The organism is Pseudomonas sp. YA1 (assembly GCF_058680555.1).
Genome location: NZ_JBZWBG010000005.1, coordinates 223,308 through 338,650, shown reverse-complemented (window position 1 = coordinate 338,650; position 115,343 = coordinate 223,308). Strand labels below are relative to the sequence as shown.

The window sequence follows — 115,343 nt, the reverse complement described above, 5'->3', positions numbered from 1 at the left end:
GCGCAGGCTGCGGGTCAGGTGGTTGCTCTGGCGCTTCAGGTAGTAGGCGGAGTCGCCCAGGTCGAGGCGGTAGACGCTGCTCCAGCCACCCCGTTCGGTATTCGGTTCGTCCACGGCGTCCAGCTGCAAGGCCCACAGGGCGTCGAAGCTGTCCAGACGGTTGCGCTGGAGCAGGTCGTGGTCCTGCGCGGCGATGAAAACGCTCATTCGCGCCCCTCGAAGAAAGCCACCACCTGGCGAATACGCTTCTTGTCGGATTCGTTCAGGTGCCGGCGACGGCGATATTGCAGGTAGAAGCGCAGGCGCTGGGTGCGCGACAGGTGGTACTTGGCCACCTTGTCCAGGCAGGCCAGGTCCTTGGTGATCCGGTAGCGCAGCATGAAGCTCCACCAGAACGCGCCGTTCGGGCAGTCGATGAAATACACCAGCGGCTGGCCGTCCACCAGCAGGTTGCGCCACTTCAGGTCGTTGTGGGTGAAATGCTGGTCGTGCATCAGGCGCGTAGCCTTGGCGATCTGCCGGCTGACGCCGTCCACCCAGCGCGGGTCCTTCAGGCGCGGATCCCGGTTGCAGGCGAGCACCGACAAGTCCTCGGTGCCCGGCAGCTCGCGGGTGATCATGGCGCCGCGCTGGAAGGCGCCGGCCTTGCGCTCCAGCCCCCAGGCGACCACTTCGGCGGTGGGAATGCCCCACTTCTCGAAGCGCTTGAGGTTCTGCCACTCGGCCTTGATCCGCGGTCGCGCCAGGTAGCGGCGCAGGCCCTTGCCGGCGCTGCGGTAGCGCTTGACGTAGTAACGCACGCCGTCGCGCTCGATGCGGATGACCTCGGACAACGGGTCGCGGGTCAGGCGCTCGCCCTCCAGGGCGAACACGCTATCGAGGCTACCGAAGTCGGCGGCCAGGTGACGGTAATCGGGTTCGAGGGTCCACCCCGCCATCAGAGCAGGTCTCCGTAACGCTGCTTGCGTTCGTAGAGTTTTTCCGCCTTGCGTTCCATCCAGGCCAGCAGGCCGGCCTCGTCGCGCAGTATCTCGCGCAACGGCCGGCGGAAATAGGTGCGCAGGAAGCGTAGCTTGTCGCGACGCGTCAGTCCGATGTCCAGCGCAGAGAAATACAATGCCGCCAGATCCTTGTTACGCCAGCGTTTCGGCGTGGCGTCGCGGGTCTGGGCACGGTGCAGGTCGATCACCGAGAGGCGGAAATCGTCCGCGCTCACCGGCTTGTCGGTGTGCAACAGGAAATGACAGATGTAGCAGTCGCGATGGTTGACTCCGGCACGGTGCATGTCGCCGACCATCCGCGCCACCGCCTCGACCAGCGCGCGCTTGAGCCGCGGCGGTGGAGGACGTTCGCGCCAGTCCTGGGAGAACACCTCGAGGTCCACGGTCGGCGCCAGTTCCTCGGTGACGATGAAGGAATGCTGCCGCGCCGGATCGCTGCCGCGCTCGCCGTAGGCGACCGCGGTCATGGTCGCTACGCCGGCCTCGTGCAGGCGCCGGATGGCCTGCCACTCCTGGCGCGCGCCGAGCACCGGGAGCTTGGCGGTGAGCAGGTTCTTGGCGATCTCGCCCCAGCCGATGCCACGGTGGATCTTGACGAAGTAGCCGCGCCCGTCGACCTCGGTGCGCAGGGTGCGGCGCCCCTCCAGTTCGCGGTAGACCTTGCCTTGCAGCGCCTCCACCGCCTCGAACGGATCGCGCCCGCTCCACAGGCGCTTGAACGGCTCTTCCAGCACCAGCCTCATGAGGCCTCTCCGAGGATCAGGTCGGCGGCGCGCTGCGGCATGCTGTAGAGGTCGGCATGATCGGCGTAGGCCAGGCCATTGCGCGACCAGGCGGCGCGCGCCGGAGCGTCCTCCAGCATTTCCGCGAGCAGGCGGTTGAGACTGTCCTGCTCGAAGGGACTCGGCAGCACCCGCCCGGCGTCGGCCTCGGCGATGTAGTGGGCATAGCCGCAGACATCGGTCACCAACACCGGCAGGCCGGAGACCAGCGCCTCCAGCAGCACCGTACCGGTGTTCTCGTTGTAGGCCGGGTGGATCAGCAGGTCGGCGCCGAGCAGGAAGCGCGGGATATCGCTGCGCCCCTTGAGGATCTGTACCTGGTCGTTGAGACCGAGGGCGGCGATCTGTAGCAGGAACGGCTTGGGATCGTCCTGGCCGATGGCGATCAGCCGGGTGCGCCTGCGCAACGCCTTGGGCAGCGCGGCCAGCGCCTTCAGGCTGCGATCCAGGCCCTTGGTCTTGAAGCCGGAGCCGATCTGCACCAGCAGCAGGTCGTCCTCCTCCAGGCCGAACTCGCGGCGGAATTCCGCACGCACGTCCGCGGCGTTGGCCGGCGCCCGGCGATCCTGGCTGATCCCCGGCGGCAGCAGATGGAAACGCTCGGCCTGGGTGCCGTAGTGCTTGACGAAGAGCGGCTGCTGCACCTCGGAGATCATCAGGATCTCGGTCTTCGAGGCCGGGTCGAACACTGCCCGTTCGTAGCCGGCGAAGTGGCGGTAGCGGCCCCACTGGCGGTACAGCGGGTTGCGCAAGGTCTGGGCCTTTTCCTCGAAACAGGCGTCGGCGGCGTAGTAGACATCCAGTCCGGGCATCTTGTTGAAGCCGATCACCCGCTGCACCGGGCGCCTGGCCAGGTCGGCGCGGACCCACGCGGTGAACTTCTCGTTGCGCCGGTGGTTGAAGATCGAGCGCACCGGGGCCACCAGCACTTCGAAGCCGTCCGGCACGTCGCCCTCCCAGATCAGGGTATAGACGCGGATGTCGTGCCCGCGCCGCTGGCATTCCAGGGCGATGCGCATGAAGTCGCGCTGCAGGCCGCCGAAGGGGAAGTATTTGTAGAGGATGAACGCCAGGGTCATCGGAGGGTCTCCGGGGCCAGCAGCATGGCCTCCAGCTGGGTGGCCACGCGCTGGGGATTCAGCCGGGTGAAGCACAGCGGCTGCTCACGCTTGAGATCGAACAGTTTGCGGTCCTCTTCGGTCGGCTGGTAGGTACAGGTCTTCTTCAGGCACGGCGCACAGGGGAAGTCGCTGCCCAGGTGAACCTGGGAACGCCCGTAGGCGCCGGTGAAGCCAGGATTGGTCGGGCCGAACAGCGACAGCGTCGGCACGTCCAGCGCCGCCGCCAGGTGACCGAGGCCGGTATCCACCGCCACGCAGGCGCGCGCGCCGGCAAGCACCTTGGCCATGCCGGCCAGGGATAATCTGGGGAGTACCGCGGCATTTTCCAACCCCGCCGCCAGGCGCCCGGCCCGCTCCCGCTCGGCGGCGCTGCCCCAGGGCAGGCGCACCGACCAGCCGCGCTCGCACATGCGCTCGGCCAGTTCGCGCCAGTAGGCTTCCGGCCAATGCTTGGTGACCCAGGTAGTACCGTGCAGGAACACCAGGTACGGCGCGCCAGGGTCGGCGTCGGCCAACTGCTCGCGGTCCAGGCCATAGTCACCGACCGACTCGGGCAACGGGTAGTCCAGCGCCTGGGCGAACAACTGGCGCGTGCGCTCCACCGCATGCTGTCCCCAGGCGACCGGATAGGCACGGCGATAGAAGCGGCTGGCGAGCGGCTCGCGCGCCGAGTCGCGATCGAGACCGGCGACCGGCGTCTTGCCCACGTAGCGGGTCAGCCAGGCACTCTTCAGCAGCCCCTGGGCGTCGATCACCAGGTCATAGTCGACTTCCTTCAGGCGCTGCTTGAAGCGCCGCCATTCGCCGTTGCGCAGGGTCTGCCAGAGGTTCTTGCGCCAGCGCCGGATCGCCACCGGGATCACCCGCGCCACCGCCGGATGCCAGGCGGGAATCTCGGCGAAACCTTCCTCCACCACCCAGTCGAACTGGATGCCGGGAATCGCCCGGGCGGCGTCGGTAAGCGCCGGCAGGGTGTGGATCACGTCGCCGAGGGACGAGGTCTTGACCAGCAGTACCCTCATCCGGCGACCTCGGCAGGGTCGCCGACCAGCCGCTCCAGGGCTTGCAATACCAGACCAGGCGGCAGCTCGCGGAGGCAATTGTAGTGGCCGAAGCGACAGGTGCGCTCGAAGCACGGGCTGCACTCGAGACCGAGGCGGACGATCTCCACCCGGTCCGCCAGCGGCGGGGTGAACTGCGGCGAGGTGGAGCCATAGACGCCCACCAGCGGGCGATCCAGCGCGGCCGCCACGTGCATCAGGCCAGAATCGTTGGACACCACCGCGCCAGCGCAGGACATCAGGTCGATGGCCTCGGCCAGCGAAGTCTCCCCGGCAAGATTGAAGGACTCCTCGCGCAACCCCGGAATCAGGCGCTGGCGAATCTCCTCTCCACCGGGATGGTCGTTCTTCGAGCCGAACAGCCAGACCTGCCAGCCGGCACGGATCTTCGCCTCGGCGACCGCGGCGTAGTGTTCCGCCGGCCAGCGCTTGGCCTCGCCGAACTCGGCGCCGGGACAGAGCGCCAGCACCGGGCGGTCCAGGCTCAGGGCGAACTTGTCGAGCGCCGCCTGGCGGCTGCCGTCGTCGATCCGCAGGCGCGGCTGCGGATAGGGCTTCGGCAACTCCACGCCCGGCTCGAAGGCCAGGGCCATGAAGCGTTCGATCATCAGCGGATAGCGCTGCTTGTCGAGCTTGCGGATGTCATTGAGCAGCCCGTAGCGCATCTCGCCGCGCCAGCCGGTGCGCTTCGGTATTCCGGCGAACCAGGGCACCAGCGCCGACTTCAGCGAGTTGGGCAGCAGGATCGCCTGCTCGTACTGACCGCGCAGGCCGCGTCCGATCCGGCGCCGTGTGGCGACGTCCATCACCCCGTGGCCGAGCGGGAAGCTCAGGGCCTGACGCACCTCGGGCATGCGCTCGAGGATCGGTCGGCTCCACTCGGGCGCCAGCACGTCGATCACGCACTCGGGATGCCGCTGGCGCAGACACTGGAACAGGGTCTGCGCCATCACCATGTCCCCCACCCAGGAGGGACCTACGATCAGAATTCTCATTCAGGCTCCGGAAATGATCAGGGAGGCTTTCGCCTCCCTGTCACACCCTTCTTCGGTGCTTACTTGACCAGGGTACGCCACTCGGCGTGGGCCTCGGTCTTGCCGCTGACCAGGTCGAAATAGGCTTTCTGCAGCTTTTCGGTGACCGGGCCACGGCGGCCGGCGCCGATCTTGCGACCGTCCACTTCGCGGATCGGCGTGACTTCCGCGGCGGTGCCAGTGAAGAAGGCCTCGTCGGCGATGTACACCTCGTCGCGGGTGATGCGCTTCTCGACCAGTTTAAAACCGTGTTCGGCGGCCAGGGTCAGGATAGTGTTACGAGTGATGCCGTTCAGGCAGGCGGTGACTTCCGGGGTGTAGATCACGCCATCCTTGATGATGAAGATGTTCTCGCCGGAGCCTTCGGCCACGTAGCCTTCCGGATCGAGCATCATGGCCTCGTCGGCGCCGCCGGAGATCGCTTCCTGGAGGGCCAGCATCGAGTTGATGTAGGCGCCGTTGGACTTGGCGCGGGTCATCGAGATGTTGACGTGGTGGCGGGTGAAGGAACTGGTGCGCACCTTGATGCCTTGCTGCAGGGCTTCCTCGCCCATGTAGGCGCCCCAGCTCCAGGCGGCGATGATCACATGGACCTTCAGGCCGCTGGCGCGCAGGCCCATGCCTTCGCTTCCGTAGAACACCATCGGGCGGATATAGGCGCTTTCCAGGTTGTTCTCGCGCACGGCGGCGCGGGTCGCCTCGTTGATCTCGTCGCGGCTGTACGGGATCTGCATGTTCATGATGTGCGCGGAGTCGAACAGCCGGTCGGTGTGCGCCTGCAGGCGGAAGATCGCCGTGCCCTGCGGGGTGTCGTAGGCGCGCACGCCCTCGAACACGCCCATTCCATAGTGCAGGGTATGGGTCAGCACGTGCGTGGTCGCATCGCGCCACTGCACCAGTTCACCGTCATACCAGATCACGCCATCACGATCGGCCATCGACATAGTTGCCAGCTCCTTCAGATATTCGTTACGTACTTGCGTTACGTGCCTGAGTGGATCAGCCGAGCCGCAGCTCGCGCCAGATCCTGATCACTTCTCGCCGCTCCGTCTGGAAGTGCTCGCCGCTCACGACCCCGGCCTCCTTCTGTAGTGCCAGGCGGTGTGCGGCTGCGCGATAGGCCTTGTAGGCCTCCTGCAGGAGACGGACGTCCTCGCTGGCGATCAGGCCAGCCCGTTCCAGTCCTTCCAGAATGCGGATGTTATCGGTGAATTCGAGCAGCGCCGGGTGTTCTCCGGACCAAGCTAGAACCGCATATTGCACCATAAATTCGATATCGACGATACCACCGGCATCGTGCTTGAGATCGAAGGCTGCCGTGGCCTCGAAGGCATTCGAGGCGGTGCCGGCGGCGGTCGCGCGGGTTCCCAGGTTGTCGCGCATCTTGGCGCGCATTTCGCTGACTTCGGTGCGCAACGCGTCGAGATCGCGCGGCCTCGCCAGCACCTCGGCACGTACCGCCTCGAAGCTCGCCTGCACCCGCCGGCAACCGGCCAGCACCCGGGCGCGGACCAACGCCTGGTGCTCCCAGGTCCAGGCCTCCTGCTCCTGGTAGCGCTGGAAGGCGCCCAGCGAACTCACCAGCAGGCCGGCCGCGCCGCTCGGACGCAGGCGCATGTCGACCTCGTAGAGGGTGCCGGATGGCGTCTGCGCGGTGAGGAAATGGATGATCTTCTGCCCCAGGCGGGTAAAGAACTGCGCGCCATCGATGGATTTGCCGCCATCGGTCTCGCAGTGGGGGTCGCCGTCATGGATGAACACCAGGTCGAGGTCCGAGCCATGACCGAATTCCAGCCCGCCGACCTTGCCGTAGCCGACGATGACGAAGTCCGGATCGCACGGCGTGCCGTCGGCGCGCAACGGCCGGCCATGACGCTGCACCAACTGCCGCCAGGCCAGTTCGAGGACCTCGACGAGGATCGCCTCGGCCAGCCAGGTCAGGTAGTCGCTGACCTTCATCAACGGCAGCGTGCCGGCGATCTCCGAGGCCGCCACCCGCAGCCCGTGGGCCAGCTTGAAGTGACGAAGGGTCTCCATCTGCTGCTCGAGGTCGTCCTCGGGAATCCGCATCAGCCGTTCGCGCAGCTCGGCGGCCAGTTCGGCGGCCTGTGGAGGACGGAACAGGCGCCCCTCGTTGAGCAGTTCGTCGAGCAGGATCGGGAACCGCGCGATCTGCTCGGCAACCATCGGGCTGGCCGCGCAGAGGGTCAGCAGGCGCTCCAGCGCGCCGGGGTTCTCGGTCAGCAACACCAGGTAGGCGGAACGCCGCGCCACCGCTTCCACCAGCGGCAGGACCCGCTCCAGCACCAGGTCCGGCTGGGGGTTTTCCACGGTCATCGCCAGCAGGCGCGGAACGAAGGCATCCAGGCGCTCCCGGCCGAGACGCTGCATCGCTCGCACCTGGGGGCCGTGGCGCAGATCGCTGAGACGCTTCCAGGCCGCCTCGGCATCGACGAAGCCGGCGTCGGCCAGTTGCCGGCTGGCCGACTCCTCGTCCAGCGCCTCCTCCCACAGCGGGATCCACTCGGCGCCGACGCTGCCGCAGGCCACCTCGCCGCTTTCGTCCTCGTCCGGGTCGGCGATCACCTGGCGGAAGTGCCAGTCGATGCGCGCCCGCCAGTGGCTCAGGCGCTCGTGGAATGCGGCCCAACTGGCGAAACCCATGATGAAGGCCACGCGGATGCGGTCGTATTCGTCGCTGGGCAGCATTTGCGTCTGCCGGTCGGCCAGCGCCTGGATGGCATGCTCGGCGTAGCGCAGGAACTCGTAGCCGCCGCGCAGCTCCTCGACCACCGCCGGCGGCAGGTAGCCCTGCCCCTCCAGGGTCGCCAGCACCTTCAGCAGCGGTCGTTGCTGCAAGCTCAGGTCGCGCCCGCCATGGATCAACTGGAAGGCCTGGGCGATGAACTCCACCTCGCGGATACCGCCTTCGCCCAGCTTGATGTTTTCCGACATCCCCTTACGCCGGACCTCCTGCTGGATCAGCTGCTTCATGGTGCGCAGCGCCTCGATGGCGGAGAAGTCCAGGTAGCGCCGATAGACGAACGGCCGCAGCATGCCGAGCAGTTGCTCGCCTGCCTGCTGGTCGCCGCCGACCACCCGCGCCTTGATCATCGCGTAGCGCTCCCAGTCGCGCCCCTGGTCCTGGTAGTACTGCTCCAGCGCGGCGAAGCTGTAGACCAGCGGTCCGCTGGAGCCGTAGGGACGCAGGCGCATGTCGACGCGGAAGACGAAGCCGTCGACGGTGATCGCATCCAGCGCCTTGATCAGCTTCTGCCCCAGGCGGGTGAAGAACTCCTGGTTGTCCAGCGAACGCTTCGCCCCCTCGGTCTCGCCGCCCTCCGGGTAACCGAAGATCAGGTCGATGTCCGACGACAGGTTGAGCTCCACCGCGCCCAGCTTGCCCATGCCGAGGACCACCATCCGCTGCGGTTCGCCGGAGCGCCGGCCGATCGGCGTGCCGAACTGCTCGCACTGGCGCCGATGGAGCCACTCGCAAGCCAGGTCGATGCAGGCGTCGGCCAGGGCCGACAGGTCGCGACAGGTTTCCGCCAGCGCGGCGCGGCGGGTCAGGTCGCGCCAGATGATGCGCAGTTGCTGGCGTGTGCGGAAACGTCGCAGGCGCCGACCGAGTTCGTCCTCGTCGGCGCAATCCTCCAGCCGCGCCTGCAACTGGCTGCGCAATTCGCCGGGCGCGTGGGGGTTCTCCAGCTCGCCGCGTTCGGCCAGATCCAGCAGCATCGCCGGGTCGCGCACTGCCTGCTCGGCGACGAAATCGCTGGCCGCAGCGACCCGTCGGAAATCCTCCAGGCGCTCCTCGGGCCAGGCCTCCAGGCGGGCCAAGGCGGCGGCATCGAGGGCGGCGACAGCGGAGCGGAGGGCAGTCCCGGCGCGTTCGGCGGCGGGCAGCAGGGTGGCCGGCAGATTCGCCAGCGAAGGCAGGCTCATGGTCTATCCTGTTTGGGCTTCCGACCGAAGACCACAGGCTCGACGCACAACGTCGAAAAGGCTCTACATCGGGCCTTATAGCCTGACAGCGACAATCGAAATGTAGTTTTACTACTAAAAATTGTATCCAGAGGGCTGTTTCTCAGACTGATCTGTAGTAAAACTACAAGTCGCCGGGTACACCCCCGGAGAACATCCAAGAATTAGCTGCGGTCGCCCACGAGGCCGGCCGCTCACCTATGGCATCCGATTCTGGAAGCCTTTCCGCCCTGGAGCAAGCCATGCAAGACCTCGATCCCGTCGAAACCCAGGAATGGCTGGACGCCCTGGAGTCCGTACTCGACCGCGAAGGTGAAGACCGCGCTCATTACCTGATGACCCGCATGGGCGAGCTGGCCAGCCGTAGCGGCACCCAACTGCCCTACGCGATCACCACGCCCTACCGCAACACCATTCCGGTAACCCACGAAGCACGCATGCCCGGCGACCTGTTCATGGAACGCCGGATCCGCTCCCTGGTGCGCTGGAACGCCCTGGCGATGGTGATGCGGGCGAACAAGCACGACCCGGACCTGGGCGGCCACATCTCCACCTTCGCCTCCTCGGCGACCCTCTACGACATCGGCTTCAACTATTTCTTCCAGGCTCCCACCGACGAACATGGCGGCGACCTGGTGTTCTTCCAGGGCCACGCGTCCCCCGGCGTCTACGCCCGCGCCTTCCTCGAAGGCCGCATCAGCGAGGAACAACTGGAGAACTTCCGCCAGGAAGTGGACGGCAACGGCCTGTCCTCCTATCCGCACCCCTGGCTGATGCCGGACTTCTGGCAGTTCCCCACCGTATCCATGGGCCTTGGCCCGATCCAGGCGATCTACCAGGCACGCTTCATGAAGTACCTGGAAAGCCGCGGTTTCATCCCCGCCGGCAAGCAGAAGGTCTGGTGCTTCATGGGCGACGGCGAGTGCGACGAGCCGGAATCCCTCGGCGCGATCTCCCTGGCCGGCCGCGAGAAACTCGACAACCTGATCTTCGTCATCAACTGCAACCTGCAGCGCCTCGACGGCCCGGTCCGCGGCAACGCCAAGATCATCCAGGAGCTGGAAGGCGTGTTCCGCGGCGCCGAGTGGAACGTCAACAAGGTCATCTGGGGTCGCTTCTGGGACCCGCTGTTCGCCAAGGATACCGCCGGCCTGCTGCAGCAGCGCATGGACGAGGTCATCGACGGCGAATACCAGAACTACAAGGCGAAAGACGGCGCCTACGTGCGCGAGCACTTCTTCGGCGCGCGTCCGGAACTGCTGGAAATGGTCAAGGACCTTTCCGACGAGGAAATCTGGAAGCTCAACCGCGGCGGCCACGACCCCTACAAGGTCTATGCGGCCTACCACCAGGCGGTCAACCACAAGGGCCAGCCGACCGTCATCCTGGCCAAGACCATCAAGGGCTACGGCACCGGCAGCGGCGAAGCGAAGAACATCGCGCACAACGTGAAGAAGGTCGACGTCGACAGCCTGCGCGCGTTCCGCGACAAGTTCGACATCCCGGTCAAGGACGCCGACCTGGAGAAGCTGCCGTTCTACAAGCCTGAAGAAGGCAGCGCCGAGGCCAAGTACCTGGCCGAGCGCCGCGCCGCGCTGGGCGGCTTCATGCCGGTGCGCCGGCAGAAGAGCATGAGCGTGCCGGTTCCGCCGCTGGAAACCCTGAAGGCCATGCTCGACGGCTCCGGCGATCGCGAGATATCCACCACCATGGCCTTCGTGCGGATCATCTCGCAGCTGGTCAAGGACAAGGAACTCGGCCCGCGCATCGTCCCGATCGTCCCGGACGAGGCCCGTACCTTCGGCATGGAAGGCATGTTCCGCCAGCTCGGCATCTACTCCTCGGTCGGCCAGCTCTACGAGCCGGTGGACAAGGACCAGGTGATGTTCTACCGCGAGGACAAGAAAGGCCAGATCCTCGAGGAAGGCATCAACGAGGCCGGCGCCATGTCCAGCTGGATTGCCGCCGGTACTTCCTACAGCACCCACAACCAGCCGATGCTGCCGTTCTACATCTTCTATTCGATGTTCGGCTTCCAGCGCATCGGCGACCTGGCCTGGGCCGCCGGCGACAGCCGCGCGCACGGCTTCCTGATCGGCGGCACCGCCGGTCGCACCACGCTGAACGGCGAAGGCCTGCAGCACGAGGACGGCCACAGCCACCTGCTGGCCTCGACCATCCCGAACTGCCGCACCTACGATCCGACCTACGCCTACGAACTGGCGGTGATCATCCGCGAAGGCTCGCGGCAGATGATCGAAGAGCAGCAGGACATCTTCTACTACATCACCGTGATGAACGAGAACTACGTCCAGCCGGCCATGCCGAAGGGCGCAGAGGAGGGCATCATCAAGGGCATGTACCTCCTCGAGGAGGACAAGAAGGAAGCCGCTCACCACGTGCAACTGCTGGGCTCCGGCACCATCCTGCGCGAAGTCGAGGAAGCGGCCAAGCTGCTGCGCAACGACTTCGGCATCGGCGCCGACGTCTGGAGCGTGCCGAGCTTCAACGAACTGCGTCGCGACGGCCTTGCCGTCGAGCGCTGGAACCGCCTGCATCCGGGCCAGAAGCCGAAGCAGAGCTACGTCGAGGAGTGCCTGGGCGGCCGTCGCGGCCCGGTGATCGCCTCCACCGACTACATGAAGCTCTATGCCGAGCAGATCCGCCAGTGGGTTCCCTCCAAGGAGTACAAGGTGCTCGGCACCGACGGCTTCGGCCGTAGCGACAGCCGCAAGAAGCTGCGCAACTTCTTCGAAGTGGATCGTCACTGGGTGGTGCTGGCCGCGCTCGAAGCGCTGGCCGATCGCGGCGATATCGAGCCGAAAGTGGTGGCCGAGGCCATCGCCAAGTACGGTATCGATCCGGAGAAGCGCAACCCGCTGGATTGCTAATTCGCTCCATACTCCCCTCGGCAGCGAGGGGTTTCGAGCACGCCGGCGCCGCCAACGGGCGGCGCCGGCTCACAACGAACCAAGGACCAAAAGTCTTTGTTTTGCGCGCCGCACAGCGGTGGTGGCACGTAAAAGGAGAGGAATGTGAGCGAACTCATTCGCGTACCCGACATCGGCAACGGTGAGGGTGAAGTCATCGAGCTGCTGGTCAAGCCCGGCGACAAGGTCGAGGCCGATCAGAGCCTGCTGACCCTGGAATCCGACAAGGCCAGCATGGAAATCCCCAGTCCCAAGGCCGGGGTAGTGAAAAGCATCAAGGCGAAGGTCGGCGACACCTTGAAAGAAGGTGACGAAATCCTCGAGCTGGAAGTGGAAGGCGGCGAACAGCCTGCCGAAGCCAAGGCCGAGGCAGCGCCCGCCCAACCGGAAGCGCCGAAAGCCGAAGCGCCTGCTCCCGCCCCGAGCGAGAGCAAGCCGGCCGCCCCCGCCGCAGCCAGCGTCCAGGACATCAAGGTCCCGGACATCGGCTCGGCCGGCAAGGCCAACGTCATCGAAGTGATGGTCAAGGCCGGCGACACGGTCGAGGCCGACCAGTCGCTGATCACCCTGGAATCCGACAAGGCCAGCATGGAGATCCCCTCGCCGGCCTCCGGCGTGGTGGAAAGCGTCTCGATCAAGGTCGGTGACGAAGTCGGCACCGGCGACCTGATCCTCAAGCTGAAGGTGGAAGGCGCCGCTCCGGCAGCCGAAGAGCAACCGGCAGCCGCTCCGGCCCAGTCCGCGGCGCCCGCCGCCGAGCAGAAGCCCGCCGCGGCGGCCCCTGCGCCAGCCAAGGCCGATACCCCGGCTCCGGTCGGCGCACCCAGCCGCGATGGCGCCAAGGTCCACGCCGGCCCGGCGGTGCGCATGCTGGCGCGCGAGTTCGGCGTCGAGCTGAGCGAAGTGAAAGCCAGCGGTCCCAAGGGCCGCATCCTCAAGGAAGACGTCCAGGTCTTCGTCAAGGAGCAACTGCAGCGCGCCAAGTCCGGCGGTGCCGGCGCCACCGGCGGAGCCGGCATCCCGCCGATCCCGGAAGTCGACTTCAGCAAGTTCGGCGAAGTGGAAGAAGTGGCGATGACCCGCCTGATGCAGGTCGGCGCCGCCAACCTGCATCGCAGCTGGCTGAACGTGCCGCACGTGACCCAGTTCGACCAGTCGGACATCACCGACATGGAAGCCTTCCGCGTTGCCCAGAAGGCCGCGGCGGAGAAGGCCGGGGTCAAGCTGACCGTACTGCCGATCCTGCTCAAGGCCTGCGCCCACCTGCTCAAGGAACTGCCGGACTTCAACAGTTCGCTGGCCCCCAGCGGCAAGGCGCTGATTCGCAAGAAGTACGTACACATCGGCTTCGCCGTGGACACTCCGGACGGCCTGCTGGTCCCGGTGATCCGCGATGTCGACCGGAAGAGCCTCCTGCAGCTGGCCGCCGAGGCCGCCGAGCTGGCCGACAAGGCCCGCAACAAGAAGCTCTCGGCCGATGCCATGCAGGGCGCCTGCTTCACCATCTCCAGTCTCGGCCACATCGGCGGCACCGGCTTCACGCCGATCGTCAACGCGCCGGAAGTGGCGATCCTCGGTGTGTCCAAGGCGACCATGCAGCCGGTATGGGACGGCAAGGCCTTCCAGCCGCGCCTGATGCTGCCGCTGTCGCTGTCCTACGACCATCGCGTGATCAACGGCGCCGCCGCGGCGCGCTTCACCAAGCGCCTGGGCGAGCTGCTGGCGGACATCCGCACCCTGCTCCTGTAATACCTGCGCCGCTCCCCACGGAGCGGCCAGCCCCTCTCGCGAGCATGCCACGCTCGTCTCTCGGCCCCACCGGATGGTGGGGCTTTTTTTTGCCTGCCTGACGGCTCGGCGAAACTGCGTCCCGTCGTACCGCCAGCGAATGCCACAGGACCCGCAGGCGCGAGTTCGACGCGCACGATGACAGGCGCTCGACGCCAACCCTCCCGGCGAAGCCAACCCTACGAAAAACAGGGCTTTTCCAGCGGCGCCGCAGACCTCCGACCGTCCAGCGGTTTTTTCCCGGATACGCTTAACTTGGGCCCTGCCGGGCCGATACAGAGTTACTTGTCAGACCAATCGGCATAATGCACCCTTTGCCTGCACCCCATCGAAACGGGTCGAGGCCTCCCCCTCGCTCAGTACCTGGAATCAGCCTCGCATGAAAAGTCATCCCGATGCCGCCAGCCGTTCGGCGGCCGAGGTTGTCACGCAGCTACCCGTGCCGTCGCGGCTCGGGCTGCTGCGTTTCGAGCGGCTGAACGAGCCGAGCTGGGCACTGCTGTTCCTCGATCCTGCCTGCGAGCGCCAGCTCGGGCTGCCGGCGACTACCCTCTGCGCACTGCTCGATGCGCCTTACGCCAGCCTGATGGAACCCGAGGCCCGCCACCGCCTGCACGAGCAGATCCAGCAGCAACTGGTGAAGCGCCCGCACTACCAGGTGAGCTACAAGCTGCACACACCCAACGGCGTGCTGACCATGCTGGAGTTCGGCGAAGCCTTCCAGCAGCATGGCCGCCAGTTGCTGCACGGCTACCTGATGGTCGAGGAGCGACCGGAGAGCGCCGAGCGCAGCGAACAGTTGCTCGACCTGGAATCGCAGAACCTGCGCCTGAAGGCGTCCCTGGACCTCTACCAGCGCTCCCAGGACGACCACCTGCAACACCTGCTGCGCTCGCGCACCCAGCAGAACCTGATCGTCCGCCTGGCCCGCCATCGCTACCTGTCCAGCGACCCGCTGCTGGAGGCCGCGCAACTGATCACCCAGGCCGCCTGCGAAGCCTACGGCACCGCGCGCGCCGGCATCTGGCGCCTGCTCGACGACCAGCGCCTGGAAGCGGTGACCGTCTACCGCCGCGACCTCGACCAGTACGAGAAGCCCCAGAGCATCGACGCCAGCCGCTACCCCGCCTACCTCGAGGCGGTACACAGCGGGCGCGCCATCGACGCCCACAACGCCCAACGCGACCCACGCACCCAGGAACTCTACAAGGACTACCTGAAGCCGCTGGGCGTCAACGCCCTGCTCGACGCCACCATCCGCATCGGCGGCGAGGTGGTCGGCGTGCTGTGCCTGGAACACGCCGGCGAGAACCGCATGTGGCAGAGCGACGAGATCGCCTTCGCCGGGGAACTCGCCGACCAGTACGCGCAGGTCCTGATGAACCACGAGCGACGCAATGTCTCCAGCGCCCTGCACCTGTTCCAGCGCGCGGTGGAACAGAGCGCCAGCGCCTTCCTGCTGATCGACCGCGACGGCGTGGTGGAATACGTCAATCCGAGCTTCACCTCGATCACCCAGTACAGCGCCGACGAAGTGCGTAACCGACGCCTGTCCGAGCTTCCGGCGCTGGAGAACCTCAGCGAGCTGCTGTTCGACGCGCGTTCCGCGCTGACCCAGCAGAACAGCTGGCAGGGCGAGTTCCGCAGCCGCCGCAAGAACCACGAGCCTTACTGGGGCCAGTTGTCGCTGTCGAAGGTCTACGACGATCTCGGCGAGCTGACCCACTACATCGGCATCTACGAAGACATCACGCAGAACAAGCTGGCCCAGCAGCACATCGAGAAACTCGCCTACCGCGACAACCTCACCGGCCTGGCCAACCGGCACTATTTCATCGGCGCCCTCGAGGAACGCCTGGAAAGCAGCGGCGACCGCCCGCTCAGCCTGCTGCTGGTGGACATCGACAACTTCAAGCGGATCAATGACAGCCTCGGCCACCAGACCGGCGACAAGCTGCTGGTCAGCCTGGCCCGGCGCTTGCGCAGTTGCCTCGGCGACGGCGCCACCCTGGCGCGCTTCGCCAGCAACGAGTTCGCCGTGCTGCTCGACGACACCGCGGTGGAAAAGGGCGAAAGCATCGCCGCGCAGGTCCTGCACATGCTCGACAAGCCGCTGTTCGTCGACAACCAGTTGATCAACATCACCGGCTCCATCGGCCTGGCCAGCGCCCCGCAGCACGGCTGCGACCCGCAGACCCTGATGAAGTACGCCGGCCTGGCGCTGCACAAGGCCAAGGCCAACGGCAAGCACCAGGTCCAGGTGTTCACCGAGGCGCTGACCGCCGAGGCCAGCTACAAGCTGTTCGTCGAGAGCAACCTGCGCCGCGCCCTGGCGCAGAACGAACTGGCGGTGCACTACCAGCCCAAGCTGTGCCTGCGCAGCGGCCAGTTGCTCGGCCTGGAAGCCCTGCTGCGCTGGCAGCATCCGGAAAAAGGCATGATCCGCCCGGACCGCTTCATCAGCGTGGCCGAGGAAACCGGGCTGATCGTGCCGATCGGCAAGTGGGTGATCCGCGAAGCCTGTCGCCAGGCCCGCGAGCTGGCCGAGGCCGGGCTGGGCGAGCTGCAGATCGCCATCAACCTGTCGCCCAAGCAGTTCACCGACCCGGACCTGGTCGGCTCGATCGCGGCGATCCTCCACGAAGAGAACATCCCGGCCAGCCAGCTGGAACTGGAGCTCACCGAAAGCCTGCTGCTGGACGCCACCGACGATACCCGCCAGCAACTCGAACGCCTGAAGAGCCTCGGCCTGACCCTGGCGATGGACGACTTCGGCACCGGCTACTCGTCACTGAGCTACCTGAAGAAATTCCCCATCGACGTGATCAAGATCGACCGCAGCTTCATCAAGGACATCCCGGACAGCCAGGACGACATGGAAATCACCTCGGCGGTGATCGCCATGGCCCACAACCTCAAGCTCAAGGTAGTCGCCGAAGGCGTGGAGAGCGCCGAGCAACTGGCCTTCCTCCGGCGCAACCGCTGCGACATCGGCCAGGGCTACCTGTTCGACCGGCCGATCCCCAGCGACCTGCTCAATACCAGCCTGCTGCGCTATCCCTGCCGCACCCTGCACTGATCGCCCCAGGCCTCCCCCGCCGGCGCGGAAAGGCTGTACTCTCTGTGCTCATCCGCGAGTCATTCGCCTACCCCCTGAGCAGGAGACGAGAGCCATGGTTCTGCGTTCTGAAATCCTCACCAAGAAAAGCGAGCTGCCCACGCCGGACCAGGCCCTGCCGGGTCGCGAAAGCGCCATGCCGGTGCCCGAAGCGCACTTCGTCAACGGCCGCCCGCTGACCGCGCCGTTCCCCGCCGGCCTGCAACAGGTGCTGTTCGGCATGGGCTGCTTCTGGGGCGCCGAGCGTCGCCTCTGGCAGCAACCGGGCGTCTGGGTGACTGCGGTGGGTTATGCCGGCGGCTACACGCCGAACCCGACCTACGACGAAGTCTGCTCCGGCCTGACCGGCCACAGCGAGGTCGTGCTGGTGGTCTACAACCCGCAGGAGACCAGCTTCGAACAGCTGCTCAAGGTATTCTGGGAAGCCCACGACCCGACCCAGGGCATGCGCCAGGGCGGCGACATCGGCACCCAGTACCGCTCGGTGATCTACACCTTCGACGCGGCCCAGAAGGCCGCGGCCATGGCCAGCCGGGAGAGCTTCCAGGCCGAACTGGCGAAAGCCGGCTACGACCGCATCACCACCGAGATCGCCGACGTCCCGCCCTTCTACTACGCCGAGGCCTACCACCAGCAGTACCTGGCGAAGAACCCCAACGGCTACTGCGGCCTGGGCGGCACCGGGGTGTGCCTGCCGGCCTGACGACTATTCCGCCACCAGCCAGTCGAGACGCCAGCCGCCCTGGCTCTGGGCCATGACCTCGGCCAGCCAGGGCAGCAGGTCGCGCAGTTCGTCCTCCAGCGGCCACGGCGGATTGACGATGGCCAGCCCGGAGCCGTTGAAACGCTCGGCGTCGTCGATCGGATGCACGTGCAGCTCGGCACGCAGCAGCTTCGGCGCGACGCTACGTTCCAGGGCCTGGTAGAAACGCTTGAGCTGGCGCTCGTCCTTGATCGGATACCAGATCACTACCACCGTCTGGCGCATCCGCCCAATCGCCTCGTCGAGCGCAGCGACACAACGCTGCAATTCGTCGGCCTGCTCGAACGGCGGATCGATCAGCAGCACCGCGCGCTTTTCCGGCGCCGGCAGGAACGCCCGCGGCAGCAGCCAACCGTCGCCCTGGTGCACGGCGACCCGCCGTTCGCCAGCCATGTTGGCCTTGAGCAGGCGGCCGTCCTCGGGATGCAATTCGTTGAGCAGCACGCGGTCCTGGGCGCGGGTCAGGCGCCGCGCCAACTCCGGCGAGCCCGGGTAGTAGCGCAGGGAGCCGTCCGGGTTCAGGTGACGGATCACGTCCAGGTAATCGTCCAGTTGCTCGGGCAGGCCTTCGCGCTCCCACAGGCGGGCGATGCCCTGCTCCCACTCGCCGGTGCGGCTGGCCTCGTCACCCTGCAGGTCGTAGAGGCCGACCCCGGAATGGCTGTCCAGGTAGGCGTACGGCGTGTCCTTGCGCCCCAGCAGGGCGAAGATCCGCGCCAGCACCAGGTGCTTGAAGACATCGGCATGGTTGCCGGCGTGGTAAGCGTGACGATAGTTCATGATGACTGCTCCTTGGACAGCGCCAGGCAGCGCTGCTAGCCGGACCGCCCGGCCCCGGCGGATTCGCGCCGACCCCGCGTCGGCACAGGCCCTCGCCCATGGGCGAGGGGCGCGGATTCTACCAGCCTCCCGAGGCTTCGGCAGCGGTCTCGCCGTCGCAGGTTTGGCCCTTGTATCACGCATATCGATGTTGGTTGGCGACCTTCATTCACCAGCCTAGACTCGCTGGCACCCTGGCACCGCCTGCGACGGTCGATGCCTTCGCCGCGCCGCCCCACGATCCCCTTTCGCCGAGGTCGTCATGTCCGAAACCCTGCTCAGTTCCCGCAACCTGGCGTTCGAGCTGTACGAAGTCCTCGATGCCGAAGCCCTGACCCAGCGCCCGCGCTTCGCCGAACATAGCCGCGAAACCTTCGATGCCGCCCTCGGCACCGCGCGGAGCCTGGCGGAAAAACTGTTCGCCCCGCACAACCGCAAGGGCGACGAACACGAGCCGCTCTATGAGAATGGCTCAGCCACGCTGATTCCGGAAGTGAAGCCGGCAGTGGATGCCTTCCTCGACGCCGGCTTCCTCAACGCCACCCGCAGCTTCGAGCAAGGCGGCATGCAGTTGCCGACCCTGCTGTCGCAGGCCTGCTTCGCCCACTTCCAGGCGGCCAACGTCGGTAGCTCGGCCTATCCATTCCTGACCATGGGCGCCGCCAACCTGATCGAGAGCTTCGGCAGCGAGGAGCAGAAGCAGCGCTTCCTGCAACCGATGATCGAGGGCCGCTTCTTCGGCACCATGGCCCTCACCGAGCCGCACGCCGGCTCCTCCCTCTCCGACATCCGTACCCGTGCCGAACCGGCCGCCGACGGCAGCTATCGGATCAAGGGCAACAAGATCTTCATTTCCGGCGGCGACCACCCGCTCTCCGAGAACATCGTACACATGGTCCTGGCCAAGCTGCCGGATGCCCCGCCGGGGGTGAAAGGCATCTCGCTGTTCATCGTGCCGAAGTTCCTGGTCAACGCCGACGGCAGCCTCGGGCCGCGCAACGACGTGATCCTCGCCGGCCTGTTCCACAAGATGGGTTATCGCGGCACCACCTCCACCGCGCTGAACTTCGGCGACAACGGCGCCTGCGTCGGCTACCTGGTGGGCAAGCCGCACCACGGCCTGGCCTACATGTTCCAGATGATGAACGAGGCGCGCATCGGCGTCGGCATGGGCGCGGTGATGCTTGGCTATGCCGGTTACCTCTATTCGCTGGAGTACGCCCGCGAACGCCCGCAGGGCCGCCTGCCGGACGGCAAGGACCCGAGCGCGCCACAGGTGGCGATCATCCGCCACGCCGACGTGCGGCGCATGCTGCTGACCCAGAAGGCCTATGTCGAAGGCGCTTTCGACCTGGGCCTGTACGCCGCGCGCCTGTTCGACGACAGCCAGACCCTGGAGGACGACGAACAGCGCCGCCAGGCCCACGAACTGCTCGACCTGCTGACCCCGATCGTCAAGTCCTGGCCCTCGGAGTTCTGCCTGAAGGCCAACGAGCTGGCGATCCAGATCCTCGGCGGCCACGGCTACACCCGCGAATACCCGGTGGAACAGTACTACCGCGACAATCGCCTGAACCCGATCCACGAAGGCACCCACGGCATCCAGTCCCTCGACCTGCTGGGACGCAAGGTCGGGCAGAACAACGGCGCCGGCCTGCGCCAGCTGACCCGCCTGATCCAGGACGCCTGCCGGCGCGCCGAAGCCCATCCATCCCTGGCCGCCCTGCGCCAGCCGCTGGAACGGCTGGTGGCGCGGCTGTCCGAGGTGACCCTGGCGCTGCTCGGCGACCTGATGCAGGGCCAGGTCAACCAGGGCCTGGCCAACTCGGCGCTGTACCTGAAGGTGTTCGGCCATGCGGTGATCGGCTGGCGCTGGCTGGAGCAGGCGATCCGCGCCGAGGAAGGGCTGGCTCGCGGCGACTGCGCCGACGCCGACTTCTATCGCGGCAAGTTGCAGGCCGCTCGCTACTTCCTGACCTGGGAAGTGCCTGGCTGCCACCACGAACTGGCGCTGCTGGAGGCCCGCGACGACGTGTGTTCGAGCATGCAGGAAGAATGGTTCTGATCCTGCCTGCCCTTTCCCGCCCCGGTCACGTCCGGGGCTTTTTTATGTCCGGGCATGAACGCCGGGTTGCCGTTGCCTGGCGGCCACGCCAGCGAGTTCGCGCGCACTCGCCCGGACAACGCGAAAGCCTCGGAATTCCTTCGAAAAAAACCGCCGACGCCCCTTTACAGTCCGCCAAATCCGCAGGTTAGAATCACTTGGCATGCGGCCTGCATCCTGTCTACGTAATTCCCCTACGTAAAACCGACCCGTAGCGTCGCCTTCCCCCTGTCCCGCCGCGAGGAGGCCGACCTTGGACGCCGTCACCGTCAATAATTTCTTCCTGATCGGGGCGGTGCTGGTCGGCATGAGCATCCTCGTCAGCTCGCTGTCCTCCCGCCTGGGCATCCCGATCCTGGTGATCTTCCTCGCCGTCGGCATGATCGCCGGCAACGACGGGGTCGGCGGCATCGTCTTCGACAACTATCCGGTGGCCTACCTGGTGGGCAACCTGGCGCTCGCCGTGATCCTCCTCGACGGCGGCCTGCGCACCCGCGTCTCCAGCTTCCGCGTGGCGCTCTGGCCGGCATTGTCGCTGGCCACCCTGGGCGTGCTGGTGACCACCGGCCTGACCGGCATCGCGGCGGCCTGGCTGTTCGACCTGCACTGGATGGAAGGCCTGCTGATCGGCGCCATCGTCGGCTCCACCGACGCCGCCGCGGTGTTCTCCCTGCTCGGCGGCAAAGGTCTCAACGAGCGGGTCACCGCGACCCTGGAGATCGAATCGGGCAGCAACGACCCGATGGCGGTGTTCCTCACCGTGACCCTGATCGAGATGCTCGCCAGCGGCCAGACCGGCCTCAGCTGGGGCTTCGTCCTGCACCTGGTGCAGCAGTTCGGTCTCGGCGCCCTGCTCGGTCTCGGCGGCGGCTGGTTGCTGCTGCAACTGATCAACCGCATGCACCTGGCCGGCGGCCTCTACCCGCTGCTGGTGATCAGCGGCGGCCTGCTGGTGTTCGCCCTGGCCAACGCCGTCGGCGGCAGCGGCATCCTGGCCATCTACCTGTGCGGCCTGCTCCTCGGCAACCGGCCGATTCGCAGCCGCCACGGCATCCTGCACATGCTCGACGGCATGGCCTGGCTGGCGCAGATCGGCATGTTCCTGGTCCTCGGCCTGCTGGTCACCCCCCACGACCTGTGGCCGATCGCCCTGCCGGCGCTGGCCCTGGCGCTGTGGATGATCCTGGTGGCGCGGCCGCTGTCGGTGCTGATCGGACTGATCCCGTTCCGCGCCTTCCACGACCGCGAGAAAGCCTTCATCGCCTGGGTCGGCCTGCGCGGCGCGGTGCCGATCATCCTCGCGGTGTTCCCGCTGATGGCCGGCCTGCCGAACGCCCAGCTGTTCTTCAACGTGGCCTTCTTCATCGTCCTGGTCTCGCTGCTGGTGCAGGGCACCAGCCTGCCCTGGGCGGCCAGGCTGCTGCGAGTGGTGGTGCCGCCGGACCCGGCACCGATATCCCGCGCCGGCCTGGAGATCCACCCGACCAGCGAGTGGGAGCTGTTCGTCTACCACCTGAACAAGGAAAAGTGGTGCATCGGCGCCGCCCTGCGCGAGCTGAAGATGCCCGGCGGGACCCGGATCGCCGCGCTGTTCCGCGGCACCGAACTGCTCCACCCGTCGGGCAGCACCATCCTCGAGGCCGACGACATCCTCTGCGTGATCGGCCACGAACACGACCTGCCGGCCCTCGGCAAGCTGTTCAGCCAGGCGCCCGACCGCGGCCTCGGCGCGCGCTTCTTCGGCGACTTCGTGCTGGAAGGCGATGCCCAGCTGTCGGCGGTGGCCTCGCTCTACGGCCTGAAGCTCGACGGCATCGACGGCGAGCAAGCGCTGGGCCGCTTCATCGCCCACGAGATCGGCGGCGAAGCGGTGATCGGCGACCAGGTGGAGTGGAACGGCCTGACCTGGACCGTGGCCGCCCTGGAAGGCAACCGTATCCGCAAGGTCGGCGTGAAGTTTCCGGAAGGCCGCCCAGGGCCCGGACTTTTCCTCTGATTTCCTGTCGAATCCCCGTTCCGTGACGCCTTGCGGCGTCCCGGAGCCACCACTAACCTGCATTCACCCTTCTTCGAGTCTCTTCTCGACCATGCCTGCCCTCCGCTCCCTGATCGCTACTCTTTTCCTAGGCCTCTGCCTTGCCAGTCCGCCGCTCCTCGCCCAGTCCGAGCCGCCCTCGGCCGAAGCCGTCCAGCAAAGCCTCGACAAGCTGGCCGAACGCAAGCTCGCCGAAGCCGACCAGAAGGTCGTCAAGGCCAGACTCGAACAGACCCTCAAGTTCCTCGCCGCGCGCGACGAAGCGCTGCAGAGCCTGGAAGACCTGAAAAAGCGCCTGAGCGACGCGCCCCGGCAGATCGAGGATAACCAGCGCGAACTGGAGCGCCTGAAGAAGACCCGCGAACGCCCGGTCAGCGAGCGCTACAGCGGTGAGAGCGTGGCCCGCCTGGAGATGCTGCTCAACGACCGCACCACCCAGCAGGCCGAGTGGCAGAAGGCCCTGGGCGAGGCCAACAGCCTGTCGATCACCGCCGAGACCCGTCCGGAACGAGCCCAGGCCGGCATCAGCAGCATGCAGGCACGGATCCTGGAGATCGGCTCGCTGCTCAAGGCCGGCAAGGAAAGCGGCAAGGCGATCAACGCCGACCGTCGCGGCGAGCTGCTCGCCGAGCAGGCCGCGCTGACCGTGCAGAGCCAGCTGTTGCGCCAGGAGCTGGCCGGCAACAACCTGCTGCAGGACCTCGGCAAGAGCCAGCACGATCTGCTCACCGAGAAGATCTCGCGCCTGGAAAAGGAAACCCTCGACCTGCAGGCGCTGATCAGCGAGAAGCGCCGCGAGCAGTCGGAAAAGACCGTCGCCGAGCTGTCCAAGGAAGGCGCCCAGGGGGCCGGCACCGACAGCCTGCTGAGCCAGGAGAACGCCAAGAATCTGCGTCTCTCCGACTACCTGCTGCGCGCCACCGACCGCCTCAACGTGCTCACCCGGCGCAACCTCGAGACCAAGCAGCAACTGGACAACCTGACCCAGTCCAACCAGGCCCTCGAGGAACAGATCAACGTCCTGCGCGGCAGCCTGCTGCTGTCGCGCATCCTCTACAAGCAGAAACAGGCGCTGCCGAAGATCAAGACCGACCAGAGCCTGGCCGACGAGATCGCCGACCTGCGCCTCGGCCAGTTCGAACTGAACCAGGAACGCGACAAGCTGGCGACCCCGCAGCAATACCTGGACGACCTGCTCGCCCAGCAGCCCAGCGAGCAGGTCACGCCGGAACTGCGCAAGGATCTCGACACCCTGCTGGCAACCCGTTCCGAGCTGCTCGAACGGCTCAACCACGAACTCAACGCGCTGCTCAACGAAGCGATCACCTTGCAGTTGAACCAGAAGCAGTTGCTTTCCACCAGCGAGAGCCTGCGCACCACCCTCGACGAGCAGATGTTCTGGATTCCCAGCAACCAGCCGCTCGACCTGTCCTGGTTCAAGATGACCCCGACCCTGCTGAAGAACCAGCTCACCGAGATTCCCTGGGGCTCCGGGGTGCGTGAACTGGGCGAAGGCCTGGTCGATCGGCCGCTGCTGTTCCTGCCGCTGTTCCTGCTGATCGCCGCTCTGCTGTGGAAACGCCGCTACCTGTACGACAAGCTGGCGGAGCTGAACGACGACATCGGCCACTTCAAGCGCGACAGCCAGCTGCATACCCCGCTGGCGATCCTGATCACCATCCTCCTCGCCCTGCCCGGCACCCTGACCTTCGCCGTCGCCGGCCTGGCCCTGCTGCTGGACGCCCGCGGCCAGAACGCCACCCTCGGCAGCGCCCTGCTGGAAATGGCTCAGGTCTGGCTGCTGTTCTACACCGCCCATCGCATCCTCACCCCGGGCGGCATCGCCGAGCGGCATTTCCACTGGAGCCGCGAACAGGTCGGCTTCCTCGACAGGCACCTGGTCCGCCTCGGCGTTGTGGTCCTGGCGCTGGTCGGCGTGGTGACGGTGGCCGAGCACCAGCCGGCGAGTCTGGCCGACGACGTGATCGGCATCGCCGTGGTCCTGCTCGGCTACGCGGCCATGGCCTGGCTGCTCAGCCGCCTGCTGTTCAGCAGCCCCGGCGACGAGCGTCCGTCGCTGATCAAGATGATCGTCGGCCTCCTCTTCACCGCGCTGCCGCTGGTGCTCTTCGTCGCGGTCTGCTTCGGCTACTACTACACCTCGCTGAAGCTCACCGACCGTCTCATCGATACCCTCTACCTGCTGCTGCTCTGGTTCGTCATCGAAGCCGCCTTCGTCCGCGGCCTGGGCGTGGCGGCCCGGCGCCTGGCCTACGCCCGGGCCCTGGCGAAACGGCAGAACGCGGCGAAGGAAGGCGTCGACGGCGAGACCAACGTCGAGGAGCCGACCCTCGGCATCGAGCAGATCAACCAGCAATCGCTGCGGCTGATCCGCCTGGCCCTGCTGATCGGCTTCATCGTCTGCCTGTACTGGGTCTGGGCCGACCTGATCAGCGTGATCTCCTACCTCGACAACGTCACCCTGTACCAGTACACCGCCGGCACCGGCGAAGCGGCCACCAGCGTGCCGATCAGCCTGCGCGACTTCCTCGCGGCGCTGGCCATCGCGGTGGTCACCGTGGCCCTGGCGCGCAACCTGCCCGGCCTGTTGGAGGTATTGGTGCTACAGCGCCTGACCCTGGCCCAGGGCAGCGCCTACGCCACCACCACCCTGCTTTCCTATGCCATCAGCGGCATCGGCATCGTCAGCGCCCTGTCCACCCTCGGAGTCAGCTGGGACAAGCTGCAATGGCTGGTGGCGGCGCTCTCGGTAGGCCTCGGCTTCGGCCTGCAGGCGATCTTCTCCAACTTCGTCTCCGGCCTGATCATCCTCTTCGAGCGTCCGGTGCGAATCGGCGACGTGGTGACCATCGGCAACCTGTCCGGCACGGTCAGTCGGATCCGCATCCGCGCCACCACCATCACCGATTTCGACCGCAAGGAGATCATCGTCCCGAACCAGACCTTCATCACCGGGCAATTGGTGAACTGGTCGCTGAGCGATACCGTGACCCGGGTCACCATCAAGATCGGCCTGGCCTACGAGACCGACCTGCCGCTGGCGCGCAAGCTGATGATGCAGGCGGTCAAGGAAAACCCGCGGGTACTGCGCGACCCGGAGCCGCTGCTGTACTTCCTGACCATCAGCGCCAGCACCTTCGACTACGAGCTGCGCTTCCACGTCCGCGAACTGGGCGACCGCAACCCCTCTACCGACGAGATCCTGACGAAGATCGCTACCAGCTTCCGCGAACACAAGATCGACATGGCTTTCAACCAGGTCGATGTGTTCGTCAAGAACCTCCAGGGCCAGCAGGTCCAGCTGTTCGTCGGCGAGCCGCAGCACAGCGGCGTCGGCAATCCGCCCGCGCTCAAGGGCCAGGACGGTCCCGCCGAACCGACCCGCTGAACCTTCGGGCCTGGACGCCCTCCGGCAATTCCCAGCACAATGCTCGGGAATTGCCGGAGGCCTCTCTTGAAATCACTCGACGACCTCGACTTCGACAACCGCTTCGCCCGCCTGGGCGACGCCTTCTCCACCGAAGTCCTGCCCGACCCCATCGCCGAGCCGCGCCTGGTGGTAGCCAGCCCCGCCGCCCTGGCGCTGCTCGACCTGCCAGCGGAAACCAGTGACGAAGCGCTGTTCGCCGAGCTGTTCGGCGGGCACAAGCTGTGGTCGGAGGCCGAGCCGCGGGCGATGGTGTATTCCGGCCACCAGTTCGGCTCCTATAACCCGCGCCTGGGCGACGGCCGCGGCCTGCTGCTCGGCGAGGTGATCAACCAGGCCGGCGAGCACTGGGACCTGCACCTCAAGGGCGCCGGCCAGACCCCCTACTCGCGGATGGGCGACGGGCGCGCCGTGCTGCGCTCGTCGATCCGCGAGTTCCTCGCCTCCGAAGCCCTTCCGGCACTGGGCATTCCCAGCAGCCGGGCGCTCTGCGTGATCGGTTCGAGCACGCCGGTCTGGCGCGAGAAGAAGGAAAGCGCGGCGATGCTGCTGCGCCTGGCGCCCAGCCACGTGCGCTTCGGTCACTTCGAATACTTCTACTACACCCGCCAGCACGACCAGTTGAAACAGTTGGCGGCGTTCGTCCAGGAACACCACTTCGCCGACTGCAACGCAGCCGAGCGGCCGTACGCGGCGATGTTCCGCCAGGTCGTCGAGCGCAACGCCGAACTCATCGCCCGCTGGCAGGCCTATGGCTTCTGCCACGGGGTGATGAACACCGACAACATGTCGATCCTCGGCATTACCTTTGACTACGGGCCCTACGCCTTCCTCGACGATTTCGACGCCAATCACATCTGCAATCACTCCGACGACGCCGGCCGCTACTCCTTCAGCAACCAGGTACCGATCGCCCATTGGAACCTGGCCGCCCTGGCCCAGGCGCTGACACCACTGGTGGAAGTGGACGAACTGCGCGCCAGCCTCGACCTGTTCCTGCCCCTCTACCAGGCGCACTACCTCGATCTGATGCGCCGGCGCCTGGGCCTGGGCGTCGCCGCGGAGAACGACCAGGCCCTGGTCCAGGAACTGTTGCAGCGCATGCAGGGCAGCGCGGTGGATTACTCGCTGTTCTTCCGCCAACTCGGCGAGGAGACTCCGGAGCGGGCGCTGGCCAGCCTGCGCGACGACTTCGTCGACCGCGAGGCCTTCGACCGCTGGGCCGAGGCCTACCGCCGGCGCGTCGAGGAAGAAGGCGGAGACCAGGAGTCGCGGCGCCGGCGCATGCACGCGGTCAATCCGCTCTATGTGCTACGCAACTACCTGGCACAGCAGGCTATCGAAGCGGCCGAGCAGGGCGACTACACGGAAGTCCGCTTGCTGCACCAGGTGCTGAGTCGCCCGTTCGAGGAACAGCCGGGCATGGAGCGCTTCACTCGGCGCCCGCCGGACTGGGGGCGGCACCTGGAAATCAGTTGCTCCTCCTGACGGGATGCCCTGACAGAACGGCGGCCGATAATGCCGCAATGGAATAAATACCTTCGGAAAACTTCTTAGACGCACTAAGAAAAGCCGATTATCTTCGCCGCCACACTTATTCCAGCCTGTTCTACCACCTCCTGTCAGGCGCCTTGCCGCATGAAGATACGCGACCTCGATCTCAGCCAGAGTTCGATCAACACCGAACACCAGGCGCTAGGTCTGCCTCCTGTCGAAGATTTCGTCACCCATCCGGACGACCACCCGGTACTGCGCGCCGCCATGTGGGCGGCGGTGCTGATCCTGGTCGGCCTGCTCGCCTTCCTGGCCTGGCGCCTGTTCTTCGACAACGGCGGCAGCAACGGCTTCGAGATCATCGAGCAGGCCCTGACCAGCCGGGGTTTCTGGAGCGCGGTGGCGGTCGGCTTCTTCGCCCAGGTGATCGACGGTGCGCTGGGCATGGCCTATGGCATCACCGCGACTACCTTCCTGCTCAGCGCCGGTGCCACGCCGGCCGCTGCCAGCGCCAGCGTGCACATCGCCGAAGTGTTCACCACCGGCTTTTCCGGGATTTCCCACGTCAAGCTCGGCAACGTCAACAAGTCACTCTTCCTCCGCCTGCTGCTGCCGGGAATGATCGGCGCGGTGCTCGGCGCCGTGCTGATCACCCGCTTCGACGGCCACCAGCTCAAGCCCTTCATCTCCGCCTACCTGCTGCTGATGGGCCTGTACATCCTGAGCAAGGCCTACCGCCACGTGATCAAGCGCCGGGCACCGCGCCACGTGGCCAAGCTGGCACTCTTCGGCGGCTTCGTCGATGCTGCCGGCGGCGGCGGCTGGGGCCCGGTGGTCACCAGCAGCCTGATCGGCTCGGGTAGCGACCCGCGCACCACCATCGGCTCGGTGAACTTCGCCGAGTTCTTCCTGACCATCGCCAGCGCCACCTCCTTCATCCTCCTCGCCGGCCAGCCGGACACCTGGAAGATGGTCGCCGGGCTGGTCTTCGGCGGCCTGTTCGCCGCACCGTTCGCCGCCCTGCTGTGCAAGAAGCTTTCGCCGCGCACCCTGCTGGTCATCGTCGGCACCCTGATCACCCTGATCAGCGCCTACAACATCTACATCGGCCTACGCTGAAACCGACGCCGCCGCTCAGGCATATGCGGCGAACACAACGGTCTAACCAGGCACGCTTTTCCTTGCCCGGGCGCATTGACCCGCCCGGCGCGCTTTCCCATGCTGCGTCCTTCCAATCTGCCCGAAGGAACGCTGCATGAAACTGGAAACCCTGGCCGTCCACGCCGGCTACAGCCCTGACCCGACCACCCGCGCGGTGGCGGTGCCGATCTACCAGACCACCTCCTACGCCTTCGACGACACCCAGCATGGCGCCGACCTGTTCGACCTGAAGGTACCGGGCAACATCTACACACGGATCATGAACCCCACCAACGACGTACTGGAACAGCGCGTCGCGGCGCTGGAAGGCGGGGTCGGGGCGCTGGCGGTGGCCTCGGGGATGGCGGCCATCACCTACGCGATCCAGACCGTCGCCGAGGCCGGCGACAACATCGTCTCGGTGGCCAAGCTCTACGGCGGCACCTACAACCTGCTGGCCCACACCCTGCCACGCATCGGCATCCAGGCGCGCTTCGCCGCTCACGACGACGTCGCCGCCCTGGAAGCGCTGATCGACGAGCGGACCAAGGCCGTGTTCTGCGAAACCATCGGCAACCCGGCGGGCAACATCATCGACCTGCAGGCACTGGCCGACGCCGCTCACCGCCACGGCGTGCCGCTGATCGTCGACAACACGGTAGCCACCCCGGTGCTCTGCCGGCCGTTCGAGCACGGCGCCGACATCGTCGTGCACTCGCTGACCAAGTACATGGGCGGCCACGGCACCAGCATCGGCGGGATCGTGGTCGACTCCGGCAGATTCGACTGGGCGGCGAACAAGTCGCGCTTCCCGCTGCTGAACACGCCCGATCCGTCCTACCACGGCGTCACCTACACCGAGGCCTTCGGACCCGCCGCCTTCATCGGCCGCTGCCGGGTGGTACCGCTGCGCAACATGGGCGCGGCGCTCTCGCCGTTCAACGCCTTCCTCATCCTCCAAGGCCTGGAGACCCTGGCGCTGCGCATGGAGCGCCACTGCGACAACGCCCTCGCCGTGGCCCGCTACCTGCAGCAGCATCCGCAGGTGGCCTGGGTGAAATACGCCGGCCTCGCCGACAACCCCGAGCACGCCCTGGCCCGGCGCTACCTGGGGGGCCGCCCGGCGGCGATCCTGTCTTTCGGCATCCAGGGCGGCAGCGCCGCCGGCGCGCGCTTCATCGACGCCTTGAAGCTGGTGGTGCGGCTGGTCAACATCGGCGACGCCAAGTCCCTGGCCTGCCACCCGGCGAGCACTACCCACCGCCAGTTGAACGCGGAGGAACTGGCCCGCGCCGGAGTCTCCGACGACATGGTGCGGCTGTCGATCGGCATCGAGCACATCGACGACATCCTCGCCGACCTCGACCAGGCCCTGGCCGCCGCCGCACGCTGAGCGGATCGGTCAGTCCGGGCGAGCGTTTCGGTCCTTGCCCGGCCTGGCCGGCCGGCTAGTCTGGCTGGGATCCCCGACATGGAGAGCGCCATGCCACTGCCCACCGAACTCGCCAGGCACCTGACCGAAGAAAAGATCGCCTTCGTCCAGCGCAGCGGACTCAGGGCGGAAGTCCTCGAACCCGGCTACGTGCGCCTGCGCATGCCGGGCGCCGGCAACGAGAACCACATCGGCAGCATGTACGCCGGGGCGCTCTTCACCCTCGCCGAACTTCCCGGTGGCGCGCTGTTCCTGACCAGCTTCGACAGCGCCCGCTTCTATCCCATCGTCAAGGAGATGACCTTGCGCTTCCGCCGTCCTGCCAAGGGCGACATACGCGTCGAGGCACGCCTGGATGCCGAGCGCATCCGCCAACTGGAAACCGAGGCCGGGGAGCGCGGCAAGGCCGAATACAGCCTCGAACTGCAACTCACCGACGAGCAGGGCGAGGTAGTGGCGGAAAGCGCCGCGCTGTACCAGCTACGCAGCCACGCGCGACCCTGACTGGCAGATTTCGCAGGGCCCGGCGAAGGTTTTTTCTGCCGTGGATCAAGGTCCGTAGCGAGCTGCGGCGCGACAGTGGGGAAGCCAGCGTAGCCATCCCACGGAGTCCGCCATGATCCGCCACCTCCTGGTCGCCCACGACCTCACCCCGGAAGCCGACGTCGCCCTCGCCCGCGCCGCCCAGTTGGCCCGCCAGCACGATGCGCGGGTCAGCCTGCTGCACGTGTACGACCCGGGGCTATCGGCGTCGGCGGTGAAGACCGTCAGCGCCATGCTGCAACTCAAGCGCAAGGAGGCCGGCCTCGACGAGGACAGCGCCATCCACCTGTTCAGGGGCCAGCCGATCGACGGCATCCTGCAGCAGACCCGGGCGCTCGAACCGGACCTGCTGCTGATGGGCGCACACCACCAGAAGACCTTCGAACGCTTCGGCAACACCACCCTCGACCAGGTGGTGCGGCGCAGCCGGGTGCCGGTGCTGCTCGCCGTGCGCGAGGCGGACGAACCCTACCGCCAGGCGCTCAGCGCCCTGGACTTTTCCCAGTGCGCCTGTACCGCGCTGCGCCAGGCCTACCGCCTGCTGCCGGTGGAAGCCGACCTGCACGCCCTGCACGTGTTCGAGTCCCCCGACGACGGCGTGCTCGGCCTGCCCCGGCAGAATGCCGCGCACCTGGCGACCCAGGCCGGGCTGATCGAACAATTGCTGAGCGACGAGCAGGAGCGCCTGCCGGGCGTCGGGCCGCAGCTGAGCCACGAAGTGGTTCCCGGCGTGCTGCCGTACAGCCTGGACGCCGCGTTGAAGCAGCGCCAGCCGGAGCTGCTCGCCCTCGGCCGGCACAGCCGCAACGCGCTGATGCAGGCGCTGCTCGGCAACCTGGCGCAACGTTACCTGCGCCAGCCGAGCTGCGACGTCCTGGTTACCTCGTAGAAGCGCTGCCGCAGAGACTGCTCAGCTTTCGAGCAGCCCGTGCAACTCGACGAACTGCTGGGTCAGCTTGTGCCGCGGTTCGAGGAAGATCAGCGGGGTGCAAGCCTGGTGCGACTCGCGCATCTTCACCGAACTCATCAGGTACACCGGCAGCACCGGCAGTTCCTCCGCCACCAGCTCGTCGAGCAGTTGCTGCGGCAGGCTGGCGCGCGGCTGGAACTGGTTGACCACGATGCCCTCGACCTGCAGGTCTTCGTTGTGGTCGTCACGCAGTTCCTCGATCTCCTGGAGAAGGCCATACAGCGCCTGGCGGGAGAAGCTGTCGCAATCGAAGGGAATCAGGCAGCGATCGGCAGCGATCAGCGCAGATACCGTGTAGAAATTCAGTGCCGGCGGGGTATCCAGGTAGATCCGGTCGTAGTCTTCGTCCAGTTCGTCCAGCAATTTGCGCAGCTTGTTGATCTTGTGCTTCGACTCCAGCTTCGGCTGCAGGTCGGCCAGTTCGGGGCTGGAGGTGACGATGTGCAGGTTGTCGAACGGCGTCTCGTAGATCTCGACCCTACCCTTCTTGCTGAAGGGCCCGGAAGACAAGGTCTGCTTGAAGAAGTCGGCGATCCCCACCGGCAGGTCCTCGCCGGTCAGTCCGGTCAGGTAGTGCGTGGAGTTGGCCTGGGCGTCCAGGTCCACCAGCAGGGTGCGATAGCCCTCCGCCGCGCTGACCGCCGCCAGGTTGCAGGCGATGCTGGACTTGCCTACCCCGCCTTTCTGATTGAACACCACGCGCCGCATGGGAAATCTCCGTGAGCCGAGCCTGATCCCGGATGATAGGCAAAGCCGCGGGCAAGCGCGAGCGCCGTCTCGGTCCTGACATAGAGCGGTTCAGCGCCGGCGCAGGCTGGCCGCCTCGCGGGTCACCAGGTCGATGAAGGACAGCGCCAGCGGCGAGCCCTCGTTCTGCCGGCGGACCAGCCATACCGCAGTCGTCGCCTCGGGATCGCTCAGGGTGCGGTAGACCACGCCGTCGACCCGGGTGCGGCGGAACGACGCCGGCAGGATCGACACCCCCAGTCCGGCCGAGACCAGGCCGATGATGGTCATCGCCTCGCTGGCCTCCTGGGCGATGCGCGGGCTGAAGCCGGCCTGTCGGGTCAGGGCGATGACCTGGTCGTAGAGCCCGGTGCCGTAGCTGCGCGGGAAGAACACGAAGGGCTCCTCGGCCAGGGCGGCGATGGCCAGGCCATCCTCGCTGCCGGCCGCCAGCGGATGGTCGGCCCGCAGCACCGCCACCAGCGGTTCGCGGAACAACTCCACCCAATGCACCGCATCCGGCAGCGCCAGCGGGCGGATCACGCCCACCTGCAGGCTTTCCTCGAGCAGCGCCTTGAGTACCTGGCGGCTGCTCATTTCCTGCAGGTCGAGGTGTACGTCCGGATAGGCCTTGCGGAAGGCATGGATGCTGCTGGGTATGGTCGAGGTGAAGGGCGCCGAGGAAGTGAAACCGATCTTCAGCTCGCCCAGTTCCCCCAGGTGGGCGCGACGCGCCAGCAGCACCGCCTTGTCTACCTGGGCCAGCACCTGGCGGGACTCGTCGAGGAACAGCCGGCCGGCGTCGGTGAGTTCGACGCGGCGGTTGGTGCGCTCGAACAGTCGCGCACCGATTTCCTCCTCCAGCGCCTGGATCTGCTGGCTCAACGGCGGCTGGGAGATCCCCAGGCGCTCGGCGGCGCGGCCGAAGTGCAGCTCCTCGGCGACGGCGATGAAATAGCGCAGGTGCCTGAGTTCCAAGCGGCCCCTCCTATTAGGTCTTTTTTCATATCAATCGTGTCGATCAATATATTGGAAATCATATAAACCTATCTATATCCTTTGCCACATAACCTCCAACAACGACCCCTTGTCCCTGAAATCCAGGTGGCGCGGCCTCGTTGTGCCTGCTCGCCACCGTCCCCAGAGGTGCCCCGTGAGCAATCCGCAAGTCCGGCCACAGGCCGAAGAAGAACCCGCGTTAATCGAGGCGGCCCGCGAAGCAGCCAACGAGGTGCTGGAAGCCGCCACCGAAGTCGAACGCTATATCGAAAAAGGCACCCCGCAGTTCATGCGCACCTCGCTGGCGCTGTTCTCCGGCGGTTTCGCCACCTTTGCCCTGCTCTACTGCATCCAGCCGATGATGCCGGTGCTGTCCAAGGCGTTTTCCATCAGCGCCGCGGAAAGCAGCCTGGCATTGTCCGTCGCCACCGCCATGCTCGCCCTTGGCCTGCTGGTCACCGGCCCGATCTCCGACGCGATCGGCCGCAAGCCGGTGATGGTCGTCTCGCTGCTGGCCGCCGCGCTGTTCACCCTCGGCAGCGCGGTGATGCCCACCTGGCATGGCGTGCTGCTGATGCGCGCGCTGGTCGGGCTGTCCTTGAGCGGCCTGGCCGCGGTGGCGATGACCTATCTCAGCGAAGAGATCCATCCGCAGCACATCGGCCTGTCGATGGGCCTGTACATCGGCGGCAACGCCATCGGCGGGATGAGCGGACGCCTGATCAGCGGCGTCCTGGTCGATTTCATCTCCTGGCATGCCGCACTGGCGGTCCTCGGCGGCCTGGCCCTGGTCGCCGCGCTGGTGTTCTGGCGCGTGCTGCCCGAATCGAAACACTTCCGGCCGGCACCGCTGAAGCCGGCGACCCTGCTCAACGGCTACCGCTTGCACTTCCGCGACGCCGGACTGCCCTGGCTGTTCCTGATCGGCTTCCTGCTGATGGGCAGCTTCGTCACCCTGTTCAACTACATCGGCTACCGCCTGCTGGCCGAGCCCTACCACATGAGCCAGGCGGTGGTCGGCGTGCTCTCGGTGGTTTACCTCTCGGGCATCTACAGCTCGGCCTGGGTCGGTTCGCTGGCCGACAAGCTGGGGCGACGCAAGGTGCTCTGGGCGGTCATCCTGCTGATGCTCGGCGGCCTGCTGCTGACCCTGTTCGAGCCGATCCCGCTGATGCTCGCCGGCCTGCTGCTATTCACCTTCGGCTTCTTCGGCGCGCACTCGGTGGCGAGCAGCTGGATCGGGCGCCGCGCCCTGCGCGCCAAGGGCCAGGCCTCGTCGCTCTACCTGTTCAGCTACTACGTCGGCTCAAGCCTGGCCGGCACCCTCGGCGGGGTGTTCTGGCATTACTACGGCTGGAACGGCATCGGACTGTTCATCGGCTCGCTGCTGGTGGTCGCGGTATTGGTCTCGCTGCACCTGGCGCGCCTGCCGGCCCTGCCTGGCAACACCCTGGCGCAGGCCGCCCACTGAGTTCGAGGCGCCGGTCTCCCGGCGCCTTCACTCCGACCAGAAGCGTACTCCGGTCAGTTCTTCCGATAGCGCCCACAGCCGCGCGGCCAGCCCCAGGTCGCGCGCATTCCGCGGAATCCGCGCCGCCGCCGGATAACCGCGGGTTTCCAGCCAGCGATCTGGGCCGACATAGGCGCCGCCATACCAGCGCTGTTCGGTCAGCGCGGAAAGTGCCGGCAGCGCCCCCATCTCAGCCGATTGCGCGAACGCTCCGTTGGCCACCTTCATCGCCCAGCGTCCCAGGCGCGAACCGGACATCGCCGGCGCCGCGTACTGCAGGTTGGTCGCCGCGTAGCCCGGATGCGCCGCCAGGCTCTGCAGAAGCACGCCCCGCTGGCCGGCGCGGCGCTGCAACTCCAGGCTGAACAGCAGATTGGCCTGCTTGCTGTGGCAATAGGCGAGATAGCGGTTGTAGCCGCGCTCGGCGTTGAGGTCGTCGAGCGGCAGCCGGCCGAACTGGTTGAAACCGCTGGTCATGCCCACCACCCTGGGCCGTGGAGCGGCCAGCAACGAGTCCAGCAGCAGTCCCGTAAGGGCGAAGTGGCCGAGGTGATTGGTGCCCATCTGCATCTCGAAACCGTCGCGGGTACGCCGCAGGGGCAGGAACATCACTCCGGCGTTGTTGAACAAGAGATCGAGGCGTTCGTGGCGCTGGCGGAAACCGGCGGCGCAGGCGCGGATCGAGGCGAGGTCGGCCAGGTCGAGATCGGCCAGCGCCAGGCGTGCCTGGGGATACTCGTCGAGGATCGCCCGCCGCGCCCGCTCCGCCTGTTCGCGATTGCGGCAGGCCATCACCACGGTCGCCCCTTTGCCGGCCAGCGTGCGCGCCGCCTGCCAACCCAGGCCGCTGTTGGCGCCGGTGACCAGCGCCAGGCGCCCGGCCAGTTGCGGAATGTTGCGTCGTACCCAGGGATGCATCGCTCGTTCTCCGCTTGACTGCGTTGCCGGGCAGTATCGCGGCACCAGCCAATGCAGCGGCAGACGCGCTCGCGCCAGACTGCCGATCATTTCGGGCCAGGACACGCCAGCATGAGCCGCCGCACGGACTCCGACGCACCGACCATCACCGCCGCCTATCCGCGCCTGCTGCTCGGCCTGCTGGAGGAACGCGGCCTGGACGGACGCGCGCTGCTGCGGGAAATCGGTCTGTCGACGCTGCGACTGGAAGAGCCGGAAGCACGCGTCACATCGCAGCAGTACCAGGCGATCGCCGCCGCGGCGCTCGCGCTGAGCGGCGACCCCGGCCTCGGCGCACAGCTCGCCTTGCGCACGCCTCCCACCGCCCATGGCAGCCTGGGCTACGCGATGATGGCCTCGGCGACGCTCGGCGATGCCTTGTGCCTGGCGCTGCGCTACATGCCGCTGCTGCAGGGCAACGTCGAAATCAGCCTGCTGCGCGAGGACGAGCAGGTGATCCTGCGCCTGCTGCCAGGCCCCGCGCTCCCGCCGGCGCTGCACCGGTACTTCAGCGAAGCCCTGCTGATCGGCCTGTATCGCTCCGGCGCCTGGCTGCTCGGCGAACCGGCCCTGGTCGGCAGGCTCGACTTCGACTATCCCGAACCTGCCGTGCCTGTGCCACTGCCGCAGTGCCGCTACGACCAGGCCCACGTCCAGCTGGTGTTCCCCGCCATCCTGCTCGCCCGCTCGCTACCGATGGCCGATCCGGCTGCATTGCGCCGCGCCCGCGAACACTGCGAACGCGAACTGGCGCTGCTCGATGCCGGCCGCCGGGACATCTGCGCCCGCGTGCGGCTGGAGCTGGAACGGCAGGAACAGCGTTTCCCCAACCTGGAGGAAGTAGCCACGCGCCTGCACCTGTCCAGCCGCAGCCTCAAGCGGCATCTGCATGACGCCGGCACCAGCTTTCGCCAGTTGCTCGGCCAGGCTCGCCAGCGCCAGGCCTTGCGATTGCTGCGGCGTCCCGAGGTGTCGTTGCAGCGTATCGCCCTGTACCTGGGCTACAGCGATCCAACCAACTTCACCCGCGCCTTCAAGCGCTGGACCGGCGAGCCGCCGAGCGACACCCGCGAGCGCCTGTTGGGCGGGCAGGCAGTTTCACGAACAAATGCCAAGCGCTCGACAAATCCCTCGCGTCTCCCTTGAGCACGGCAAGCGCTGTTCTATGCTGCTGCGGCCGGCATCCGGCCGGCCTCGACAGCGATATGAAAGGGACTTTATGAAACCAGCGATCAAGCGCGCCTGCCTGCTCGGCACGGCACTGTTCTCCCTCTGCGCCAGCGCAGCCCAGGCGGCCGGCGTTCTGGTAGGAACCTGGGACCTGCGGGGCAACGGCCAGCTCGCCGCGGTCTACCGCGACGGCGCCAACCTGCAGGTGGTGGAAGGCGGCAGCACCCGCAACTACAGCTTCGGCAACGTGGTCTGGTCGGTCTTCGGCGCCACCGATACCGACGGCCAGCCCGGCGCGGAAATCCTGGTCAAGGCCGGTCCCGACCTGGTGATCGTCTCCCACGCCAGCACCACCCAGCGCAAGTACCCGGTAGGCAACGTCTCCTGGGCGATCATGCGTGCCACCGACGTCGACAACGTCGCCGGCGACGAAGTCATCCTCAGCATCGGCAACGGCGTGCGCACCGTATTCGATCGCACCCGTACGCAACGCGACGCCACCTTCAGCTACAACGGCACCTGGGGCCTGTTCGACGTCGTCGACGTGGACGGCGCGCCGGGCAAGGAACTGGTGCTGAACATGGGCAACGGCGTCAAGGTCATCGACCCGCGCACCAGTGGCGCCAAGGACTTCACCTTCAGCGGCTACCACGCGCTCGCACAGATCGCCGACCTCGACGGCCAGCCCGGCGCGGAGATCATCGGCCGCACCAGCACCGGCATCTACGTGATCAGCAACGCCACTTCCCGCAAGGAATACAGCATCGGCGCCAGCGCCTGGGCACTCTATGGCGGCACCGCGGACACCGACGGCAAGCCGGGCAACGAGCTGATCGTGGTGATGCAGGGCAAGGTGCGGGTCATCCACCACGCCAGCGGCGCCAGCAACGACTACCGCATCGGCGACGTCAACTACAGCATCGATTCGGTGGCCGACATGGATGGACAGCCGGGCGCGGAAATCCTCGTGCGCGACGCCAACGGCAAGCTGTTCGTGATCAACGACCGCACCGGCAAGGTAAGCAGTTGAGCCGGGCGGGTTGCGTAGGGCGGGTACGCCACCGGCGCGGCCCCGCCAAGCAACGCGCCGGAGGGCCGTCGGCCCGCGCATGAAAAAGGGGAGCCTCGGCTCCCCTTCTTTCGTTCCGGCTCAGCCGTGGTACTGCGCCGACAGCTCGTGCACCGCCTCGAAGAAGGCGCCGGCATGGGCCGGGTCGACTTCCGGGGTGATGCCGTGGCCGAGATTGAACACATGCCCCGTACCCTTGCCGTAGGCCGCCAGGATCCGCGCGACTTCGGCGCGGATCGCCGCCGGATTGGCGTAGAGCACCGAGGGATCCATGTTGCCTTGCAGGGCTACGCGCTCACCGACACGGGCCCGGGCGCGGCCGATGTCGCAGGTCCAGTCCAGGCCCAGCGCCTCGGCGCCGACCTCGGCCATCGACTCCAGCCACAGGCCGCCTCCCTTGGTGAAGAGGATCACCGGCACCCGGCGTCCGTCGTGCTCGCGGATCAATCCATCGACGATCTTGCGCATGTAGGCCAGGGAGAACTCCTGGTAGGCCGCCGCCGACAGGCTGCCGCCCCATGAGTCGAAGATCTGCACCGCCTGGGCGCCGGCGCGGATCTGCCCGTTGAGGTAGCTGGTCACCGATTGCGCCAGCTTGTCCAGCAGAGCGTGCATGGCCTTGGGGTTGTCGTAGAGCATCGCCTTGGACTTGCGGAAGTCCTTGCTCGAGCCGCCCTCGACCATGTAGGTGGCGAGGGTCCAGGGGCTGCCGGAGAAGCCGATCAGCGGTACGCGGCCGTTCAGCTCGCGGCGGATGGTGCGCACGGCGTCCATCACATAGCCCAGGTCCTGTTCCGGATCGGGAACCGGCAGCGCCTCGATGTCGGCCAGCGACGAGACCACCTTGCGGAAGCGCGGGCCTTCGCCGGTCTCGAAGTACAGGCCCTGGCCCATGGCATCGGGAATGGTCAGGATGTCGGAGAAGAGGATCGCGGCGTCCAGCTGCGGGTAACGGTCCAGCGGCTGCAGGGTCACTTCGCAGGCCAGCTCCGGGTTCATGCACAGGCTCATGAAATCGCCGGCCTTGGCACGGGTGGCACGGTATTCCGGCAGGTAACGACCGGCCTGGCGCATCATCCAGACGGGGGTGACATCGACGGGCTGCTTGAGCAGGGCGCGGAGGAAGCGGTCGTTCTTCAGGGCAGTCATAACGGCATCCGATCAAAGGCTGCTGGCTTCACGCGGGCGCGTGCGGAAGAGGGTTATCCACAGGCCGGCGGGCGAAAAGGGCCGCTATTGTCGCAAAGCACAAAACAAAAGGCACGGCGGGGGCCGTGCCTTTTGTCTATCGCGGTGATTTGTCGCAGCGCCGGTGGCGTCGCGGGTCAGACGCCAAGGTAGTCGAGGATGCCTTCGGCCGCGGTACGTCCTTCGAAGATCGCCGTCACCACCAGGTCGGAACCACGGACCATGTCGCCACCGGCGAAGATCTTCGGGTTGCTGGTCTGGTGCTTGAACTGCGCCTGCGCCGGAGCCACCACGCGGCCCTGGCTGTCGGTGGCGATCTCGAAGCGCTCGAACCACGGCGCCGGACTCGGCCGGAAGCCGAAGGCGATCAGCACGGCTTCCGCCGGGATGATCTCCTCGGAACCGGGGATAGGTTCGGGGCTGCGGCGTCCGCGGGCGTCCGGCTCGCCGAGACGGGTCTCGACCACCTTCACGCCTTCCACCCGGTCCTCGCCGACGATGGCGATGGGCTGGCGGTTGAAGAGGAACTTCACGCCCTCTTCCTTGGCGTTCTTCACTTCCTTGCGCGAGCCCGGCATGTTTTCTTCGTCACGGCGATAGGCACAGGTCACCGACTTGGCGCCCTGGCGGATCGAAGTGCGGTTGCAGTCCATCGCGGTGTCGCCGCCGCCCAGGACCACCACGCGCTTGCCCTTCATATCGACGAAGTCCTCGGCCGACTTCTCGAAGCCGAGGTTGCGGTTCACGTTGGCGATGAGGAAGTCCAGGGCGTCGTGTACGCCCGGCAGGTCCTCGCCGGGGAAACCACCCTTCATGTAGGTGTAGGTGCCCATCCCCATGAACACGGCATCGTACTCATCGAGCAACTGCTCCATGGTCACGTCCTTGCCGATCTCGGTGTTCAGGCGGAACTCGATGCCCATGCCGGTGAACACCTCGCGGCGACGGCTGAGGACGTGCTTCTCCAGCTTGAACTCGGGAATGCCGAAGGTCAGCAGGCCGCCGATCTCCGGGTTGCGGTCGAACACCACCGGGGTCACGCCGTTGCGCACCAGCACGTCGGCGCAGCCGAGGCCGGCCGGGCCGGCACCGATCACCGCGACGCGCCTGCCGGTCGGCTTGACCTTGGACAGGTCCGGGCGCCAGCCCATGGCGAAGGCCGTATCGGTGATGTATTTCTCCACCGAGCCGATGGTCACCGCGCCAAAGCCGTCGTTGAGGGTACAGGCACCCTCGCAGAGGCGGTCCTGCGGGCAGACCCGGCCGCAGACTTCCGGCAGGGTGTTGGTCTGGTGCGACAGTTCGGCGGCGGCCAGGATGTTGCCTTCGGAAACCAGCTTCAGCCAGTTCGGGATGAAGTTGTGCACCGGGCACTTCCACTCGCAGTAGGGGTTGCCGCAGCCCAGGCAGCGGTGGGCCTGGTCGGCGGCCTGCTGCGGCTTGAACAGGTCGTGGATCTCCACGAACTCGCGCTTGCGCTGGCGCAGGAGCTTCTTCTTCGGGTCCTTGCGCCCGACTTCGATGAACTGGAAGTCGTTGTTCAGGCGGTCGGAATTCAGACGTTCAGACATATCGAAACCTCATCACAACTTCGGGCGCTTATTGCGGGTTGGCACGGGTGCTGGTCAGCAGCGAACCGAGGCTGGCCGCCTTCGGTTTCACCAGCCAGAACCGTCGCAGGTAGTCATCCAGGTTTTCCAGGATGTTCGCGCCCCACTCGCTTGCCGTTTCGTTCACGTACTCGACCAGGACCTTGCGCAGGTGGCTGCGATAGGCCTCCATCGCCTCGCCGCTGATCCGCTGGATTTCCACCAGCTCGTGGTTCACGCGGTCGACGAAAGTGTTGTCCATGTCAAGGACGTAGGCGAAGCCCCCGGTCATGCCGGAGCCGAAGTTGTGGCCGGTCTTGCCCAGCACGCAGACGAAACCGCCGGTCATGTATTCGCAGCAGTGGTCGCCGGTGCCTTCCACCACCGCATGGGAACCGGAGTTGCGCACGGCGAAGCGCTCGCCGGCGGTTCCGGCGGCGAACAGCTTGCCGCCGGTGGCGCCGTACAGGCAGGTGTTGCCGACGATGGCCGATTCCTGGGTCTTGAACGGGCTGCCCTTGGGCGGGGTGATGACCAGCTTGCCGCCGGTCATGCCCTTGCCCACGTAGTCGTTGGCGTCGCCTTCCAGGTACAGGTGCAGGCCACCGGCGTTCCACACGCCGAAGCTCTGTCCCGCGGTGCCCTTGAAACGGAACACCACCGGCGTCTTGGCCATGCCCTGGTTGCCGTGCAGGCGGGCGATCTCGCCGGATACCCGCGCGCCGATGGATCGGTCGCAGTTGCAGATGTCCAGCTCGTACTCGCCGCCGCTCAGGCCTTCGATGGCGGCCTTCGACAGCTCGACCATCTTCTCGGCCAGCAGGCCCTGGTCGAACGGCGGGTTTTTCTCCACCTCGCAGAACTGCGGCTTGTCGGCCGGGATCAGGTCACTGCCCAGCAACGGAGCGAGATCCAGGTTCTGCTGCTTGGCGGTCTCGCCGGGGAGGATCTCCAGCAGGTCGGTGCGGCCGATCAGCTCGCCCAGGCTGCGCACGCCGAGGCGCGCCAGCCACTCGCGGGTTTCCGAGGCAATGAAGGTGAAGAAGTTGATCACCATCGCGGTGGTGCCGATGAAGTGGTCCTTGCGCAGCTTGTCGTTCTGCGTCGCCACGCCGGTGGCGCAGTTGTTCAGGTGGCAGATGCGCAGGTACTTGCAGCCCAGGGCGATCATCGGTGCGGTGCCGAAGCCGAAGCTCTCGGCGCCGAGGATGGCCGCCTTGATCACGTCCAGGCCGGTCTTCAGGCCGCCATCGGTCTGCACCCGGACCTTGCCGCGCAGGTCGTTGCCGCGCAGGGTCTGGTGGGTTTCCGCCAGGCCCAGTTCCCAGGGCGAGCCGGCGTACTTGATCGAGGTGATCGGCGAGGCGCCGGTACCGCCGTCGTAGCCGGAGATGGTGATCAAGTCCGCATAGGCCTTGGCCACGCCGGCGGCGATGGTGCCGACGCCAGGCTCGGATACCAGCTTCACCGATACCAGCGCCTGCGGGTTGACCTGCTTGAGGTCGAAGATCAGCTGCGCCAGGTCTTCGATGGAGTAGATGTCGTGGTGCGGCGGCGGCGAGATCAGGGTCACGCCGGGCACCGCATAGCGCAGGCGGGCGATCAGGCCGTTGACCTTGCCGCCCGGCAACTGGCCGCCCTCGCCGGGCTTGGCGCCCTGGGCCACCTTGATCTGCAGGACCTCGGCGTTGACCAGGTATTCCGGGGTCACGCCGAAGCGGCCGGTAGCCACCTGCTTGATCTTCGAACTCTTCAGCGTGCCGTAGCGCGCCGGGTCCTCGCCGCCCTCGCCGGAGTTGGAACGACCGCCCAGGGTGTTCATCGCCTCGGCCAGCGCCTCGTGGGCCTCCGGCGACAGCGCGCCGAGGGAAATCCCGGCGGCATCGAAGCGCTTGAAGATGGCTTCCAGCGGCTCCACCTCGTCGAGCGCCAGCGGCTGCGCGGCGGTCTTCACCTGCAACAGGTCGCGGATCATCGACACCGGGCGCTGGTCCACCAGCGCGGTGTATTCCTTGAACTTCTCGTAGTCGCCCTGCTGCACGGCAGCCTGCAGGGTATTCACCACATCCGGGTTGTAGGCGTGGTATTCGCCGCCATAGACGAACTTCAGCAAGCCGCCCTGCTGGATCGGCTTGCGGTTGCTCCAGGCCTCGGCGGCCAGGAGCTTCTGCTCGTTCTCGATATCGACGAAGCGCGCACCCTGGATGCGGCTGGCGACTCCGGTGAAGCACAGGCCGGTGACCTCGTCGGACAGGCCCACCGCCTCGAACAGCTGCGCGCCACGGTAGGACGCGACGGTGGAGATGCCCATCTTCGAGAGAATCTTCATCAGGCCCTTGGAGATCCCCTTGCGGTAGTACTTGAACACCTCGTAGAGGTCGCCCAGCACTTCACCGGTGCGGATCAGGTCGGCCAGCACCTCGTAGGCGAGGAACGGATAGACCGCCGAGGCGCCGAAGCCGATCAGCACCGCGAAATGGTGCGGATCGCGGGCGGTGGCGGTCTCCACCAGGATGTTGGAGTCGCAGCGCAGCCCGGTCTGCACCAGGCGGTGGTGCACCGCGCCGACGGCCAGGGCAGCATGCACCGGCAGTTTGCCGGGAGCGATATGGCGGTCGCTGAGGATCAGCAGCACCTTGCCGCCGCGCACGGCTTCCTCGGCCTGGTCGGCGATGTTGCGCACCGCGGCCTCCAGGCCCATCGACTCGTCGTAGTTGAGGTCGATGAAGTGGCGGTCGAAGCCCGGGCGGTCCAGGGTCATGATGGTCCGCCACTTCGCCGGCGAGATCACCGGAGTGGTGAGGATCGCCTGGTTGGCATGGTGCGGGGCTTCCTCGAAGATGTTCTGCTCGACGCCCAGGCAGGTTTCCAGGGACATCACGATGGCTTCGCGCAGCGGGTCGATCGGCGGGTTGGTGACCTGGGCGAATTGCTGGCGGAAGTAATCGTACGGAGAGCGGATGCGCCGGGAGAGGATCGCCATCGGCGTATCGTCGCCCATGGAGCCCACCGCTTCCTGGCCCTGCTCGCCGAGCGGACGCAGCACCTGGTCACGCTCCTCGAAGGTGACCTGGAACATCTTCATGAATTGCTTGAGCTGGTCGGCGTCGTAGCTGGCCACGCCATGGTCGTCGTCCAGGGTCGCCTGGATGCGCAGGGCATTCTGCCGCAGCCATTGCTTGTAGGGATGGCGCGACTTCAGGCGGTTGTCGATGTCGTCGCTGTGCAGGACCTGGCCGGTCTCGGTGTCCACCGCGAGGATCTGCCCCGGACCGACGCGACCCTTGGCGATGACGTCCTCGGGCTTGTAGTCCCAGACGCCGATTTCCGAAGCCAGGGTGATGTAGCCGTTCTTCGTGGTGACCCAGCGCGACGGGCGCAGGCCATTGCGGTCGAGCAGGCAGACGGCATAGCGACCGTCGGTCAGCACGACGCCGGCGGGGCCATCCCAGGGCTCCATGTGCAGCGAGTTGTACTCGTAGAACGCGCGCAGGTCGGCGTCCATGGTCTCGACGTTCTGCCAGGCCGGCGGGATGATCATGCGCAGGCCGCGGAACAGGTCCATGCCGCCGGTGACCATCAGTTCGAGCATGTTGTCCATGCTCGACGAGTCGGAGCCGACGCGGTTCACCAGCGGGCCTAGCTCTTCCAGGTCGGGGATCAGTTCGTTGGTGAACTTGGTCCGCCGCGCCTGGGCCCAGTTGCGATTGCCGGTGATGGTGTTGATCTCGCCGTTGTGGGCGAGGAAGCGGAAAGGCTGCGCCAGCGGCCATTTCGGCAGGGTGTTGGTGGAGAAGCGCTGGTGGAATACGCAGATCGCGGTCTGCAGGCGCTCGTCGCCAAGGTCCGGATAGAAGGCGGCCAGGTCGGCCGGCATCATCAGGCCCTTATAGATGATGGTCTTGTGCGAAAAGCTGCAGATGTAGTGGTCGCTGTCGGCGGCGTTGGCCACCGACGAGCGGCGCCGTGCGCTGAACAGCTTGATGGCGAAGTCCTGGTCGCTCAGGCCGGCGCCGCCGATGAACACCTGTTCGATCTGCGGCAGGCGCTCCAGCGCCAGGCGGCCGAGAACGCTGGTATCGATCGGCACCTTGCGCCAGCCGACCAGCTGCAGTCCGGCGGCGACGATCTCGCGATTCATGTTCTCGCGTGCCGCCTCGGCTTTCACCGGGTCCTGGTTGAAGAACACCATGCCCACCGCGTATTGCTCGGGCAGGTCGACAGAAAAGGCTTCCCTGGCGACGGCACGCAGGAACAGGTCGGGCTTCTGGATCAGCAGCCCGCAGCCGTCCCCGGTCTTGCCATCGGCATTGATCCCACCGCGGTGGGTCATGCAGGTCAGTGCTTCGATTGCGGTTTGCAGAAGTTGATGGCTCGGCTCGCCCTGCATATGGGCGATCAGGCCAAATCCGCAGTTATCCTTGAACGTTTCAGGATGGTACAGACCTGCTTTCATAAGGAACTCTCACCGGCAAAACTTTTTTAGTCATCTACTTCGCCTGTCACCCGCTCATGCGGCGAGTTTTCGACAGGCAAAGGGAGGCCATTGTACATAGGTGCACAAGGCCTCACAAATTTTGCGGCGAGAAAATGAAATTCAATGTCGCCAAAATGAAAGACGAAACCCACCAGTCATGCTAACGACTAGCGAGTTTCGTCAAGAGGCGACGGCAGGTCGGATCAATGCGCCTGGCCGATCTCCTGCTGGATGCTGGCGAAGGTACGCGGCCACGGCTTGCCGGCCTGCACCTTGGACGGCAGTTTTTTCACTGCGGCCAGGGCGGCGGCACGGTTCGGGAAGCTGCCATAGGTGACGACGTAGAACGGCTTGCCTTGCAGGGTTTTCTTGAAGTAGCGGAAATCGCCGCCGCCCTGCTGGCGAATGAACGCCTGGGCATTGGCTTCGGAGCCGGTACCGAGGATCTGCAGGGCGAAGTTACCACCAGACTGGTTGCGATACCACTGGCTTCCCGCACCGCCACCGCTGGCCGGCTTGGCGGCCGGAGCCGGGGCCGGCTTCGCCGCGGCGGTGGTGGCCGGCTTGCTCGCCGCCGGCTTGGCCGGAGCGGGGGCCGGGGCCGGCTTGCTGGCCGGAGCGCTGGCGACCGGCGCGGCCGGTGCCGGGGTCTGCGCCGGAGTCGGGGTCGCCGCAGGCGCGGTCGGTTCGGTCGGCGCCGGCGGCACCGGATGCATCGGCGTGACGCCGTTGTTGGCCAGCGGCGTCACCGGAGGAGCCGAGCTGGAAACGGTAGGCGGCACCGCGGCGGACGGCAGGCCGCCTTCGTCGTCGCCACCTTGCCCGGCAGCCTGGGCCAGCGGCTCGCGAATGACCGGCTGCGACTCGCCGACCAACGGTAGCGGCAACGGCTGGCTGGAGCCGTTGAACTCCACGGCCGGGCCGCTGCCCGACTGCTGGGCCTGGGCCGGCGTAGCGCCATTCATGGACAATTCGCTAGAGGCGGTCTGCGGCGCCTCCGGCTTGCTCTTGCCTTGCATGAACCAGGCGGCGATCACGCCGATGGCCACGACCGCAAGAATCACCAGATGCTTCTTGGGCAAGTTGAAAGACCCTCCGGTTGCCTTGCGCGCTGCGCCACGATTGGCCAGCATCGCTTCGATCAGGGCATCGCGGGCGACCTGGTTGATCGCTCCCGGCCAGCCTTCCGACTGCTCGTGGATGTCCACCAGCAGGTCGTTGGAAATCAGCTCGATGCCCTGCCCGGCGCCCTCGAGACGCTGGGCCAGGTAGTCGCGGGTTTCCTCTTCGCTGTATGGCTGCAACTCGATGGCATGGAAGCGCTCCTCACCCTCGGAAAACACCTCCAGGCGCGGCAGCAACGACGGCTCACCGAACAGGAATACATGCAGGCGTCCCTCGTTGGTGCCGGAAGCCAGCAGCAACAGCACTTCCAGCGCGCTGTCCTGGAGCTGCTCGGCATCATCCACCATCAGATAGACGTCCTGCCCGGTGATCGCCAGCTGCGCCACCTTGGTCAGGATCGCCTCCAGGCTCGCCTGGTTGATGCTCAGGCCCTGCGCCACCTGGCGCAGCAACGAAGTCTCGTCGGCGGCGGTGCGCGCCGAGATCACCACGCTGAGGACCGCATCCTTGTTGGTGCTGGCCACCAGCGCCTGGCGCAGCAGGGTCTTGCCGCTGCCCAGGGGCCCGGTGACCAGCAGCAGGAGCTGGCTGTAGCGGGCCAGATGGTGCAACTGGCCGAGCACCGGCTTGCGCTGCGCCGGGAAGAACTTGAAACCCGGAACGCGCGGCGCGAACGGGTCGTGACTGAATTGGTAGTGGCCCAGGAAGGCCTCATCGGCATGCAAGCTGGTCATGGGACCTCATTCATCTCCAAGCTGGTCGGCCAAGGCCCGATAGTCGGTGCGCAGGGTCGCGTCCAAGATCTCACGGGGAAAATCGCCGGTGACCACGGCATTCCCCAGTCCTTGCAGCAAAACCAGACGCAGGCGGCCATCGAGCACTTTCTTGTCGACGGCCATGTGTTCCATAAAATCTTCCGCCGTCATCTCGGCCGGCGGTACCACGGGCAGGCCAGCCCGGCGCAGCATGCGGATACCGCGATCGCGCTCGGCGGCGCTCAGCCAACCCAACCGATGCGACATCTCGAGTGCCATCACGGTTCCCGCCCCTACCGCTTCGCCGTGCAACCAGACGCCGTAACCTTGCTGGGTCTCGATCGCGTGACCGAAGGTATGGCCGAGGTTCAGCGTGGCACGCACGCCCGACTCGCGCTCGTCGGCGCCCACCACGCGGGCCTTCGCCGCGCAAGAGCGCTCGATGGCCTCGGTGACAACGGTCGGCTCCAGTGCCAGCAAGGCATCCATGTGCGCTTCCAGCCAGGTGATGAACGGTTCGTCGCAAATGAAACCGTACTTGATCACCTCCGCCAGCCCGGCGGACAGCTCACGGGACGGCAGCGTCTTCAGCGACGCGGTGTCGATGACCACCGCCTGGGGCTGGTAGAACGCACCGATCATGTTCTTGCCCAACGGATGGTTGATCCCGGTCTTGCCGCCCACCGAGGAGTCGACCTGGGACAACAGGGTGGTCGGCACCTGGATGAAGTTGACCCCACGCTGGTAGCAGGCCGCGGCGAAACCGGCCATGTCACCGATGACGCCGCCGCCCAGGGCGATCAGGGTAGTCTTGCGGTCATGCCGCTCCTTCAGCAGGGCATCGAAGATCAGTTGCAGGGTTTCCCACTGCTTGTAGGCCTCGCCGTCGGGCAGCACCACAGGGGTGACCTCGTGGCCTTGCAGTGCCTTGAGCAGGGTTTCCAGATAGAGAGGAGCGACCGTTTCGTTGCTGATCACCGCGACCCGGCGACCGACGATATGCGGCGCGAACCAGCGGGCGTCGCCCAGCAGGTTTTCACCGATGTAAATGGGATAGCTACGCTCGCCTAGATCGACGTGAAGTGTGCGCATGAGGCCCCCAGACAGGAAAGGGCAATAGGATAACGCAATTCGCCGCGCCTCAGCGGGGCGGCAACTTGCGCAGGCGTTCGAGAATTTCCTGGACGACCAGGCGCGGCGGCCTTTCGTCGGTCTCCACCACCACATCGGCGATTTCGCGGTAGAGCGGGTCGCGCAGCGCCATCAGGTCGCGGAGGATCTGTCCCGGGTTGGGCTTCTGCAACAAGGGGCGGTTGCGGTCCCGCGCCGTGCGCGCGATCTGGTGCTCGACCGAGGCATGCAGGTACACAACCCGGCCACCGGCGCGCAGCACCTGGCGGTTACCGTCGCGCATCACCGCCCCGCCGCCGGTGGCGATCACCATGCCGTCGGCGGCGCAGAGTTCGGTGAGCATGGCCTGCTCGCGCTCGCGGAAACCGACCTCGCCCTCGACATCGAAGATCCATGGGATATTCGCGCCGCACCGCTGTTCGATCTCCTTGTCGGAGTCCTTGAACGCGAGATGCAGCTCCTTGGCGAGCAGGCGCCCGATGGTGCTCTTTCCAGCACCCATCGGGCCGACGAGGATCAGGTTGACCACGTTGTTCGATATCAGCGACCGATTGCGATGGCCTGATTATTCATGATCCGCGGTGTCAGGAAAACCAGAAGTTCGTTTTTCACGTCCGAGACCGTATCGCGCCGGAACAGTCGCCCCAGGTAAGGCAGGTCGCCGAGGAACGGCACCTTGTCCACCGACTTGCTCTGGGTGTTGCTGAACACGCCGCCGATGACGATGGTCTCGCCGTCGTTGACCAGTATCTTGGCGTTGACCTCGTTCTTGTTGATCGGCGGTACGCCGTTCAGTGCGCGATCGAAGTCCGGCGCATCCTTGGTCACCTTCACTTCGACGATGATCCGGTTGTCCGGGGTGATCTGCGGGGTCACCTCGAGGGACAGCGCGGCCTCCTTGAACGAGGTGCTGGTAGCGCCGCTGGAGCTGGCCTCCTGGTAGGGTACTTCCTGGCCCTTGAGGATCTTCGCGGTTTCCTTGTCCGAGGTCACGACCTTGGGCTGGGAGACGATCTCGCCGTTGCCGGTCTTTTCCATCGCCGACAGTTGCAGGTCGAGGATGATGTTGTCGGTGATGAAGCCGATGCCGATCCCGGAGGTGGCATCCTTGGCGCCGATGTCGACGAACGGCGACGGCGACTTACTGGTTCCCGTGGTGGGGAAAGTACAGTTGCCGGCGATCGGGCCGCAGTTCATGCCGTCCTCGTCCTTGATCCCGATATTGCCGTCCTTGCCGTAGCCGTTCCAGTTGCCCTTGTGATAAGCGCCGCCCCAGCGCACACCGAGGCTCTTGTCGTAACCGACGTTGGCCTCGACGATGCGCGCCTCGATCATCACCTGGCGCACCGGAATATCCAGCTGCGAAACGATCCGCCGCAGTTCGTCCAGTCGCTCCTGGGGCTGATAGGCGATGATGCTGTTGGTGCGGTCGTCGACGGTGATCGAGCCGCGCCCGCCTTCCTTGCCTTCCTGGCCACCATCGCTGGTCACCGACTGGAACAGCTTGGCGATGTCCGCGGCCTTGGCGTAATTCACCTGGATCAGTTCCCGACGCAGTGGCGCCAACTCGGCGATCTGCTTCTGCGCTTCCAACTCCTGGCGCTCACGGGCGGCAATCTCGTCGGCCGGGGCCACCAGCAGCACGTTGCCGAGCTTGCGCTTGTCCAGGCCCTTGGTCTTCAGCACCAGGTCCAGCGCCTGGTCCCACGGCACGTTCTGCAGGCGCAGGGTGATATTGCCCTGCACGGTATCCGAGGCCACCAGGTTCAGGTCGGTGAAGTCGGCGATCAGTTGCAGTACCGAACGCACGTCGATGTCCTGGAAGTTCAGCGACAGTTTCTCGCCGGTATAGGCGAAATTGTCCTTCTTGCGCCGCTCGGCGTCTTCCGTGGTCATCGGCTTGATGCTGACGGTCAAACGATTGTCGGTCTGGTAGACCAGGTAGTCGTAGAGCCCGCTCGGTTCGATGGTGATGCTGGTACGGTCGGATTGCGCGCTGGCGTTGACGAACTGCACCGGCGTAGCGAAGTCCTTGACGTCCAGGCGAACCCGCAGCGCATCCGGCAGTTGGGTCTTGGCGAAGTCCAGGCGGATCTTGCCGCCCTGCTCCTGGATATCCGGGCTCAAGGTCGGGTCGGACAGGTCGATGACCACGTTGCCCTCGCCCTTTTCGCCACGCTGGAAATCGATGTTGCGGATGGCACGACCCGCCGGCACGTACGGCTTGGGCTTGATCGGCTGGGCATAGCTGGCCGGAGCCGGGCTTGCCTTGACCGGAGCGGCGGAAGCGACGCTGGCGCCGGCCGGCGAATTGCCGACCACCACGAAGAGGTTGTTGCCTTCCACCCGGGTGGCGTAGGACGACAGCGTGGTCAGGTTGATGATCAACCGTGTGCGATCCTTCGCCTCGACCACCGTGACGCTGCGCGTATTGCCCACGCTCAGCTCGCGGTTCTTGGTGCCGAGCTTGTTCTGCACCCCCGGCAGATCGAGGGCGATTCGCGCCGGCTGCTCGATGGTATAGCCACGCGGCGCGGCGACGGGCTCGTCGAACTGCAGCTTTAGCTCGACCCGGTCGCCAGGCAGTGCCGCCACGTCGAGTTTCTCCAGGTCCGCGGCGAGCAATGCCGGCGCGAACATGGCGGCCAGCAAAGCGATCCCGAGGCGCGAGAGGCCACTGTTCATCGTCCGACTCCGTTGTACAGACTGCTGTTGGTTATGCATGTTTTTCCCCGCCCTCAGGAGCGTTCCTTGAGAGTCAGGCTGCGCGGACGCTCCAGCCAGTTCCCCTCTCCGTCAGGAACGATTTCGATCACGTCTATTTTTCCTTCGCTGATGCCGACGACCTTGCCGTCGTTGCGCCCCAGGTAGTCCCCGACCCTCACCCGGTGCACGCCACCCGCGCCCTTCACCAGGGCGAAGGTGCCCTGGGCGTTGGACAGGGTGCCGACCATCTCGAAGGTCTCGATGTTGAAGCCTTCCAGGAACTGCTTGACCCGCGTCTCATCGGGCTTGATTACCTTGTTGCCCTTCTGCCGCACGGTCAGGTCGATCTTCACCGGCGGCTGGAACGGGCTGCGTAGCGACGCGGCGCTATAGGTGAAGGCCTCGTACGGCTGGAACTTCGGCAACGGCTCGATGGTACCCTTGGGTCGGGCGCGAACCTCGTCCATGTAGGACTGCAGATCGGCGAAATCGGAACCGCCGCCGCATCCGGCCAGGCTGGCGAGCAGCAGGCTGCTCAGAATCAGGCGGGCTCTCATTTCTTCAGCCCCTTGTCGTTGTAGCGATAGGTCTTGGCCAGGATGCTCATGCGCAGCTTGGACGTGCTGCCGGGCGCGACCGGCTTGATCTCGAAGTCATGCAGGGTGACGATCCGCGGCAGGCTGGACACGCCGCTGACGAAGGTCGCCAGGTCGTGGTAGCCGCCGACCACGCTGATCTGGATCGGCAGCTCGATGTAGAACTGCTGGGCAACCTCGGGAAGCAGCTTGATTTCCTCGAACTCAAGGCCGCTGCCCAGGCCGGTACGAGTGATGTCCTCGAGCAGCCCGGGTACCTCGGTGTCGCTGGGCAACTGCCGCAGCAAGGCGCCGAAGGACTCTTCCATCTCCTTCATCTGTGCCTTGTAGGCTTCCAGGTTCGCGGCCTGGAAGGCCTTGGTGGAGAACTGCTGCTTGAGCGTCTCCTCTTCCGCGGCCTGCTGTTCGAGCTGAGCCTGCATGTCGCTCAGATGGAAGTTGTAGCCCAGCGCCAGGACCGCCGCGGTCAGCAGCACGCAGACGATGACCTTGACCGCCGCCGGCCAGGAACCGATGTTGTTCAGGTCAAGATCGTTGATATCGATCTTGCGCAGACTTTCCAGGGAACTGGCCAGACTCATTTCTTGGCTCCTTGCGCAACCCCATGCTTCGCCTTGGCGTCTTCCTCGCCGGGCTGCGTCTGCTGCACGGTCAGTTGGAACACGTTGGCCTGGTCCACCGCGCCCTGGGTCACCGCCTTGACCTCGTTCAGGGTCGGAGCGGTCAGCCACTCGGACGCGTCCATGTTGCGCATGAGATTGGAAACGCGGTTGTTGGACTCGGCCGCGCCGGCGATGGCGATGTTCTTGCCGGTCATCTTCAGGTCGGTGAAATACACGCCGTCGGGCAAGGTCCGCACGAGCTGGTCGAACACCCGTCCGATGATGGGACGATTGCCCTGCAGGTCCTGGATGATCTTCATCCGCTCGAGCAATTGCTGGCGACGCGACTTCAGTTCGCTGATTTCCTTGATCCGGGCGTCGAGTACGACGATTTCCTTGCGCAGGAAGTCGTTGCGGGCGTTCTGGTTCTCGATGGCCGCGGTGAAGTACTGGTCGCCAAGGAATACCAGCGCAGCCGATGCCACCAGGACGCCGCCAAGAATCACCAGGAACTGCTGCTTGCGCTGCTCGCGCAGCTCTTCGCGCCAGGGTAGAAGGTTGATCCGTGCCATCAGTCGAAACTCCTCAACGCCAGGCCGCAGGCGATCATCAACGCCGGAGCGTCGCTGGCCAGGGCGCCGGCATTCACCTTGCCGTTCAGCGCCATGTCGGCGAACGGGTTGGCGACCAGGGTCGGGGTGCCGATCTTCTGCTGGATCAACCGATCGAGATCCTGGATAGACGCCGTACCGCCCGCCAGGACGATGTAGTCGACGTCGTTGAACTGTCCGGCGGCGAAGAAGAACTGCAGCGAGCGGGAAACCTGCTGCACCACGGCGTCCTTGAACGGACGCAGAACTTCGCTGTCGTAGTCATCCGGAAGACCACCCTGCTTCTTGGCGAGACCGGCTTCCTCCACCGAAAGTCCGTAACGCCGCTGGATCTCCTCGGTGAGCTGGCGACCGCCGAACAGCTGTTCGCGGGTATAGATGGTACGTCCGTTGTGCAGGACGCTCAGGGTGGTCATGGTCGCGCCGATGTCCACTACCGCCACGGTCAACTGGTCGGTGTCGGCACCCAGTTGGCTGCTCAGCAGCGCATAGGAGCGCTCCAGCGCGTAGGCCTCGACGTCGACCACCTTGGCGGTCAGGCCGGCCAGCGCCAGGGCCGCTTCGCGAACCTCGACGTTCTCTTTCCGACAGGCGGCCAGGAGTACGTCCACGAGCTCGGGATTGCGCGCGGAGAGCCCTTGGACCTCGAAGTCGATGGCGACTTCCTCCAGCGGATAGGGGATGTACTGGTCGGCCTCGATCTTCAGCTGGTTTTCCAGTTCATCCTCGGAAAGCCCGGCCTCCATCTCGATGGTCTTGGTGATCACCGCCGAACCGGCGACGGCGACCACGGCCGACTTCAGGTTGGTTTTCGCCTTGACCAGCACCCGTGACAACGCCTGACCGACCCCTTCCAGCTCGACGATGTTCTTTTCCACGACTGCATTCGGCGGAAGCGGCTCGACGGCATAGGCCTCCACTTTGTAGCGGCCTCCGGAGCGGCTCAACTCAAGGAGCTTTACCGAGGTCGAGCTGATGTCGATCCCCAGCAAGGTGTTCGCTTTCTTCTTTATGAGCCCTAGCACGACCAATTCCCTATTAGCGTTCAATACTTACGAACGATTCTTCTTTTTTCACATTAGATACCAGAGCCGAAGGCCAGGCAAATGGCTAGGTCACAGAAAAATTGCTTATAATGTGAACAGCTTTTGCCTTTTTCCTGTCCTATTCGCTTAACTCTTTCTTTTTCCTGGAAATCCGAATCTACCCATGCGCCTGCTGAAGTTCCTGTGGTGGACTTGCGTCACCCTGATTTGTGGAGTGCTGCTCAGTTTCAGCGGCGCCTATCTCTATCTGAGTCCCAGCCTGCCCTCGGTGGAAGCTCTGCGTAACGTCCAGCTGCAGATCCCCCTCAAGGTCTACAGCGAGGACGGCAAGCTGATCTCCGAGTTCGGCGAGATGCGCCGGACACCGATCCGCTTCGCCGATATCCCGCAGGACTTCATCCATGCCCTGCTGTCCGCCGAGGACGACAATTTCGCCAACCATTATGGCGTCGATGTGAAAAGCCTAATGCGCGCCGCCGCGCAATTATTGAAAAGCGGTCACATCCAGACTGGCGGCAGCACCATCACCATGCAGGTAGCGAAGAACTACTTCCTTACCAATGAAAGAAGCTTCTCGCGAAAGATCAATGAAATCCTCCTGGCCCTGCAGATCGAGCGACAGCTGACCAAGGACGAGATCCTCGAGCTTTACGTCAACAAGATCTACCTGGGCAACCGTGCCTATGGCATCGAGGCTGCCGCACAGGTCTATTACGGCAAGCCGATCAAAGACTTGAGCCTGGCCGAGATGGCGATGATCGCCGGCCTGCCGAAAGCGCCCTCGCGCTACAACCCGCTGGTCAACCCGACCCGCAGCACGGAACGGCGCAACTGGATCCTCGAGCGCATGCTCAAGCTCGGCTTCATCGACCAGCAGCGCTACCAGGCCGCCGTCGAGGAGCCGATCAACGCCTCCTACCACGTGCAGACCCCCGAACTGAATGCGCCCTACATTGCCGAGATGGCCCGCGCCGAGATGGTCGGCCGCTACGGCAGCGAGGCCTATACCGAGGGCTACAAGGTCATCACCACGGTCCGCAGCGACCTGCAGAACGCCGCCAGCCAATCGGTCCGCGACGGCCTCATCGACTATGACCAGCGCCACGGCTACCGAGGCCCGGAGACCCGCCTGCCGGGCCAGACCCGCGACGCCTGGCTCAAGCACCTGGGCCAGCAGCGCAGCATCGGCGGCCTGGAGCCGGCGATCGTCACCCAGGTGGAAAAGAGCGGGATCATGGTGATGACCCGCGACGGCAAGGAAGAAGCCGTGACCTGGGACAGCATGAAATGGGCACGCCCCTTCCTCAGCAACAACAGCATGGGCCCGATGCCGCGCCAGCCCGCCGACGTGGCCCAGGCCGGCGACCAGATCCGCGTGCAGCGCCAGGAAGACGGCACCCTGCGCTTCGTACAGATTCCCGCCGCACAGAGCGCGCTGATCTCCCTGGACCCGAAGGACGGGGCGATCCGCTCGCTGGTCGGCGGCTTCTCCTTCGAGCAGAGCAACTACAACCGCGCGATCCAGGCCAAGCGCCAGCCGGGCTCCAGTTTCAAGCCGTTCATCTACAGCGCGGCCCTGGACAATGGTTTCACCGCCGCCAGCCTGGTCAACGATGCGCCGATCGTGTTCGTCGACGAGTACCTGGACAAGGTCTGGCGACCGAAGAACGACACCAACACCTTCCTCGGCCCGATCCCGCTGCGCGAAGCCTTGTACAAGTCCCGCAACATGGTCTCGATCCGCGTCCTGCAGGGCCTGGGCATCGAGCGGGCGATCAGCTACATCACCAAGTTCGGCTTCCAGCGCGACGAACTGCCGCGCAACTTCTCCCTGGCCCTGGGTACCGCGACAGTCACACCGATGGAAATCGCCGGCGCCTGGAGCGTATTCGCCAACGGCGGCTACAAGGTCAATCCGTACGTCATCGAACGCATCGAGAGCCGCGACGGACAGGTGCTGTACCAGGCCAATCCGCCCCGCGTGCCGGTGGAAGAACAGGTCGCTGCGCCGGATGCGGAAGACGCCGGGAATCCTGGCGCCCCCGAGCATCCGGAGAGCGCCGAAGGCGAAGGTTCGATCGAAGCCCAGCAAGTCGCCGCCAAGGCCCAGACCACCTTCGAGCCGACCCCGGCCGAACGGATCATCGATGCCCGTACCGCCTATATCATGACCAGCATGCTGCAGGACGTGATCAAGCGCGGTACCGGGCGCCGCGCCCTGGCGCTGAAGCGCACCGACCTGGCCGGCAAGACCGGCACCACCAACGATTCCAAGGATGGCTGGTTCTCCGGCTACAACTCCGACTACGTGACCAGCGTCTGGGTCGGCTTCGACCAGCCGGAGACCCTGGGTCGCCGCGAGTACGGCGGTACCGTCGCGCTGCCGATCTGGATCAGGTACATGGGCTTCGCCCTCAAGGACAAGCCGATGCACACCATGGCCGAGCCGCCAGGCATCGTCAGCCTGCGCATCGACCCGGTGACCGGCCGTTCGGCCGCGCCGGGCACTCCCGGCGCCTATTTCGAGATGTTCAAGAACGAGGACACCCCGCCCTCGGTCAACGAACTGCCGCCGGGCAGCTTCCCTGGCAGCCCGCTGCCGGATGACGAAGGCGCGCCGATCGACCTGTTCTGAACCGGCGCCTGCGCTTCGTCGACGACGACGGAGCGCGAGGCGCAGGCAAAAAGAAACCCCGCCAAGGCGGGGTTTCTTTTTATCCGGCGGATCGATCAGCCGTTGAAGACTTCGTCCACCGATTTCAGCGGATAGTTCTTCGGATACGGCAGGGTAGCCACGCCGGTCTCGATGGCAGCCTTGGCCACGGCATCGGAAACCACGGTGATCAGGCGCTTGTCCATCGGCTTCGGAATGATGTACTCGCGGCCGAATTCCAGCTTGTCCACGCCATAGGCGGCGCAGACGTCCTCCGGGACCGGCTGCTTGGCCAGGTCGCGCAGGGCCAGGGCGGCGGCGATCTTCATCTCTTCGTTGATGCGCGTGGCACGTACGTCCAGGGCACCGCGGAAGATGAAGGGGAAACCGAGCACGTTGTTGACCTGGTTCGGATAGTCGGAACGTCCGGTAGCCATGATCACGTCGTTGCGGGTGGCATGGGCCAGTTCCGGCTTGATCTCCGGGTCCGGGTTCGAGCAGGCGAACACGATCGGGTTCGGCGCCATGCGCTTGAGGTCTTCCGGCTCCAGCAGGTTGGCGCCGGACAGGCCGACGAACACGTCGGCGCCCTCCAGGGCGTCGGCCAGGGTACGCTTGTCGGTCTCGGTGGCGAACACCGACTTGTACTGGTTCAGATCGTCGCGACCGGCGTGGATCACGCCCTTGCGGTCGATCATGTAGATGTTCTCGACCTTGGCGCCCATGCTCACCAGCAGCTTCATGCAGGAGATGGCGGCAGCGCCGGCGCCGAGGCAGACGATTTTCGCTTCTTCCAGCTTCTTGCCGGCCAGTTCCAGCGCGTTGAGCATGCCCGCCGCGGTCACGATGGCGGTGCCGTGCTGGTCATCGTGGAACACCGGGATGTCGCACTGTTCGATCAGCGCGCGCTCGATCTCGAAACACTCGGGAGCCTTGATGTCCTCGAGGTTGATACCGCCGAAGGTGATGGAAATACGCTTGACGGTATCGATGAAAGCCTGCGGGCTCTCGGCGTCGACCTCGATGTCGAACACGTCGATGCCGGCGAAGCGCTTGAACAGCACACCCTTGCCTTCCATCACCGGCTTGGAGGCCAGCGGGCCGAGGTTACCCAGGCCGAGAATCGCGGTGCCGTCGGAAATCACTGCCACCAGGTTGCCCTTGCCGGTGTACTGGTAGGCCAGCTCGGCATCGCGGGCGATTTCACGCACCGGCTCGGCGACACCCGGGCTGTAGGCCAGGGACAGGTCCCGGGCGGTAGCGGTGGGTTTGGTCAGCTCGACACTCAGTTTTCCCGGACGGGGTTGTGCGTGATATTCGAGGGCAGCGGTTTTAAGATCGGACATTTGGGCACTTCCGCTTTATTGCTTGTTGGACAGACGGGGCGACCGAGCATACGCAAGAAGACGACGCCCCACAAGATCGTCAGGACCCGGCTGTCAAGACCTCTAGCGTACGACTTTAAGCCAATCGCCCGGACGGGGTTCACCGCTCGGATAAAGGTCATTCAGCAGACGCAGACGAGCCACGGAGTCACTCAATGACCCCTCGCCGCCAGCCGCCAATTGCTCCAGCGTCTGCCCCGCCTTGACCTGCACCAGATGCAGGCGTCGCGGCTGCGCCAGGGCCCGCTCCTTGTCGCGCAGCGGACGGAAGCTGCGGATCACGCTGAGGAAGCGGTCGTCCTGGGTCTCCAGGGAACCGACCTTGACCACGCCGACGAACAGGTAGGCGCGGTCGCCCTGGTAGATCACAGCAACCCGTCGCGCCGGGTTGCCTGGCACCACCGCCGTGTAGCCGTTCAGCCCGGCCTGCTTCAGCGACTCTTCCTGGGCCAGCCGTTGCCCGGCGTTCTTGCGCAGGAACTCCGCGGGCGTCAGGCGGGAATCATGGGGCACCAGCTTCATGCCGATGAACGACTGCTCGTCCGCCGGATAGCCAAGCAGGGCGCTGGGCTGGTTGAGGATCTTCCAGCCCGCCGGATAGCTCAGGGTGAAGTCCAGCTCGGCATGGTAGAAGTTCTGCCCGCGACGCACACCGGCCGATGCCGAGTCGCCGAACGGCATGCCTTCCAGATGGCGAAGAAAGACCTCGCGCCCCACTTCCTGCTGTCCGTTGGCCAGTTGCCGGGCCGGGCCGACCACTTCCTGCAGACGCCGGTCGTTGTCCGGATGGGTATCGAACAACCCGTGGTAGCCGCCGGCCTGTACCGCCTGGCCATTACGCGCGGCCTCTTCGCGAGCGAAGTCCTCCTGGTTCTTCAGCACCCGCACCACCTGGATCATCGCCGTCGGATCGTAGCCGGCGCGGGCCAGGTACTGGGCGCCGAGACCATCGGCTTCCAGTTCCATGTCACGCCCGTAGCCGCGGACGAAGGCCGTGCCGAGCACGTTGGCCAGGTCGCCGGCGGCGCCGACCCCGGTGCCGATCGCCACCGCCTGGCCAAGGATGTTCCAGGCGCTGGCCTGGCTCTGCTGGCGCACGCTGTGGCGCGCCGTGACATGGCCGACCTCATGACCGAGCACCGCGGCCAGTTCGGCCTCGGAGCCAAGGTAGGCGATCAGTCCGCGATGGATATAGATGTAGCCGCCCGGCAGGGCGAAGGCGTTGATGTCCGGCGAATCGATGACGGTGAAATGATATTGCAGGTTGCTGCGGTGGCTGCTGCGGGCGACCCGCTCGCCTACCCGTTGCACGTAGGCCTGGAGCTTTTCATCGTTGTAGCGGGGGAACTGCTTGAGGATTTCCTGGTTGTAGCGAGCGCCCATGCCGAGTTCCTGCTGCTCGCTCATCATCACGAAATCGCTCTTGCCGGTGGCCGGGTTCACCGCGCAGCCGCCCAGCGCGCCGACTCCCAGCAACAGCAGCAGGAGCCAGGCGGTCTTCATGGCAACCATTCCAGCATCGCCGGATCGGTCACCGACATCTGCCAACGCGCCTTGCCGGCCGGCACAGCGCCACGGCGGGAACGATCGACCACCCAGCCACGCACTTCCAGCGAACGTCCCGCCATCTGCATCACCCGTTTCGCATCGAACGCCTTGAGCACCTTCGGCTCGATCCGCAGGACCAGCGGACCGTCCATCTCCAGCCAGATACCGCCCCGGTTGCGTTCGACCTCGAGCACCCGCCCGCGGACCACGGCGAAGCCGCTCTGCGCCAGTCGATCGAGCGAAAGCACCGGCGAACGCTTCCATACACCCAGATTAGCCGAACGCGCTGCACGTTCCGCCGCTTGCTGACAGGCCGTCAGCTCGGTGTTCGGCGCGACCGCCACCAGGTAGCCCAGGCCCTCGCCGAGCAGGCGCGCCTCGAGGTTGGCGCCGCTGGCATCGAACAGGTGCGCCAGGGTCCGCCCGTAGTGATCGCGGGCCTGGCGGCCCGGCTGCAGGGCGAGACGCCCGTCGCTGGCCGATACCAGCGCCTGCAGCCGCTGCTTCGCGGCTTCGGCGAAGGGCTCGGTGGTGCGGCCGTTGTGCGCCAGTTCAGGCGCATTGATACCGATCAGCCGCACGCTGCGGCCATCGCGCAGGCGCACGGTATCGCCGTCCACCACCCGCGCCACCTCGACGTTCTGCAAGGCACCGGTAGGCCGGCAGGCCTCCGCCGCACCGGCGAAGGCGGAAACCACGGACATGAAAAAGGCGCCCACTAGGGACGCCTTTCTCGGTACAGCGACAAGTAGCATTGCGCGCGTTCGCGGCAAGCGGCTTACTTGGTGGCGCCGAATACGCCGAAACGCTGCTTGAAGCGGTCGATACGGCCGCCGGTGTCCAGCACCTTCTGCTTGCCGGTGTAGAACGGGTGGCATTCGGAGCACACGTCCAGGTGGATCGGCTTGCACAGGGTGGAACGGGTCTTGATGACGTTACCGCAGCTACAGGTAGCTTCGATAGCTTCGTAAGTCGGATGGATGTCCGCTTTCATGATTCAATCCTCGAGGCGTTGTGTGCCGCCACCCAGCGCGTTTACCAGGCACCGCACGTAATTAAGGGCGTGGATCATACCAGACCGATTCATCTATGCAAGCGACCCCGCCCGCCGGTCGTCTGCTAACATCGCCGGCCCAGTCCTCGTTTCCTTCATCCCCGGAAGCCGCTGAGTGTCAGACCTGATCCTACGCCTAGCCCTGCCTTCGCCACTCCGCCGCCTGTTCGACTACCGCGCGCCCCGCGGCATTCCGCGCAGCGCCCTACAGCCGGGGATTCGCCTGCTGCTGCCGTTCGGGCGCCGGGAGCTGGTTGGCGTTCTGATAGAGGTGACGGACCGTTCCGAAGTACCCGAAGACAAGCTCAAGCCTGCCCTCAGGGTACTCGACGCCAAGCCGCCGATGCCGGCGCACCTGCTCGAACTCTGTCGCTGGACCGCCCAGTACTACCAGCACAGCCTCGGCGACACCCTGTCCTGGGCGCTGCCCAACCTGTTGCGCCAGGGCGAGCCGGCCGAGGCGCGCCAGCAGCGCTTCTGGCATGCCACCGCGCAATCCAGCCTCGACGATCCGCGCCTGGCCCGGGCGCCGCGCCAGCGCCAGGCCCTGGCGATTCTCAAGCAGCATCCGCACGGGGTTTCCCATGAGTTGCTGAACCAATTGGAAATAAACAAGGACAGCCTCGACCTGCTCAAGGAAAAAGGCCTGGTCGAACTGGAGGTGCGGCGCCACAGCACCCCGCCGCGCGAAGGCGGCTGGCTGGCCCAGGCGGAGTTGCCGCTGAACCCCGAGCAGCGCGCCGCCTTCGAAGCGGTTCGCGCCAGCCACGGCGGTTTCCATTGCTTCCTGCTGGCCGGGGTCACCGGCAGCGGCAAGACCGAGGTCTACCTGCAACTGATCCGCGAAACCCTGGCCGCAGGCCGCCAGGCCCTGGTGCTGATTCCCGAGATCAACCTGGGCCCGCAGACCCTGGCGCGTTTCGAACGCCGCTTCAACGCGCGCATCGCCCTGCTGCATTCGGCCCTGACCGACCGCGAGCGCCTCGATGCCTGGCTCGCCGCCCGGGATGGCGAGGCCGACATCGTCATCGGCACCCGCTCGGCACTGTTCACGCCGCTGAAGCGGCCGGGACTGATCATCGTCGACGAGGAACACGACGCCTCCTATAAACAGCAGGACGGCCTGCGCTACCACGCCCGCGACCTGGCACTGGTACGCGCGCGCCTGGAGAACGTGCCGATCCTGCTCGGTTCGGCCACGCCCGCCCTGGAAAGCCTGCACAACGCCCAGGCCGGCCGCTACGGCCTGCTGCGCCTGACCCAGCGCGCCGGTGGCGCGCACCCGCCGAAGTTCATCCGCCTCGACGTGAAGAGCATGCCGCTCGACGCCGGCCTTTCCCGCCCGCTGCAACAGGCCATTGGCGATACCCTGGCGGCCGGCCAGCAGGTCCTGGTGTTCCTCAACCGCCGCGGCTTCGCTCCGACCCTGCTTTGCCACGACTGCGGCTGGATCAGCCAATGCCCGCGCTGCGACGCGCGGATGACTGTGCACCAGGGCAGCGGCGAGTTGCGCTGCCACCACTGCGACCACCGCCAGCGGCCGCCGATGAACTGCCCGCAATGCGGCAAGCTCGACCTGCGCCCGGTAGGCGCCGGCACCGAGCGCGCCGAGGAACGCCTGCGGATTCTCTTCCCGAACCATCCGGTGCTGCGCATCGACCGCGACAGCACCTCGCGCAAGCACGCCATGCGCGACCTCTTCGCCACCATCAACAGCGGTGAGCCATGCATCCTGGTCGGCACCCAGATGCTCGCCAAGGGGCACCACTTCCCACGGGTCACCCTGGTGGCGATCCTCGATGCCGATGGCGGCCTGTTTTCCGCCGACTTCCGCGCCAGCGAACGCATGGCCCAGCAGATCGTCCAGGTCGCCGGCCGCGCAGGACGCGCCGAGGAGCCCGGGCGGGTACTGATCCAGACCCACCTGGCCGATCACCCGCTGCTGGTCCAGCTCACCGAGGACGGCTACTTCGCCTTTGCCGAACAGGCCCTCAGCGAACGCCGCGCCGCCGGCCTGCCGCCCTTCGCCCACCTCGCCCTGCTGCGCGCCGAAGCGCACAAGCCGGGCCAGGCGGAAGCCTTCCTCGACAGCGCCTGCAGTGCCGCCGAGCAATTGCTCGAGCAGATGGGCGGACCGGAGGTGGAACTGCTCGGGCCGGTGCCCGCGCCCATGGAGCGGCGTGCCGGCAAGCACCGCGCGCAACTGCTGCTGCAGTGCATGAGCCGGGCGCCGCTGCATCGCCTGCTGACACCCTGGCTGCAGAGCCTCGAACAGTTGCCCGGCGGGCGCCAGGTGCGCTGGTCGCTCGATATCGATCCGATCGACCTGTTCTGAGCGCCTTCCTGGAAGACGCCCCGCTTGACTGGGGTCAGCCGGAATCCGCGATGTCCGGCGCAAACTGTCGGCTAATCGCCGCAACGGTTGGCAACGCCTGTCCGCCCACGGATAATGCGCGGTTCTGAGCCTCGACCGGCCACCCCGCGCACATCGCGGGGAGTGAACTTCGGAGCGCCGCATCCGCCGGCCCTTCCCCTGCCCGACCGTCGCGCGCCGCCCCTCTGCCCGCGAGCACGGAGAGAACGATGAAAGACACGATTCGCCAGCTGATCCAGCAAGCCCTCGACCAACTGACCGCGGACGGCACCCTGCCCGCCGGCCTGACCCCGGACATCCAGGTGGAGAACACCAAGGACCGTAGCCACGGCGATTTCGCCAGCAACATCGCCATGATGCTGGCCAAGCCGGCCGGGATGAAGCCGCGCGACCTGGCCGCCAGGCTGGTCGAGGCAATCCCCGCCCACGAGCAACTGGCCAAGGTGGAGATCGCCGGCCCCGGCTTCCTCAACTTCTTCCAGGATCACGTCTGGCTCGCCGCCAGCCTCGACCGCGCCCTCGCCGACGAACGTCTCGGCGTGCGCAAGGCAGGCCCGGCGCAGCGCGTGGTGATCGACCTGTCCTCGCCGAACCTGGCCAAGGAAATGCACGTCGGCCACCTGCGCTCGACCATCATCGGCGACGCCGTCGCGCGCGTCCTCGAGTTCCTCGGCGACACGGTGATCCGGCAGAACCACGTCGGCGACTGGGGCACCCAGTTCGGCATGCTGCTCGCCTACCTGGAAGAGCAACCGGTCGACGCCGAGGCCGAGCTGCACGACCTGGAGGTCTTCTACCGCGCGGCGAAGAAACGCTTCGACGAGTCTCCCGAATTCGCCGACCGCGCCCGCGAACTGGTGGTCAAGCTGCAGGCCGGCGACCCCGACTGCCTGCGCCTGTGGACCCGCTTCAACGAGATTTCCCTGTCGCACTGCCAGAAGGTCTACGACCGTCTCGGCGTGAAGCTGAGCATGGCCGACGTCATGGGCGAGAGCGCCTACAACGACGACCTCGCCCAGGTGGTCGCCGACCTGACCGCCAAGGGCCTGCTCACCGAAGACAACGGCGCGCTGTGCGTCTTCCTCGAAGAGTTCAAGAACGCCGAGGGCAATCCGCTCCCGGTGATCGTGCAGAAGGCCGGCGGCGGCTACCTCTACGCCACCACCGACCTCGCCGCCATGCGTTATCGGCACAACGTGCTGCACGCCGACCGCGTGCTGTACTTCGTCGACCAGCGCCAGGCCCTGCACTTCCAGCAGGTCTTCGAAGTGGCGCGGCGCGCCGGTTTCGTCCCGGCCGGCATGGAGCTGGAGCACATGGGCTTCGGTACCATGAACGGCGCCGACGGCCGTCCGTTCAAGACCCGCGACGGCGGTACGGTGAAGCTGATCGACCTGCTGGAAGAGGCCGAGAGCCGCGCCTATGCGCTGGTCAAGGAACGCAACGAGCAGCGCGCCGAGCGTGGCGAGGAGCCGTTCGACGAGGTCCAGCTGCGCGAGATCGGCCGGGTGGTGGGGATCGACTCGGTGAAGTACGCCGACCTGTCCAAGCACCGCACCAGCGACTACAGCTTCAACTTCGAACTGATGCTCAGCTTCGAAGGCAACACCGCACCCTACCTACTCTACGCCTGCACCCGCGTGGCCAGCGTCTTCCGCAAGCTCGGCCAGGGCCGCGAGCAACTGGGCGGGAAGATCGTCCTCGAGCAGCCCCAGGAGCTGGCCCTGGCCGCACAACTGGCGCAGTTCGGCGACCTGGTCAACAACGTCGCGCTCAAGGGCGTGCCGCACCTGCTCTGCGCCTACCTGTACGAGTTGGCCGGGCTGTTCTCCAGTTTCTACGAGCACTGCCCGATCCTCACCGCCGAGGACCCGGCGCAGAAGGACAGCCGCCTGCGTCTCGCCGCGCTGACCGGCCGTACCCTGGAACAGGGCCTGGAGCTGCTCGGTCTGAAGACTCTGGAACGCATGTAATCGAACCCGCCCGAACAGGAGTCCGGGAACCCCCATGGCAAAGAAGAAACCCGCCCCCAAGCGCGGCGCCAGCCGCTACCAGGCGCCCGCCGCGAAGAACGGCGTTCCCGGCTGGGTCTGGCTGGTCGCCGGCCTGGCCATCGGCGGCTTCATCATGTTCCTGATGAAGCTCGAACCCGGGCGCAAGGACGTCCAGCGCGAACGCCCGGACGCCCAGCGCCCAGCCGCCGTGCAGGGCAAGCAGCCGCAGCAGAACGGCCAGGCCCAGCAGCCCGCACAAACGCAGACGCCGGCCCAGGCCAAGCCGAAGTACGAGTTCTACACCCTGCTGCCGGAGTCCGAGGTCGTGGTGCCGCCGGAAGCGGTACCGGAGAAGGCCCCGCCGCCGCCCACCCCCGCCGAGCTGGCCAAGGCCGACGAAGCGCGGGCCAAGGCCGCACTCGCCGGGCAGGTGCCACCGCCGCTGCCGAAAGCGGTGGTCGCCGCCAGCACGCAGTTCTTCCTGCAGGCCGGCTCGTTCCGCAAGCAGTCCGACGCCGACCGCGTGCGCGCGCAGATCATCCTGCTCGGGCAGTCGGTGAACGTCGAGGCCGGCAACGTCCGCGACGAGACCTGGTACCGGGTGATGGTCGGCCCGTTCAACAGCCGCGACCAGTTGTCCCAGGCGCAGAAGACACTGTCCTCCAACGGCTTCAGCAACCTGCTGTTACAGCAACGCAAGGCCCGCTGAACGCGGGCCACGCCGTGCGTTCCGACGCACGGCGGTGCGTGCGGTTGAAAAGCCGCGGATCGCCCCTATATCTCCCAGCATTCCGGGCATTCGGCCCCGCAGTGTGGAGATTTCCCCCTTGACCACCATCGTATCTGTCCGCCGCAACGGCAAAGTCGTCATGGGCGGCGACGGCCAGGTTTCCCTGGGCAACACCGTGATGAAAGGCAACGCCAAGAAGGTCCGGCGCCTGTATCACGGTCAGGTACTGGCCGGTTTCGCCGGCGCCACCGCCGATGCCTTCACCCTGTTCGAGCGCTTCGAGCAGCAACTGGAGAAACACCAGGGGCACCTGGTCCGCGCCGCCGTCGAACTGGCCAAGGACTGGCGCACCGACCGCTCCCTGAGCCGCCTCGAAGCCATGCTCGCGGTCGCCAACAAGGATGCCTCGCTGATCATCACCGGCAACGGCGACGTGGTCGAACCCGAACACGGCCTGATCGCCATGGGCTCCGGCGGCGGCTTCGCCCAGGCCGCGGCCCTGGCCCTGCTGCAGCACAACGCCGAGCTGAGCGCTCGGGAAGTCGCCGAGACCGCGCTGAACATCGCCGGCTCGATCTGCGTCTTCACCAACCAGAACCTGACCATCGAGGAGCTGGACAGCGCCGTCTGAAGCGCTCGTCCCCCGCTGGAGTAAACGAATGTCCATGACGCCCCGCGAGATCGTCCACGAACTCAACCGCCACATCATCGGCCAGGACGACGCCAAGCGCGCCGTCGCCATCGCCCTGCGCAACCGCTGGCGACGCATGCAACTGCCGACCGAGCTGCGCGCCGAGGTCACGCCGAAGAACATCCTCATGATCGGCCCCACCGGCGTCGGCAAGACCGAGATCGCCCGCCGCCTGGCGCGCCTGGCGAACGCGCCGTTCATCAAGGTCGAGGCGACCAAGTTCACCGAGGTCGGCTATGTCGGACGCGACGTCGAGTCGATCATCCGCGATCTCGCCGACGCCGCGGTGAAGATGCTCCGCGAACAGGAGATCCAGAAGGTCAAGTATCGCGCCGAGGACGCCGCCGAAGAGCGCATCCTCGATGCCCTGCTGCCGGCCGCGCGTCCCGCCATGGGCTTCGGCGACGAGCCGGCACGCGAGGACAGCAACACCCGCCAGCTGTTCCGCAAGCGCCTGCGCGAAGGCCAGCTGGACGACAAGGAAATCGACATCGAGGTGGCCGACAACCCGGCCGGCGTGGAGATCATGGCCCCGCCCGGCATGGAGGAGATGACCAACCAGTTGCAGAACCTGTTCTCCGGCATGAGCAAGGGCAAGAAGAAGACCCGCAAGCTGAAGGTCGCCGAGGCCCTGAAGCTGATCCGCGACGAAGAGGCGGTGCGCCTGGTCAACGAGGAAGAGCTCAAGGCACGCGCCCTGGAGGCGGTCGAGCAGCACGGCATCGTCTTCATCGACGAGATCGACAAGATCGCCAAGCGCGCCAACGCCGGCGGCGCCGACGTCTCCCGCGAGGGCGTACAGCGCGACCTGCTGCCACTGATCGAGGGCTGCACGGTGAACACCAAGCTGGGCATGGTCAAGACCGACCACATCCTGTTCATCGCCTCCGGCGCCTTCCACCTGAGCAAGCCGAGCGACCTGGTTCCCGAGCTGCAGGGCCGCCTACCGATCCGCGTGGAGCTCAAGGCCCTCAGCCCGAACGATTTCGAGCGCATCCTCACCGAGCCGCATGCCTCGCTCACCGAGCAGTACCGCGAGCTGCTGAAGACCGAGGGACTGGCCATCGAGTTCGCCGAGGACGGCATCAAGCGCCTTGCCGAGATCGCCTGGCAGGTCAACGAGAAGACCGAGAACATCGGTGCCCGCCGCCTGCATACGCTGCTCGAGCGGCTGCTGGAAGAGGTCTCGTTCAGCGCCGCCGACCTGGCCAGCGAGCATAGCGACAAGCCGATCCTGATCGATGCCGGCTACGTCAACAGCCACCTCGGCGAGCTGGCCGAGGACGAGGACCTGTCCCGCTACATCCTTTGACCACCGCCGCCGCCACGGCCAGCACCGTGGCGGCGGGCCGCGCGGTCCCGAACCGGGGTATCCTTGTACTCCGCCCTTCCGCGAGTCCGATGCGATGCGTATCCCTTCCGCCATCCAGCTGCACAAAGCCTCGAAGACCCTGACCCTGCGCTACGGCGAGGACAGCTACGATCTGCCCGCCGAGTTCCTCCGCGTGCATTCGCCCTCGGCCGAGGTCCAGGGCCACGGCAACCCGGTATTGCAGTACGGCAAGCTGAACGTCGGCCTGGTCGGCGTCGAACCCGCCGGCCAGTACGCACTGAAGCTGAGCTTCGACGACGGCCACGACAGCGGCCTGTTCACCTGGGACTACCTGTACGAGCTGGCGACCCGCAAGGACCAGCTGTGGGCCGACTACCTGGCGGAGCTGGCCAGCGCCGGCAAGTCGCGCGACCCCGACGAGTCAGTCGTCAAGCTGATGCTCTGAAGCGCCGGGCCGAGTGCCCCTTCGCGGCACACGGCATCCAGGCGATTTTTCCCCGCTGCCCCGAACGAGGGCACGTCATTTGCAACATTCGCCCCGCAGACTGCCAGACCAGACATCCGGTCGGCGCGGTCGCCACGGCGAATGTCCTACCCTGCACGGCAGCAACGCTCTAGTCCGCAGGTCGGCCGCTCGCCGGGCCAGCCACGCCGGCCACCGATGCTTCTGCCAGCTTGCACGCCAGCGGAAACTCGCGTAACCAAGACGGTGCAGCCCCCTTGTCCGGGTTCCCTTCCCTGACGTGCGTCCGCCCCGCCCTGAAACGTGCGGGTGGGCTGGTAGTCGAGCAGTAGCCGGCCGGACACCTGGTCCCCGGTTTCGTTGCGGTCCCCTGTTTCGCCTCGAACAATGGAGCGTTGCCGATGAGTCAAAAGAACAATAACGAGCTTCCCAAGCAAGCCGCGGAAAACACACTGAACCTGAATCCGGTGATCGGCATCCGGGGCAAGGACCTGCTCACCTCCGCGCGCATGGTCCTGCTCCAGGCGGTGCGCCAGCCGCTGCACAGCGCCAGGCACGTGGCGCATTTCAGCCTGGAGTTGAAGAACGTCCTGCTCGGCCAGTCGGAGCTGCGCCCAGGCGATGACGACCGGCGCTTTTCCGACCCGGCCTGGAGCCAGAATCCGCTGTACAAGCGCTACATGCAGACCTACCTGGCCTGGCGCAAGGAACTGCACAGCTGGATCAGCCACAGCGACCTGTCGCCGCAAGACATCAGTCGTGGCCAGTTCGTCATCAACCTGCTGACCGAGGCGATGTCGCCGACCAACAGCCTGAGCAACCCGGCAGCGGTCAAGCGCTTCTTCGAGACCGGCGGCAAGAGCCTGCTGGACGGCCTCGGCCACCTGGCCAAGGACCTGGTGAACAACGGCGGGATGCCGAGCCAGGTGGACATGGACGCCTTCGAGGTGGGCAAGAACCTGGCCACCACCGAGGGCGCCGTGGTGTTCCGCAACGACGTGCTGGAACTGATCCAGTACCGGCCGATCACCGAGTCGGTGCACGAACGCCCGCTGCTGGTGGTGCCGCCGCAGATCAACAAGTTCTACGTCTTCGACCTGTCGCCGGACAAGAGCCTGGCGCGCTTCTGCCTGCGCAACGGCGTGCAGACCTTCATCGTCAGCTGGCGCAACCCGACCAAGTCGCAGCGCGAATGGGGCCTGACCACCTATATCGAGGCGCTCAAGGAGGCCATCGAGGTAGTCCTGTCGATCACCGGCAGCAAGGACCTCAACCTCCTCGGCGCCTGCTCCGGCGGGATCACCACCGCGACCCTGGTCGGCCACTACGTCGCCAGCGGCGAGAAGAAGGTCAACGCCTTCACCCAACTGGTCAGCGTGCTCGACTTCGAACTGAATACCCAGGTCGCGCTGTTCGCCGACGAGAAGACCCTGGAGGCCGCCAAGCGTCGCTCCTACCAGTCCGGCGTGCTGGAGGGCAAGGACATGGCCAAGGTGTTCGCCTGGATGCGCCCCAACGACCTGATCTGGAACTACTGGGTCAACAACTACCTGCTCGGCAACCAGCCGCCGGCGTTCGACATCCTCTACTGGAACAACGACACCACGCGCCTGCCCGCCGCGCTGCACGGCGAGTTCGTCGAACTGTTCAAGAGCAACCCGCTGAACCGCCCCGGCGCCCTGGAGGTCTCCGGCACGCCCATCGACCTGAAGCAGGTGACTTGCGACTTCTACTGTGTCGCCGGTCTGAACGACCACATCACCCCCTGGGAGTCGTGCTACAAGTCGGCCAGGCTGCTGGGCGGCAAGTGCGAGTTCATCCTCTCCAACAGCGGCCACATCCAGAGCATCCTCAACCCACCGGGCAACCCCAAGGCACGCTTCATGACCAATCCGGAACTGCCCGCCGAGCCCAAGGCCTGGCTGGAACAGGCCGGCAAGCACGCCGATTCGTGGTGGCTGCACTGGCAGCAATGGCTGGCCGAACGCTCCGGCAAGACCCGCAAGGCGCCCGCCAGCCTGGGCAACAAGACCTATCCGGCCGGCGAAGCCGCGCCCGGAACCTACGTGCATGAACGATGAAAAGCGACCAGCCTGAAGAACTGCCGCAGGAGCGATCCGCGGCCTCCGCCGACGAAACCCCGCCAGCGCCTCCGGTGCGGCCCCGCGCCGCGCGGAAGCCGGCCAGGCCCCGTATCGCCGAGCCCGCGGCTGCGCCGCCGAGGACCCCGAGCATGCCCCAGCCCTTCGTCTTCCGGACCATCGACCTCGACGGCCAGACCATCCGCACCGCAGTGCGGCCGGGCAAGGAAGGAAGCACTCCGCTGCTGATCTTCAACGGCATAGGCGCCAACCTGGAACTGGTATTTCCCTTCGTCCAGGCGCTCGACCCGGAACTGGAGGTGATCGCCTTCGACGTTCCCGGCGTCGGCGGTTCCTCGACGCCCAGCGTGCCCTACCGCTTTCCCGGCCTGGCCAAGCTGGCGGCGCGGATGCTCGACTACCTGGACTACGGCCAGGTCAACGCGATCGGCGTGTCCTGGGGCGGCGCGCTGGCCCAGCAGTTCGCCCACGACTATCCGGAACGCTGCAAGAAGCTGATCCTCGCCGCCACTTCGGCTGGCGCGGTGATGGTGCCGGGCAAGCCGAAGGTACTGATGCGCATGGCCAGCCCGCGGCGCTACATCCAGCCCTCCTATGGCGTACACATCGCCCCGGACATCTACGGCGGGGCCTTCCGCCGCGACCCCAAGCTGGCCATGGCGCATGCCAGCAAGGTGCGTTCGTCGGGCAAGCTGGGCTACTACTGGCAACTGTTCGCCGGGCTCGGCTGGACCAGCATCCACTGGCTGCATCGGATCCGCCAGCCGACCCTGGTGCTGGCCGGCGACGACGACCCGATCATCCCGCTGATCAACATGCGTGTGCTGGCCTGGCGCATTCCCAACGCCGAACTGCACGTGATCGACGACGGCCACCTGTTCCTGGTGACCCGCGCCGAATCGGTGGCGCCGATCATCATGAAGTTCCTCGCCGAGGAGCGCCGCCGCGCCGTCATGCACCCTCGTCCGTTCCTGCCCAAGACCGGCTGAACTGCTGCGCGGGCAACACCAGGGCAGCAGACACTGCTTCGTCATGGTGCAGGTGCATAGTCAATGTTCCGCAACGGCGCATGGCGCCTGGCTTCGCCGCGACAGCGCAAGCTCTGCGACGCCCCTCCCGGCGTTGTGGTACAGCGCTTGCTGCCCCACTGTCGGGCGGCATCCTCCCTGTTCAGGCAGGTGTGCGGTTCTGCCCCGGGTGAAACGGAATTCACAGGCTATAACTGAGTATTCCGAGCCAGGGGACTATCGCCCATGGCATCCAGACTGTGGTCCTACGACGGAGTGTGGTCCATGCGAGAAAAACAGGAATCGGGTAGCGTGCCGGTGCCCGCCGAGTTCATGAGTGCGCAGAGCGCCATCGTCGGCCTGCGCGGCAAGGACCTGCTGACGACGGTCCGCAGCCTGGCCGTCCACGGCCTGCGCCAGCCGCTGCACAGTGCGCGGCACCTGGTCGCCTTCGGAGGCCAGTTGGGCAAGGTGCTGCTGGGCGACACCCTGCACCAGCCGAACCCTCAGGACGCCCGTTTCCAGGATCCATCCTGGCGCCTCAATCCCTTCTACCGGCGCACCCTGCAGGCCTACCTGGCGTGGCAGAAGCAACTGCTCGCCTGGATCGACGAAAGCAACCTGGACTGCGACGATCGCGCCCGCGCCCGCTTCCTCGTCGCCTTGCTCTCCGACGCCGTGGCACCCAGCAACAGCCTGATCAATCCACTGGCGGTAAAGGAACTGTTCAATACCGGCGGGATCAGCCTGCTCAATGGCGTCCGCCACCTGCTCGAAGACCTGGTGCACAACGGCGGCATGCCCAGCCAGGTGAACAAGACCGCCTTCGAGATCGGCCGCAACCTCGCCACCACGCAAGGCGCGGTAGTGTTCCGCAACGAGGTGCTGGAACTGATCCAGTACAAGCCGCTGGGCGAGCGCCAGTACGCCAAGCCCCTGCTGATCGTGCCGCCGCAGATCAACAAGTACTACATCTTCGACCTGTCGCCGGAAAAGAGCTTCGTCCAGTACGCCCTGAAGAACAACCTGCAGGTCTTCGTCATCAGTTGGCGCAACCCCGACGCCCAGCACCGCGAATGGGGCCTGAGCACCTATGTCGAGGCCCTCGACCAAGCCATCGAGGTCAGCCGCGAGATCACCGGCAGCCGCAGCGTGAACCTGGCCGGCGCCTGCGCCGGCGGGCTCACCGTGGCCGCCTTGCTCGGCCACCTCCAGGTGCGCCGGCAACTGCGCAAGGTCAGTAGCGTCACCTACCTGGTCAGCCTGCTCGACAGCCAGATGGAAAGCCCGGCGATGCTCTTCGCCGACGAGCAGACCCTGGAGAGCAGCAAGCGCCGCTCCTACCAGCATGGCGTGCTGGACGGGCGCGACATGGCCAAGGTGTTCGCCTGGATGCGCCCCAACGACCTGATCTGGAACTACTGGGTCAACAACTACCTGCTCGGCAGGCAGCCGCCGGCGTTCGACATCCTCTACTGGAACAACGACAACACGCGGCTGCCCGCGGCGTTCCACGGCGAACTGCTCGACCTGTTCAAGCACAACCCGCTGACCCGCCCAGGCGCGCTGGAAGTCAGCGGGACCGCGGTGGACCTGGGCAAGGTGGCGATCGACAGCTTCCACGTCGCCGGCATCACCGACCACATCACGCCCTGGGACGCGGTCTATCGCTCGGCCCTCCTGCTGGGCGGCCAGCGCCGCTTCATCCTGTCCAACAGCGGGCACATCCAGAGCATCCTCAACCCTCCCGGAAACCCCAAGGCCTGCTACTTCGAGAACGACAAGCTGAGCAGCGATCCACGCGCCTGGTACTACGACGCCAAGCGCGAAGAGGGCAGTTGGTGGCCGGTCTGGCTGGGCTGGCTGCAGGAGCGCTCGGGCGAGCTGGGCGACCCTGACTTCAACCTTGGCAGCGCCACGCATCCGCCCCTCGAAGCAGCCCCGGGCACCTACGTGCATATACGCTGAAAGACCCGGCCCGGGCGCCTGGAGCCGGGCACCTCGATCCCCAGAAGAAGTCCGGATGAAGACACGCGACCGTATCCTCGAATGCTCGCTGTTGCTGTTCAACGAACAGGGCGAACCCAACGTCTCGACACTGGAAATCGCCAACGAACTGGGCATCAGCCCGGGCAATCTCTACTACCACTTCCATGGCAAGGAACCGCTGGTGATGGCGCTGTTCGAGCGGTTCCAGGCCGAGTTGGCGCCGCTGCTCGATCCGCCCGAGGAGGTGCGCCTGGGCGCGGAGGACTACTGGCTGTTCCTGCATCTGATCGTCGAGCGCCTCGCCCACTACCGCTTCCTGTTCCAGGACCTGTCCAACCTGACCGGGCGCCTGCCACGGCTGGCTCGCGGCATCCGTACCTGGCTCGGCGCGCTGAAGCGGACCCTGGCCACCCTGTTGGCCCGCCTAAAGACCGACCGGCAGTTGCGCAGCGATGCGCCGGCACTCGGGCAACTGGTCGAACAGATCACCCTGACCCTGCTGTTCTCCTTGGATTACCAGCGGGTACTGGGCAGCAAGGGCGAGGTGCGCACGGTGGTCTACCAGATCATGATGCTGGTCGCCCCGCATCTGCGCAGCGAGGCCCAACGCTCGGCGGAAAGCCTGGCGCAGCGCTACCTGGGACCGGAATGAAAAACGCCCGGCGAGTGCCGGGCGTGTGCGTTGCCGCCAGGACTCAGCCCTGGCTGCTCGGCGTCGCCGGAGCGTTCGCTGCCGGAGCGCTGGCAGCCGGTGTGGCGGCGGGGGCAGCGGGCGCGCTCGAAGACGCGGCGGGAGCGGCCGGTTTCGCCGCGGCGGGCTTGGCGGCCGGCTTCTTCGCCGCAGGCTTTTTCGCAGCCGGCTTGGCGGCAGGTTTCGCCGCGGGCTTGGCGGCGGTCGCAGCGGCCGGCTTGGCTGCCGGCTTCGCGGCGGGCTTGGCTGCGGCAGGTTTCGCAGCAGGCTTCGCCGCAGCCTTGGCTGCCGGCTTGGCCGCCGGTTTCGCGGCGGCCTTCGCAGCCGGTTTGGCGGCGGGCTTGGCTGCCGGCTTGGCGGCCGCGGTCTTCGCTGCAGGTTTTTTCGCCGCGGGTTTCGCCGCAGGCTTGGCGGCGGCCTTGGCTGCCGGTTTAGCTGCCGGCTTGGCCGCTGCGGTTTTCGCCGCGGGCTTGGCAGCCGGTTTCGCCGCAGGCTTGGCCGCTGCCTTCGCCGCCGGCTTGACGCTGACGCCGGTGAGTTTCTCGATCTGCCTGGTCAGCGTATCGACCTTGCCGTGCAGCTCCTTCACCTCGTTGCGGCTCGGCACGCCGAGACGCGAGATGGCGCTGTTCAGGCGCTTGTCGAAAGCTTCCTCGAGCTCGCTCCACTTGCCGAGCGCACGGTCCCGAACCTCGTCGACCTTGCTCTTCGCAGAGCGGGCGGAAGCCTTCGCCGCACCGACCTGCGCGTCCACATCGGACTTCGCTTCTTTTTCAGCCTTCTCGCCGTCTTTCACCAAGGTCTCGAACAGCTTGCTGCCGTCCTTGCTGACCTTCGAGTAGGCCCCCAGACCAGCCAGCCAGATCTGCCGCGAGTATTTCTCGATCTCGCCGATCCAACTGGACTCTTTTTCGCTCTTCTTCTTGCCAGCCATCCTGCTCTCCTTATTGGGTTCTCGCGACACGCTCGAGCACTGCGCTCAGCTCATCCAGCTTAGCAGAGAGTGCTTCGACATCGTTCCGGGAAGGTATGCCTATCCGGTTCAACGTGCTAGCGACACGGCTGTCGAATGCCTGCTCGATCCTGTCGAGCTGGTCTTCGACTTTTCCCTTCACCGAAGAGAGGCCGGTCTTGACACTGTCATTGGCCGAATCGACCTGACTTGTGACCAGCGATTTGCCTTTTTTCTCCAGGGCTTCGCCAGCTTTCACCAATTCCTTGAAGTAGTCGCTGCCTTCGGTGCCCAGGCGGGAATACGCACCCAGGCCGGCAAGCCAGATCTGGCGGGCATAGTGGCGGATCTCGGAGACCAGGGAAGTGGATTCGGAAACGGTCTTTTTCTTCAGGGCAATCTTGGCCATGGGGCACCTCACGCTCGTTGGGTTGAAGAAACCGCAGGCGCCGCCGGAACGCTGGCAGCGTGAGAGCAAGGTATCGGGGAAAATTAGAAACCGCATACTAAGCGGAAGATGGGCGCCGCCAGGACGGCGAACGCCCGGCGGGATCAGGCCAGCGCCTTGTCCAGCGCCTTCTCGATCTCGCCCTTGAGCAGGCCGCTCATGGCCGACAGCATCAGGCCGAGCTTGACGTCCACCGCGACCTTGTCCGCCCCCACCGCGATCCTGCCGTCGACGCCGCTGCGCTTGAAGGTCAGCTCGTCGCCCTGCCATTCGCACTGCACGCCGTGCTCCTTCGCCAGACGTTCGGCCAGTTTCTCCGCCTTGGCCCGTGCGGCGTCCAGCCCCAGGCTGTGCGGACGTTCGATGTGGATACGCGACATGGATCGACTCCTGATTGCAGATCGGAAAACTATACGCGGCCAGACAAAACACCGCACCCGCGCCGTCGGACGGCGGCACAGCACTTTCCCCACATCCTGTTAGAATGCCCGGCATTCTTTCCAGGTGAGAACGTCATGAACGATCCCCGCAAAGGCGCCGACGCCGAACCCACCACCCACTTCGGCTACCAGAACGTTCCGGAAAGCCAGAAGGCGAAGAAGGTCGCCGAGGTATTCCACTCGGTGGCAGCCAAGTACGACCTGATGAACGACCTGATGTCCGGCGGCATCCATCGCCTGTGGAAGCGCTTCACCATCGAGCTGTCCGGCGTGCGCAGCGGGAACCGCGTGCTCGACATCGCCGGCGGCACCGGCGACCTGACCCGGCAGTTCTCACGCCTGGTCGGCCCGACCGGCGAGGTGGTGCTGGCCGATATCAACGCCTCGATGCTCAAGGTCGGCCGCGACAAGCTGCTCGACAAGGGCGTCTCCGGCAACGTCAGCTTCGTCCAGGCGGACGCCGAGAAGCTGCCCTTCCCGGACAACCACTTCGACTGCGTGACCATCGCCTTCGGCCTGCGCAACGTCACCCACAAGGACGAAGCGATCCGCTCCATGCTACGCGTGCTCAAGCCCGGTGGCCGCCTGCTGGTGCTGGAGTTCTCCAAGCCGAGCAGCAACCTGCTGTCCAAGGCCTACGACGCCTATTCGTTCAGTCTGCTGCCGCTGATGGGCAAGCTGGTCACCAACGACTCCGAGAGCTATCGCTACCTGGCCGAGTCGATCCGCATGCACCCCGACCAGGAAACCCTGAAGGCGATGATGGTGGAAGCCGGCTTCGACCGCGTGACCTACCACAACATGACCGGCGGCATCGTCGCCCTGCACCGCGGTATCAAGCCTTAACCGAGGGCGCGCCGATGAGCTCGCTGCTGATCCAGGCCGTGCTGGCCGCCGCCGAAACCGGCATCAATCGCGTCCTGCGCCTCGACGGGACAGCGCTGCCGCGCCTGCGCAGGCTTTCCACCAAGGTCATCGAGGTCGACTGCCTGAGCCCGCCGCTGCGGGTCTTCATCCTGCCCGCCGGCGACGGCCTGCACTTCGCCGCGCAGCATGAGGCGGAGGTCGACTGCACCTTGCGTGCGCCGGCCGGCAACCTCCTGCACCTGGCCCTGGCGCGCGACAAGACCCGCGTCCTGCACAGCCCGGAAGTCAGCATGGACGGCGACAGCGCGGCCCTGCTGGAACTGGCCGGCATCCTGCAGAGCCTGGAGCTGGACTGGGAGTACGAACTGTCGCGCTGGCTCGGCCCGCTCGCCACCCAGGTGCTCGGCAGCGGCCTGCGCGACGCTTCGCGCTGGAGCGCGCAGAGCCTGCACAGCCTGCGCCTGAACCTGGCCGACTACCTTGCCGAGGAAAGCCGTACGCTGGTCGGCCAGCACGAAGCCGAAGCCCGCTTCGCCGAACTGGACCAGCTGAAGCTGGCCCTCGATCGTCTCGACGCGCGCGTCGGACGCCTCAGCCAAAAGACCAAGCCCGACGCATGAAGCTCCTCGCTGTCCGCCGCCTCCTGCGCATCCAGCGCGTCGTCATCCGCTACCGCCTGGACGACCTGATCCTCGAACTGCCGATGCTGCCCTGGTGGCTGCGCCTGCTCGGTGCCACCCTGCCCTGGCGCTGGCTGCCGCGGCGCAAGCTGGAACTGACCCGCGGCGCGCGCCTGCGCCTGGCGCTGCAGGACCTCGGACCGATCTTCATCAAGTTCGGCCAGATTCTCTCCACCCGCCGCGACCTGCTGCCCGACGACATCGCCAACGAACTGGCCTGGCTGCAGGACAAGGTGCCGCCCTTCCCGCCGGAGCTGGCGGTCAAGCGCATCGAGGAACAACTGGGCGCGAAGATCGAACAGGTCTTCGCCCGCTTCGAACGCGAACCGCTGGCCTCCGCCTCGGTGGCCCAGGTCCACGCCGCGCGCCTGAAGAGCGGCGAGGAAGTGGTGGTGAAGGTGATCCGGCCGAACCTGGAACCAGTGATCCGCTCCGACATCGCCTGGCTGTTCATCCTCGCCCGCCTCGCCGAGCGGGTCTCCAGCGAGGCGCGGCGCCTGCACCCGGTGGAAGTGGTCAGCGACTACGAGAAGACCATCGTCGACGAACTCGACCTGCTCCGCGAGGCAGCCAACGCCTCGCAGCTGCGGCGCAACTTCGAAGGCTCGCCGCTGCTCTACGTGCCACAGGTCTACTGGGACTGGTGCCGGCCCAAGGTGCTGGTGATGGAGCGCATCTACGGCATCCCGGTGACCGACCTGGAAACCCTGCGCGACCAGCGCACCGACTTCAAGGCACTGGCCGAGCGCGGCGTGGAGATCTTCTTCACCCAGGTGTTCCGCGACAGCTTCTTCCATGCCGACATGCACCCCGGCAACATCTTCGTCAGCACCCGCGCGCCCTGGAGCCCGCAATACATCGCGGTGGACTGCGGCATCGTCGGCAGCCTGACCGACGAGGACCAGGACTACCTGGCGCGCAACCTGATCGCCTTCTTCAAGCGCGACTACCGCAAGGTCGCCCAACTGCATATCGACTCCGGCTGGGTCCCGGCGGAAACCAAGGTCAACGACTTCGAGGCGGCGATCCGTACCGTCTGCGAACCGATCTTCGAGAAGCCGCTGAAGGACATCTCCTTCGGCCAGGTCCTGCTGCGCCTGTTCCAGACCGCGCGTCGTTTCAACATGGAGATCCAGCCGCAACTGGTGCTGCTGCAGAAGACCCTGCTGAACATCGAAGGCCTCGGCCGCCAGCTCTACCCGGAACTCGACCTGTGGGCCACCGCCCAGCCGTTCCTGGAGCGTTGGATGCGCGAACGGGTCAGCCCGAAGCAGTTGCTGCGCAATTTCCAGCAACAGGTCGAGCAGGTGCCGCACCTGTCGCAAATGGCCCGCGACACCCTCGAACGCCTGTCACAACCGCACGCCCACAATGCGCCGCCGCCGGAGTGGAAAGGTTCCCGCCACGACTGGCTCGGGCGCCTGGTGGGCGCGGTGCTGCTGGTCGGCGCCGCCGAGGTCGGCCTGGGTCAGCAGCTGGAAGCCTGGCCGGCGTGGGTGATGCTGGCCGGCGGGGTGTTCCTGATCCTGCGCCGCTAGCGCCGCGCACGGCCACTAGGCCCGCGCCGATAGCCAGTCGCGCTCCCGGCTGGCACACTACTCCCATTTCCGCCGGAAACGCACGCAACGTACCGGCAACGAACGTGGAAAGACCATGAAAGACTGGCTGGATGAGATTCACTGGAACGCCGACGGCCTGGTCCCGGCGATCGCCCAGGATCACGAGACCGGGCGCGTGCTGATGATGGCCTGGATGAACCGCGAGGCGCTGGCCCTGACCGCCAGCGAGAACCGTGCAATCTATTGGTCGCGTTCGCGTGGCAAGCTGTGGCGCAAGGGCGAGGAGTCCGGGCATGTGCAGAAGCTGCACGAACTGCGCCTGGACTGCGACGCCGACGTGGTCATCCTGATGGTCGAGCAGGTCGGCGGGATCGCCTGCCATACCGGCCGGGAAAGCTGTTTCTACCGCGTCTTCGAGAACGGCGCCTGGAAGACCGTCGATCCGGTGCTGAAGGACCCGGACGCTATCTACGAACACGCAGGACACCACCATGAGTGACACCCTGACCCGTCTGGCGGCGGTGCTCGAGGAGCGCAAGAACGCCGCGCCCGACAGCTCCTACGTGGCCAGTCTGTACCACAAGGGCCTGAACAAGATCCTGGAGAAGGTCGGCGAGGAGTCGGTGGAAACCATCATCGCCGCCAAGGATGCCGCGGCCAGCGGCGACTGCCAGGACCTGATCTACGAAACCGCCGACCTCTGGTTCCACTCGCTGGTGATGCTCTCGGCCCTCGGCCAGCATCCGCAAGCCGTGCTGGACGAACTGGAGCGCCGCTTCGGCCTTTCCGGCCACGCCGAGAAAGCCGCCCGCCAACCATCGGCCTGAACCTACACATTGCGAGGAATACGACATGGGCATTTTTGACTGGAAACACTGGATCGTCATCCTGATCGTCGTGGTACTGGTGTTCGGCACCAAGCGCCTGAAGAACCTCGGTTCCGACGTCGGCGAAGCGATCAAGGGCTTCCGCAAGGCGGTGAACACCGAGGAAGACGACAAGAAGGACCAGCCCGCCGCCCAGCCGGCCCAACCGCTGAACCAGCCGCACACCATCGACGCCCAGGCGCAGAAGGTCGAAGAGCCGGCGCGCAAGGACTGACGGGTAGCCATCGATGTTCGGAATCAGCTTCAGCGAACTGTTGCTGGTCGGGCTGGTCGCCCTGCTGGTGCTCGGCCCCGAGCGCCTGCCGGGCGCCGCACGTACCGCCGGCCTGTGGATCGGCCGCCTGAAGCGCAGTTTCAATACCATCAAGCAGGAAGTGGAACGGGAAATCGGTGCGGACGAGATCCGCCGGCAACTGCACAACGAGCACATCCTCTCGATGGAGCGCGAAGCGCAGAAGCTGCTGGCCCCGCTGACCGGCCAGAATCCCCCGCAGGAAACCCCGCCGCCGGCGGCCGAGAACCCGGCGCCGAGCGTACCCACGCCGCCGCCGACCAGCACGCCTGCGGTTCCGCCCGCGGACGCCGCGGCACCGCCGGCAGTCGCTGCCTCCACTCCCCCTTCGCCACCGTCCGAGACGCCGCGTAATCCATGAGCGCCGATAAACCCGAGCAGCCCGAGCACGACCAGGAAATGCCCCTGGTCTCGCACCTGACCGAACTGCGTACGCGCCTGCTGCGCAGCGTGGCGGCGATCTTCCTGATCTTCGCCGGCCTGTTCTACTTCTCGCAGAAGATCTACACCCTGGTCTCCGAGCCGTTGCGCCGCTTCCTTCCGGAAGGCACCAGCATGATCGCCACCGACGTCGCCTCGCCGTTCCTCGCGCCGTTCAAGCTGACCATGGTGGTGGCGCTGTTCCTCGCCATGCCGGTGATCCTCGCGCAGGTCTGGGGCTTCATCGCGCCCGGCCTGTACAAGCACGAGAAGCGCGTGGCGCTGCCGCTGCTGGTGTCCAGCATCATCCTGTTCTACGCCGGGATGGCCTTCGCCTACTTCCTGGTGTTCCCGATGATCTTCCACTTCTTCGCCAGCGTGACGCCCGAGGGCGTGGCGATGATGACGGACATCAACAGCTACCTGGACTTCGTCCTGACCCTGTTCTTCGCCTTCGGCGTCGCCTTCGAGATCCCGGTGGCCACGGTGCTGCTGATCTGGATCGGGGTGGTCGACGTCGAGTACCTGAAGAAGATCCGCCCGTACGTGATCATCGGCTGCTTCGTGGTCGGCATGGTCCTGACCCCGCCGGACATCTTCTCCCAGACCATGCTCGCGGTGCCGATGTGGCTGCTGTTCGAGATCGGCCTGCTGTTCGGCCGCCTGGTACGCAAGCGCGGCGAGCATCCGGACGACCAACCGGCCAGCGACGGCGACCAGCCTCCGGCCACCCGCCAGTGAACCTGCTGCTCCTCGACGACGCCGACTTCGTGTCGGCGGATCGTGCGGTCCTGCACGATCGCCGCCTCAAGCACCTGCACGAAGTGCACCGCGCCGAGAACGGCGACACCCTGCGGGTCGGCCGCCTCGGCGGCTGGATGGGCGAAGGCCGCCTGCTGAAGCTCGACGCCAGCGAGGCGACCCTGGAGGTGCGCTTCGACCAGCCGCCGCCGGCCAAACTGCCGATCACCCTGCTGCTGGCCTTGCCGCGACCGAAGATGCTCCGCCGGGTGTTGCAGACCATCGCCGCGATGGGCGTACCGAAGCTGGTGCTGCTGAACAGCTACCGCGTGGAAAAGAGCTTCTGGCAGACCCCGTTCCTCGACCCGGCGGCGATCCGCGAGAACCTGGTCCTCGGCCTGGAGCAGGCCCGCGATACGGTGCTGCCGGAAATCATCGTCGAGAAGCGCTTCAAACCCTTCGTCGAAGACCGCCTGCCGGCCCTGGCCGCCGGCAGCCTCGGCCTGGTCGGCCATCCCGGCCCCTGGCCGGCCTGTCCGCGCGCGGTGGAGAAGCCGGTGACCCTGGCGATCGGCCCGGAAGGCGGCTGGATTCCCTACGAGGTCGACAAGCTGCGCGAAGCCGGACTGCATCCGGTGCAGCTCGGCGAACGCATCCTGCGCGTGGAAACCGCGGTCAGCGCCTTGCTTGCGCGGTTGTTCTGAAAAAACTCCGGTAAAAGACTGAAGGTTTTCCCCGCCCGGCCGACATCCTCTGTCGCGCAGGGCTCCGCACGACAACCATACGACCTCGCCCGCCGGCCACGTACCGGCCCTCCGCGCCCGCACGCCGGACGCGACGACGCTGAGCCATTACCTGTTCCGCCACGCCATGGGGCTGCCAACCCAGGGTGTCGCACTGCCTGGAGTAATGACGATGTACGATTGGTGGGTTCTCCAACTGGCCAAGCTGAGCGTCAGCCGCAAGCTGATGGTCGGTTTCGGTGTCCTCCTCGCGCTGCTTCTGCTGGTGGTGATCAGCAGCAACCGCACCCTCACGCACCAGACCGCCCTCAGCGAGCAGCTCGCCGAAGTCGCCAGCCTGATGGAACAGGCCCAGCAAGCCGAACAAGGCCGCCTGGCATTCGAAGCCGGCAGCGACCCGCGCCAGGCCGAGCAGGTCCGCCAGACCCTGGCCGGGATGCTCCAGCGCCTGCAGGCGCTGCGCGACAGCGAGCTTGACCCGGCCGCCCTCGCCCACCAGGCCGAAGCCATCGAAGCCTACCGCAAGGCCTTCGACGACCTCGCCGCAGCCGATCAGCAACGCAGCGCCGCCCGTGGTGTGCTGGTGGGCACTGCACAGCAGGCGCTGGACAGCTTCGCCCGCCTCGAGGAACTGATGTACGCCAGCCTCGCGCAGCAGGCCGGCGACCCGCAGGCGTTGCAACGCAGCCGTGCGGTGGCCGACCTGCACCAACAGTTGCTCATGGTGCGTTACCAGGTGCGCGGCTACGTCTTCGAACGCAGCGACAAGGCCGAGCAGGCCGCGTTCGCCGCGTTCGACGCCCTCCGCCAGGCCGGCACGACGCTACGAGGCCAATTGCCCGGCGAGGCCGATGCGGCGCTGGAACAGGCCATGCGCAGCCTCCAGGGTTATCGTGGCGGCATCGAGCAGTTCCGTGCCGGCGTCGTCCGCACGCGCCAGGCGCAGCAAGCGATGCAAAGCAGCACCCAGGATATGGCCCGGGCCGGCCGGACCCTCACCGAAGCCGGTCGCCAATTGCGCGAGAGCACGGCCAGCCGCGACCGCGCCAGTCTCTGGCTGATCGCCGCGCTGGCCCTGGCCTTCGGCTGCGTCGCCGGCTGGGCGATCAACCGGCAGATCGTCCGGCCGCTGGACGAAGCCCTCGCGCAGGCCGAGGCCATCGCCGCCGGCGACCTCGGCAAGCGTCCGCAGAATCCCCTGACCCTCCAGCGCCGCGACGAACTGGGCCAGTTGCAGCGAGTCATGCAGCGCATGGGCGACAGCCTGCGCGAGCTGGTCGGGCGGATCGGCGACGGCGTCAGCCAGTTGGCCAGCTCCGCCGAGGAACTCTCGGCGGTCACCGAGCAGACCCGCGCCGGGGTCAACAGCCAGAAAGTGGAGACCGACCAGGTCGCCACCGCCATGCACGAGATGGCCGCCACCGTGCAGGACGTCGCGCGCAACGCCGAACTGGCTTCCCAGGCCGCTCGCCAGGCCGACGAAGAGGCGCGCCAGGGCGACGCGGTGGTCGACCAGGCGGTGACCCGCATCGAGCGCCTGGCTAGCGAAATGGACGTTTCCAGCGAAGCCATGGCGCGCCTGAAGAACGACAGCGAGCAGATCGGCAGCGTCCTCGACGTGATCAAGTCGGTGGCCGAGCAAACCAACCTGCTGGCGCTCAACGCAGCCATCGAAGCGGCACGCGCCGGCGACGCCGGACGCGGCTTCGCGGTGGTCGCCGACGAGGTCCGCGGCCTGGCCCAGCGCACCCAGCAGTCCACCGCCGAGATCGAGGGCCTGATCCAGCGTCTCCAGCAGGGCGCCGGCGAAGCCGCCGAACGCCTGGAGAACAGCCGCTCGCTGACCGCCAGCACGGTGGAACTGGCGCGCCGCGCCGGCGCCGCGCTGGACAGCATCACCCGCACCGTCTCCGACATCCAGAACATGAACCTGCAGATCGCCACTGCCGCGGAGCAACAGAGCACGGTGGCCGAGGAGATCAACCGCAGCGTCCTCAGCGTGCGCGACGTCGCCGAACAGTCGGCCGCCGCCAGCGAGCAGACCGCCGCCTCCAGCGGCGAGCTGGCGCGCCTGGGCACGCAGTTGCAGGCGCAGGTGGGACGCTTCCGCCTGTAACATCCCGAGAGGATCCTCCTTGCATCGGCAGCCCCTCCCGTCCATCGAAAGCGGACAGGAGGGGCACCTTTGCGTAGGATCAGGCTTTCGCCTTTTGGGAGATGACGCCATGCGCCCGATGACCATCGATATCGACGAACTGGCCTTCGCCCTGGATACCCCGGGAATCGACCACTACCTCGACCTGCACAGCGGCAAGGTGCTGCTGATCTCCGCCGAGGCGCCCGATCCCGAACTGGACGCATTGCTGGAAAACGAGCCGGAACGCCTGCTGCTGATCGACCCGCTGAGCACCACCCAGTCGCTGGGACTGATGCAGGATTTCCTCCGCGAGGTGGAAGAGCCGCACGCCTATGCGACGCTCGCCAACGCGCTGCAGAGCCGCAAGCCGTTCAAGGCCTTCAAGCACTCTCTGATGGAGTACCCGGAACTGTTGCAGGACTGGTACCGCTACCAGAACGAGCGCCTGCGCGAATGGGCGCTGGACTGGCTGGAGGACAACGATATCCAGCCGGCCGCGCGGCAGAGTCCGACGTCGCTCCTGCCGCCGCCGGGCAAGCCGTTCGCCTAGCGCGGTACTAGAGGACCTGGCGGAGGAAGGCCTGGGCCCGCGGGTCCTGCGGATTGTCGAAGAACTGCGCCGGCGGCGCGTCCTCCAGCAGCTTGCCGTGGTCGAAGAACAGCACGCGGTCGGCCACTTCGCGGGCAAAGCCCATCTCGTGGGTCACGCAGACCATGGTCATGCCTTCCACGGCCAGGGTCTTCATGACGTCGAGGACTTCGCCGACCATCTCCGGATCAAGCGCCGAGGTCGGTTCGTCGAACAGCATCACCTTGGGGTCCATGCACAACGCGCGAGCGATCGCCACGCGCTGCTGCTGGCCGCCGGACAGGCGCGAGGGATATTCGTCAGCCTTCTGCCCGATACCGACCTTGGCCAGCAGCGCCCGCGCCTTGGCCTCGCGCTCGGCCTTGCCGCGTTTGCGCACCACGCGCTGGGCCAGGCAGAGGTTCTCGAGCACGGTCATGTGCGGGAACAGGTTGAAATGCTGGAACACCATGCCGACTTCGCGGCGGTAGGCATTGATGTCGGTCCTCGGGTCGGCCAGGTCGACGCCGTCGATGCTCACCGAGCCTTCGTCGAACTCCTCCAGGCCGTTCAGGCAGCGCAGGAAGGTCGACTTGCCGGAACCGGACGGACCGATCACCACCAGCACCTCGCCCCTGGCCACGTGGGTACTCACGTCGTCCACCGCGCGCACTACCTGGCCGCGGGTATCGAAGACCTTCAGCAGGTTGCGTACTTCAATCACTTTGTCCGAGCCTCCGCTCCAGTCGGGATGCCATGTGCGAAAGGGGCAGGTTCAACAGCAGGTACAGCGCGGCGACGCAGAACCAGATCTCGAAGGTGGAGAACGAGGTGGTGATCGCCTCACGGCCGCTCTTGGTCAGTTCGGTGATGGCGATCACCGAGACCAGCGAGGTGTCCTTGACCAGGCTGATGAACTGCCCGGCCAGCGGCGGCAGCACGCGCTTGAAGGCCTGCGGCAGGATCACGTAGCGCATCGACTGGCCGGCGTTCAGGCCCAGGGAGCGGGCGGCCTCGTTCTGTCCGCGGGCGATGGACTGCACGCCGGCCCGAATGATCTCGGCCACGTAGGCGCCGGTGAACAGCGCCAGCGCCGCGACCCCGGCGAACTCGCGGGACAGGTTGAGCACGGTGCCGATGAAGAAGTAGAAGATGAAGATCTGCACCAGCAACGGCGTGCCGCGCACCAGCTCGACGTAGATCGTCGACAGGTCGTGCAGGGTCGGGTTTTTCGACAGCCGGCAGAGGCCGGCGACCAGGCCGATCGCCAAGCCGATGGCACCGGACACCAGCGATAGCCAGAGGGTGGTCCACAGGCCCCAGAGCAGTGGGCCGGCGGCCCAGTGGCGGGTCACCCCGACCGCGTCGCCCTCGGCCACGTCGTCGCCTTCGGAGAATTGCAGGCTGTCCTGGGCGACGGTCACGACCTGCTTCTCGCCGCTCTCGCCAAGCAGCGTGACGCGCGCGTCCCTGCCCTGTTCCTCGATAGCCTCGACCCGGCCGATCTCGTTGGCCCGCAACGGCTCCTCGGCCTGGTAGGCGAAGTACTGCGGAACGCGGTTCCAGCGCCATTCATAGGAAATCAGCGAGGTGGAGAACCACAGCGCCCAGGCCAGGACCAGCAGGATCAGCCCGGTCAGCAGGTGCCAGGGCCAGACGGAACGTTTCTTCTTGGTCACGGAAACTCTCTCGAACGATGGAATGCGCAGGTACGACGGCCCCCTTCGCGGGGGCCGTCAGCGGTTCATTCCATTTCCTTCAGCCACTCGGTGTTCTTGAACCACTTGTCGTGGATGCGCTGATAGGTGCCGTCTTCGCGGATCTGATGGAGGAAGTTGTTGATGAAATTGATGCTGTCGTAGTCGCCTTTCTTCAGGCCGAACGCCAGCGGCTCGTAGGTGAACGGCTGGTCGAGGTAGACCAGCTTGCCGGCGCCGAACTTGCTCACCGCCACCACGTTGTAGGGCGAGTCGTAGATGAAGGCGTCAGCCTTGCCGTTGACCACGTCCATCACCGCTTCCGGCTCGTTGTCGAAGCCGTGGTACTTGGCCTTGCTGATCAGCTTGCGGGCAACGATCTCACCGGTGGTGCCGATCTTCGAGGTGATGCTGTACTGCGGATCGTTCAGGTCCTTGTAGGACTTGATCTTGCCTTCCAGCTCCTTGCGCACCAGCAGGGTCTGGCCGACCACGATGAAGGGCTCGGAGAAGTTCAGGCGCAGGTTGCGCTCCTGGGTCAGGGTCATGCCCGAGCCGATCATGTCGAACTTGTCGGTCAGCAGCGCCGGAATGATGCCGTCGTAGCTGGTGGAGACCAGCTCCAGCTTGACGCCCATGGACTTGGCCATGGCCTTGAGCAGGTCGACTTCGAAGCCGATGATCTGGCCGCGCTTGTTGGTCATCTCGAACGGCATGTAGGTCGGGTCCATGCCGACCCGCAGGGTGCCGCGCTTGACCGCGTCCTCCACCGCGCCGGCCGCCTGGACCGAAGCCACGCCCACCAGGGCGCAGACGCCCAGAACCAATGAAGCAAGATACTTTTTCATTCCCCAATCCCCAGCAGTCTTAGAAACACAGTCGTCGAACGGATGCTCTCGTCGTGTCGCCGTCCCGGGCGGGCAGCAGGCCATGACCGGCTGCGCAAAAGGCGGCCGATAGTACCTCAGCTGGCGAACGATACGAGACTTTCTGGATTGCCGGCGCAGGGTAACAGCAGCGCCGCACGGGGAAAACAGGCAAGAAACAGACCATGCCCCCGGCGGCGTTCCGCCGGGGGCATGGGATCAGGACTGGGCGGCGGGCAGCAGGCCGGCGTCGCCGGGCACTACCTGGGCCAGCGGTACGCTGGCGGCGTGGGGGTCGTCCGCCTCGGCCTTGCGCCAGCGGCCGAGCCAGTCGTCGCGGTCCTCTTCCCAGACCCGCGTATGCAGGCGCGAAAGTGCTACCGGGTCACTCAACAGGGCCAGGCGCGTGGCGCCGTCGAGCTGTTCCGGGCCCTTCTCGATGGCCTTGCCGATACGCTCGCCGCGCACCGTCTCGATGGCTTGCGCACGGTTGTGGCGAGCCGTGCCCATGGCGCAGGCCAGGGCGTTGAGCAACGGATCGACGGCGGCCTTGAGGAAGCCATCCTTGAGTGCATGCCAGCGGTTCTCGTAGGTGTACTCGTCGGTGGCGCGCAGCTCGCGCGGCGTGTCGTACTCCTCCGGGATCAGGAACAGCTTTTCATCGCGGGCGCGCAGGCCCAGCTTCACCCGGCTGGAGATCACCGATACCGGGATAGACAGGATCAGCGAACCGACGATCGGCGACAGCCACCACAGGAAGCGCGGGTTGAGCCAGGCCACCAGCAGGGTCCAGGCGATACCCAATAGGGTCTGCATGCCGTGCCGGCGGATCGCCTCGCTCCAGGGCGTGGCGTCGTCGTCGCGCTGCGGCGAGTTCCACTGCACCGACCAGCCGAGGAAGGCGGCCAGCACGAAGCGGGTGTGGAAGAGCATTCGCACCGGCGCCAGCAGCACCGAGAAGAACATCTCCAGGAGCATGCTCAGGGTCACTCGGATCACCCCGCCGAAACCCTTGGCGCCCTTGGCCCAGATCAGCATTACGCTGAGCAGTTTGGGCAGGAACAACAGGGTCAGGGTGGTGGAGAACAACGCGATGGCCTTCTCCGGATGCCACTGCGGCCAGATCGGGAACAGCTGCCGCGGTTCCAGGAAGTACTGCGGCTCCATCAGTTGGTGCACCGCCAGCAGCGCGGTGGAAAGCACCAGGAAGAAGAACCACAACGGCGCCGACAGGTAGGACATGACCCCGGTGAGGAACACCGCGCGGTGCACTGGGTGCATGCCCTTGACCAGGAACAGGCGGAAGTTCATCAGGTTGCCGTGGCACCAGCGGCGGTCGCGCTTGAGTTCGTCGAGCAGGTTCGGCGGCAGTTCTTCGTAGCTGCCGTCGAGGTCGTAGGCGATCCACACACCCCAGCCGGCACGGCGCATCAGCGCAGCCTCGACGAAGTCGTGGGACAGGATCGCGCCGGCGAACGAGCCCTTGCCCGGCAACGGCGCCAGGGCGCAGTGGTCGATGAAGGGCTGCATGCGGATGATCGCGTTGTGGCCCCAGTAGTGCGACTCGCCGAGTTGCCAGAAGTGCAGGCCGGCGGTGAACAGCGGGCCGTAGACGCGGGTGGCGAACTGCTGCATGCGCGCATACAGGGTGTCCATGCCGGACGCCTTCGGCGCGGTCTGGATGATCCCCGCCTCAGGATTGGCCTCCATCAGGCGCACCAGCTTGGCCAGGCAGTCGCCGCTCATCACGCTGTCGGCGTCCATCACCACCATGTAGCGGTAGTCGCCGCCCCAGCGCCGGCAGAAGTCGTCGATGTTGCCGCTCTTGCGCTTCACCCGGCGCCGGCGGCGACGGTAGAAGATCTTGCCGAAGCCCTTGGTCTCGCGGCACAGCTCGAGCCAGGCCTGCTGCTCGGCGACGGCGATATCCGGGTCGTTGGTGTCGCTGAGGACGAAGAAGTCGAATCGTTCCATCTCGCCGGTGGCGGCCATCGACTCGACGGTCGCCCGCAGGCCGGCGAATACCCGCGGCACGTCTTCGTTGCAGATCGGCATGACGATCGCCGTGCGGGCGTCGGCGGCGATCGGCTCGCTGCCGGCGCTGCTGCCGGAGATCCGGTAGCGGTCGCGCCCGGTGAGCAGCTCCCAGAAGCCCATCAGCGCGGTCCAGAAGCCGGCCGAGACCCAGCAGAAGAGGATCGCGAAGAGCGCCAGGATGCCGAACTGGATGACATAGGGCAGCACCTGCTGGACGGTATCCAGCAGGCTCTGCTGGGCCAGTTCCTCCAGGTCGACGAAGGCCCAGCCCTGGTAGGGCAGGATGCCTTTCATGTAGTAGGTGGCGACCGAGGTCTGCGCCAGCATCAACAACAGCAGGATGAACCGGCGCAGCGAGCCGACCCGCTGCCAGCGGGCCCGCGGCAGGGCACGCTTGGGCTTGGGCGGGTTGCTGCGTCCGGTCAGCCGACGCCAGCCGCGCACCAGGATGTTGGTGCGCCAGGGCTCGGGAATCACCTTGGTACGGCGGATCGGCGGGGAAATCTTGAGGAAGGTGCGACCCTGGGCGTCGACGCCGAACATCTCGGCGTCGTCCAGCTCAGGGGTGCCCAGCTGCAGGCGGGCGCGTACCGAGGCCAGGGCGGGATCGCCCCCGGCATCGGCAGCGGCGCCTTCCGCTCCCGCCAGGCGAGCGTGCAGCTCGGAGAAGGAAGCGGACTCGCCAAGCCGCTCCCGCTCCTCTTCCGCCAGGGGAAGATGAGCGAGGTAGTCGGCCAGCGGTGCTTTCGTAGTGGATGGGTTATTCATCGGCAGGCAGCTGATAGCTCCAGGTTTCGCTCAGTGGCTTCTGCGCCTCGTCGACCAGCGCCGCGCGCATTTCCACCGGCTTCTTCGGATCCTTGACCTTGATCCGCAGCGTCAGGCGCCAGCCTTTCAGGACCGGGTTGTAACGCAGGCTGTTCTCCACCACCTCGGCGTTGCTGTCGGTGCTGACCTGGGTGGTCACCGGCGCGTCCGGCGCCAGGTCCTTCAGGGCCGGCCCTTCGAAGTCGACGACCAGGGCGGTGCTGCCGTCCTGCTGGCGGATCAGGTTCTTCTGCTTCACGTCGCCGACCGAGCGCATGGTCTGCTTGACCCAGGAGGATTTCGGGTCGTGCAACTCGTCTTCATTCATGGTCCAGTGCAGGCGGTAGGCGAAGTCCAGCGGCTTTCCGACCTCAGGCTGGGTCTCGGGGTTCCAGAACGCGACGATATTGTCGTTGGTTTCGTCCGGGGTCGGGATTTCCACCAGTTCCACGGTGCCCTTGCCCCAGTCGCCCTTCGGCTCGATCCAGGCGCTCGGACGCAGGTCGTAGCGGTCGTCCAGGTCTTCGTAGCGGGAGAACTCGCGGCCGCGCTGGAGCAGGCCGAAGCCTTTCGGGTTCTCCACGCTGAAGGTGCTCACCGACAGGTGCTTCGGATTGTTCAGCGGACGCCACAGCCACTCGCCGTTGCCGGCATGGATCTGCAGACCGCTGGAGTCATGCAGCTCGGGCCGGAAGTTGTGCTGCTCGGACGGCTGGTTGGAGCCGAACAGGTACATGCTGGTCAGCGGCGCCAGGCCCAGTTTGCTGACCTTGTCGCGGAGGAACACGCGGGCCTGGACATCCATCACCGCATCCTTGCCCGGACGCAGCACGAAGCGGTAGGCGCCGGTGGCCCGCGGCGAGTCGAGCAGGGCGTAGATCACCAGTTGCTTGTCCTGCGCCTTCGGCCGCTCGATCCAGAATTCGCGGAAGCGCGGGAACTCTTCGCCCGAAGGCAGCGCGGTATCGATCGCTAGGCCGCGCGCCGACAGACCGTAGACCTGGCCCTTGCCGACCACGCGGAAGTAGCTCGCGCCAAGGAAGGTGGCGATCTCGTCCTGCTTGTCGGCCTTGTTGATCGGATAGAGCACGCGGAAACCGGCATAGCCGAGATCCTTGGTGGCATTCTCGTCGAACTTCAGGGATCCGAAATCGAATTTGGTGCGATCGTACTTGATCGGCTTGACCGTGGTAGCGGTCACCTCGTTGATCTTCACCGGCGTGTCGAAGTGCATGCCCTGGTGATAGAAGCTCAGCTTGAACGGCGTCTTCAGCTTGCCCCAGTAGGCGCGCTCGTTGATGAAACGGATCTGCTGGTAATCGGCGAATTTCATTTCGCTGAATTCCGATGGCAGGTTGCTGGTCGGCGCGGAATACTTGTCGCCGGCCAGGTCCTTGGCCTTGCTCGCCACGTCGTCGATGCTGAACGCCCATACCGGGGCGGCGACGAATGCCAGCGCAGTCGAGCCGGCAAGCAGCAGGGTGCGCACGCGGGCGCGGAAATCGGTGTTTGAAACGGAACGGAAAATCACGAGGCCCCCTCGTCCGTGAACATGAATTACTGAAGACGCCCTGACCGTTCAGGGGTCTCCGACGGCACCGGAGTGCCGGTCGAACATGGTTTCGCCACATTCGCTGCCAAACCCGATAGATAGCCAGATTTGGCGCGATCTGACAAAAAGAATGCCTGTTTCCAGTCATTCGCGTTACGTGCACCGGGCCTGGAAAACCAGGGGGCATGCCGCTCGTCGGCTAGCGACCCCAGAGGTTCCGACCCTGCCCGGGCGGAATGATTCCCGTCCATTGGGTTGCAGGACGCCCCGCCCGGCATCGGGATGCCGGCCGGCCTGTCCTGTACAGCATGAAATCGGCGTGCGGATGATGCACCGAGGTTGTGACAAAAGGCCATGTATCTGTCACAAAAATTCACCGTTCCGGCCCCGCCATCCCTCCCTGAAGCACCTTGGGGACATTCCCCTCGACGCCGATCAACTCTCCAGCAGGAAGGTCACCGGCCCGTCGTTGACCAGGTGCACCTGCATGTCGGCGCCGAAACGCCCGGTCGCCACCTGCGGATAGGCCTCCCGCGCCAGTTTCACCAGGTGCTCGAACACCGTCTCTCCTTGCGCCGGCGGCGCCGCGCTGGAGAAGCTCGGACGCAGTCCGCTGCGGGTGTTCGCCGCCAGGGTGAATTGCGAGACCAGCAGCAAGCCGCCCTGCACGTCCAGCAAGGACCGGTTCATCTTGCCCTCGTCGTCGCCGAACACCCTGTAGTTGAGCAGCTTGTGCAGCATCTTCGCCGCGCAACGCTCGCCATCCTCGGGCTCGACCCCGACCAGCACCAGCAGGCCGCGATCGATGGAGCCGACGATTTCGCCGCCAACCTCCACCCGCGCCGCGCCGACGCGCTGCAGCAATGCCTTCATTCGGCCTCCGGCGGCAGGTCGAGCAGTCGCCGGCCGATCTCGTTGGTGGCGCGCACCAGCGCATCGACTATCCCCGGCTCGCTGGCGGTGTGCCCGGCGTCGCGGATGATCTGCAGTTCGCTGTTCGGCCAGGCCTGGTGCAGGGCCCAGGCATTGTCCAGCGGACAGATGGCGTCGTAGCGGCCATGCACGATCACGCCAGGCAGATGGGCGATGCGGTGCATGTCCTCGAGCAACTGGTTGGGCCTGAGGAAGCCCTGGTTGACGAAGAAGTGGTTCTCGATGCGCGAGATCGACAGCGCCCTGCCCGGCTCGGTGAAGCGGTCCACCACCATGGGGTTGGGGCGCAGCGTGGCGGTGCGGCCCTCCCAGGTCGACCAGGCCTTGGCGGCGTGCATCTGGGCGATCTGGTCGCTACCGGTCAGGCGCTTGTGGAAGGCCGCCAGCAGGTCGCCGCGCTCTTCCGGCGGGATCGGCGCGACATAGTCTTCCCAATAGTCGGGGAACAGGCGGCTGGCGCCTTCCTGGTAGAACCAGTGGATGTCCTGCGGACGGCAGAGGAAGATGCCGCGCAGGATCAGCGCATGGACCCGCTCGGGATGGGTCTGCGCGTAGGCCAGCGACAGGGTCGAGCCCCAGGAACCGCCGAACAGCACCCACTTCTCGATACCCAGGTGCTCGCGCAGGCGCTCCATGTCCGCCACCAGCTCCCAGGTGCTGTTCTTCTCCAGGCTGGCGTGGGGCGTGGAACGGCCGCAACCGCGCTGGTCGAAGGTGACGATACGGTAGAGGTTGGGATCGAAGAAGCGACGCGACAGGGCATCGCAACCGGAGCCGGGGCCGCCGTGGACGAAGACGACCGGCAGTCCGTCCGGCGAACCACTTTCGTCGGCATACAGCACATGCGGTTCGTCGACGGCCAGCTCGTGGCGAGCGTAGGGTTTAATTTCCGGATACAGAACTAGCATGATGCGCTCCCGAGGCGATGTGTTCGGCCCCCGGCGCAAACGTCGACAGCGGGCCCGTCCTTTGCTCTGCCGCGCATGATACTTCGGCGCCGGGAAAAAAACCGAGCGGCTTTCATGTCCGCCCCGGTAGACAGGAAACCATCAATCCAAGCAACGGCGCCTGGCGCCGGGAGAGCGAGCATGGCCGAGGCCTTGCGACACCGTATCCGCGCCGCCGGCCTGCTGGTGGTGGAGCAACGCATCCTGCTGGTCCGCCACGAGGTCGGCGGCGACATCTACTGGATTCCGCCCGGCGGCGGCTTCGAGTCGGAATGCGACGAATCGACGAAGGATACCGTCCGGCGCGAGTTTTTCGAGGAGACCGGCCTGCGGGTGGACGTCGGCCCGCTGGTCTACGTGCGCGAATTCGCCGAACCCGCCGCCGGGCGCTTCCACATGGAACTGTTCTACCGCATCGACGCCTGGCGTGGCGAGCCGACCCTGGCCAACCTGAAGGGCCTGGGCGGCGACGAGTTCGATATCCGCGAGATCGGCTGGATCGCCCGCGACGAACTGCCTGGCCTGCCGTCCTTCTATCCAGCCGAACTGGCCGACGACGTCTGGTCGCGCCTGGACGCGCCGACGCCGTCGATCCGCCACCTTGGCCTGCAGCGCTAGACGCTCACTGCACCGGATCGCTGGTGGGGTTCTCGAGGATCGCCTTCAGCTCCGCGGTCATGGGGAACTCCAGGTTCAACCCCTTGGGCGGGATCGGCTGCTGGAACCAGCGCTGGTAGATGCCCTGTATCTCGCCCGAGCGATACAGCCCGGCCAGGGTCTCGTTGACCAGGGCAAGGAACTGCGGGTCGTCCTTGCGCACCATGCAGCTGTAGATCTCCCGCGATTGCGGCTCGCCGACCACCACCCAGTCGTGCGGCTGGCGCGCCTTGGCGCGTTCGCCGTAGAGCAGCGCATCGTCCATGTAGAAGGCCACCGCGCGACCCGATTGCAGCATCTGGAAGGCTTCGCCGTGGTCCTTGGCGCTGACCACGTTCATCCCCAGCTTGTGTTCAGCGTTGTAGTTCTTCAGGTAGCGCTCGTTGGTGGTGCCGGCGGTGGTCACCACGTTCTTGCCCTTGAGGTCGTCGAAGTGGGCGATGCCGCTGTCCTTGCGGGTCAGCAACTGGCCCTTGACGTAGATGAAGCCGTAGGAGAACGCCACCTGTTTCTGCCGCTCGGCGGTGACCCCGGTGGAGCCGCACTCCAGGTCGACGGTGCCGTTCTGCACCAGCGGGATGCGAGTCTGCGAAGTGACCAGGTTGTACTTCACCTTGAGTTCCGGCTTGCCGAGGGTGCTTTTGAGCCGCTCCACCACCTTGCCGGCCAGTTCCACCGAATAGCCCATGGGCTGGCCGCTGTTATCGCCAAGGTAGGAGAAAGGCACCGAGGCATCGCGATAACCCAGGGTTATCGTGCCGTTGTCGGCAACCTTCTTCAGGGTGCCGCTGAGTTCCTCGGCCTGCGCGGCGCCGATGGCGAGCGACAGGGAGAGTGCGAGGGTGCTGGATACAAGGGTTTTCATCGGAGGTTCTGCCTCTTTTTTCTTATGGCTATGGAAAGTAAGTCAGCCCCTGGCCGCCACCACGGTGATCTCCACCAGCACCGACGGACGCGCCAGCTCCGCCTGGACGGTGGTCCGGCTGGGTGCCTGGCCGGTCGGCAACCACTGGGTCCAGACCTCGTTCAGGGCGGCGAAATCGCGGGCGATGTCCTTCAGGTAGATGGTCGCGCTGAGGATACGCTCCTTGCGCGACCCGGCCTCGGCCAGCAGCGCGTCGATCTTCGCCAGCACCTCGCGGGTCTGGCCATGGATATCCTCGGCCTGGCCCGGCACCTGGCCGGAAAGAAATACCAGGGCGTCGAAGCAGACCGCGGCGGACAGGCGGTCGTTGGTGGCGATACGGGTCGGTTCCATGGGAGTGCTCCAGTCGAGGGGGGATCAGCCAGCCAGCGCGCCGCGCGGCAGCAGGCCAGTGGTATCGATGCTCGGCGGGCGGCGGCCGATCTGCTCGGCCAGCAGGCGCCCGCTGCCGCAGGCCAGGGTGAAGCCGAGCGCGCCGTGGCCGAGGTTGAGCCAGAGGTTGCGGTAGCCGCCGTTGCCCACCAGCGGTACCCCGGTGGGCGTGGCCGGGCGCATGCCGGCCCATTCGACGGCGGCGTCGAAATCGCCGCCCTGCGGGAACGTGTCCCGCGCCTGCTGGCGCAGCAGTGCCAGGCGCGCGGGCTCGAGGCCGGGGTCGAAGCCGACGATGTCGACCATCGCGGCGATCCGCAGCCGCTCGCCGATCCGCGCGTAGACGATCTTGCGGTCGTAATCGGTGATGCTGGTATCCGGCGCGCGGTGCTGCGCGCCGACCGGCAGGGTCAGGCTATAGCCCTTGAGCGGGTATAGCGGCAGGCGCAGGCCCGGCAGCATCAATTCGGCGCTGCGGTAGCCGGCGGCCAGCACCACATGATCGGCCTCGATGAGATCGCCGCCGACCTCGACGCCACGCACCGCCGCGCCGCCCTCGACGATCTTCGTCACCCTGCGGCCATGCAGTTGCCGGCAATGTCCGGAAGCCTGCAGGCGCTCGGCAAGTTGCACGCAGAAGGCATGGCAGTCGGCGACCTCCTCGTCCGGCGTGTGGATGCCGCCGACGAAGGGCGCGGCGGACAGGGCCGGCTCCAGCGCGAGGCACTCGGCGGCGGTCAGGACGAATTGCGCCGAAGGATCGGCCAGGCCCTGGCGGGCCCTCGTAAAGCTGGCCGGTTGGCGAAACGCCACCAGCTTGCCGTTGCGCCGCCAGTCGAAGCCATCGAGGCCATCCTCCTCGCGCCAGGCCTGCAGGGTGCGCTGGCTGAGCAATGCCAGGCGCAGCAGGTGCGCGGCATTGCGGCGGTTCAGCGAGCCGCGGCAGGCCGCGAGGAAGCCCAGCAGCCAGCGCCACTGCGCCGGATCAAGGCGCGGCCGCAGGCGCAACGGCGCATCGTTGCGCAGCAGCCAGCCGAGCGCCTGGGCCGGCACGCCGCTGTCGGCCAATGGCGCCACGTAGCGATAGGACAACTGCCCGCCATTGGCGTAGCTGGTTTCCAGCCCGCCCCGCTCGCGCGCTTCCACCAGGGTCACGTCGAATCCTTCGCGAACCAGGGCGTAGGCCGTGGCCAGGCCGACCACGCCGGCGCCGATGATGCAAACCCGCTGAGCCATGACAATCGTTATCCAGGTGTTTTCCAGGGCTTCGACGATAGGTGCGGATGACAGCGGTAGGACAATGAATAAAGATGGCCAGGGTATAAATCCAGGTTATGGGATCGCGCCGATGAAGCTCCGCCATATCGAAGTGTTCCAGGCGATCCGCCAGGCTGGCTCGGTCAGCGGCGCCGCACAGTTGCTGCATGTGTCCCAACCGGCGGTGAGCAAGGTCCTGCAGCACGCCGAGCAGCAACTGGGCTTCCCGCTGTTCTTGCGAGTGCGCGGCAAGCTGCTGGCGACTCCGGAAGCGCTGGAACTGGAGCGAGAAGTGGCCAAGCTCAGCGATAGCCTGCAGGCCGTGCGGCGCCTGGCGCAGAACCTGCGGCGCCAGCCGGGCCACAGCCTGCGCATCGGCGCCACCCCGGCCCTGGCGCTGTCGCTGCTGCCGCGGGCGATCGGCGAATGGAGCGCGCGCTATCCGCAGAGCGGCTGCGAACTGGCCACCTTGCATTCGCGCGAGCTGGTGCAGGGCCTGCTGATGCGCGAACTGGACCTAGCCCTGAGCCTGAAGCAGCCGGAACACCCCGGCCTGCGCGGCGAAGCCATCGCCAGCGGCGTATTGGTGGCCCTGGCGCCGCGCGAACACTGGCCCGAAGCGGAACGCCGGCAGCCGCTGAGCCTGGCCGGGCTGGCCGGCGAAGCGCTGATCGGGCTGTCCACCGCCGACCCGCTGTTCGCCCGCCTGGAGGATTACCTCAGCGCCGTGGAGCCACCGCCACAGGTGAAGATCGCCGTGCAGACCTACGCCCTCGCCCGCGCCCTGGTGGAGGCTGGGGCGGGCCTGGCGCTGGTCGATCCCTTCACCGCCCTCGGCGCCGACCCGCACAGCACCGCGATCCGCCCATTGAGCCCGGCCTTCCCGGTCACCCTCTACGCCATCACCCGCGCCGACGAAACCCCGCCGCACACCCTCGCTCCGCTGTTGCGGATGCTCGCCCGCCAGGCCGAGGAGCGTTTGCGGGCCGTGCAGATGTAGCATTTGCCGCCTGGCCTGCCGCTGGAAACCTTGGACGTCGTTCTGGCCCACGCCTCGCGTACTTACCGCTCCGGCTTCCAGTCTGGGTGGTCCGCGTCGTAGCCCTGGGTGGGATGAGGAGGCAGAGGATAGTCCTCTATCAGATTGGGGAAACGTAAGTCGGGGTCAGCTTCAAGCTTTTTGTAGATTGAATAATACGCTTCTCGCAACTTTTCGTCGGGGGCGTACCACATTGCACTTGCAGGGGGAGTCTCACTTCCGAAGACTCGTGATAGGAAAAAAGCCGCACTCTTGCCCCCCTGAGAGACTGACACCTGATAATAAACAAGTGCCTTTGGGAAATTGTGTTCTACTATCTTGTAATACGCCCCCAGCTCATAACTAGCCGGCGCATAACCCTGACTAGCAGCACAGTGAGTATACGCCAACCCCAAATCCTTTTTTTTGGCCACATATATATAAAGCTTACCTAGTTCAGTTAGTGCCGGCGGATTTCCTAGGCTAGCAGCCTTATCAAGAAAAGTAAGTCCGTCAGTTGCAGGGTTTTTAACCCCGGCGCGATTTCCAATCATTGCTCCCATATCATAGAACCCCTGAGGCACATCCAGATCTATCATCTTTTGATAGAGATCCAATGCCTTCTGCGTATCTTTTTCTACTCCTCCGGGCCACCCTGTACGATAAAGATTCGCCAAGTTGTGCATGGCCTTCCAGTGGCCGCGCTCGGCCGCCTTGCTGTACAACCCGACGATACGAGGCCACGGACGCAAGGTATCGGGCTTGGCCAGGGTCGCCGCTTCGCGATACCAAGCATCGGCCTGCGGGTCCAGAGGGGGTAGATGGTCCTTTTCGTTAACGCAGACAAAAGGCTTGCTGTCAGCCATAGCGGGAACTGCCGCGAGACAAAGTACAGCCCATATTCCAATAGCCATTAGCCGAATCACTGACCCGGCTTCCAGTCGGGTCGAGCTGCGTCGTAGCCCTGGACGGGGTGGGGTGGCAAGGGGTTATCTTTTACCAAATTGGGAAAACGAAGATCGGAGTCGGCATCAATTTGCAGATAGAGGGAGTAGTAGAATTTCTCAAGCTTTTCATCCGGCGTATACCACATTGCACTTGAAGGAGGCGTCCTCTTTCCGAAGACGCGCGAGAGAAAAAAGGCTGCACTCCTGCCGCCTTGAGAGACGGAGACTTGATAGTAGCTAAGTGCCTTTGGATAATTATGTTCAACCAACTCATAGTAGCTTCCAAGCTCATAGCTCGCCGGAGCATAACCTTGACTGGAAGCACAACTGGTATACGCCAGCCCCAATTCCTTTTCCTTGGCCACATAAATATAGAGTTTACCCAACTCAGTCAGTGCTGGCGGGCTCCCCAAACTAGCGGCTTTATCCAAGAAGGTCAGACCATCGGTAGCAGGGTTCTTAACACCGGCACGATTACCGATCATTGCCCCCATGTCATAGAAACCTTGGGGTACTCCTAGGCCGATCATCTTCTGGTAAATATCCAGAGCTTTCTGTGTATCCTTCTCTACTCCACCAGGCCACCCCGTTCGATAGAGATTTGCCAGGTTATGCATCGCCTTCCAATGACCGCGCTCCACTGCCTTGCTGTAAAGCTCGACGATACGGCCCCAGGGCCGCAGAGTATCGGGCTTAGCCAAGGCTGCTGCTTCGCGGTACCAAGCATCGGCTTGCGGATCCAACGGCGGCAGATGGTCTTTCTCATTAACGCAGACAAATGATTTGCTGTTGGCCATCACGGGAACGGCTGCAAGACAGAGCACGGCCCAAAGTCCAATAGCCATCAGCCGCATCACTGCCCCGGTTTCCAGTCGGGCCGATCTGCATCGTAGCCCTGGGTCGGGTGAGAAGGTAGAGGATGGTCCTTTATCAAGTTGGGAAAACGAAAATCAGGATCAGCGGCAAGTTTATCGTAAATACCATCATATAATTTGCGCAATTTCTCATCGGGTGCGTACCACATTCTATCGACATCAGGACTGGCTTTATCAAAAACACCGGAGATAAATAAAGCCGCACTCTTTCCGCCCTGAGAGACTGACGCCTGATAATAACCCAGTGCTTTTTGGAAAATTATGTTCTACTATCTTGTAATACGCCCCCAACTCATAACTAGCCGGCGCATAGCCCTGGCTAGCAGCACAGTGAGTATACGCCAACCCCAAATCCTTTTTTTTGGCCACATATATATAGAGCTTACCTAGCTCGGTTAGTGCCGGCGGATTTCCTAGGCTAGCAGCCTTATCAAGAAAAGTAAGCCCGTCAGTTGCAGGATTCATGACCCCTGCACGATTGCCGATCATTGCTCCCATATCATAGAACCCTTGGGGCACCTCCAGATCGATCATCTTTTGATAGAGATCCAATGCCTTCTGCGTATCTTTTTCTACTCCTCCGGGCCACCCTGTGCGATAAAGATTCGCCAAATTATGCATCGCCTTCCAATGCCCGCGCTCCACTGCCTTGCTGTAAAGCTCGACGATACGGCCCCAGGGCCGCAGAGTATCGGGCTTGGCCAAGGCTGCTGCTTCGCGGTACCAAGCATCGGCTTGCGGATCCAACGGCGGCAGATGGTCTTTTTCATTAGCGCAGACAAATGGTTTGCTGTTGGCCATCACGGGGACGCCTGCAAGACAGAGCACGGCCCAAAGTCCAATAGCCATCAGCCGCATCACTGCCCCGGTTTCCAGTCGGGCCGATCTGCGTCGTAGCCCTGGGTCGGGTGAGGAGGCAGAGGATGGTCCTTTATCAAGTTGGGAAAACGCAAATCAGGATCAGCGGCAAGTTGATCGTAAATACCATCATATAGTTTGTGCAGCTTCTCATCGGGGGCGTACCACATTCTGTCAACATCGGGACTAGTCTTATCAAAAACTCCGGACATGAAGAAGGCAGCATCATCATTTCCTTGGCTTGCAGCAAGAAGGTAATAGCCTGCCGCCTTTGGGTAGTTATGTGCCACCAAACGATAGTACATCGCCAGCTCGTAATTGGCAGGAGCATAGCCCTGGCCTGCAGCACAGTTCGTATATTTCAGCCCCAACTCATCCTGTCCAGCAACATATATATATAGCCTTCCTAACTCAGTTAATGCTGGTGGATTACCCAAGCTTGCAGCCTTATCGAGAAAAGTAAGTCCATCAGTCGCAGGATTCTTGACGCCAGCACGATTTCCGATCATTGCCGCCATATCGTAGAAACCTTGAGGAACCTTCAAATCGATCATCTTCTGGTAGAGATCTAGAGCTTTCTGAGTATCCTTCTCCACACCGCCTGGCCAACCGGTACGATAGAGGCTCGCCAAGTTATGCATAGCCTTCCAGTGACCACGCTCAACTGCCTTACTGTATAGATCGACGATACGATCCCAGGGACGCAGGGTATCGGGCTTGGCGAGAGCTACTGCCTCCCGATACCATGCATCAGCCTGAGGATCTAGAGATGGCAAATGGTCTTTTTCGTTAACGCATATAAAAGGTCGTAGTTCAGCCGCCATGACAGGATTTCCCGACAACAAAAAAATCAAGAGAAAAAAACATAATGGACGCATCATTCAGTCCACCGTGAGACCGGGGCTATAAGGTGTCACGACATCCCAGAAGCGAAGCAAGTTAGCTACCAAAGGCTCGTCTTTACGTTGCTGTCTCCAATTCGCATCCATTTTCTGATTCCAGAGTTTGAAGTTTTTTTCGGTTGTCGCAGCCACTTTCTGGGCATGTAGCTCCCACAACTCCTCCCGCATCGCCCTCGCCAAATCCGGATTGGGCTGGGCAATCCCCAACTCGCTGTCGCCATGCATGCTGCGGACATTGATATTGGCCGAGCTGAGCAGGGTATAGAGGTCGTCCACCAGCAGCAGCTTGGAGTGCACGTAGATGTGCTTGTAGCGCGCCTTCAGCGGCGGTGCCCCGAGGGCGGCCTCGGCTTCGGCGGACAGGCGCGCTGGCGGCGGGCTGCCGGGGGCGGGGTCGCTGGTGGCCAGGGTGGCGACGACCATCTTGAGGCCGGGTACTTCGGCGAGTTGATAGGGCTTGTCGTCCTCGCCGGTGTTCTTCGCCAGTCCGGGAATCTCCTGCGCGCCGAGATCGCCGAGGCGTTGCTCGACTTCCGGCGTCACGCCTTTCTCTTCGAGCGCCTCGATCTTGCGCTCCAGCCGTTCGATGTTGTTTTCCTGGCCGCGCCGGACATAGGGATCGGGATGTAGGTTTTCCCTGACCTGCTTCAACTGCTCCCGCTTTTCCCTCAAGTCATGCGCCAGGTCGCGCTGTACCTGCGGCATCAGTTGCTCCTGGCCCAGGCCTTTCATCATGTCGTAGGTGGTCTTCGAGGCGTCGCTGGAGTCGGGGGTGTTGGTCACGACGAACAGGTACAGGTCGCCGGGCACACCCCGGGCCTTGCGCACCTGCGCAGTCTTCCGCAGGCGCTCGGCGAAGCCGGCATAACGGAAGTACTGGTTTTCCATGTAGACGTAGTCGGTGGCATTGCCCAGGGCCTTGAGATAGTGCTCCAGGATCGAGCGCTCGTCGTCCTGCGGCTGGGTCCGGCAAATCTGCGCGACGCTGTTGCTGGCGGGCGTGGCGATCTTCGGCAGCGGCAAGGCGTCGCGCTCGGCGGTCAGCGATGGCGTCGAGAACCAGCGCTTGTACCACGGCGTCTCGAGGTCCCAGGCCTCGCTGAAGTTGCGGCTGAGGTCGGCCAGCACCGGTCCCTGGACCTGCATGGAGATATCCTGCCAGGGCCCGAACCCGGGATCGCGACCGGCGGCGCGGTCGTCGAACAGGTGGGCGCTGGTGTCCCAGTAGTTGCGGTGCATGTTGTGACCCATGACGAAGCCGATGGCCTGCGGGCTGCCATAGTCGACCAGGACCATCTTCTGGTGATGGCTGGCGAACTGGGTGAGTACCAGCAACTGGCCGATGCCCAGGTCGTCGATGCCATCGGCGCGCAACAGGTGGATCAGGCTTTGCAGCCGCCCGTTGACGAGGCGCACCTGCTCGCCGTTCATCACCGGCCTGGCCGTCTGCTCGAAGTCGCGGGTACGGAACTCGACGTTCTGCAACCCACCGCCGCGTACCGCCTTGAACCAGTCGCGGGTGAATATCTGCCCCCAGGGATCCTGGCGGGTGCCGCCGGAACCGCGCTTGCCGCCGTAGCCCTGGGCCTCGCTGCTGTCGAGAGTGCGCTGGATCTCGGCGTTCTCCGCCTCCAGCTCGGCGATGCGCGTCCGCGCGTGGGCGGCGCCCCGCGGGTCGAAGCTCGGCAGCCTGCCTTCGCGGTGCAGCCGTTCCGAGCGCTCCAGGGTTTCCTTCTGCCGCGCGATGAGGTTGAGGTTATGCTGGCGCCGCTGCTCCAGCCGCAGCACCTCGTTGTCCACCGCGCTGCCGCTGGCGACGCCCGAGCCCGCCCAGGTGCCGCCGGAACCGCCGACGCCGGCCCCGGGGATGGTGTTTTCCTTGAGCCTGGCGAGCTGGTTGCTCCAGACCAGCACCCGCGCCTGCACCCCTTCGCGGCCCTTCGTCTGCAGCAATTCGCCGATTCGCGGTCCGTCGGGGCGCTTGAAGCGCATGGCCGGGTCGAAGCCCCAGGTGATGATGTCGATGCTCTGCCGGGCCGCTTCCATCGACGCATGCACCGCGTCGAAGGCCGCCTGGCCATTGATCAGCGGCTTGATGTGCACACCCGCGCGCGGTGGGTAGAAGGCCTTGTTGGCGAACCAGTCGAGGGTCAGCCGGACGCTGCCGGCCTGTTGCGCGTACAGCTTGAGGGTCTGCGGTTTGTACAGGTCGCTCATGGCGTGGGGTCATCCTTGTCGGCGGCGCCGGGCCGCGAGGCGTCGCGCCGGTAGGCGTCCGGGGCGGAACGCGGCTTGTGCTGGGGCATTTCTGCCCGGTAGTCGCGGAACCCCTGCTGGGCGAGCCGATCGTCGGCCTGCAGTGCGTCCGGCTGGTCGACCATCTCCACTTCGTAGGCGTGGCCATTGGCGGTCTCGATACGATAGGTGCGTTCGCCCGGAAGCGGTTCGAAGCTGATTGCGCCGCCTTCGTCGGCGATGCCCTCCTCCTTGAGGGCACCGTTGGCGTAGAGCCGATACGGTTGCCTGGCCACCGATGGCACACCGGGCAACGGACTGAGTTCGAAACGCAGGAGTTTCTGCGGCGCTTCGCCGACCTTCTGGGCGATGGCTCCCAACAAGGCGCCTCCCGCCGCCGCGGCGTCGGCCGCGAGCGGTTGCAGCGGCGACAGCGCGCGAACGCCGCTACCGATGCCGGGGCTGCCGCCGCTGTTGATCATCACCTGGGTGCCATCGAGGGTGACGCCGCCCGGGTCGAGCCTGGCGAAGCTGCCACCGCCCTTTAGGGTCAGCTCCATGCCTGCCTCGATCACTACCTTGTCGCCGGCCTTGAAATGGATCTCGTCGCCCGCCTCGACGAACTGGCCGGTGCCGATCCTCAGGTGCAACGCGTCGGCGACGCTGAGGTGGTCGGCCGCCTTCAGTTCGACCTTGCGGTCGGCGTGGACCGTGCGCTGTTCCTCGGCCCTGAACTCGCTGTAGCTATCGCCCTCGACCGTGTCGTGGCGCTCATGGCCGACGCGGATCTTCTGGTCGTGCTCGATGTTCTCGTCCCAGTCGCGCTGGGCGTGGACGAAGATCTGTTCCTGGCCCTTGCGGTCCTCGATGCGCAGTTCGTTGAAACCGCCGCCGCCGGGGTAGCTGTCGGTCTTGAAAACGCTGCGGGTCTTGTTCTGCGGCAGCTCGTAGGGCACCCGGTTTTCGCTGTGGTAGAGGCAGCCGGTGACCAGCGGCTGATCCGGATCGCCCTCCAGGAAACCCACCAGGACTTCCATGCCCACCCGCGGGATGGCGACGCCGCCATAGCGTTTGCCCGCCCAGTTGGAGGCGACGCGCAACCAGCAACTGGTGTTGTCGTCGGCCTGGCCGAGGCGATCCCAGAAGAACTGCACCTTGACCCGGCCGTATTGGTCGCAGTGGATGGTCTCGCCGGCGGGGCCGGTCACGACCGCTGTTTGGCAGCCCAGCACGCGTGGCTTGGGATGCTCCAGCGGGGGGCGGAAATGCGCGCTCCAGGGAGTGGCGACGAAACGGTTGCGATAGCCCTGGCGGAAATCGCCCCGGCCCTGCGCGACGTCGCTGTCGATCGACTCTTCCAGTACCTGCGGCTGCCGCCCTTCGTGGAGAACCTCGGTAAGCAGCCAGAGATCGTTCCATTCGCCGCGGGGATGCGCGGACAGCGTCAGGAAGTGTCCGCTGAGCAGCGCCGGTTCGTCGCTTTCGCCCCTGGCCTGTAGGTAGTCGGCGCGATGCCGTTCCAGCGCGCGCCGGCTCAGGTGCTTGCCGCGCTCGCGGTGGGTGAAGCGGCCGGGATAGTCGTAGTCCTCCAGGTCCGGTTGCTGCGCCCCGGGCTGCGGGCCATGGGCGGCCTGCATCTGCAACGCGGGTTGCTCGAAGTCGTAGTCGCGCCGGGTAACCCGGCTGGCACGGGTGTCGAAGCGCACGCCGAAGCGCTTGACCACCGGCTGGTCGGCGACCAGCCCGGCGTCCTGCACGTAGGCGACGGGGCGTTGCAGCCGCGGAAAGGAGGTCTGGTCGTCGCCGAAGACCAGCACATGGCCCTGGGCAGAAAACTCATGGTGGTAATGGATGCCTTCCTCCTCGCAGAGCCTGCTGAGGAACGCCAGGTCGGTTTCGTCGTACTGCGTGCAGTATTCGCGGGCCGGGTACGGCGTCGGGCCCAGCTGGAAGCGATAGGCGTCGGCGAGAATGCCGTGGCCCTCCAGCACCCGGCCGATGATTTCCGGCACGCTGAGGCGCTGGAAGATGCGTTGGTCGCTGCACAGCCCCAGGTAGGCCAGGCGCGGCTCCAGGGTCGCGCGATAGCCGGTCAGGCGCTTGCCGGAGTCCCCCTGGGCGATGCTGGTGAGCTGTCCGTGGACCCCCTCCCCGCTCGGCGAAAGGATCAGGAAGGCCGGCTGGTGCAGCAGCGCGTCGAGGTCCAGGTCGGATCGCTCGCTGACCAGCTCAAGGTCGAAGCGAAAGGGCTGGCTGATGGCTTCGCGACCGCGGAAGGCGAGTACCTGGAAGTCGTGCCGGAGGTTTTCGATGCGAAGGCTGAAGTGCGTCTGGTTGGCGGGGGCGAACATTCACTGTCCTCTTGGAAACGCAGCCGTGCGTTCCTGGCGTATTCGGTTCCGGGCGCGACGCGCCTGCGCCCGCGCGATGGAAATGCTGGCCGAGAGGATAGAGGAGAACAGTTGTGCAACTCTTTGCGCACTCGGCCTCCCGGCCGCATCAACGCTGACCTCAAAAAATTTGTAACAGAAAATTTCCAGAATGCCGACACGGACGCCCCACCCCATCCGCGGCATTCACGTCCGCCAGGACGGGCCAGGCGTCCGCCGCCTCCGAGTACCTCAGGCGTAGCGCTCGCGACCCCAGGCGAGGAGGCTTTCCAGCAGTTCGCGGATGACTGCGCGGGTCGCTTCGGCGAGGTCCGCGCGGTAAGCGAACGGGGCCTGCTCGTCCATGTAGGTGCACTGCGCCAGCTCCAGCTGGACGGCATGGACGTGCTGCTCCGGCTGGCCGTAGTGGCGGGTGATGTGGCCGCCCTTGAAGCGCCCGTTGAGCACATGGCTGTAGCCTTCGGCGGCAGCGCAGACCGCCTCCAGGCGGGCCGCCAGCGCTGGATCGCAACTGGCGCCGGCGTTGGTGCCGAGATTGAAGTCGGGCAGTCGGCCGTCGAACAGGTGCGGCACGTGGGAACGGATCGAGTGGGCGTCCCAGAGCAGCGCGTAGCCGAACTCGGCCTTCAGCCGCGCCAGTTCCTCGGCGATGGTCCGGTGGTAGGGCGTCCACACTTCGGCCAGGTAGCGCATGCGTTCCTCGGCGGACGGCGCCATGCCTTCGCGGTAGAGCGGCCGGCCGTCGAACAGGGTGTCCGGATACAGGCCGGTAGTGGCGGTGCTGTACAGCGGCTTGTCGTCGGAAGGGCGGTTGAGATCGACCACATAGCGCGAATAGTGGGCAGCCAGGGTACTGGCACCCAGTTCCTCGGCGAAATCGTAGAGCCGGGGAATGTGCCAGTCGGTATCGGTCAGCGCCCGCGCCTCCTCCACCAGGCCGGCGTCCACCGCCGGGGTCAGGCGCGTGCCGGGGTGCGGCATGCTGATCAGTAGCGGCACGCGGCCGCGCTTGAAACTCAGGACTTCATCCACGGTATACCTCCTCGGCGTGGCGAATGACGCGTTTCGGCAGATCGCCGCCCAGCCAGTAGGCCAGCTCCGCCGGACGCTCGATGTCCCAGGCGACGAAGTCGGCCAGCTTGCCGACCTCCAGGCTGCCGTGGCGGGCTTCCAGCCCCAGCGCCCGGGCGGCGTGCAGGGTGACACCGGCCAGCGCCTCCTCCGGGGTCAGGCGGAACAGGGTACAGGCCATGTTCAGCATCAGGCGCAACGACAGCGCCGGCGAGGTGCCGGGATTGAGATCGCTGGCAATGGCCATGGCCACGCCGTGCCGGCGCAGGGCATCGATCGGCGGCAGCTGGGTCTCGCGCAGCAGGTAGAAGGCGCCCGGCAGCAGCACCGCGACGGTGCCCGCCTCGCCCATGGCGCGGGCGTCGTCCTCGGTCATGTACTCCAGGTGGTCGGCCGACAAAGCCCGGTAGCGCGCCGCCAGGCTGGAACCGTGCAGCGAGGATAGCTGCTCGGCGTGCAGCTTCACCGGCAGGCCCAGCTCGCGGGCGGCGATGAATACCCGCTCGACCTGCGCCGGGGAAAACGCCAGGTGCTCGCAGAAGGCGTCCACCGCGTCCACCAGTCCCTCCCCGGCCAGCGCGGGGAGCATCGTCGAGCAGATATGCTCGATGTAGTCGTCGGCGCGCCCGGCGTATTCCGGCGGTAGCGCATGGGCGGCCAGGCAGGTGCTGCGCACGGTCGCCGGCAGGCGTTCGCCGAGGCGGCGGATGACCCGCAGCATCTTGCGTTCGCTGGCCAGGTCGAGACCGTAGCCGGACTTGATCTCCAGCGCCGTCACGCCGTCGCGCAGCAAGGGCTCCAGGCGCTTGCGCGCACTGACCAGCAACTCTTCCTCGCTGGCCTCGCGGGTGGCGCGTACGGTGCTGGCGATGCCGCCGCCGGCGGCGGCGATCTCGGCGTAGCTGACACCCTCCAGGCGCTGCTCGAATTCGCCGCTGCGGTTGCCGCCGAACACCGCGTGGGTGTGGCAGTCGATCAACCCCGGGGTCAGCCAGGCGCCATCGAGGTCGATGCGTTCGGCGTAGTCGCCGGGCGGCAGTTCGGCGCGCGGGCCGATCCAGTGGATCAGCGGACCGTCGGTGACCAGGGCGGCGTCCTCGACGATCGAGTACTTGCCGCCCTTGAGGGTGGCGGCATGGCAATGCTGCCAGAGTCGTTTCATTGCAGGTCTCCTATGCTCGCGGCCAGCCGGGCGAGACTCTTCCGCTCGCCGAGGATGGCCGCCGCGCTGGCGATGTCGGGAGCCAGCCAGCGGTCGGTGTCGTACGCGGGCACGCGCTCGCGCAGGATGCCCCAGGCCGCCGCGGTGCCCTGGCCGAAGCGTTGTGGGGCGAGGAATTCGAAGGCCTGGGCGGCCAGCAGGTACTCGATGGCGAGGATCCGCCGGAGGTTCTCCAGGGCCCTGCCAAGCTTGAGCGCGGCACTGGTGCCGAGGCTCAGGTGGTCCTCCTGGAGCGCCGAGGTGACGAAGTTGTCGACCACCGCCGGCTGCGCCAGCTGGCGGTTCTCGCCGGCCAGGGAGGCGGCGACGTACTGGGTGATCATCATCCCCGAGTTGACTCCCGGCTTGCCCACCAGGAACGCCGGCAGGCCGCTGACCAGCGGGTTGACCAGGCGATCCAGGCGCCGCTCGGCGACCCCGCCCAGCTCGGCCACGGCGATCGCCAGCAGGTCGGCGGCCATCGCCACCGATTCGCCGTGGGGATTGGCCTGGGATACCACCCGGTAGGCCTCCGGCGTACCCAGCAGCAGCGGGTTGTCGGTGGCCGAGTTGAGTTCGGTCTCTATCTGCCGCGCCGCGTGGGCCAACTGGTCACGGCAGGCGCCATGGATCTGCGGTATCGAGCGGATGCTCAGGGCATCCTGGGTGCGGATGCCGCGGGCGTTCTCCAGTACCTGGCTGCCAGCCAGCAAGGCTCGCAGATTGGCGGCGACCCGCTGCATCCCGGGATGCGGCTTGAGCGCAACGATCTCGGCGTCGAACGCCGCCAGTTGGCCGCGCAGGGCCTCGAAGCTCATCGCCCCGATCACGTCGGCCCACTGCGCCAGGCGCTGCGCGTCGTCCAGGGCCAGGCAGGCGAGGCCGGTCATGCACGGCGTGCCGTTGACCAGGCAGAGCCCGTCCTTGGCTCCCAGGCGCACCGTCGCCAGGCCTTCCGCCGCCAACGCGGCGGCGGCCGGCACGACGCTGCCGCGGTAGCTGACCTCGCCGATGCCGAGCAGGGCGATGCCGACGTGCGCCATGTGGGTCAGGTAGCCCACCGAGCCCTGGGCCGGCACCTGCGGGGTAATGCCGTGGTTGAGCAGCGCCAGCAGCCCTTCCACCAGCGAACGGTCGAGCCCGGACTTGCCCTGGCTGTAGTTGGCGACGGCGGCACAGATGATCGCCCGGGTCTGTTCGTCGCGCAGCGGCTCGCCGACCCCGCAGGCATGGCTGAGCAAGGTGTTGCGCGACAGCTCGGCGAGCTGCTCGCCTTCCAGCAGGACGTCGCACAGCGCGCCGAGGCCGGTACTGATGCCGTAGGCACGCTCGCCATTGGCGACGATACGGCAGACGATGGCGCGGGCATTGTCGATCCGTGCCCAGGCCGCCGCCGACAGTTCCAGGCGCGCACCGTGCCGGGCCACCGCGACCAGTTCCTGCCAACGCAGCGGACCGTCGCCGAACACGACGCTCGGTAGGTCGCTCATAGGTTCGCCACCCGCCGCTGGACGAAGCGGTCGACGTAGTCGTCGGCCGGCTGGTGGAGGATTTCCCGTGGTGTGCCGACCTGGATCAGCTGGCCGTCCTTGAGGATCGCGATGCGGTTGCCGATGCGTACCGCCTCGTCGAGGTCGTGGGTGATGAAGACGATGGTCTTGTGCAGGGTTTTCTGCAGTTCCAGCAACTGGTCCTGCATGTCCGCGCGGATCAACGGGTCGAGGGCGCTGAAGGCCTCGTCCATGAGAATGATCTCGGTGTCGGCGGCCAGCGCGCGGGCCAGGCCGACGCGCTGGCGCATGCCGCCGGAAAGCTGGTGCGGATAGGACTTCTCGTAGCCCTTCAGGCCCACCGTGGCGATCCAGTGCAGGGCCCGCTCGTGGCACTGCGCCCGGCTTTCGCCGCGAACCTTCAGGCCGTAGGCGACATTGTCGAGCACGCTCTTGTGCGGCAGCAGGCCGAAACTCTGGAACACCATGCTGATCTTGCGCCGGCGGAATTGCCGGAGGGCTTCCATGTCGTAGCGCAGGATGTCCTCGCCATCCACCAGGATCTCGCCGCTGGTGGGGTCGATCAGGCGGTTGAAGTGGCGCACCAGGGTCGACTTGCCGGAACCCGACAGGCCCATGATCACGAAGATCTCGCCAGCGCCGATGGTCAGCGACAGGTCGTTGACGCCGACCACGCAGCCGGTCTGCGCCAGCACTTCGGCCTTGCTGCGTCCCTGGCGGATCAGCGCCAGCGCGGCATCGGCGCGCGGGCCGAAGATCTTGAACACGTTCTTCACTTCGATCTTGTTCATCTGCGCACCGCTCATTTGCTCGTCTCGTGCCGGGAACGGCCGTAGGCCTGGGTGATGCGGTCGATCACCACCGCGAGGATGACGATCGCCAGGCCGGCTTCCAGGCCCTTGCCCACGTTCAGCGTCTGGATGCCCACCAGTACGTCTTCGCCGAGGCCGCGGGCGCCGATCATCGAAGCGATCACCACCATCGACAGGGCCATCATGGTGGTCTGGTTGATCCCCGCCATGATGCTCGGCAGGGCCAGCGGCAACTGCACGCCGAACAGCTGCTGCCAGCGATTGGCGCCGAAGGCGTTGACCGCCTCCATCACCTCGCTGTCGACCTGGCGGATGCCCAGGTCGGTGAGGCGGATCAGCGGCGGCGCGGCATAGATCACGGTGGCGAAGATCGCCGGCACCTTGCCCAGGCCGAACAGCATCAGCACCGGGATCAGGTACACGAAGCTGGGCATGGTCTGCATGATGTCCAGCAGCGGCATCAGCACCGCGCGCAGGCGGTTGCTGCGCGCGGCGAGGATGCCCAGGGGGATGCCGATCAGCACCGAGATGAAGGTCGCCACCAGCATCAGCGCGAGGGTCTGCATCAGCTTGTCCCAGAGGCCGACGGCGCCGACCAGGAACAGCAGGCCGGTGATCACCAGGGTCGGCAGCAGGCGCCGGGTGGCGTGCCAGGCGATCGCCGCGACGATCGCCAGCAATAGCCACCAGGGCGTGGCGCGGAGCAGCCCTTCGAGGTTGACGATGGCCCACAGCAGGGTGTCGGAGATCTTGCGGAACAGGTCGCCGTAGTTGGTCACCAGGGCGTCGACCCAAGCGTTGACCCAGTCGGCGATGGAAAATGTCAGGCGTTCGGGAAACATGGTCTGCTCTCGTCGGTCGTGGGTTCAGAGTGCCGCTTCGATCTTCTTCGCCGCGTCCTCGTCGACCCAGGCGTGCCAGACCTCGGGGTGCTCCTTGAGGAACTCGCGCGCCAGGCGCGCCGCATCGATCCTGTCCTTGGCCATCCGCGCCAGGTCGCTGTTCAGCAGCTCCGCCGGCAGGTTGACCTTCTCCAGCACCGCCACCAGCTCCGGCGCCTGGTCGTGGAAGGTCCGCGACAGGCCGACCTGGATCCTGATGCGCTTGTCGACGCCGGGCCTTTCCTCCAGGCGCACCAGGTCGGCGCGGCCCATCAGCGGCGTCGGCGACCAGTAGTAGAACAGGATAGGCTCGCCGCGCCGATAGCTCGACAGCACCGCCGCGTCCAGTGCCGGGCCGGTGCCCGGACGGAAATTGGTGAACGTCTCTTCCAGGCCGTAGCTTTTCAGCATCTCGCTGTTCTCCAGCTCGCAGGTCCAGCCGGCCGGGCAATTGTAGAAGCGCCCCTTGCCCGGCTCTTCCGGGTCGCGGAAGACCTCGGCGTACTGCGCCAGGTCGGCGATAGAGCGCAGCTTCGGCGCCTTCGCCTCGAGCTTGCGCTGCGGGTCGCCTTCGATCACGTAGCGCGGCACGTACCAGCCCTCCACCGCGCCGACGATGGGTTCGCCGACGCCGACCACCTTGCCGGCGGCGGCGGCCTTGTTCCAGGCGTCGCTGCGGCCGATCCACTCCTCGGCGAAGACCTGGATGTCATTGGTGCTCAGCGCCTGCTCCATGGTGATCGAGTTGCCCGGCAGGCTGTCGGTGGTACAGCCGTAGCCCTTGGCCAGGACGAACTGCATCAGTTCGGTGAGCAGCGTCCCGCTCTCCCAGTTCAGCCCGGCGAATTTCACCGCCTTGCCGGACTCGCACCAACCTTCCGCCTGGGCGCCCGCCGCGGCGGCGAGCAGGCCGAGGGCACAGAGAACACTCAACATCGACTTCTTGTATCGCATGGTTCGACGCTCCAGATGCACGATTGGGAAAGGCAGTTGGAAAACCTGCGGGCCGCGCCCGGGGGAACGGCCTCGATCGTTGTTATTGGCCGGCGGCTCAGGCCGCCGTCGGTTCCGTCACAGCCCTCCCTGGGCCTGAAGCACGCCATGCGCGGCATCGCCCTTCGGCCTGACCCAGCGCCGGTAGGCGATCACCAGCAAGGCGATCCAGATAGCCCCGACCCACAGGGCCGGGCGGGTGTCCGGGAAATAGCCGAGCACCACGAAGATGAACAGCATGAAGACGATCGCCGCCGCCGGCGCGAATGGCCACAGCGGCACCGGGAACTTCAGCGCGGCGACCTGGCGCGGCCCCATGCGCCGGCGCATGCCGACCTGGGCCAGGAGGATCATCAGCCAGACCCACACGGTGGCGAAGGTGGCGATGGAAGCGATCAGCAGGAATACGCTCTGCGGGATCAGGTAGTTCAGCGCCACGCCGAGCAGCAGGGCCACCGCCATCAGCAACACGGTCATCCACGGCACGCCGTGCCGCGACACCCGCGAGAAGCCGACCGGCGCCTGGCCCTGGCGGGCCATGCCGTAGAGCATGCGACCGGCGCCGAAGATGTCGCTGTTGATCGCCGAGATCGCCGCGGTGATCACCACGACATTGAGGATCGCCGCGGCCGACTCGATCCCCAGGCCGTCGAAGATCTGCACGAAGGGACTGCCGTTGCTGCCGATCTGCTGCCAGGGGAAGATCGCCATCAGCACGAACAGGGTCAGCACGTAGAACAGCAGGATGCGCAGCGGCACCGCATTGATCGCCCGCGGGATCACCCGCTGCGGGTCCTGCGCCTCGCCGGCGGTGATGCCGATGATCTCGATGCCGCCGAAGGCGAACACCACCACCGACAGCGAGGCGACCAGCCCGGCCCAACCGTTGGGCAGGAAGCCGCCGTGCTGCCACAGGTTGTGCACGCCGGTGGCGGACGTCGCCGCGCCGTCCAGGCTGAAGCCGAAGAACATGATGCCGAGCCCGGCGAGGATCATCGCGACGATGGCGCCGACCTTGACCAGCGACAGCCAGAACTCCAGCTCGCCGAAGACCTTGACATGGCAGAGGTTCAGCCCGCCGATGAACAGCACGATGGACAGTACCCAGATCCAGCGCGGCACGTCGGGAAACCAGAACCCCATGTAGATGCCGAACGCGGTGACATCGGCGAGGCAGACGATGATCATCTCGAAAGCGTAGGTCCAGCCGGTGACGAACCCGGCCAGGGGGCCGAGATAGCTGCTGGCGTAATGGCCGAACGAGCCGGACACCGGCTCGTGCACCGCCATCTCGCCGAGCGCGCGCATCACCATGTACACCGCCGCGCCGGCGACCATATAGGCCAGCAGCACCGCCGGCCCGGCCATCTGGATGGCCGATGCGGAACCGTAGAACAGGCCGGTGCCGATCGCCGACCCCAGTGCCATGAAACGAATATGACGGGCGTTCAGTCCGCGCCGAAGCCCCGTGTCGTGCGTCATCCCTCGGCTCTCCTGTTGTTGTTCTTGCTGGAGCGCCCCGGCCGAACGGCCGGGGGCGGGTATCAAAGGCTCGGCAACAGCCGGGCCGGCAGCAGCGCGTTCAGGCAACCGCTGGCGAGCAACTGGCTGGCGGCCTCGATGTCAGGGGCGAAGAAGCGATCCTCCTGGTAGTACGGCACCTTGTCGCGCAGCAGGCGGCGAGACTGCTCCAGCTTCGGCGAACTCTTCAGGCCCTCGCGGAAGTCCAGGCCCTGGCAGGCACCCAGCCATTCCACGGCGAGAATCCCGCGGACGTTCTCGGCCATCGCCCAGAGCCGTTTGCCGGCGTTCGGCGCCATCGACACGTGGTCTTCCTGGTTGGCCGAGGTCGGCAGGCTGTCGACGCTGGCCGGATGGGCCAGGGCCTTGTTGTCGCTGGCCAGCGCGGCGGCGGTGACCTGGGCGATCATGAAGCCGGAGTTGACCCCGCCGTTGGCCACCAGGAAAGGCGGCAACTGCGACATGTGCATGTCCATCATCAGCGAGATGCGCCGTTCCGACAGCGAACCGATCTCGGCCAGCGCCAGGGCCAGGTTGTCGGCGGCCATCGCCACCGGTTCGGCGTGGAAGTTGCCGCCGGAGATCACGTCGCCCTCGACGGCGAATACCAGCGGGTTGTCGGACACCGCGTTGGCTTCGATCTCCAGCACCTCGGCGGCCTGGCGCATCTGGGTCAGGCAGGCGCCCATCACCTGCGGCTGGCAACGCAGCGAATAGGGGTCCTGGACCTTGTCGCACTTCTCATGGGAACGCGCCACCTCGCTGCTGGCAGTGAGCAGGTCGCGATAGGCCGCGGCCACGTCGATCTGCCCACGTTGGCCGCGCGCGGCGTGGATGCGCGCATCGAACGGCGCCCGCGAACCGAGCATGGCCTCGACGCTGAGCCCGCCGCAGACGGTGGCGGCGGCGAACAGGTCCTCGGCCTCGAACAACCCGCGCAGGGCGTAGGCGGTGGACACCTGGGTGCCATTGAGCAGGGCCAGGCCTTCCTTCGCCGCCAGGGTCAGCGGCTCCAGCCCGGCCACCGCCAGCGCTTCGGCAGCCGGCAGCCACTCACCGCGATGGCGCGCCCGGCTTTCGCCGATCAGCACCAGCGACATGTGCGCCAGCGGCGCCAGGTCGCCGGAGGCGCCCACCGAGCCTTTCAGCGGGATGTGCGGATAGACCTCGGCGTTGATCAGCGCGATCAGCGCGTCGATCACCTTGCGGCGGATGCCGGAGAACCCGCGCGCCAGGCTGTTCACCTTGAGCAGCATGACCAGCCGCACCATGGCGTCGTCCAGCGCCTCGCCGACGCCGGCGGCATGGGACAGGACGATGGAGCGCTGGAGCTTCTCCAGGTCGGCCGGGGAGATCCGCGTCGAGGCCAGCAGGCCGAAGCCGGTGTTGATGCCGTAGGCGGTGCGACCCTCGGCGATGATGTTCTCGACACAGGCGACGCTGGCGGCGACCGGCGCGTCGGCTCTGGGATCCAGGCTCAGGCGCACGGGGGCCAGGTAGGCT

The 115,343-nt window shown here is 66.0% G+C and carries 92 protein-coding genes and 2 pseudogenes (2 of these 94 cut by a window edge); 40 read left to right on the top strand and 54 right to left on the bottom strand.

From position 1 onward, the window contains the following. The 8 genes in view from AC4OR5_RS09530 to glnE are tightly spaced (at most 59 nt apart) and all read right to left on the bottom strand, a layout consistent with a single transcriptional unit that may run on beyond the window. On the bottom strand, positions 1-207 hold the beginning of the coding sequence (locus tag AC4OR5_RS09530) for a lipopolysaccharide kinase InaA family protein (protein WP_058161061.1). The gene continues 552 nt to the left of window position 1, outside the view; only the first 207 of its 759 coding nucleotides appear in the window; it begins with the start codon at positions 205-207; the stop codon falls past the left edge of the window. Beyond that, complete coding sequence (locus AC4OR5_RS09525; protein ID WP_003109902.1) at positions 204-938, bottom strand: lipopolysaccharide kinase InaA family protein; 735 nt, start codon at positions 936-938, stop codon at positions 204-206. Before AC4OR5_RS09525 ends, AC4OR5_RS09530 begins: the two co-directional genes overlap by 4 nt. After that, a complete protein-coding gene (gene rfaP / locus AC4OR5_RS09520; RefSeq protein WP_003095775.1) occupies positions 938-1,744 on the bottom strand; it encodes a lipopolysaccharide core heptose(I) kinase RfaP in 807 nt (268 codons plus the stop codon). Before rfaP ends, AC4OR5_RS09525 begins: the two co-directional genes overlap by 1 nt. Continuing rightward, a complete protein-coding gene (locus tag AC4OR5_RS09515) occupies positions 1,741-2,862 on the bottom strand; it encodes a glycosyltransferase family 4 protein (protein WP_003135667.1) in 1,122 nt (373 codons plus the stop codon). Before AC4OR5_RS09515 ends, rfaP begins: the two co-directional genes overlap by 4 nt. After that, positions 2,859-3,926, bottom strand: coding sequence for a lipopolysaccharide heptosyltransferase I (gene waaC, locus AC4OR5_RS09510; protein ID WP_003095779.1), 1,068 nt, complete (start codon positions 3,924-3,926; stop codon positions 2,859-2,861). Before waaC ends, AC4OR5_RS09515 begins: the two co-directional genes overlap by 4 nt. Further along, positions 3,923-4,960, bottom strand: a complete 1,038-nt coding sequence (gene waaF, locus AC4OR5_RS09505; RefSeq protein WP_003109905.1) for a lipopolysaccharide heptosyltransferase II — start codon at positions 4,958-4,960, stop codon at positions 3,923-3,925. The genes waaC and waaF overlap by 4 nt, the downstream gene beginning before the upstream one ends. Positions 4,961-5,019: 59 nt before the next feature. Beyond that, entirely contained in the window at positions 5,020-5,943 is a 924-nt protein-coding gene (gene ilvE, locus AC4OR5_RS09500) for a branched-chain-amino-acid transaminase (RefSeq protein WP_003095783.1), read from the bottom strand. A gap of 55 nt (positions 5,944-5,998) precedes the next feature. Then, entirely contained in the window at positions 5,999-8,947 is a 2,949-nt protein-coding gene (glnE, locus tag AC4OR5_RS09495; protein WP_116271224.1) for a bifunctional [glutamate--ammonia ligase]-adenylyl-L-tyrosine phosphorylase/[glutamate--ammonia-ligase] adenylyltransferase, read from the bottom strand. Between the two features lie 281 nt (positions 8,948-9,228). Between glnE and aceE the strand changes: the two genes are divergently transcribed. The 4 genes from aceE (at position 9,229) to msrA (ending at position 17,525) form a co-directional block, all read left to right on the top strand. Beyond that, on the top strand, positions 9,229-11,877 hold the full coding sequence (gene aceE, locus AC4OR5_RS09490) for a pyruvate dehydrogenase (acetyl-transferring), homodimeric type (protein ID WP_003114556.1): 2,649 nt from the start codon (positions 9,229-9,231) through the stop codon (positions 11,875-11,877). Between the two features lie 144 nt (positions 11,878-12,021). After that, on the top strand, positions 12,022-13,665 hold the full coding sequence (gene aceF / locus AC4OR5_RS09485; protein ID WP_015503765.1) for a dihydrolipoyllysine-residue acetyltransferase: 1,644 nt from the start codon (positions 12,022-12,024) through the stop codon (positions 13,663-13,665). A gap of 418 nt (positions 13,666-14,083) precedes the next feature. Then, positions 14,084-16,783, top strand: a complete 2,700-nt coding sequence (gene dipA / locus AC4OR5_RS09480; protein ID WP_023100009.1) for a phosphodiesterase DipA — start codon at positions 14,084-14,086, stop codon at positions 16,781-16,783. Between the two features lie 94 nt (positions 16,784-16,877). Further along, the gene (msrA, locus tag AC4OR5_RS09475) at positions 16,878-17,525 is read left to right on the top strand and encodes a peptide-methionine (S)-S-oxide reductase MsrA (RefSeq protein WP_003095789.1); all 648 of its coding nucleotides are present in this window, start codon (positions 16,878-16,880) and stop codon (positions 17,523-17,525) included. Positions 17,526-17,528: 3 nt separating this feature from the next. Here msrA and AC4OR5_RS09470 read toward each other — a convergent pair whose 3' ends face one another. Further along, positions 17,529-18,365, bottom strand: coding sequence for a 23S rRNA (adenine(2030)-N(6))-methyltransferase RlmJ (locus tag AC4OR5_RS09470; protein ID WP_003095790.1), 837 nt, complete (start codon positions 18,363-18,365; stop codon positions 17,529-17,531). A 301-nt stretch (positions 18,366-18,666) separates the two neighbouring features. Between AC4OR5_RS09470 and AC4OR5_RS09465 the strand changes: the two genes are divergently transcribed. From AC4OR5_RS09465 to AC4OR5_RS09430, 8 genes are all read left to right on the top strand, one after another. Continuing rightward, the gene (locus tag AC4OR5_RS09465; RefSeq protein WP_003095792.1) at positions 18,667-20,469 is read left to right on the top strand and encodes an acyl-CoA dehydrogenase; all 1,803 of its coding nucleotides are present in this window, start codon (positions 18,667-18,669) and stop codon (positions 20,467-20,469) included. A gap of 292 nt (positions 20,470-20,761) precedes the next feature. Further along, entirely contained in the window at positions 20,762-22,504 is a 1,743-nt protein-coding gene (locus AC4OR5_RS09460; protein WP_003095795.1) for a potassium/proton antiporter, read from the top strand. A 91-nt stretch (positions 22,505-22,595) separates the two neighbouring features. Continuing rightward, complete coding sequence (gene mscK / locus AC4OR5_RS09455) at positions 22,596-25,952, top strand: mechanosensitive channel MscK (protein ID WP_003095799.1); 3,357 nt, start codon at positions 22,596-22,598, stop codon at positions 25,950-25,952. Positions 25,953-26,018: 66 nt separating this feature from the next. After that, positions 26,019-27,479, top strand: a complete 1,461-nt coding sequence (gene selO / locus AC4OR5_RS09450; protein ID WP_058152674.1) for a protein adenylyltransferase SelO — start codon at positions 26,019-26,021, stop codon at positions 27,477-27,479. A gap of 150 nt (positions 27,480-27,629) precedes the next feature. Then, entirely contained in the window at positions 27,630-28,604 is a 975-nt protein-coding gene (locus AC4OR5_RS09445; protein ID WP_003095804.1) for a sulfite exporter TauE/SafE family protein, read from the top strand. Between the two features lie 136 nt (positions 28,605-28,740). Beyond that, a complete protein-coding gene (locus AC4OR5_RS09440) occupies positions 28,741-30,018 on the top strand; it encodes a bifunctional O-acetylhomoserine aminocarboxypropyltransferase/cysteine synthase (protein WP_023094927.1) in 1,278 nt (425 codons plus the stop codon). Between the two features lie 90 nt (positions 30,019-30,108). Beyond that, a complete protein-coding gene (locus AC4OR5_RS09435; RefSeq protein ID WP_003114565.1) occupies positions 30,109-30,561 on the top strand; it encodes a YiiD C-terminal domain-containing protein in 453 nt (150 codons plus the stop codon). Positions 30,562-30,673: 112 nt separating this feature from the next. After that, positions 30,674-31,489, top strand: coding sequence for a universal stress protein (locus tag AC4OR5_RS09430; protein ID WP_003095811.1), 816 nt, complete (start codon positions 30,674-30,676; stop codon positions 31,487-31,489). A 21-nt stretch (positions 31,490-31,510) separates the two neighbouring features. On the opposite strand, the gene AC4OR5_RS09425 is transcribed toward AC4OR5_RS09430, so the two are convergent. Both AC4OR5_RS09425 and AC4OR5_RS09420 read right to left on the bottom strand, forming a co-directional pair. Beyond that, positions 31,511-32,278, bottom strand: coding sequence for a ParA family protein (locus AC4OR5_RS09425; protein WP_003103688.1), 768 nt, complete (start codon positions 32,276-32,278; stop codon positions 31,511-31,513). 90 nt (positions 32,279-32,368) lie between these two features. After that, positions 32,369-33,274: a LysR family transcriptional regulator gene (locus AC4OR5_RS09420; protein ID WP_003095817.1), complete on the bottom strand. Its 906-nt coding sequence runs from the start codon at positions 33,272-33,274 to the stop codon at positions 32,369-32,371. Positions 33,275-33,449: 175 nt separating this feature from the next. Between AC4OR5_RS09420 and AC4OR5_RS09415 the strand changes: the two genes are divergently transcribed. Next, positions 33,450-34,766, top strand: a complete 1,317-nt coding sequence (locus tag AC4OR5_RS09415) for an MFS transporter (RefSeq protein WP_003103690.1) — start codon at positions 33,450-33,452, stop codon at positions 34,764-34,766. Between the two features lie 27 nt (positions 34,767-34,793). On the opposite strand, the gene AC4OR5_RS09410 is transcribed toward AC4OR5_RS09415, so the two are convergent. Further along, positions 34,794-35,723, bottom strand: a complete 930-nt coding sequence (locus AC4OR5_RS09410) for an oxidoreductase (protein ID WP_058161058.1) — start codon at positions 35,721-35,723, stop codon at positions 34,794-34,796. Positions 35,724-35,834: 111 nt separating this feature from the next. Here AC4OR5_RS09410 and AC4OR5_RS09405 point away from each other — a divergent pair, with 111 nt between their 5' ends. Further along, positions 35,835-36,908 (top strand): AraC family transcriptional regulator, encoded by a 1,074-nt coding sequence (locus AC4OR5_RS09405; protein ID WP_023100012.1) that lies wholly within the window; start codon positions 35,835-35,837, stop codon positions 36,906-36,908. Positions 36,909-36,981: 73 nt separating this feature from the next. Next, on the top strand, positions 36,982-37,962 hold the full coding sequence (locus AC4OR5_RS09400; RefSeq protein WP_031693139.1) for a PA5033 family protein: 981 nt from the start codon (positions 36,982-36,984) through the stop codon (positions 37,960-37,962). Between the two features lie 120 nt (positions 37,963-38,082). Here the strand turns inward: AC4OR5_RS09400 and hemE are convergent, their stop codons facing one another. The 11 genes from hemE to pilM form a co-directional block, all read right to left on the bottom strand. Beyond that, on the bottom strand, positions 38,083-39,150 hold the full coding sequence (hemE, locus tag AC4OR5_RS09395) for a uroporphyrinogen decarboxylase (RefSeq protein ID WP_023126734.1): 1,068 nt from the start codon (positions 39,148-39,150) through the stop codon (positions 38,083-38,085). A 176-nt stretch (positions 39,151-39,326) separates the two neighbouring features. Next, complete coding sequence (locus tag AC4OR5_RS09390) at positions 39,327-40,760, bottom strand: FAD-dependent oxidoreductase (RefSeq protein WP_003095829.1); 1,434 nt, start codon at positions 40,758-40,760, stop codon at positions 39,327-39,329. 28 nt (positions 40,761-40,788) lie between these two features. Beyond that, positions 40,789-45,234 (bottom strand): glutamate synthase large subunit, encoded by a 4,446-nt coding sequence (gene gltB / locus AC4OR5_RS09385; RefSeq protein ID WP_034002709.1) that lies wholly within the window; start codon positions 45,232-45,234, stop codon positions 40,789-40,791. Positions 45,235-45,458: 224 nt separating this feature from the next. Then, positions 45,459-47,114: an AAA family ATPase gene (locus AC4OR5_RS09380; RefSeq protein ID WP_058161057.1), complete on the bottom strand. Its 1,656-nt coding sequence runs from the start codon at positions 47,112-47,114 to the stop codon at positions 45,459-45,461. Positions 47,115-47,120: 6 nt separating this feature from the next. Beyond that, positions 47,121-48,227 carry a 3-dehydroquinate synthase gene (aroB, locus tag AC4OR5_RS09375; protein ID WP_058161056.1) on the bottom strand — a complete coding sequence of 369 codons (1,107 nt, stop codon included), beginning with the start codon at positions 48,225-48,227 and terminating at the stop codon, positions 47,121-47,123. A 49-nt stretch (positions 48,228-48,276) separates the two neighbouring features. Then, a complete protein-coding gene (gene aroK / locus AC4OR5_RS09370; protein WP_003095833.1) occupies positions 48,277-48,795 on the bottom strand; it encodes a shikimate kinase AroK in 519 nt (172 codons plus the stop codon). 11 nt (positions 48,796-48,806) lie between these two features. Further along, a complete protein-coding gene (pilQ, locus tag AC4OR5_RS09365; RefSeq protein ID WP_058161055.1) occupies positions 48,807-50,951 on the bottom strand; it encodes a type 4a pilus secretin PilQ in 2,145 nt (714 codons plus the stop codon). Positions 50,952-51,004: 53 nt separating this feature from the next. After that, positions 51,005-51,529, bottom strand: a complete 525-nt coding sequence (pilP, locus tag AC4OR5_RS09360) for a type 4a pilus biogenesis lipoprotein PilP (RefSeq protein WP_003095836.1) — start codon at positions 51,527-51,529, stop codon at positions 51,005-51,007. Next, positions 51,526-52,149, bottom strand: a complete 624-nt coding sequence (gene pilO, locus AC4OR5_RS09355) for a type 4a pilus biogenesis protein PilO (protein ID WP_003103268.1) — start codon at positions 52,147-52,149, stop codon at positions 51,526-51,528. Before pilO ends, pilP begins: the two co-directional genes overlap by 4 nt. Then, positions 52,146-52,742 carry a type 4a pilus biogenesis protein PilN gene (gene pilN / locus AC4OR5_RS09350; RefSeq protein WP_003095839.1) on the bottom strand — a complete coding sequence of 199 codons (597 nt, stop codon included), beginning with the start codon at positions 52,740-52,742 and terminating at the stop codon, positions 52,146-52,148. Before pilN ends, pilO begins: the two co-directional genes overlap by 4 nt. Next, positions 52,742-53,806, bottom strand: a complete 1,065-nt coding sequence (pilM, locus tag AC4OR5_RS09345) for a type IV pilus assembly protein PilM (protein WP_058161054.1) — start codon at positions 53,804-53,806, stop codon at positions 52,742-52,744. Before pilM ends, pilN begins: the two co-directional genes overlap by 1 nt. 184 nt (positions 53,807-53,990) lie before the next feature. Between pilM and AC4OR5_RS09340 the strand changes: the two genes are divergently transcribed. Continuing rightward, on the top strand, positions 53,991-56,462 hold the full coding sequence (locus tag AC4OR5_RS09340) for a penicillin-binding protein 1A (protein ID WP_023126737.1): 2,472 nt from the start codon (positions 53,991-53,993) through the stop codon (positions 56,460-56,462). Between the two features lie 95 nt (positions 56,463-56,557). Here AC4OR5_RS09340 and AC4OR5_RS09335 read toward each other — a convergent pair whose 3' ends face one another. The 4 genes from AC4OR5_RS09335 to rpmE all read right to left on the bottom strand — a co-directional run bounded on the left by AC4OR5_RS09335 (position 56,558) and on the right by rpmE (position 60,407). After that, positions 56,558-57,826 carry a malic enzyme gene (locus AC4OR5_RS09335; protein WP_003095842.1) on the bottom strand — a complete coding sequence of 423 codons (1,269 nt, stop codon included), beginning with the start codon at positions 57,824-57,826 and terminating at the stop codon, positions 56,558-56,560. A gap of 102 nt (positions 57,827-57,928) precedes the next feature. Then, positions 57,929-59,368: a M48 family metalloprotease gene (locus AC4OR5_RS09330; RefSeq protein WP_003095844.1), complete on the bottom strand. Its 1,440-nt coding sequence runs from the start codon at positions 59,366-59,368 to the stop codon at positions 57,929-57,931. Beyond that, entirely contained in the window at positions 59,365-60,117 is a 753-nt protein-coding gene (locus tag AC4OR5_RS09325; RefSeq protein ID WP_009877201.1) for a thermonuclease family protein, read from the bottom strand. The genes AC4OR5_RS09330 and AC4OR5_RS09325 overlap by 4 nt, the downstream gene beginning before the upstream one ends. 74 nt (positions 60,118-60,191) lie before the next feature. After that, complete coding sequence (gene rpmE / locus AC4OR5_RS09320; RefSeq protein ID WP_003095846.1) at positions 60,192-60,407, bottom strand: 50S ribosomal protein L31; 216 nt, start codon at positions 60,405-60,407, stop codon at positions 60,192-60,194. Positions 60,408-60,582: 175 nt separating this feature from the next. On the opposite strand from rpmE, the gene AC4OR5_RS09315 reads away from it, so the two are divergent. The 10 genes from AC4OR5_RS09315 to AC4OR5_RS09270 all read left to right on the top strand — a co-directional run bounded on the left by AC4OR5_RS09315 (position 60,583) and on the right by AC4OR5_RS09270 (position 73,802). Next, positions 60,583-62,802, top strand: coding sequence for a primosomal protein N' (locus AC4OR5_RS09315; RefSeq protein ID WP_003110891.1), 2,220 nt, complete (start codon positions 60,583-60,585; stop codon positions 62,800-62,802). A gap of 248 nt (positions 62,803-63,050) precedes the next feature. Then, a complete protein-coding gene (argS, locus tag AC4OR5_RS09310; RefSeq protein ID WP_058161053.1) occupies positions 63,051-64,814 on the top strand; it encodes an arginine--tRNA ligase in 1,764 nt (587 codons plus the stop codon). Positions 64,815-64,848: 34 nt separating this feature from the next. Continuing rightward, a complete protein-coding gene (locus AC4OR5_RS09305; RefSeq protein WP_003095850.1) occupies positions 64,849-65,544 on the top strand; it encodes an SPOR domain-containing protein in 696 nt (231 codons plus the stop codon). A gap of 118 nt (positions 65,545-65,662) precedes the next feature. Beyond that, positions 65,663-66,196 (top strand): ATP-dependent protease subunit HslV, encoded by a 534-nt coding sequence (hslV, locus tag AC4OR5_RS09300; protein WP_003095852.1) that lies wholly within the window; start codon positions 65,663-65,665, stop codon positions 66,194-66,196. 28 nt (positions 66,197-66,224) lie between these two features. Further along, positions 66,225-67,568, top strand: a complete 1,344-nt coding sequence (gene hslU, locus AC4OR5_RS09295; RefSeq protein ID WP_033953305.1) for an ATP-dependent protease ATPase subunit HslU — start codon at positions 66,225-66,227, stop codon at positions 67,566-67,568. Positions 67,569-67,662: 94 nt separating this feature from the next. Continuing rightward, positions 67,663-68,034 carry a gamma-butyrobetaine hydroxylase family protein gene (locus AC4OR5_RS09290; RefSeq protein ID WP_003095857.1) on the top strand — a complete coding sequence of 124 codons (372 nt, stop codon included), beginning with the start codon at positions 67,663-67,665 and terminating at the stop codon, positions 68,032-68,034. A 419-nt stretch (positions 68,035-68,453) separates the two neighbouring features. After that, positions 68,454-70,133, top strand: coding sequence for a class II poly(R)-hydroxyalkanoic acid synthase (phaC, locus tag AC4OR5_RS09285; protein ID WP_003095864.1), 1,680 nt, complete (start codon positions 68,454-68,456; stop codon positions 70,131-70,133). Between the two features lie 152 nt (positions 70,134-70,285). After that, positions 70,286-71,143, top strand: coding sequence for a poly(3-hydroxyalkanoate) depolymerase (gene phaZ / locus AC4OR5_RS09280; RefSeq protein ID WP_003095866.1), 858 nt, complete (start codon positions 70,286-70,288; stop codon positions 71,141-71,143). 303 nt (positions 71,144-71,446) lie between these two features. After that, positions 71,447-73,129 (top strand): class II poly(R)-hydroxyalkanoic acid synthase, encoded by a 1,683-nt coding sequence (gene phaC, locus AC4OR5_RS09275; protein WP_003095871.1) that lies wholly within the window; start codon positions 71,447-71,449, stop codon positions 73,127-73,129. Between the two features lie 55 nt (positions 73,130-73,184). After that, positions 73,185-73,802, top strand: coding sequence for a TetR/AcrR family transcriptional regulator (locus AC4OR5_RS09270; protein ID WP_003112003.1), 618 nt, complete (start codon positions 73,185-73,187; stop codon positions 73,800-73,802). 43 nt (positions 73,803-73,845) lie between these two features. Here AC4OR5_RS09270 and AC4OR5_RS09265 read toward each other — a convergent pair whose 3' ends face one another. The 3 genes from AC4OR5_RS09265 to AC4OR5_RS09255 form a co-directional block, all read right to left on the bottom strand. After that, positions 73,846-74,775 carry a phasin family protein gene (locus AC4OR5_RS09265; protein WP_003116129.1) on the bottom strand — a complete coding sequence of 310 codons (930 nt, stop codon included), beginning with the start codon at positions 74,773-74,775 and terminating at the stop codon, positions 73,846-73,848. 10 nt (positions 74,776-74,785) lie between these two features. Then, a complete protein-coding gene (locus tag AC4OR5_RS09260) occupies positions 74,786-75,202 on the bottom strand; it encodes a phasin family protein (protein WP_003103463.1) in 417 nt (138 codons plus the stop codon). 143 nt (positions 75,203-75,345) lie between these two features. Beyond that, positions 75,346-75,621: a polyhydroxyalkanoic acid system family protein gene (locus AC4OR5_RS09255; protein WP_003095874.1), complete on the bottom strand. Its 276-nt coding sequence runs from the start codon at positions 75,619-75,621 to the stop codon at positions 75,346-75,348. Positions 75,622-75,756: 135 nt separating this feature from the next. Here AC4OR5_RS09255 and ubiE point away from each other — a divergent pair, with 135 nt between their 5' ends. The 12 genes and pseudogenes from ubiE to AC4OR5_RS09195 all read left to right on the top strand — a co-directional run bounded on the left by ubiE (position 75,757) and on the right by AC4OR5_RS09195 (position 84,557). Next, positions 75,757-76,527, top strand: a complete 771-nt coding sequence (gene ubiE, locus AC4OR5_RS09250; protein WP_003103462.1) for a bifunctional demethylmenaquinone methyltransferase/2-methoxy-6-polyprenyl-1,4-benzoquinol methylase UbiE — start codon at positions 75,757-75,759, stop codon at positions 76,525-76,527. A 14-nt stretch (positions 76,528-76,541) separates the two neighbouring features. Beyond that, the gene (locus AC4OR5_RS09245; protein WP_003110866.1) at positions 76,542-77,168 is read left to right on the top strand and encodes a ubiquinone biosynthesis accessory factor UbiJ; all 627 of its coding nucleotides are present in this window, start codon (positions 76,542-76,544) and stop codon (positions 77,166-77,168) included. Further along, a complete protein-coding gene (gene ubiB / locus AC4OR5_RS09240) occupies positions 77,165-78,766 on the top strand; it encodes a ubiquinone biosynthesis regulatory protein kinase UbiB (protein WP_003095885.1) in 1,602 nt (533 codons plus the stop codon). The genes AC4OR5_RS09245 and ubiB overlap by 4 nt, the downstream gene beginning before the upstream one ends. 115 nt (positions 78,767-78,881) lie before the next feature. Then, positions 78,882-79,286 (top strand): phosphoribosyl-AMP cyclohydrolase, encoded by a 405-nt coding sequence (gene hisI, locus AC4OR5_RS09235; protein ID WP_003095888.1) that lies wholly within the window; start codon positions 78,882-78,884, stop codon positions 79,284-79,286. Next, positions 79,279-79,614 carry a phosphoribosyl-ATP diphosphatase gene (locus AC4OR5_RS09230; RefSeq protein WP_003103458.1) on the top strand — a complete coding sequence of 112 codons (336 nt, stop codon included), beginning with the start codon at positions 79,279-79,281 and terminating at the stop codon, positions 79,612-79,614. Before hisI ends, AC4OR5_RS09230 begins: the two co-directional genes overlap by 8 nt. 25 nt (positions 79,615-79,639) lie before the next feature. Further along, positions 79,640-79,888, top strand: coding sequence for a twin-arginine translocase TatA/TatE family subunit (locus AC4OR5_RS09225; protein WP_003095893.1), 249 nt, complete (start codon positions 79,640-79,642; stop codon positions 79,886-79,888). 13 nt (positions 79,889-79,901) lie between these two features. Next, the gene (tatB, locus tag AC4OR5_RS09220; protein ID WP_023126744.1) at positions 79,902-80,327 is read left to right on the top strand and encodes a Sec-independent protein translocase protein TatB; all 426 of its coding nucleotides are present in this window, start codon (positions 79,902-79,904) and stop codon (positions 80,325-80,327) included. Then, complete coding sequence (tatC, locus tag AC4OR5_RS09215; RefSeq protein WP_003095896.1) at positions 80,324-81,127, top strand: twin-arginine translocase subunit TatC; 804 nt, start codon at positions 80,324-80,326, stop codon at positions 81,125-81,127. The genes tatB and tatC overlap by 4 nt, the downstream gene beginning before the upstream one ends. Further along, positions 81,124-81,831 carry a 16S rRNA (uracil(1498)-N(3))-methyltransferase gene (locus AC4OR5_RS09210; protein ID WP_003095898.1) on the top strand — a complete coding sequence of 236 codons (708 nt, stop codon included), beginning with the start codon at positions 81,124-81,126 and terminating at the stop codon, positions 81,829-81,831. Before tatC ends, AC4OR5_RS09210 begins: the two co-directional genes overlap by 4 nt. 166 nt (positions 81,832-81,997) lie before the next feature. After that, a pseudogene (mcpK, locus tag AC4OR5_RS09205) lies at positions 81,998-83,131 on the top strand (methyl-accepting chemotaxis protein McpK); the annotation flags it as partial. Next, positions 83,114-83,986 carry a methyl-accepting chemotaxis protein gene (locus AC4OR5_RS09200; protein WP_404936159.1) on the top strand — a complete coding sequence of 291 codons (873 nt, stop codon included), beginning with the start codon at positions 83,114-83,116 and terminating at the stop codon, positions 83,984-83,986. The pseudogene mcpK and the gene AC4OR5_RS09200, both read left to right, overlap by 18 nt. 109 nt (positions 83,987-84,095) lie before the next feature. Beyond that, a complete protein-coding gene (locus AC4OR5_RS09195; protein ID WP_003135810.1) occupies positions 84,096-84,557 on the top strand; it encodes a UPF0158 family protein in 462 nt (153 codons plus the stop codon). A 7-nt stretch (positions 84,558-84,564) separates the two neighbouring features. On the opposite strand, the gene AC4OR5_RS09190 is transcribed toward AC4OR5_RS09195, so the two are convergent. The 7 genes from AC4OR5_RS09190 to pip all read right to left on the bottom strand — a co-directional run bounded on the left by AC4OR5_RS09190 (position 84,565) and on the right by pip (position 93,375). Further along, positions 84,565-85,299, bottom strand: coding sequence for an amino acid ABC transporter ATP-binding protein (locus tag AC4OR5_RS09190; RefSeq protein WP_023107309.1), 735 nt, complete (start codon positions 85,297-85,299; stop codon positions 84,565-84,567). Beyond that, on the bottom strand, positions 85,292-86,254 hold the full coding sequence (locus tag AC4OR5_RS09185; RefSeq protein ID WP_003103450.1) for an amino acid ABC transporter permease: 963 nt from the start codon (positions 86,252-86,254) through the stop codon (positions 85,292-85,294). Before AC4OR5_RS09185 ends, AC4OR5_RS09190 begins: the two co-directional genes overlap by 8 nt. 65 nt (positions 86,255-86,319) lie before the next feature. Then, positions 86,320-87,120 (bottom strand): transporter substrate-binding domain-containing protein, encoded by an 801-nt coding sequence (locus AC4OR5_RS09180; protein ID WP_003095910.1) that lies wholly within the window; start codon positions 87,118-87,120, stop codon positions 86,320-86,322. 237 nt (positions 87,121-87,357) lie between these two features. Further along, a complete protein-coding gene (mdoH, locus tag AC4OR5_RS09175) occupies positions 87,358-89,943 on the bottom strand; it encodes a glucans biosynthesis glucosyltransferase MdoH (RefSeq protein ID WP_003135824.1) in 2,586 nt (861 codons plus the stop codon). Beyond that, positions 89,936-91,513 (bottom strand): glucan biosynthesis protein G, encoded by a 1,578-nt coding sequence (locus tag AC4OR5_RS09170; RefSeq protein WP_009314403.1) that lies wholly within the window; start codon positions 91,511-91,513, stop codon positions 89,936-89,938. Before AC4OR5_RS09170 ends, mdoH begins: the two co-directional genes overlap by 8 nt. A 456-nt stretch (positions 91,514-91,969) precedes the next feature. Continuing rightward, on the bottom strand, positions 91,970-92,407 hold the full coding sequence (gene dtd, locus AC4OR5_RS09165) for a D-aminoacyl-tRNA deacylase (protein ID WP_003095916.1): 438 nt from the start codon (positions 92,405-92,407) through the stop codon (positions 91,970-91,972). Continuing rightward, on the bottom strand, positions 92,404-93,375 hold the full coding sequence (gene pip / locus AC4OR5_RS09160) for a prolyl aminopeptidase (RefSeq protein WP_003095918.1): 972 nt from the start codon (positions 93,373-93,375) through the stop codon (positions 92,404-92,406). Before pip ends, dtd begins: the two co-directional genes overlap by 4 nt. A 180-nt stretch (positions 93,376-93,555) precedes the next feature. On the opposite strand from pip, the gene AC4OR5_RS09155 reads away from it, so the two are divergent. Beyond that, a complete protein-coding gene (locus AC4OR5_RS09155; RefSeq protein WP_052157061.1) occupies positions 93,556-94,032 on the top strand; it encodes an NUDIX domain-containing protein in 477 nt (158 codons plus the stop codon). Between the two features lie 4 nt (positions 94,033-94,036). On the opposite strand, the gene AC4OR5_RS09150 is transcribed toward AC4OR5_RS09155, so the two are convergent. From AC4OR5_RS09150 to AC4OR5_RS09140, 3 genes are read right to left on the bottom strand one after another with little or no spacing between them, the layout of a single operon-like run. Next, positions 94,037-94,936, bottom strand: coding sequence for a transporter substrate-binding domain-containing protein (locus AC4OR5_RS09150; protein WP_003095923.1), 900 nt, complete (start codon positions 94,934-94,936; stop codon positions 94,037-94,039). Positions 94,937-94,978: 42 nt separating this feature from the next. Continuing rightward, positions 94,979-95,329 carry a RidA family protein gene (locus AC4OR5_RS09145; protein WP_003095925.1) on the bottom strand — a complete coding sequence of 117 codons (351 nt, stop codon included), beginning with the start codon at positions 95,327-95,329 and terminating at the stop codon, positions 94,979-94,981. 24 nt (positions 95,330-95,353) lie between these two features. Continuing rightward, positions 95,354-96,604, bottom strand: a complete 1,251-nt coding sequence (locus tag AC4OR5_RS09140; protein ID WP_058161051.1) for a D-amino acid dehydrogenase — start codon at positions 96,602-96,604, stop codon at positions 95,354-95,356. Between the two features lie 64 nt (positions 96,605-96,668). Between AC4OR5_RS09140 and AC4OR5_RS09135 the strand changes: the two genes are divergently transcribed. Beyond that, the gene (locus tag AC4OR5_RS09135; protein WP_003121218.1) at positions 96,669-97,625 is read left to right on the top strand and encodes a LysR family transcriptional regulator; all 957 of its coding nucleotides are present in this window, start codon (positions 96,669-96,671) and stop codon (positions 97,623-97,625) included. Between the two features lie 62 nt (positions 97,626-97,687). Here AC4OR5_RS09135 and AC4OR5_RS09130 read toward each other — a convergent pair whose 3' ends face one another. The 14 genes and pseudogenes from AC4OR5_RS09130 to hutH all read right to left on the bottom strand — a co-directional run. Beyond that, positions 97,688-98,557, bottom strand: coding sequence for a tetratricopeptide repeat protein (locus AC4OR5_RS09130; protein WP_071536226.1), 870 nt, complete (start codon positions 98,555-98,557; stop codon positions 97,688-97,690). 8 nt (positions 98,558-98,565) lie between these two features. After that, the gene (locus tag AC4OR5_RS09125) at positions 98,566-99,435 is read right to left on the bottom strand and encodes a tetratricopeptide repeat protein (RefSeq protein ID WP_058161066.1); all 870 of its coding nucleotides are present in this window, start codon (positions 99,433-99,435) and stop codon (positions 98,566-98,568) included. Positions 99,436-99,443: 8 nt separating this feature from the next. After that, a pseudogene (locus tag AC4OR5_RS09120) lies at positions 99,444-100,314 on the bottom strand (tetratricopeptide repeat protein). Positions 100,315-100,322: 8 nt separating this feature from the next. Beyond that, a complete protein-coding gene (locus AC4OR5_RS09115) occupies positions 100,323-101,204 on the bottom strand; it encodes a tetratricopeptide repeat protein (RefSeq protein WP_003115526.1) in 882 nt (293 codons plus the stop codon). Continuing rightward, a complete protein-coding gene (gene pldB, locus AC4OR5_RS09110) occupies positions 101,205-103,442 on the bottom strand; it encodes a type VI secrection system-dependent phospholipase D effector PldB (RefSeq protein ID WP_058161050.1) in 2,238 nt (745 codons plus the stop codon). Continuing rightward, positions 103,439-105,811, bottom strand: coding sequence for a type VI secretion system Vgr family protein (locus tag AC4OR5_RS09105; protein WP_058161049.1), 2,373 nt, complete (start codon positions 105,809-105,811; stop codon positions 103,439-103,441). Before AC4OR5_RS09105 ends, pldB begins: the two co-directional genes overlap by 4 nt. Before the next feature lie 270 nt (positions 105,812-106,081). Beyond that, the gene (gene hutG, locus AC4OR5_RS09100) at positions 106,082-106,882 is read right to left on the bottom strand and encodes an N-formylglutamate deformylase (RefSeq protein ID WP_003095940.1); all 801 of its coding nucleotides are present in this window, start codon (positions 106,880-106,882) and stop codon (positions 106,082-106,084) included. Continuing rightward, entirely contained in the window at positions 106,875-108,083 is a 1,209-nt protein-coding gene (gene hutI, locus AC4OR5_RS09095) for an imidazolonepropionase (protein WP_034016197.1), read from the bottom strand. The genes hutG and hutI overlap by 8 nt, the downstream gene beginning before the upstream one ends. Further along, complete coding sequence (locus AC4OR5_RS09090) at positions 108,080-109,612, bottom strand: HAL/PAL/TAL family ammonia-lyase (RefSeq protein ID WP_003101754.1); 1,533 nt, start codon at positions 109,610-109,612, stop codon at positions 108,080-108,082. Before AC4OR5_RS09090 ends, hutI begins: the two co-directional genes overlap by 4 nt. Continuing rightward, positions 109,609-110,439, bottom strand: coding sequence for a quaternary amine ABC transporter ATP-binding protein (locus tag AC4OR5_RS09085; RefSeq protein ID WP_003135837.1), 831 nt, complete (start codon positions 110,437-110,439; stop codon positions 109,609-109,611). Before AC4OR5_RS09085 ends, AC4OR5_RS09090 begins: the two co-directional genes overlap by 4 nt. After that, positions 110,436-111,287, bottom strand: a complete 852-nt coding sequence (locus tag AC4OR5_RS09080) for an ABC transporter permease (RefSeq protein ID WP_003095946.1) — start codon at positions 111,285-111,287, stop codon at positions 110,436-110,438. The genes AC4OR5_RS09085 and AC4OR5_RS09080 overlap by 4 nt, the downstream gene beginning before the upstream one ends. A 24-nt stretch (positions 111,288-111,311) precedes the next feature. Continuing rightward, complete coding sequence (locus AC4OR5_RS09075) at positions 111,312-112,280, bottom strand: ABC transporter substrate-binding protein (protein WP_003095948.1); 969 nt, start codon at positions 112,278-112,280, stop codon at positions 111,312-111,314. Between the two features lie 117 nt (positions 112,281-112,397). Further along, a complete protein-coding gene (locus AC4OR5_RS09070; RefSeq protein WP_058161048.1) occupies positions 112,398-113,801 on the bottom strand; it encodes an amino acid permease in 1,404 nt (467 codons plus the stop codon). Between the two features lie 62 nt (positions 113,802-113,863). Further along, on the bottom strand, positions 113,864-115,343 hold the 3' portion of the coding sequence (gene hutH, locus AC4OR5_RS09065) for a histidine ammonia-lyase (protein WP_058161047.1). The gene runs 50 nt beyond the window's last position; the window shows 1,480 of its 1,530 coding nt (coding positions 51-1,530); its start codon lies off the right edge, out of view — the gene reads right to left on this strand; the stop codon is at positions 113,864-113,866.

Excerpts from the sequence above, each read along its gene's own strand:
- AC4OR5_RS09525 (WP_003109902.1), bottom strand. The coding sequence starts at position 938 with ATGGCGGGGTGGACCCTCGAACCCGATTACCGTCACCTGGCCGCCGAC.
- rfaP (WP_003095775.1), bottom strand. The coding sequence starts at position 1,744 with ATGAGGCTGGTGCTGGAAGAGCCGTTCAAGCGCCTGTGGAGCGGGCGC.
- AC4OR5_RS09515 (WP_003135667.1), bottom strand. The coding sequence starts at position 2,862 with ATGACCCTGGCGTTCATCCTCTACAAATACTTCCCCTTCGGCGGCCTG.
- waaC (WP_003095779.1), bottom strand. The coding sequence starts at position 3,926 with ATGAGGGTACTGCTGGTCAAGACCTCGTCCCTCGGCGACGTGATCCAC.
- waaF (WP_003109905.1), bottom strand. The coding sequence starts at position 4,960 with ATGAGAATTCTGATCGTAGGTCCCTCCTGGGTGGGGGACATGGTGATG.
- ilvE (WP_003095783.1), bottom strand. The coding sequence starts at position 5,943 with ATGTCGATGGCCGATCGTGATGGCGTGATCTGGTATGACGGTGAACTG.
- glnE (WP_116271224.1), bottom strand. The coding sequence starts at position 8,947 with ATGAGCCTGCCTTCGCTGGCGAATCTGCCGGCCACCCTGCTGCCCGCC.
- aceE (WP_003114556.1), top strand. The coding sequence starts at position 9,229 with ATGCAAGACCTCGATCCCGTCGAAACCCAGGAATGGCTGGACGCCCTG.
- dipA (WP_023100009.1), top strand. The coding sequence starts at position 14,084 with ATGAAAAGTCATCCCGATGCCGCCAGCCGTTCGGCGGCCGAGGTTGTC.
- msrA (WP_003095789.1), top strand. The coding sequence starts at position 16,878 with ATGGTTCTGCGTTCTGAAATCCTCACCAAGAAAAGCGAGCTGCCCACG.
- AC4OR5_RS09470 (WP_003095790.1), bottom strand. The coding sequence starts at position 18,365 with ATGAACTATCGTCACGCTTACCACGCCGGCAACCATGCCGATGTCTTC.
- AC4OR5_RS09465 (WP_003095792.1), top strand. The coding sequence starts at position 18,667 with ATGTCCGAAACCCTGCTCAGTTCCCGCAACCTGGCGTTCGAGCTGTAC.
- mscK (WP_003095799.1), top strand. The coding sequence starts at position 22,596 with ATGCCTGCCCTCCGCTCCCTGATCGCTACTCTTTTCCTAGGCCTCTGC.
- AC4OR5_RS09445 (WP_003095804.1), top strand. The coding sequence starts at position 27,630 with ATGAAGATACGCGACCTCGATCTCAGCCAGAGTTCGATCAACACCGAA.
- AC4OR5_RS09440 (WP_023094927.1), top strand. The coding sequence starts at position 28,741 with ATGAAACTGGAAACCCTGGCCGTCCACGCCGGCTACAGCCCTGACCCG.
- AC4OR5_RS09435 (WP_003114565.1), top strand. The coding sequence starts at position 30,109 with ATGCCACTGCCCACCGAACTCGCCAGGCACCTGACCGAAGAAAAGATC.
- AC4OR5_RS09430 (WP_003095811.1), top strand. The coding sequence starts at position 30,674 with ATGATCCGCCACCTCCTGGTCGCCCACGACCTCACCCCGGAAGCCGAC.
- AC4OR5_RS09425 (WP_003103688.1), bottom strand. The coding sequence starts at position 32,278 with ATGCGGCGCGTGGTGTTCAATCAGAAAGGCGGGGTAGGCAAGTCCAGC.
- AC4OR5_RS09410 (WP_058161058.1), bottom strand. The coding sequence starts at position 35,723 with ATGCATCCCTGGGTACGACGCAACATTCCGCAACTGGCCGGGCGCCTG.
- AC4OR5_RS09405 (WP_023100012.1), top strand. The coding sequence starts at position 35,835 with ATGAGCCGCCGCACGGACTCCGACGCACCGACCATCACCGCCGCCTAT.
- AC4OR5_RS09400 (WP_031693139.1), top strand. The coding sequence starts at position 36,982 with ATGAAACCAGCGATCAAGCGCGCCTGCCTGCTCGGCACGGCACTGTTC.
- hemE (WP_023126734.1), bottom strand. The coding sequence starts at position 39,150 with ATGACTGCCCTGAAGAACGACCGCTTCCTCCGCGCCCTGCTCAAGCAG.
- AC4OR5_RS09390 (WP_003095829.1), bottom strand. The coding sequence starts at position 40,760 with ATGTCTGAACGTCTGAATTCCGACCGCCTGAACAACGACTTCCAGTTC.
- gltB (WP_034002709.1), bottom strand. The coding sequence starts at position 45,234 with ATGAAAGCAGGTCTGTACCATCCTGAAACGTTCAAGGATAACTGCGGA.
- AC4OR5_RS09380 (WP_058161057.1), bottom strand. The coding sequence starts at position 47,114 with ATGACCAGCTTGCATGCCGATGAGGCCTTCCTGGGCCACTACCAATTC.
- aroB (WP_058161056.1), bottom strand. The coding sequence starts at position 48,227 with ATGCGCACACTTCACGTCGATCTAGGCGAGCGTAGCTATCCCATTTAC.
- pilQ (WP_058161055.1), bottom strand. The coding sequence starts at position 50,951 with ATGAACAGTGGCCTCTCGCGCCTCGGGATCGCTTTGCTGGCCGCCATG.
- pilP (WP_003095836.1), bottom strand. The coding sequence starts at position 51,529 with ATGAGAGCCCGCCTGATTCTGAGCAGCCTGCTGCTCGCCAGCCTGGCC.
- pilO (WP_003103268.1), bottom strand. The coding sequence starts at position 52,149 with ATGAGTCTGGCCAGTTCCCTGGAAAGTCTGCGCAAGATCGATATCAAC.
- pilN (WP_003095839.1), bottom strand. The coding sequence starts at position 52,742 with ATGGCACGGATCAACCTTCTACCCTGGCGCGAAGAGCTGCGCGAGCAG.
- AC4OR5_RS09340 (WP_023126737.1), top strand. The coding sequence starts at position 53,991 with ATGCGCCTGCTGAAGTTCCTGTGGTGGACTTGCGTCACCCTGATTTGT.
- AC4OR5_RS09335 (WP_003095842.1), bottom strand. The coding sequence starts at position 57,826 with ATGTCCGATCTTAAAACCGCTGCCCTCGAATATCACGCACAACCCCGT.
- AC4OR5_RS09330 (WP_003095844.1), bottom strand. The coding sequence starts at position 59,368 with ATGAAGACCGCCTGGCTCCTGCTGCTGTTGCTGGGAGTCGGCGCGCTG.
- AC4OR5_RS09325 (WP_009877201.1), bottom strand. The coding sequence starts at position 60,117 with ATGTCCGTGGTTTCCGCCTTCGCCGGTGCGGCGGAGGCCTGCCGGCCT.
- rpmE (WP_003095846.1), bottom strand. The coding sequence starts at position 60,407 with ATGAAAGCGGACATCCATCCGACTTACGAAGCTATCGAAGCTACCTGT.
- argS (WP_058161053.1), top strand. The coding sequence starts at position 63,051 with ATGAAAGACACGATTCGCCAGCTGATCCAGCAAGCCCTCGACCAACTG.
- AC4OR5_RS09305 (WP_003095850.1), top strand. The coding sequence starts at position 64,849 with ATGGCAAAGAAGAAACCCGCCCCCAAGCGCGGCGCCAGCCGCTACCAG.
- hslU (WP_033953305.1), top strand. The coding sequence starts at position 66,225 with ATGTCCATGACGCCCCGCGAGATCGTCCACGAACTCAACCGCCACATC.
- AC4OR5_RS09290 (WP_003095857.1), top strand. The coding sequence starts at position 67,663 with ATGCGTATCCCTTCCGCCATCCAGCTGCACAAAGCCTCGAAGACCCTG.
- phaC (WP_003095864.1), top strand. The coding sequence starts at position 68,454 with ATGAGTCAAAAGAACAATAACGAGCTTCCCAAGCAAGCCGCGGAAAAC.
- phaZ (WP_003095866.1), top strand. The coding sequence starts at position 70,286 with ATGCCCCAGCCCTTCGTCTTCCGGACCATCGACCTCGACGGCCAGACC.
- phaC (WP_003095871.1), top strand. The coding sequence starts at position 71,447 with ATGCGAGAAAAACAGGAATCGGGTAGCGTGCCGGTGCCCGCCGAGTTC.
- AC4OR5_RS09270 (WP_003112003.1), top strand. The coding sequence starts at position 73,185 with ATGAAGACACGCGACCGTATCCTCGAATGCTCGCTGTTGCTGTTCAAC.
- AC4OR5_RS09265 (WP_003116129.1), bottom strand. The coding sequence starts at position 74,775 with ATGGCTGGCAAGAAGAAGAGCGAAAAAGAGTCCAGTTGGATCGGCGAG.
- AC4OR5_RS09260 (WP_003103463.1), bottom strand. The coding sequence starts at position 75,202 with ATGGCCAAGATTGCCCTGAAGAAAAAGACCGTTTCCGAATCCACTTCC.
- AC4OR5_RS09255 (WP_003095874.1), bottom strand. The coding sequence starts at position 75,621 with ATGTCGCGTATCCACATCGAACGTCCGCACAGCCTGGGGCTGGACGCC.
- ubiE (WP_003103462.1), top strand. The coding sequence starts at position 75,757 with ATGAACGATCCCCGCAAAGGCGCCGACGCCGAACCCACCACCCACTTC.
- AC4OR5_RS09245 (WP_003110866.1), top strand. The coding sequence starts at position 76,542 with ATGAGCTCGCTGCTGATCCAGGCCGTGCTGGCCGCCGCCGAAACCGGC.
- ubiB (WP_003095885.1), top strand. The coding sequence starts at position 77,165 with ATGAAGCTCCTCGCTGTCCGCCGCCTCCTGCGCATCCAGCGCGTCGTC.
- hisI (WP_003095888.1), top strand. The coding sequence starts at position 78,882 with ATGAAAGACTGGCTGGATGAGATTCACTGGAACGCCGACGGCCTGGTC.
- AC4OR5_RS09230 (WP_003103458.1), top strand. The coding sequence starts at position 79,279 with ATGAGTGACACCCTGACCCGTCTGGCGGCGGTGCTCGAGGAGCGCAAG.
- AC4OR5_RS09225 (WP_003095893.1), top strand. The coding sequence starts at position 79,640 with ATGGGCATTTTTGACTGGAAACACTGGATCGTCATCCTGATCGTCGTG.
- tatB (WP_023126744.1), top strand. The coding sequence starts at position 79,902 with ATGTTCGGAATCAGCTTCAGCGAACTGTTGCTGGTCGGGCTGGTCGCC.
- tatC (WP_003095896.1), top strand. The coding sequence starts at position 80,324 with ATGAGCGCCGATAAACCCGAGCAGCCCGAGCACGACCAGGAAATGCCC.
- AC4OR5_RS09200 (WP_404936159.1), top strand. The coding sequence starts at position 83,114 with ATGCAGCGCATGGGCGACAGCCTGCGCGAGCTGGTCGGGCGGATCGGC.
- AC4OR5_RS09195 (WP_003135810.1), top strand. The coding sequence starts at position 84,096 with ATGCGCCCGATGACCATCGATATCGACGAACTGGCCTTCGCCCTGGAT.
- AC4OR5_RS09180 (WP_003095910.1), bottom strand. The coding sequence starts at position 87,120 with ATGAAAAAGTATCTTGCTTCATTGGTTCTGGGCGTCTGCGCCCTGGTG.
- mdoH (WP_003135824.1), bottom strand. The coding sequence starts at position 89,943 with ATGAATAACCCATCCACTACGAAAGCACCGCTGGCCGACTACCTCGCT.
- dtd (WP_003095916.1), bottom strand. The coding sequence starts at position 92,407 with ATGAAGGCATTGCTGCAGCGCGTCGGCGCGGCGCGGGTGGAGGTTGGC.
- pip (WP_003095918.1), bottom strand. The coding sequence starts at position 93,375 with ATGCTAGTTCTGTATCCGGAAATTAAACCCTACGCTCGCCACGAGCTG.
- AC4OR5_RS09155 (WP_052157061.1), top strand. The coding sequence starts at position 93,556 with ATGGCCGAGGCCTTGCGACACCGTATCCGCGCCGCCGGCCTGCTGGTG.
- AC4OR5_RS09150 (WP_003095923.1), bottom strand. The coding sequence starts at position 94,936 with ATGAAAACCCTTGTATCCAGCACCCTCGCACTCTCCCTGTCGCTCGCC.
- AC4OR5_RS09145 (WP_003095925.1), bottom strand. The coding sequence starts at position 95,329 with ATGGAACCGACCCGTATCGCCACCAACGACCGCCTGTCCGCCGCGGTC.
- AC4OR5_RS09140 (WP_058161051.1), bottom strand. The coding sequence starts at position 96,604 with ATGGCTCAGCGGGTTTGCATCATCGGCGCCGGCGTGGTCGGCCTGGCC.
- AC4OR5_RS09135 (WP_003121218.1), top strand. The coding sequence starts at position 96,669 with ATGAATAAAGATGGCCAGGGTATAAATCCAGGTTATGGGATCGCGCCG.
- AC4OR5_RS09130 (WP_071536226.1), bottom strand. The coding sequence starts at position 98,557 with ATGGCTATTGGAATATGGGCTGTACTTTGTCTCGCGGCAGTTCCCGCT.
- AC4OR5_RS09125 (WP_058161066.1), bottom strand. The coding sequence starts at position 99,435 with ATGGCTATTGGACTTTGGGCCGTGCTCTGTCTTGCAGCCGTTCCCGTG.
- AC4OR5_RS09115 (WP_003115526.1), bottom strand. The coding sequence starts at position 101,204 with ATGATGCGTCCATTATGTTTTTTTCTCTTGATTTTTTTGTTGTCGGGA.
- pldB (WP_058161050.1), bottom strand. The coding sequence starts at position 103,442 with ATGAGCGACCTGTACAAACCGCAGACCCTCAAGCTGTACGCGCAACAG.
- AC4OR5_RS09105 (WP_058161049.1), bottom strand. The coding sequence starts at position 105,811 with ATGTTCGCCCCCGCCAACCAGACGCACTTCAGCCTTCGCATCGAAAAC.
- hutI (WP_034016197.1), bottom strand. The coding sequence starts at position 108,083 with ATGAAACGACTCTGGCAGCATTGCCATGCCGCCACCCTCAAGGGCGGC.
- AC4OR5_RS09090 (WP_003101754.1), bottom strand. The coding sequence starts at position 109,612 with ATGAGCGACCTACCGAGCGTCGTGTTCGGCGACGGTCCGCTGCGTTGG.
- AC4OR5_RS09085 (WP_003135837.1), bottom strand. The coding sequence starts at position 110,439 with ATGAGCGGTGCGCAGATGAACAAGATCGAAGTGAAGAACGTGTTCAAG.
- AC4OR5_RS09080 (WP_003095946.1), bottom strand. The coding sequence starts at position 111,287 with ATGTTTCCCGAACGCCTGACATTTTCCATCGCCGACTGGGTCAACGCT.
- AC4OR5_RS09075 (WP_003095948.1), bottom strand. The coding sequence starts at position 112,280 with ATGCGATACAAGAAGTCGATGTTGAGTGTTCTCTGTGCCCTCGGCCTG.
- AC4OR5_RS09070 (WP_058161048.1), bottom strand. The coding sequence starts at position 113,801 with ATGACGCACGACACGGGGCTTCGGCGCGGACTGAACGCCCGTCATATT.